General features: G+C 60.9%; 104 protein-coding genes and 1 pseudogene (2 of these 105 cut by a window edge). 38 read left to right on the plus strand and 67 right to left on the minus strand.

What is annotated here, in order from left to right:
• Positions 1 to 311 carry the 3' portion of an EscU/YscU/HrcU family type III secretion system export apparatus switch protein gene (locus tag RT21_RS07855; protein WP_046162288.1) on the plus strand. Its footprint begins 13 nt before the window's first position, so 311 of the gene's 324 nt are visible here — the last part of the coding sequence; the start codon falls outside the window, past its left edge; it ends in the stop codon at positions 309 to 311.
• On the opposite strand, the gene RT21_RS07860 is transcribed toward RT21_RS07855, so the two are convergent.
• From RT21_RS07860 to flhA, 15 genes are all read right to left on the minus strand, one after another.
• Entirely contained in the window at positions 292 to 732 is a 441-nt protein-coding gene (locus RT21_RS07860; protein ID WP_046162289.1) for a rhodanese-like domain-containing protein, read from the minus strand. The genes RT21_RS07855 and RT21_RS07860 overlap by 20 nt on opposite strands.
• A 146-nt stretch (positions 733 to 878) precedes the next feature.
• On the minus strand, positions 879 to 1,292 hold the full coding sequence (locus RT21_RS07865; protein WP_046162290.1) for a DUF2802 domain-containing protein: 414 nt from the start codon (positions 1,290 to 1,292) through the stop codon (positions 879 to 881).
• 3 nt (positions 1,293 to 1,295) lie between these two features.
• Positions 1,296 to 1,775 carry a chemotaxis protein CheW gene (locus RT21_RS07870; protein ID WP_019340623.1) on the minus strand — a complete coding sequence of 160 codons (480 nt, stop codon included), beginning with the start codon at positions 1,773 to 1,775 and terminating at the stop codon, positions 1,296 to 1,298.
• A gap of 85 nt (positions 1,776 to 1,860) precedes the next feature.
• Positions 1,861 to 2,685: a CheW domain-containing protein gene (locus RT21_RS07875; protein WP_046162291.1), complete on the minus strand. Its 825-nt coding sequence runs from the start codon at positions 2,683 to 2,685 to the stop codon at positions 1,861 to 1,863.
• 86 nt (positions 2,686 to 2,771) lie between these two features.
• Positions 2,772 to 3,560, minus strand: a complete 789-nt coding sequence (locus tag RT21_RS07880; RefSeq protein ID WP_045425780.1) for a ParA family protein — start codon at positions 3,558 to 3,560, stop codon at positions 2,772 to 2,774.
• A 90-nt stretch (positions 3,561 to 3,650) separates the two neighbouring features.
• On the minus strand, positions 3,651 to 4,478 hold the full coding sequence (gene motD / locus RT21_RS07885) for a flagellar motor protein MotD (RefSeq protein ID WP_046162292.1): 828 nt from the start codon (positions 4,476 to 4,478) through the stop codon (positions 3,651 to 3,653).
• A gap of 139 nt (positions 4,479 to 4,617) precedes the next feature.
• The gene (locus tag RT21_RS07890) at positions 4,618 to 5,358 is read right to left on the minus strand and encodes a flagellar motor protein (RefSeq protein ID WP_045425775.1); all 741 of its coding nucleotides are present in this window, start codon (positions 5,356 to 5,358) and stop codon (positions 4,618 to 4,620) included.
• Positions 5,358 to 6,458: a protein-glutamate methylesterase/protein-glutamine glutaminase gene (locus tag RT21_RS07895; protein WP_046162293.1), complete on the minus strand. Its 1,101-nt coding sequence runs from the start codon at positions 6,456 to 6,458 to the stop codon at positions 5,358 to 5,360. Before RT21_RS07895 ends, RT21_RS07890 begins: the two co-directional genes overlap by 1 nt.
• A gap of 47 nt (positions 6,459 to 6,505) precedes the next feature.
• Positions 6,506 to 8,716: a chemotaxis protein CheA gene (locus tag RT21_RS07900; protein WP_046162294.1), complete on the minus strand. Its 2,211-nt coding sequence runs from the start codon at positions 8,714 to 8,716 to the stop codon at positions 6,506 to 6,508.
• Positions 8,717 to 8,728: 12 nt separating this feature from the next.
• The gene (locus RT21_RS07905; protein ID WP_045425767.1) at positions 8,729 to 9,523 is read right to left on the minus strand and encodes a protein phosphatase CheZ; all 795 of its coding nucleotides are present in this window, start codon (positions 9,521 to 9,523) and stop codon (positions 8,729 to 8,731) included.
• 23 nt (positions 9,524 to 9,546) lie between these two features.
• A complete protein-coding gene (locus tag RT21_RS07910; RefSeq protein ID WP_172830728.1) occupies positions 9,547 to 9,921 on the minus strand; it encodes a chemotaxis response regulator CheY in 375 nt (124 codons plus the stop codon).
• Between the two features lie 117 nt (positions 9,922 to 10,038).
• A complete protein-coding gene (gene fliA, locus RT21_RS07915) occupies positions 10,039 to 10,764 on the minus strand; it encodes an RNA polymerase sigma factor FliA (RefSeq protein WP_045425763.1) in 726 nt (241 codons plus the stop codon).
• Between the two features lie 14 nt (positions 10,765 to 10,778).
• Complete coding sequence (gene fleN / locus RT21_RS07920) at positions 10,779 to 11,609, minus strand: flagellar synthesis regulator FleN (protein ID WP_045425761.1); 831 nt, start codon at positions 11,607 to 11,609, stop codon at positions 10,779 to 10,781.
• A 91-nt stretch (positions 11,610 to 11,700) separates the two neighbouring features.
• Positions 11,701 to 12,978, minus strand: coding sequence for a flagellar biosynthesis GTPase FlhF (gene flhF / locus RT21_RS07925; RefSeq protein ID WP_046162295.1), 1,278 nt, complete (start codon positions 12,976 to 12,978; stop codon positions 11,701 to 11,703).
• A gap of 16 nt (positions 12,979 to 12,994) precedes the next feature.
• Positions 12,995 to 15,115: a flagellar biosynthesis protein FlhA gene (gene flhA, locus RT21_RS07930; protein WP_046162394.1), complete on the minus strand. Its 2,121-nt coding sequence runs from the start codon at positions 15,113 to 15,115 to the stop codon at positions 12,995 to 12,997.
• Between the two features lie 204 nt (positions 15,116 to 15,319).
• Between flhA and sodC the strand changes: the two genes are divergently transcribed.
• Positions 15,320 to 15,841 (plus strand): superoxide dismutase family protein, encoded by a 522-nt coding sequence (sodC, locus tag RT21_RS07935; RefSeq protein ID WP_046162296.1) that lies wholly within the window; start codon positions 15,320 to 15,322, stop codon positions 15,839 to 15,841.
• A gap of 229 nt (positions 15,842 to 16,070) precedes the next feature.
• On the opposite strand, the gene flhB is transcribed toward sodC, so the two are convergent.
• The 18 genes from flhB to fliE form a co-directional block, all read right to left on the minus strand.
• The gene (gene flhB, locus RT21_RS07940; RefSeq protein ID WP_046162297.1) at positions 16,071 to 17,207 is read right to left on the minus strand and encodes a flagellar biosynthesis protein FlhB; all 1,137 of its coding nucleotides are present in this window, start codon (positions 17,205 to 17,207) and stop codon (positions 16,071 to 16,073) included.
• A 36-nt stretch (positions 17,208 to 17,243) separates the two neighbouring features.
• Entirely contained in the window at positions 17,244 to 18,023 is a 780-nt protein-coding gene (fliR, locus tag RT21_RS07945) for a flagellar biosynthetic protein FliR (protein WP_046162298.1), read from the minus strand.
• Between the two features lie 36 nt (positions 18,024 to 18,059).
• Positions 18,060 to 18,329 carry a flagellar biosynthesis protein FliQ gene (gene fliQ, locus RT21_RS07950; protein WP_045425749.1) on the minus strand — a complete coding sequence of 90 codons (270 nt, stop codon included), beginning with the start codon at positions 18,327 to 18,329 and terminating at the stop codon, positions 18,060 to 18,062.
• Positions 18,330 to 18,348: 19 nt separating this feature from the next.
• Positions 18,349 to 19,125, minus strand: coding sequence for a flagellar type III secretion system pore protein FliP (gene fliP, locus RT21_RS07955; protein WP_045425746.1), 777 nt, complete (start codon positions 19,123 to 19,125; stop codon positions 18,349 to 18,351).
• Positions 19,125 to 19,544, minus strand: a complete 420-nt coding sequence (gene fliO / locus RT21_RS07960; protein WP_046162299.1) for a flagellar biosynthetic protein FliO — start codon at positions 19,542 to 19,544, stop codon at positions 19,125 to 19,127. The genes fliP and fliO overlap by 1 nt, the downstream gene beginning before the upstream one ends.
• A 1-nt stretch (position 19,545) precedes the next feature.
• Complete coding sequence (fliN, locus tag RT21_RS07965; RefSeq protein ID WP_046162300.1) at positions 19,546 to 20,016, minus strand: flagellar motor switch protein FliN; 471 nt, start codon at positions 20,014 to 20,016, stop codon at positions 19,546 to 19,548.
• 40 nt (positions 20,017 to 20,056) lie between these two features.
• Positions 20,057 to 21,028, minus strand: coding sequence for a flagellar motor switch protein FliM (gene fliM / locus RT21_RS07970; protein WP_046162301.1), 972 nt, complete (start codon positions 21,026 to 21,028; stop codon positions 20,057 to 20,059).
• A 12-nt stretch (positions 21,029 to 21,040) separates the two neighbouring features.
• Complete coding sequence (fliL, locus tag RT21_RS07975; RefSeq protein ID WP_046162302.1) at positions 21,041 to 21,571, minus strand: flagellar basal body-associated protein FliL; 531 nt, start codon at positions 21,569 to 21,571, stop codon at positions 21,041 to 21,043.
• Between the two features lie 203 nt (positions 21,572 to 21,774).
• A complete protein-coding gene (locus RT21_RS07980) occupies positions 21,775 to 23,016 on the minus strand; it encodes a flagellar hook-length control protein FliK (protein WP_046162303.1) in 1,242 nt (413 codons plus the stop codon).
• 122 nt (positions 23,017 to 23,138) lie between these two features.
• A complete protein-coding gene (locus RT21_RS07985; RefSeq protein WP_371263605.1) occupies positions 23,139 to 23,447 on the minus strand; it encodes an Hpt domain-containing protein in 309 nt (102 codons plus the stop codon).
• Positions 23,448 to 23,523: 76 nt separating this feature from the next.
• Positions 23,524 to 25,230 carry a fused response regulator/phosphatase gene (locus tag RT21_RS07990; protein ID WP_046162304.1) on the minus strand — a complete coding sequence of 569 codons (1,707 nt, stop codon included), beginning with the start codon at positions 25,228 to 25,230 and terminating at the stop codon, positions 23,524 to 23,526.
• Positions 25,230 to 25,535 (minus strand): STAS domain-containing protein, encoded by a 306-nt coding sequence (locus RT21_RS07995; protein ID WP_045425730.1) that lies wholly within the window; start codon positions 25,533 to 25,535, stop codon positions 25,230 to 25,232. The genes RT21_RS07990 and RT21_RS07995 overlap by 1 nt, the downstream gene beginning before the upstream one ends.
• A 174-nt stretch (positions 25,536 to 25,709) precedes the next feature.
• Complete coding sequence (gene fliJ, locus RT21_RS08000) at positions 25,710 to 26,162, minus strand: flagellar export protein FliJ (RefSeq protein ID WP_082082132.1); 453 nt, start codon at positions 26,160 to 26,162, stop codon at positions 25,710 to 25,712.
• A gap of 3 nt (positions 26,163 to 26,165) precedes the next feature.
• Positions 26,166 to 27,524 (minus strand): flagellar protein export ATPase FliI, encoded by a 1,359-nt coding sequence (gene fliI / locus RT21_RS08005; protein WP_046162305.1) that lies wholly within the window; start codon positions 27,522 to 27,524, stop codon positions 26,166 to 26,168.
• Complete coding sequence (gene fliH, locus RT21_RS08010; RefSeq protein WP_046162306.1) at positions 27,514 to 28,302, minus strand: flagellar assembly protein FliH; 789 nt, start codon at positions 28,300 to 28,302, stop codon at positions 27,514 to 27,516. Before fliH ends, fliI begins: the two co-directional genes overlap by 11 nt.
• A gap of 17 nt (positions 28,303 to 28,319) precedes the next feature.
• Positions 28,320 to 29,336: a flagellar motor switch protein FliG gene (gene fliG, locus RT21_RS08015; protein WP_045425720.1), complete on the minus strand. Its 1,017-nt coding sequence runs from the start codon at positions 29,334 to 29,336 to the stop codon at positions 28,320 to 28,322.
• Complete coding sequence (gene fliF / locus RT21_RS08020; RefSeq protein ID WP_045425717.1) at positions 29,329 to 31,116, minus strand: flagellar basal-body MS-ring/collar protein FliF; 1,788 nt, start codon at positions 31,114 to 31,116, stop codon at positions 29,329 to 29,331. Before fliF ends, fliG begins: the two co-directional genes overlap by 8 nt.
• Positions 31,117 to 31,131: 15 nt before the next feature.
• Positions 31,132 to 31,461 carry a flagellar hook-basal body complex protein FliE gene (gene fliE / locus RT21_RS08025; protein WP_046162307.1) on the minus strand — a complete coding sequence of 110 codons (330 nt, stop codon included), beginning with the start codon at positions 31,459 to 31,461 and terminating at the stop codon, positions 31,132 to 31,134.
• Between the two features lie 300 nt (positions 31,462 to 31,761).
• Here fliE and RT21_RS08030 point away from each other — a divergent pair, with 300 nt between their 5' ends.
• Positions 31,762 to 32,958: a benzoate/H(+) symporter BenE family transporter gene (locus RT21_RS08030; protein WP_046162308.1), complete on the plus strand. Its 1,197-nt coding sequence runs from the start codon at positions 31,762 to 31,764 to the stop codon at positions 32,956 to 32,958.
• Positions 32,959 to 32,972: 14 nt separating this feature from the next.
• Here RT21_RS08030 and RT21_RS08035 read toward each other — a convergent pair whose 3' ends face one another.
• Complete coding sequence (locus RT21_RS08035) at positions 32,973 to 33,734, minus strand: SDR family oxidoreductase (RefSeq protein ID WP_046162309.1); 762 nt, start codon at positions 33,732 to 33,734, stop codon at positions 32,973 to 32,975.
• Positions 33,735 to 33,948: 214 nt separating this feature from the next.
• On the opposite strand from RT21_RS08035, the gene RT21_RS08045 reads away from it, so the two are divergent.
• Entirely contained in the window at positions 33,949 to 34,953 is a 1,005-nt protein-coding gene (locus RT21_RS08045; RefSeq protein ID WP_046162311.1) for an NADP-dependent oxidoreductase, read from the plus strand.
• A 44-nt stretch (positions 34,954 to 34,997) separates the two neighbouring features.
• Here RT21_RS08045 and pyrF read toward each other — a convergent pair whose 3' ends face one another.
• The gene (gene pyrF / locus RT21_RS08050; protein ID WP_046162312.1) at positions 34,998 to 35,693 is read right to left on the minus strand and encodes an orotidine-5'-phosphate decarboxylase; all 696 of its coding nucleotides are present in this window, start codon (positions 35,691 to 35,693) and stop codon (positions 34,998 to 35,000) included.
• Positions 35,694 to 35,853: 160 nt separating this feature from the next.
• Between pyrF and RT21_RS23215 the strand changes: the two genes are divergently transcribed.
• Positions 35,854 to 36,021 carry a DUF2897 family protein gene (locus RT21_RS23215; protein WP_019340304.1) on the plus strand — a complete coding sequence of 56 codons (168 nt, stop codon included), beginning with the start codon at positions 35,854 to 35,856 and terminating at the stop codon, positions 36,019 to 36,021.
• Between the two features lie 139 nt (positions 36,022 to 36,160).
• Positions 36,161 to 38,740, plus strand: a complete 2,580-nt coding sequence (locus RT21_RS08055; protein WP_046162313.1) for a bifunctional diguanylate cyclase/phosphodiesterase — start codon at positions 36,161 to 36,163, stop codon at positions 38,738 to 38,740.
• Positions 38,741 to 38,753: 13 nt separating this feature from the next.
• On the opposite strand, the gene RT21_RS08060 is transcribed toward RT21_RS08055, so the two are convergent.
• The 7 genes from RT21_RS08060 to RT21_RS08090 all read right to left on the minus strand — a co-directional run bounded on the left by RT21_RS08060 (position 38,754) and on the right by RT21_RS08090 (position 44,611).
• Positions 38,754 to 39,263, minus strand: coding sequence for a hypothetical protein (locus RT21_RS08060; RefSeq protein ID WP_046162314.1), 510 nt, complete (start codon positions 39,261 to 39,263; stop codon positions 38,754 to 38,756).
• A 21-nt stretch (positions 39,264 to 39,284) separates the two neighbouring features.
• Positions 39,285 to 40,715 (minus strand): aminotransferase-like domain-containing protein, encoded by a 1,431-nt coding sequence (locus RT21_RS08065; protein WP_046162315.1) that lies wholly within the window; start codon positions 40,713 to 40,715, stop codon positions 39,285 to 39,287.
• A gap of 114 nt (positions 40,716 to 40,829) precedes the next feature.
• Positions 40,830 to 41,636, minus strand: coding sequence for an OmpA family protein (locus tag RT21_RS08070; RefSeq protein WP_046162316.1), 807 nt, complete (start codon positions 41,634 to 41,636; stop codon positions 40,830 to 40,832).
• On the minus strand, positions 41,633 to 41,932 hold the full coding sequence (locus tag RT21_RS08075) for a DUF4398 domain-containing protein (protein ID WP_046162397.1): 300 nt from the start codon (positions 41,930 to 41,932) through the stop codon (positions 41,633 to 41,635). The genes RT21_RS08070 and RT21_RS08075 overlap by 4 nt, the downstream gene beginning before the upstream one ends.
• Before the next feature lie 48 nt (positions 41,933 to 41,980).
• Entirely contained in the window at positions 41,981 to 42,805 is an 825-nt protein-coding gene (locus tag RT21_RS08080; protein ID WP_046162317.1) for a substrate-binding periplasmic protein, read from the minus strand.
• A gap of 126 nt (positions 42,806 to 42,931) precedes the next feature.
• A complete protein-coding gene (locus RT21_RS08085; protein WP_046162318.1) occupies positions 42,932 to 43,861 on the minus strand; it encodes an electron transfer flavoprotein subunit alpha/FixB family protein in 930 nt (309 codons plus the stop codon).
• The gene (locus RT21_RS08090; protein WP_045425680.1) at positions 43,862 to 44,611 is read right to left on the minus strand and encodes an electron transfer flavoprotein subunit beta/FixA family protein; all 750 of its coding nucleotides are present in this window, start codon (positions 44,609 to 44,611) and stop codon (positions 43,862 to 43,864) included.
• A 330-nt stretch (positions 44,612 to 44,941) separates the two neighbouring features.
• On the opposite strand from RT21_RS08090, the gene RT21_RS08095 reads away from it, so the two are divergent.
• Positions 44,942 to 46,597: an electron transfer flavoprotein-ubiquinone oxidoreductase gene (locus tag RT21_RS08095; protein ID WP_046162319.1), complete on the plus strand. Its 1,656-nt coding sequence runs from the start codon at positions 44,942 to 44,944 to the stop codon at positions 46,595 to 46,597.
• Positions 46,598 to 46,815: 218 nt separating this feature from the next.
• Here RT21_RS08095 and RT21_RS08100 read toward each other — a convergent pair whose 3' ends face one another.
• Together RT21_RS08100 and RT21_RS08105 are read right to left on the minus strand one after the other, a co-directional pair.
• Positions 46,816 to 47,025 carry a cold-shock protein gene (locus RT21_RS08100; protein WP_014852307.1) on the minus strand — a complete coding sequence of 70 codons (210 nt, stop codon included), beginning with the start codon at positions 47,023 to 47,025 and terminating at the stop codon, positions 46,816 to 46,818.
• Positions 47,026 to 47,240: 215 nt separating this feature from the next.
• Positions 47,241 to 47,756 (minus strand): annotated as a pseudogene (locus RT21_RS08105) (ABC transporter); the annotation flags it as partial.
• A 153-nt stretch (positions 47,757 to 47,909) separates the two neighbouring features.
• On the opposite strand from RT21_RS08105, the gene RT21_RS08110 reads away from it, so the two are divergent.
• From RT21_RS08110 to RT21_RS08120, 3 genes are all read left to right on the plus strand, one after another.
• Positions 47,910 to 48,386 (plus strand): YqhA family protein, encoded by a 477-nt coding sequence (locus RT21_RS08110; RefSeq protein WP_046162321.1) that lies wholly within the window; start codon positions 47,910 to 47,912, stop codon positions 48,384 to 48,386.
• A 168-nt stretch (positions 48,387 to 48,554) separates the two neighbouring features.
• Positions 48,555 to 51,038 carry a glycerol-3-phosphate 1-O-acyltransferase PlsB gene (gene plsB / locus RT21_RS08115; RefSeq protein WP_046162322.1) on the plus strand — a complete coding sequence of 828 codons (2,484 nt, stop codon included), beginning with the start codon at positions 48,555 to 48,557 and terminating at the stop codon, positions 51,036 to 51,038.
• A 166-nt stretch (positions 51,039 to 51,204) separates the two neighbouring features.
• On the plus strand, positions 51,205 to 52,842 hold the full coding sequence (locus tag RT21_RS08120) for a choice-of-anchor Q domain-containing protein (protein WP_046162323.1): 1,638 nt from the start codon (positions 51,205 to 51,207) through the stop codon (positions 52,840 to 52,842).
• A gap of 16 nt (positions 52,843 to 52,858) precedes the next feature.
• Here the strand turns inward: RT21_RS08120 and RT21_RS08125 are convergent, their stop codons facing one another.
• On the minus strand, positions 52,859 to 53,296 hold the full coding sequence (locus RT21_RS08125) for a tellurite resistance TerB family protein (protein WP_046162324.1): 438 nt from the start codon (positions 53,294 to 53,296) through the stop codon (positions 52,859 to 52,861).
• Positions 53,297 to 53,641: 345 nt separating this feature from the next.
• On the opposite strand from RT21_RS08125, the gene RT21_RS08130 reads away from it, so the two are divergent.
• Positions 53,642 to 54,328 (plus strand): DUF4197 domain-containing protein, encoded by a 687-nt coding sequence (locus RT21_RS08130; RefSeq protein ID WP_046162325.1) that lies wholly within the window; start codon positions 53,642 to 53,644, stop codon positions 54,326 to 54,328.
• A 24-nt stretch (positions 54,329 to 54,352) separates the two neighbouring features.
• The gene (locus RT21_RS08135) at positions 54,353 to 54,970 is read left to right on the plus strand and encodes a PAQR family membrane homeostasis protein TrhA (protein ID WP_046162326.1); all 618 of its coding nucleotides are present in this window, start codon (positions 54,353 to 54,355) and stop codon (positions 54,968 to 54,970) included.
• Between the two features lie 23 nt (positions 54,971 to 54,993).
• On the opposite strand, the gene RT21_RS08140 is transcribed toward RT21_RS08135, so the two are convergent.
• From RT21_RS08140 to RT21_RS08150, 3 genes are all read right to left on the minus strand, one after another.
• A complete protein-coding gene (locus RT21_RS08140; RefSeq protein WP_045431692.1) occupies positions 54,994 to 55,449 on the minus strand; it encodes a hypothetical protein in 456 nt (151 codons plus the stop codon).
• Positions 55,450 to 55,622: 173 nt separating this feature from the next.
• Positions 55,623 to 56,987: a heavy metal sensor histidine kinase gene (locus RT21_RS08145; RefSeq protein ID WP_046162327.1), complete on the minus strand. Its 1,365-nt coding sequence runs from the start codon at positions 56,985 to 56,987 to the stop codon at positions 55,623 to 55,625.
• The gene (locus RT21_RS08150; RefSeq protein WP_046162328.1) at positions 56,987 to 57,670 is read right to left on the minus strand and encodes a heavy metal response regulator transcription factor; all 684 of its coding nucleotides are present in this window, start codon (positions 57,668 to 57,670) and stop codon (positions 56,987 to 56,989) included. The genes RT21_RS08145 and RT21_RS08150 overlap by 1 nt, the downstream gene beginning before the upstream one ends.
• A 218-nt stretch (positions 57,671 to 57,888) precedes the next feature.
• Here RT21_RS08150 and RT21_RS08155 point away from each other — a divergent pair, with 218 nt between their 5' ends.
• The 6 genes from RT21_RS08155 (at position 57,889) to RT21_RS08180 (ending at position 62,501) form a co-directional block, all read left to right on the plus strand.
• Positions 57,889 to 58,152, plus strand: a complete 264-nt coding sequence (locus tag RT21_RS08155) for a CopZ family metallochaperone (protein WP_045425649.1) — start codon at positions 57,889 to 57,891, stop codon at positions 58,150 to 58,152.
• A gap of 22 nt (positions 58,153 to 58,174) precedes the next feature.
• Positions 58,175 to 58,618, plus strand: a complete 444-nt coding sequence (locus RT21_RS08160) for a DUF411 domain-containing protein (RefSeq protein ID WP_101153068.1) — start codon at positions 58,175 to 58,177, stop codon at positions 58,616 to 58,618.
• An 80-nt stretch (positions 58,619 to 58,698) separates the two neighbouring features.
• Positions 58,699 to 60,504, plus strand: coding sequence for a copper resistance system multicopper oxidase (locus RT21_RS08165; protein WP_046162329.1), 1,806 nt, complete (start codon positions 58,699 to 58,701; stop codon positions 60,502 to 60,504).
• An 11-nt stretch (positions 60,505 to 60,515) separates the two neighbouring features.
• Positions 60,516 to 60,881 (plus strand): hypothetical protein, encoded by a 366-nt coding sequence (locus RT21_RS08170; RefSeq protein ID WP_046162330.1) that lies wholly within the window; start codon positions 60,516 to 60,518, stop codon positions 60,879 to 60,881.
• Positions 60,871 to 61,821: a copper resistance protein B gene (locus RT21_RS08175; protein WP_046162331.1), complete on the plus strand. Its 951-nt coding sequence runs from the start codon at positions 60,871 to 60,873 to the stop codon at positions 61,819 to 61,821. The genes RT21_RS08170 and RT21_RS08175 overlap by 11 nt, the downstream gene beginning before the upstream one ends.
• An 11-nt stretch (positions 61,822 to 61,832) precedes the next feature.
• Positions 61,833 to 62,501, plus strand: a complete 669-nt coding sequence (locus tag RT21_RS08180) for a c-type cytochrome (protein WP_046162399.1) — start codon at positions 61,833 to 61,835, stop codon at positions 62,499 to 62,501.
• 54 nt (positions 62,502 to 62,555) lie between these two features.
• Here RT21_RS08180 and mdoH read toward each other — a convergent pair whose 3' ends face one another.
• The 4 genes from mdoH to RT21_RS08200 form a co-directional block, all read right to left on the minus strand.
• The gene (mdoH, locus tag RT21_RS08185; protein WP_046162332.1) at positions 62,556 to 65,138 is read right to left on the minus strand and encodes a glucans biosynthesis glucosyltransferase MdoH; all 2,583 of its coding nucleotides are present in this window, start codon (positions 65,136 to 65,138) and stop codon (positions 62,556 to 62,558) included.
• Positions 65,131 to 66,648, minus strand: coding sequence for a glucan biosynthesis protein G (locus RT21_RS08190; RefSeq protein ID WP_046162333.1), 1,518 nt, complete (start codon positions 66,646 to 66,648; stop codon positions 65,131 to 65,133). The genes mdoH and RT21_RS08190 overlap by 8 nt, the downstream gene beginning before the upstream one ends.
• Before the next feature lie 288 nt (positions 66,649 to 66,936).
• Positions 66,937 to 69,228, minus strand: coding sequence for a beta-glucosidase BglX (gene bglX, locus RT21_RS08195; protein ID WP_046162334.1), 2,292 nt, complete (start codon positions 69,226 to 69,228; stop codon positions 66,937 to 66,939).
• A 314-nt stretch (positions 69,229 to 69,542) separates the two neighbouring features.
• Entirely contained in the window at positions 69,543 to 70,082 is a 540-nt protein-coding gene (locus RT21_RS08200) for a DUF3087 domain-containing protein (protein WP_046162335.1), read from the minus strand.
• A 251-nt stretch (positions 70,083 to 70,333) separates the two neighbouring features.
• Between RT21_RS08200 and RT21_RS08205 the strand changes: the two genes are divergently transcribed.
• The 6 genes from RT21_RS08205 to pdeM all read left to right on the plus strand — a co-directional run bounded on the left by RT21_RS08205 (position 70,334) and on the right by pdeM (position 78,201).
• Positions 70,334 to 70,888: a hypothetical protein gene (locus RT21_RS08205; RefSeq protein ID WP_046162336.1), complete on the plus strand. Its 555-nt coding sequence runs from the start codon at positions 70,334 to 70,336 to the stop codon at positions 70,886 to 70,888.
• A gap of 157 nt (positions 70,889 to 71,045) precedes the next feature.
• Positions 71,046 to 72,062 carry a ligase-associated DNA damage response exonuclease gene (locus RT21_RS08210; RefSeq protein WP_046162337.1) on the plus strand — a complete coding sequence of 339 codons (1,017 nt, stop codon included), beginning with the start codon at positions 71,046 to 71,048 and terminating at the stop codon, positions 72,060 to 72,062.
• 208 nt (positions 72,063 to 72,270) lie between these two features.
• Positions 72,271 to 73,980, plus strand: a complete 1,710-nt coding sequence (locus tag RT21_RS08215; RefSeq protein WP_046162338.1) for an ATP-dependent DNA ligase — start codon at positions 72,271 to 72,273, stop codon at positions 73,978 to 73,980.
• Positions 73,977 to 74,603: a hypothetical protein gene (locus RT21_RS08220; RefSeq protein ID WP_046162339.1), complete on the plus strand. Its 627-nt coding sequence runs from the start codon at positions 73,977 to 73,979 to the stop codon at positions 74,601 to 74,603. Before RT21_RS08215 ends, RT21_RS08220 begins: the two co-directional genes overlap by 4 nt.
• Positions 74,600 to 77,218 (plus strand): ligase-associated DNA damage response DEXH box helicase, encoded by a 2,619-nt coding sequence (locus tag RT21_RS08225; protein ID WP_046162340.1) that lies wholly within the window; start codon positions 74,600 to 74,602, stop codon positions 77,216 to 77,218. The genes RT21_RS08220 and RT21_RS08225 overlap by 4 nt, the downstream gene beginning before the upstream one ends.
• Positions 77,219 to 77,544: 326 nt before the next feature.
• Positions 77,545 to 78,201, plus strand: a complete 657-nt coding sequence (gene pdeM / locus RT21_RS08230; RefSeq protein WP_046162341.1) for a ligase-associated DNA damage response endonuclease PdeM — start codon at positions 77,545 to 77,547, stop codon at positions 78,199 to 78,201.
• Between the two features lie 7 nt (positions 78,202 to 78,208).
• Here the strand turns inward: pdeM and RT21_RS08235 are convergent, their stop codons facing one another.
• Positions 78,209 to 78,442 carry a hypothetical protein gene (locus RT21_RS08235; protein ID WP_045425613.1) on the minus strand — a complete coding sequence of 78 codons (234 nt, stop codon included), beginning with the start codon at positions 78,440 to 78,442 and terminating at the stop codon, positions 78,209 to 78,211.
• Positions 78,443 to 78,625: 183 nt separating this feature from the next.
• Here RT21_RS08235 and RT21_RS08240 point away from each other — a divergent pair, with 183 nt between their 5' ends.
• Together RT21_RS08240 and RT21_RS08245 are read left to right on the plus strand one after the other, a co-directional pair.
• The gene (locus RT21_RS08240; protein WP_046162342.1) at positions 78,626 to 79,957 is read left to right on the plus strand and encodes an erythromycin esterase family protein; all 1,332 of its coding nucleotides are present in this window, start codon (positions 78,626 to 78,628) and stop codon (positions 79,955 to 79,957) included.
• Between the two features lie 3 nt (positions 79,958 to 79,960).
• Positions 79,961 to 80,635 (plus strand): phosphoribosyltransferase, encoded by a 675-nt coding sequence (locus tag RT21_RS08245; protein ID WP_046162343.1) that lies wholly within the window; start codon positions 79,961 to 79,963, stop codon positions 80,633 to 80,635.
• Between the two features lie 6 nt (positions 80,636 to 80,641).
• Here the strand turns inward: RT21_RS08245 and RT21_RS23795 are convergent, their stop codons facing one another.
• From RT21_RS23795 to cysM, 6 genes are all read right to left on the minus strand, one after another.
• Positions 80,642 to 80,797, minus strand: a complete 156-nt coding sequence (locus RT21_RS23795; protein WP_164863221.1) for a hypothetical protein — start codon at positions 80,795 to 80,797, stop codon at positions 80,642 to 80,644.
• 320 nt (positions 80,798 to 81,117) lie between these two features.
• Positions 81,118 to 81,657, minus strand: coding sequence for a DUF2058 domain-containing protein (locus tag RT21_RS08250; protein WP_045425605.1), 540 nt, complete (start codon positions 81,655 to 81,657; stop codon positions 81,118 to 81,120).
• A 108-nt stretch (positions 81,658 to 81,765) separates the two neighbouring features.
• The gene (gene mazG, locus RT21_RS08255) at positions 81,766 to 82,596 is read right to left on the minus strand and encodes a nucleoside triphosphate pyrophosphohydrolase (protein WP_045425602.1); all 831 of its coding nucleotides are present in this window, start codon (positions 82,594 to 82,596) and stop codon (positions 81,766 to 81,768) included.
• Between the two features lie 589 nt (positions 82,597 to 83,185).
• The gene (gene relA / locus RT21_RS08260) at positions 83,186 to 85,432 is read right to left on the minus strand and encodes a GTP diphosphokinase (protein ID WP_046162344.1); all 2,247 of its coding nucleotides are present in this window, start codon (positions 85,430 to 85,432) and stop codon (positions 83,186 to 83,188) included.
• Positions 85,433 to 85,531: 99 nt separating this feature from the next.
• Positions 85,532 to 86,887, minus strand: coding sequence for a 23S rRNA (uracil(1939)-C(5))-methyltransferase RlmD (gene rlmD, locus RT21_RS08265; protein ID WP_046162345.1), 1,356 nt, complete (start codon positions 86,885 to 86,887; stop codon positions 85,532 to 85,534).
• A gap of 33 nt (positions 86,888 to 86,920) precedes the next feature.
• Positions 86,921 to 87,823, minus strand: a complete 903-nt coding sequence (gene cysM / locus RT21_RS08270; RefSeq protein ID WP_046162400.1) for a cysteine synthase CysM — start codon at positions 87,821 to 87,823, stop codon at positions 86,921 to 86,923.
• A gap of 285 nt (positions 87,824 to 88,108) precedes the next feature.
• Between cysM and RT21_RS08275 the strand changes: the two genes are divergently transcribed.
• Positions 88,109 to 89,905 carry a gamma-glutamyltransferase family protein gene (locus tag RT21_RS08275; protein ID WP_046162346.1) on the plus strand — a complete coding sequence of 599 codons (1,797 nt, stop codon included), beginning with the start codon at positions 88,109 to 88,111 and terminating at the stop codon, positions 89,903 to 89,905.
• A gap of 138 nt (positions 89,906 to 90,043) precedes the next feature.
• Here RT21_RS08275 and RT21_RS08280 read toward each other — a convergent pair whose 3' ends face one another.
• Positions 90,044 to 92,797 carry a response regulator gene (locus RT21_RS08280; protein WP_177327074.1) on the minus strand — a complete coding sequence of 918 codons (2,754 nt, stop codon included), beginning with the start codon at positions 92,795 to 92,797 and terminating at the stop codon, positions 90,044 to 90,046.
• A 125-nt stretch (positions 92,798 to 92,922) separates the two neighbouring features.
• The gene (locus RT21_RS08285; protein WP_046162401.1) at positions 92,923 to 93,549 is read right to left on the minus strand and encodes a trimeric intracellular cation channel family protein; all 627 of its coding nucleotides are present in this window, start codon (positions 93,547 to 93,549) and stop codon (positions 92,923 to 92,925) included.
• 122 nt (positions 93,550 to 93,671) lie between these two features.
• On the opposite strand from RT21_RS08285, the gene RT21_RS08290 reads away from it, so the two are divergent.
• Positions 93,672 to 94,574: an HTH-type transcriptional regulator ArgP gene (locus RT21_RS08290; protein WP_046162348.1), complete on the plus strand. Its 903-nt coding sequence runs from the start codon at positions 93,672 to 93,674 to the stop codon at positions 94,572 to 94,574.
• 173 nt (positions 94,575 to 94,747) lie between these two features.
• Positions 94,748 to 95,461 (plus strand): 4'-phosphopantetheinyl transferase family protein, encoded by a 714-nt coding sequence (locus tag RT21_RS08295; RefSeq protein ID WP_046162349.1) that lies wholly within the window; start codon positions 94,748 to 94,750, stop codon positions 95,459 to 95,461.
• A 125-nt stretch (positions 95,462 to 95,586) separates the two neighbouring features.
• Here RT21_RS08295 and RT21_RS08300 read toward each other — a convergent pair whose 3' ends face one another.
• A complete protein-coding gene (locus tag RT21_RS08300; RefSeq protein ID WP_046162350.1) occupies positions 95,587 to 97,188 on the minus strand; it encodes an ATP-binding protein in 1,602 nt (533 codons plus the stop codon).
• A complete protein-coding gene (locus RT21_RS08305; RefSeq protein ID WP_045431681.1) occupies positions 97,185 to 97,907 on the minus strand; it encodes a response regulator in 723 nt (240 codons plus the stop codon). Before RT21_RS08305 ends, RT21_RS08300 begins: the two co-directional genes overlap by 4 nt.
• Before the next feature lie 881 nt (positions 97,908 to 98,788).
• Here RT21_RS08305 and RT21_RS08310 point away from each other — a divergent pair.
• The 6 genes from RT21_RS08310 to RT21_RS08330 all read left to right on the plus strand — a co-directional run bounded on the left by RT21_RS08310 (position 98,789) and on the right by RT21_RS08330 (position 107,203).
• Positions 98,789 to 101,683, plus strand: a complete 2,895-nt coding sequence (locus tag RT21_RS08310; protein WP_046162351.1) for a ribonucleoside-diphosphate reductase subunit alpha — start codon at positions 98,789 to 98,791, stop codon at positions 101,681 to 101,683.
• A gap of 469 nt (positions 101,684 to 102,152) precedes the next feature.
• Complete coding sequence (locus tag RT21_RS08315) at positions 102,153 to 103,403, plus strand: ribonucleotide-diphosphate reductase subunit beta (protein WP_046162352.1); 1,251 nt, start codon at positions 102,153 to 102,155, stop codon at positions 103,401 to 103,403.
• Positions 103,404 to 103,470: 67 nt separating this feature from the next.
• The gene (locus RT21_RS23910) at positions 103,471 to 104,502 is read left to right on the plus strand and encodes an ATP-dependent nuclease (RefSeq protein ID WP_200598807.1); all 1,032 of its coding nucleotides are present in this window, start codon (positions 103,471 to 103,473) and stop codon (positions 104,500 to 104,502) included.
• A 180-nt stretch (positions 104,503 to 104,682) separates the two neighbouring features.
• Entirely contained in the window at positions 104,683 to 105,132 is a 450-nt protein-coding gene (locus RT21_RS23915; protein WP_200598806.1) for a hypothetical protein, read from the plus strand.
• Positions 105,133 to 105,514: 382 nt separating this feature from the next.
• The gene (locus RT21_RS08325; RefSeq protein WP_046162353.1) at positions 105,515 to 106,036 is read left to right on the plus strand and encodes an REP-associated tyrosine transposase; all 522 of its coding nucleotides are present in this window, start codon (positions 105,515 to 105,517) and stop codon (positions 106,034 to 106,036) included.
• 117 nt (positions 106,037 to 106,153) lie between these two features.
• Positions 106,154 to 107,203: a hypothetical protein gene (locus RT21_RS08330; protein ID WP_046162354.1), complete on the plus strand. Its 1,050-nt coding sequence runs from the start codon at positions 106,154 to 106,156 to the stop codon at positions 107,201 to 107,203.
• Between the two features lie 733 nt (positions 107,204 to 107,936).
• On the opposite strand, the gene RT21_RS08335 is transcribed toward RT21_RS08330, so the two are convergent.
• Together RT21_RS08335 and RT21_RS08340 are read right to left on the minus strand one after the other, a co-directional pair.
• Positions 107,937 to 108,917 carry a DMT family transporter gene (locus RT21_RS08335; RefSeq protein WP_046162355.1) on the minus strand — a complete coding sequence of 327 codons (981 nt, stop codon included), beginning with the start codon at positions 108,915 to 108,917 and terminating at the stop codon, positions 107,937 to 107,939.
• Positions 108,914 to 109,660: a TetR/AcrR family transcriptional regulator gene (locus RT21_RS08340; RefSeq protein WP_256203885.1), complete on the minus strand. Its 747-nt coding sequence runs from the start codon at positions 109,658 to 109,660 to the stop codon at positions 108,914 to 108,916. Before RT21_RS08340 ends, RT21_RS08335 begins: the two co-directional genes overlap by 4 nt.
• Before the next feature lie 123 nt (positions 109,661 to 109,783).
• Here RT21_RS08340 and RT21_RS08345 point away from each other — a divergent pair, with 123 nt between their 5' ends.
• Entirely contained in the window at positions 109,784 to 110,284 is a 501-nt protein-coding gene (locus RT21_RS08345) for an REP-associated tyrosine transposase (RefSeq protein ID WP_046162357.1), read from the plus strand.
• A 43-nt stretch (positions 110,285 to 110,327) separates the two neighbouring features.
• Here RT21_RS08345 and RT21_RS08350 read toward each other — a convergent pair whose 3' ends face one another.
• Positions 110,328 to 111,233, minus strand: a complete 906-nt coding sequence (locus tag RT21_RS08350) for a LysR substrate-binding domain-containing protein (protein WP_046162358.1) — start codon at positions 111,231 to 111,233, stop codon at positions 110,328 to 110,330.
• Between the two features lie 117 nt (positions 111,234 to 111,350).
• Between RT21_RS08350 and RT21_RS08355 the strand changes: the two genes are divergently transcribed.
• Positions 111,351 to 112,073 (plus strand): FMN-dependent NADH-azoreductase, encoded by a 723-nt coding sequence (locus tag RT21_RS08355; protein WP_046162359.1) that lies wholly within the window; start codon positions 111,351 to 111,353, stop codon positions 112,071 to 112,073.
• Positions 112,074 to 112,130: 57 nt separating this feature from the next.
• Here RT21_RS08355 and RT21_RS08360 read toward each other — a convergent pair whose 3' ends face one another.
• Positions 112,131 to 113,150: a sterol desaturase family protein gene (locus RT21_RS08360; RefSeq protein WP_046162360.1), complete on the minus strand. Its 1,020-nt coding sequence runs from the start codon at positions 113,148 to 113,150 to the stop codon at positions 112,131 to 112,133.
• 353 nt (positions 113,151 to 113,503) lie between these two features.
• Between RT21_RS08360 and RT21_RS08365 the strand changes: the two genes are divergently transcribed.
• On the plus strand, positions 113,504 to 114,375 hold the 5' portion of the coding sequence (locus RT21_RS08365) for a DMT family transporter (RefSeq protein WP_046162361.1). It continues 28 nt past the right edge of the window; the window shows 872 of its 900 coding nt (coding positions 1-872); it begins with the start codon at positions 113,504 to 113,506; its stop codon lies off the right edge, out of view.

Raw genomic sequence — 114,375 nt, forward strand, 5'->3', positions numbered from 1 at the left:
CACCGCGCCAGGCCATCGCTCTCACCTATGATGGCGCCACCGCACCAACCCTTTCAGCGAAGGGGGACGACGAATTGGCCGAAGCGATACTGGCGATCGCCCGCGAACACGACGTGCCGATCTACGAAAATGCCGAACTGGTTAAATTGCTGGCGCGCCTGGAACTGGGCGATGCGATTCCGGAAGCGCTCTATCGCACCATCGCCGAAATCATCGCCTTCGCCTGGTACCTGAAAGGCAAGTGTCCGCCAGGCTTTAGCGGTCCCAAAGACACACCGGACGTCCCGCGGCTCAATGGGCCTGGGCATTAAGCGTTGCGATGCTGTTGATCTGGCCCTTCTCCTGAGGAAAATCAGCCAGCATCCACGCGAAATAGCCTTCTCGGAAATAAAACACCTGCTGGTAACCCCACGCGACCGCGAGGCGAACCGCCTCGGCACTGGCCGGACAGACCTCGCTGTTGCAGTAGACCACCAGGGGGACGCTTCTTGGCCATTCGGTCCGCGACAGCCCAAAGAATTCACGCGCTAGACTCATGTGCACCGCGCCTTCAACGTGACCCCAGGCCCACTCGTGCCGCGGGCGCACGTCGATGAACACGGCGCCAAGCGCATGGAGCTGCCGAGCCTGATAAACATTGACGGTCATTGCACCGTTTACTTGCGGCGGCGCTTCCGCTGCGCAGAGCCAACCAGGGCTCGCCAGCAGGCACAGCATTAGAATGCGCAGCATCACATCCTCCTAGCCCTCGGGCACAGGCCTGCACCAGACATGGCGAAACCTTGTCCAGTTTGGAGGAAGCAATAGTCATATCGTTCACTGCCACGGCCAGAGGGCCGACGGTTGTCACCGGAGGGCGGCGACATACCTTCCTGGCACTAATCAGGATTGCGGCGCGCCTGATGCAACTTGCGCATCAGCTCGGCTTCGGACTGGGACAGACCGCAGGATTGCGTCAGATCATCGACGCTGGCACCCATACCAACCAGTTTGGCCGCTTGGGAAAAGGAGAAATTGTTCGGATCGCGCTGCTCGAGCTGGCCCAGCTTTTCTGGCAAAGGGGCAACGATGCGCGACAGCTCATGCAGGTCTTTGCCCATCCGAACGTTGCTTTCCAGGTAGTTATCCAGCCGGGTGGTGAGCGACTTAATGCGCTGGTCACGGGCAGCGTCTGCGAGCGCTTGCGTTTCTGCCTGCTGTCGCTGGCGGCGGAACAGCCAGATGCAGCAACCGAGCAATGCGAGGCAGCACAAGGCAAGCGCAACGACCGCCGCTACCAGCGACGCGATCATGTTTCAGATGCTCTCAAGTTCCGCCCATTCTTCTTCGCTCATCATCTTGTCCAGTTCGACCAGAATCAGCAGCTCATTGTTCTTATTGCACACGCCTTGGATAAACTTCGCGGATTCATCGTTACCGACGTTCGGTGCGGTTTCGATCTCCGATTGGCGCAGGTAGACCACCTCGGCAACGCTGTCGACCAGGATGCCGACCACCTGGCGGTCTGCCTCTATGATGACAATACGGGTGTTGTCCGATACCGGCGCCGTGTCGAGACCAAAGCGCTGGCGCGTATCGATCACCGTAACGACGTTGCCGCGCAGGTTGATGATGCCCAGCACATAGCTGGGCGCACCCGGCACGGGGGCGATTTCGGTATAGCGCAGCACTTCCTGAACCTGCATCACGTTGATGCCATAGGTCTCGTTATCCAGACGGAAGGTTACCCATTGCAGGACCGGATCATCGGAACCCTGTGCGGAAGTCATCTTCATAGCCCCACCTCTTCATGTACCGCACTGGCGGTTGATTCTATCGATTACTCGGGGCGCTTGCGTGCCCCTCTGTTTGTTCAAGTCGTTACGACGGAACGCCCTTGAGATGTCGGGTCGCACCGCTGGCGATCAGCTCGGCGAGCGCGGTCACGTCCACCAGCGCACACATGTGGTCAATCACCGTCCCGGCGAGCCAGGGGCGCTGAGTACGCTGAGTGCGCCACTTCACTTCCTTCGGGTCCAGACGAATCGAGCGGCTGACCTGGTGTACCGCCAGCCCCCACTCATAGCCCTGCACCGAAATTACATACTGAAGTCCGTCGCGGAAATCATCCCGATACCGCTCAGCCATCACCCAGCGTGCGGTATCCAGAACTTTCAAATTGCCAGCCTGGCTCGGCAAGATGCCGAGGAACCAGGCCGGCTGGCCGAACAACGGCGTCAGCTCCTGCCCGGCAAGTGGATAAATCGAGCCGAGACTGACCAGCGGCACCGCCAGCGTCAGCCCGGCCACGTCGAACAATAGGCACTCGAACGGCTCCTCGCCCCACTCTGGCTGGCGGCTCAGGATCGCTGGCGGACCGCCCGGCGCTTGGCCCTGCGACTCAAGAATAGCAACGGGTTCGACTGGTACAGGCGGCGCCTTCGCGGGTAACTCGGGTGGCAATTCGAGCAACGGCTGCGCCTCGACTATCACCGGAACAGCAACAGCTTCGGGTTCGGGCGGAGCAACCGGGCGCAGCGCAACCACCCGCTGTGTATCGCGCTGTTGCTCCTCGAGCACAGCAGCCTGAAACTCGTCTGCACTGACCGATTCGGCCAATCCGATGACGGCGTCCTGCAACAGGGCGTCGAGATATGACTGCAGCGTCTGTTGCGATCGGCTTTCTTTAAGAACGGTACTACTCATGGAACCAACTCGTGCGAACCCACTGGATAGGCTATCGGCCGCACCCATGTCGAACTTGAACGGCGAACGCGGCCGTACGTCGTCATTCAGGCCACCTGCGGCGAAGCTTGAGCCGCCAGCAGAGTTTTGAGCAGCGCGCGATAGGCGAGCACGCCCCGGCTGCTCGGATCATGCTGGGACGGCGTCAGGCCGGCACGACTGGCATCGCGCAAACGTGTATCGATCGGAATGAAGGCTTGCCAGAGGTTGTCCTGATAGCCATTACGCAAAACCCTGAGTGTGCTCATCGAGGCTGCAGTGCGGCGATCGAACATCGTCGGCACGATGGTGTAAGGCAAGGCCTGCCGGCGCGACCGATTGATCATGCTCAGCGTGCTGACCATCCGCTCCAAGCCCTTCATGGCCAGAAACTCAGTCTGCACCGGAATGATCAACTGCTGGCTGGCTGCCAGCGCGTTTACCATCAGGACCCCAAGCAGCGGCGGGCTGTCGATGATGGCGTAGTCGAAATCCTGCCACAGCTGAGAAAGACTCTTGGCGATGACCAGACCGAGACCGTTCTGGCCGGGGGACTGACGCTCCAGCGTCGCCAGTACCGTGCTGGATGGCAACAGGGAAAGGCGCTCATGACTAGTCGGCAGCAGCAATTGCCAAGGCAAACCCTCGGGAACCGTGCCCTGGTGCTGGAACAGATCGAAGACGCTGTGATCGAGGTTATCCGGGTCATGACCGAAATAGCTCGTCATCGAGCCATGGGGGTCGAGATCCAGCGCTACGACCCGCTTGCCCGAATCGGCCAGCAAACCGGCAAGTGCTATGGAGGTGGTGGTCTTGCCCACTCCTCCTTTTTGATTGGCTACAGCCCAGACTCTCATATGTGTCTTTCCATCCGGATCGAACCAGACCGGGATCGGCCGTCTCGGCCTTGGCCGGCGACGGAGAATTGACGACGCCGCGAGCGGCACCTAACGATCAGAAGGAACAGCACGTTGTGTGCCAGGTTGCGGGGCCGCCCCGACAGGTCGAGCATTCCCACTTCCCACGCCACTGACGCTGCGGCGAACGTCCAGGTTGCGTGAAACAACCAGAATCACCCGACGATTACGCGCCCTGCCCTCGGCGGTGGAATTATCCGCAATGGGCTGAAATTCGCCGTAACCCACTGCGGCCAGGCGTGCCGGGTCGACGCCGTCGGCCGCTAGCATTCGCACCACACTGCCTGCACGTGCGGCGGAAAGCTCCCAGTTGGTAGGAAACTTTTCGGTGTTGATCGGCAGGTTATCGGTGAACCCTTCGACATGGATGGGGTTATCGAAAGGCGCCAGAATCCCGGCAATCTTCTCCAGCAGATCGAACGCGTGATCGTTGGGCAACGCATCGCCGCTGGGAAACAGCAGGCTCGAATTCAGTTCGATTTCAACCCAGAGCTCGTTGCCGCGAATCGTCAGTTGCTTCGAATCGATCAGATCGGCAAAGGCCGCCTGCATGCTCTGCATGATGCTTTGCAGCGGATCGACTGGCTGCTTAGACGATTGCGGCTCGTCGATCTGGGATGCATCCGGCTGAGTGGTACGTGGTCTCTCTTCTCCGATCGGAATCGGCTTGACCGCTCGATCGACCTGATTGAAAACGCCTACCAACGAATCGGACAGAATCTTGTATTTGCCCTCGTTGAGCGAAGAGATTGAATACATCACCACGAAGAACGCAAACAGCAGGGTGATGAAATCCGCGTAGGACACCAACCAACGTTCGTGATTCTCCGGCTCTTCGTGAGTGCGGCGACGGGCCATTCAGATGCCTCCAGCGTTTAGCGCGCAACTCATCGAGCTAGGCGTTTCAGAGCCTGAGCGGATGATCGTCTTGACTGGAGCCTTTTCCATCTTCGTTCCCAGGACCGCAGCGGCAAGGGTGCCGTTGGCATTCCGTCAGTTAATCGATGAAACCCTGGAGCTTCATTTCGATTGAACGAGGGTTTTCTCCTTCGGCAATCGACAGAACGCCTTCGAGCAACATTTCGCGATAAGCGGTCTGCTTCTGCACTACGCTTTTGAGCTTGTTGCCCATCGGCAAAACCAGCAGGTTGGCAAAAGCCACACCGTAAATCGTGGCAACGAATGCAACCGCAATACCGCTGCCCAGCTGACTGGGATCGGCGAGATTGCCCATGACATGTATCAGCCCCATGACCGCACCGATGATGCCTACCGTGGGCGAATAGCCACCCATGCTCTCGAACACTTTCGCCGCCCTCAGATCACGGGTTTCCTGCGTGTACAGGTCAACCTCGAGAATGCTGCGAATCACTTCCGGCTCAGCACCATCGACCAGCAGCTGCAAGCCTTTGCGTGCGTAGGGATCAGGCTCGGTTTCGGCGATCGGCTCAAGCCCCAGCAAACCTTCCTTTCGCGCCGTGGCGCTCCAGCTCGTGACCAAGCTGATACCACGGACCATGTCGATACGCGGGGGAAACAAAATCCACCCCATCACCGACATCGCTCGCATGAACACCGCCATTGGCGTCTGCAGCAGCACCGCACCGAGCGTACCGCCGAGCACGATCAGTGCGGCCGGGCCATTGAGCAGCGCCGACACATGCCCGCCTTCGAGGAAGTTACCCCCGACAATGGCAACAAACGCAAGGACCAGCCCGATCAGGCTGAGTACATCCATCAGATGCACGCCTCGCTCAAATGGCGACCGATGTCATCGAGCCCGTACACGGCATCGCTGAGGTTGGCCTTGACCACTGCCATCGGCATCCCATAAATCACACAACTGGCCTCATCCTGCGCCCAGACCTGGCTGCCGCTCTGCTTGAGCATCCGCGCGCCCTCACGGCCATCAGCCCCCATACCGGTCAGCACGACCGCCAGTACCTTGTCTCCGTACGCCTTGGCGGCTGATCCAAAGGTGACGTCGACGCAGGGCCTGTAGTTGAGGCGTTCGTCGCCCGGCAGGATACGCACCGTACCTCGCCCGTCGACCATCATCTGTTTGCCGCCCGGCGCCAGCAGTGCCAAGCCTGGACGTAATAGATCGCCGTCTTCGGCCTCCTTGACGCGGATCTTGCAGAGCTTGTCCAGACGTTCGGCGAAGGCTTTGGTAAACGCGGCCGGCATGTGCTGAATCAGCACGATAGGTGCCGGAAAATTGCCGGGCAGCTGCGTTAGCACGCGCTGAAGCGCCACCGGCCCACCAGTTGAAGTGCCAATGGCGACCAGCCGGTACGATTTCCGACGAGGCGCCGAAGCCGGCGCCGTGTGGGCGGGCGTCGTATGCCGGGCAACAGGAGCCGTGCCCGACACGACGCTAGCTGACCGGGACCCCGGCACCGTAGCAGCCGGAGCGACACTGGTACTGCTGAAGCGGCGATTGCTGCGCGAAATTGAGTGGACCTTTTCGCAGAGCAGTTGCTTGACCTTGTCCGGATTTCGCGAGATGTCCTCGAAGTTCTTCGGCAGAAAGTCGACGGCTCCCGCATCCAGCGCGTCGAGTGTGACCCGTGCGCCTTCGTGGGTTAGCGATGAGAACATTAGTACGGGTGTTGGACAGCGCTGCATGATCTGCCGGACCGCGGTGATGCCGTCCATCATCGGCATCTCGTAGTCCATCGTGATGACGTCCGGTTTCAACGCCAGCGCCTGGTCGATCGCCTCGCGGCCGTTGGTCGCGGTTCCGATCACCTGGATATTCGAATCTGAAGAAAGGATCTCCGATACACGGCGGCGGAAAAAGCCGGAATCGTCCACCACCAGGACCTTGACTGCCATAAACAACTCCTAGCGGCAGCGGTCCGTGAAAAACCGCTGCCTACTGATCAGATCCGGCGTGCGTAACGCTTAAGCATGCTCGGGACATCCAGGATCAAGGCGATACGACCGTCGCCAGTGATAGTCGCACCGGACATTCCCGGAGTGCCCTGCAGCATCTTGCCCAACGGCTTGATCACTACCTCTTCCTGCCCCACCAGCTGATCGACGACGAAGCCGATACTCTGGTTGCCGACGTTGAGGATCACCACGTGCCCTTCACGCTGCTCTTCGAGCTCGGCACCGCGCACCAGCCAGCGCTTGAGATAGAACAATGGCAGCGCCTTGTCGCGAACGATCACCACTTCCTGACCATCAACCACGTTGGTACGGGACAGGTCGAGGTGGAAGATCTCGTTAACACTGACCAGCGGGAAAGCGAATGCCTGGTTGCCCAGCATCACCATCAGGGTTGGCATAATCGCCAGCGTCAGGGGCACTTTGATTACAACGCGCGAGCCCTGGCCTTTGTTGGAGAAGACGTTGACCGTGCCGTTGAGCTGCGAAATCTTGGTCTTGACCACGTCCATGCCAACGCCGCGGCCGGACACATCGGAGATCTCCGTCTTGGTCGAGAAGCCCGGCGCAAAGATCAGATTGTAGGATTCCAGATCGCTCAGGCGATCGGCTGCGTCCTTATCGAGCAAGCCCTTCTCCACCGCCTTGGCGCGAAGAACGTCTGCATCCATCCCTTTGCCATCATCGGTGATCAGCAACAGGATGTGGTCGCCTTCCTGTTCGGCGGAGAGCACGACCTTGCCGGTGCGTGGCTTGCCGGCAGCTTCGCGCTCTTCCGGTGTCTCGATGCCGTGGTCGACTGCGTTGCGCACCAAGTGCACCAGCGGATCAGCCAAGGCTTCGACGAGATTCTTGTCCAGGTCGGTTTCTTCGCCGACCAGTTCCAGATTGATTTCTTTCTTGAGGCTACGAGCCAGATCACGGACCAGACGGGGGAATCGGCCAAAGACCTTCTTGATGGGCTGCATGCGCGTTTTCATCACGGCGCTCTGCAGGTCAGCGGTCACCACATCGAGGTTTGACACGGCCTTGGCCATGGCCTCATCGGCGCTGTTGGATCCCAGGCGCACCAAGCGGTTACGCACCAGTACCAGTTCACCCACCATGTTCATGATTTCATCGAGCCGCGCAGTGTCGACTCGAACGGTGGTCTCAGCTTCACTCGCCGGCTTCTCCGGAGCTGCAGCAGGCTTGGATGCAAGCTCCGCTTTCGCCGGGGCAGCAGCCTTGCTCGCTACGGCATTTGCTGCCGGTTTCGCTGGCGCAGCCTTTTTCTCGGCAGGCGCGGCAGCCGGTGCGGGCTTGGTGGCAGGCACAGCTGCAGCCGCGACTGGCGCGGCCGCATCGGGTTCAAACTTGCCCTTACCATGCAGCTGGTCCAGCAGCGCTTCGAATTCGTCATCGCTGATGTCATCGCCTCCGGCCGCGGCAGGCTTGTCAACGGACCCGGCGGGGGCAGCAGGCGCAGCGGCAACCGGTTCGGCGAACTGGCCTTTGCCATGCAGTTGATCGAGCAATGCCTCGAATTCGTCGTCGGTAATCTCGTCGCTGGCAGACTGTCCCGCCACCGCAGCAGCAGGAGCGACCGCAGTCGATTGCTGCTCCGTCGCGAAATGACCCTTTCCATGGAGCTGATCGAGCAGCGATTCGAACTCCTCGTCGGTAATTTCATCTGGGGCGTTTGAAGACGGCGCCTCGGCAGATTCGTCTAGCGCGCCAAGGAACTGTTCGAACTCGGTGTCGGCGGTGGTAGCGGGCTCAGACTCAGCCTCAGTCTCGATAGACGCTTCGACTATGGGCTCCTGCGCTCCGGCCGGCTCGGCCAAACGGGCCAGCGCTGCCAGCAGCTCGGGCGTCGCCGGGGTTACTTCGGTACGCTCGCGCACCTGGCTAAACATTTCATTGACGGAGTCTAAGGCCTGCAGCACGACATCCATCAATTCCGAGTCGACGCGACGCTCACCCTTGCGCAGGATGTCGAAGACGTTTTCAGCGATGTGGCAGCACTCCACCAACTCATGCAGCTGGAGAAACCCGGCACCGCCTTTTACCGTATGGAAACCGCGAAAAATCGCATTGAGCAAGGCTGTGTCATCGGGGCTGCTTTCCAGCTCCACCAGCTGCTCTGACAATAGTTCGAGAATCTCGCCGGCCTCTACCAGGAAATCCTGGAGGATTTCTTCATCGGCGTCGAAGCTCATATTTAACTTCCCCTAAAAGCCCAGGCTCGAAAGCAGATCATCAACGTCGTCCTGCCCGGATACGACATCTTCACGTATATCGGCATGCATCTGCGGACCTTCACCATTGGAAGGCTGTTTTTCTTGTTTTTTCATTTCCTGCTCGGCGCGCATCGCGTCGCGGTCGTGCTGGATGCCCGCCACGCGGTCAACCTGGCCGGCCATCAGCACCAGATTAAGCAGGTTACTTTCGAGTTCGGTAATGAGCCGGGTCACTCTTTTGATCACCTGACCGGTAAGGTCTTGGAAATCCTGAGCCAGCATGATTTCGCTAAGGTTCTGCGACAGCTGACTGCCATCGTTCATGCTGCGCTGGAGAAACTGGTCGATGCGCTTGACCAGCTCACGGAACTGCTCAGCGTTCATATCGCGCCGCATGAAACGCTGCCAATCAGCAGTGAGGCTCTGCGCCTCGTAACTCACGTAATTGACCAGGGGCGCCGATTCTTCAACCAGGTCCATGGTGCGGTTGGCCGCTTTCTCGGTCATCTCCACCACGTACGACAGCCGATCAGTCGCATCGGTGATCGGTGACGGATCCCCCCCGGTGGCACAGGTATCCATCTCGAGTTTTACGATGGCGTTGTGCAGCTCGCGTGTGAGCTTGCCAACTTCCAGGTAGATCCCGTGATTGCGCGCCTGATTGAGCTCATTGAACATCTGCGTCGCTTCGTCGAAACGACCCTGTTGCAGACTTTCAATCAATTGGGGTGCGTGAGCCTTCAGAGTTGCTTCGAACTCTGCCAGGGTTTGGTCTGCTTGCGTCATAGTGCCCTCGCGGCGTTACTGCTTCAGCCGTTGACGCGCTCGAAGATCTTTTCGATCTTCTCTTTGAGCACTTGAGCCGTGAATGGCTTGACCACGTATCCGTTAACGCCAGCCTGCGCGGCTTCGATGATCTGGTCGCGCTTGGCTTCAGCGGTAACCATCAATACCGGCAGATGCTTGAGACGTTCGTCGGCACGCACTGCGCGCAGCAGGTCGATGCCGCTCATGCCGGGCATGTTCCAGTCGGTGACGAGGAAATCGAAACTTCCGCTCTTGAGCATCGGCAGCGCAGTGGTGCCGTCATCTGCCTCGGCAGTGTTGGTAAAACCCAGATCGCGCAAGAGGTTCTTGATGATCCGTCTCATGGTCGAAAAGTCGTCGACGATGAGGATTTTCATGTTCTTGTCCAAGTACACCTCCGTAAATCCCGAATCGAGACCTGCTCACGGTCTGTTTGCGAGCCTCATGAATGAAGCTCGTAAGCGGTCTCTAATGCTTTTGTCGCAAACCGGTCGTTAACGCGCGCGCCACTCGCCAAGACGAGCCCGCAGACGGGCCGCGCACTGACTGTGCAACTGGCTCACCCGTGATTCACTGACGCCCAGTACCTGACCGATTTCCTTCAAGTTCAACTCTTCGTCGTAATACAGCGAAAGCACCAACTTTTCACGTTCGGGCAGGTTACTGATGGCCTCGGCCAACGCCTGTTGGAAACGTTCGTCTTCAAGATCGCGGGACGGTTCCGGATGGGTGCTGGCTGCATCCTCCTCGAACTCCCCGTGCTCGCCTTCCTGAAGCAGATCATCGAAGCTGAACAGGCGGCTGCCCAGGGTGTCGCCCAGAATGCCGTAGTACTCATCGAGACTCAATTTAAGTTCGGCCGCAACGTCCTGATCTTTAGCGTCGCGTCCTGTTCTAGCCTCAATTGCCCGAATCGCCTCACTGACCATGCGCGAGTTTCTGTGTACCGAACGCGGCGCCCAGTCACCTTTGCGCACCTCGTCGAGCATGGCGCCGCGGATGCGGATACCGGCGTAGGTCTCGAAACTCGCCCCTTTTCCGGCGTCATATTTTTTTGACGCCTCCAGCAAGCCGATCATGCCGGCCTGCATCAGGTCGTCGACCTGCACGCTTGCCGGCAAACGCGCCAGGAGGTGATAGGCAATGCGCTTGACCAGCGGTGCGTACTGATCGATGAGTTGATATTGCGAGTCTTTAGCCTGAGCTTTGCTGTAATACATACCGAATCCAGCCGCTATTGTTCGTTAGGCTCTGCGGCGGGCCTGACGAGGCGCTCCACAAAGAACTCCAGATGACCGCGTGGCGTTGCCGGCAACGGCCAAGTGTCCACCTTCTGCGCGATAGCCCTGAACGCCAGCGAGCACTTTGCGCGCGGGTAGGCCTCGTAAACGGCACGCTGCTTCTGCACGGCCTTGCGCACCGCTTCGTCATACGGGATGGCGCCGACGTACTGCAGCGCAACGTCCAAGAAGCGCTCAGTCACCTTGGTCAGCTTGGCAAACAGGTTGCGCCCTTCCTGCGGCGCATGGGCCATGTTGGCCAAGACCCGGAAGCGGCTGATGCCGTAGTCACGGTTGAGCAGTTTTATCAGCGCATAGGCATCGGTGATTGACGTGGGCTCGTCGGTGACCACCAGCAACACTTCCTGCGCGGCGCGAACAAAGCTCACCACACCGTCACCAATGCCAGCGGCGGTGTCGATGATCAACACATCGATGTCATCGCCGATGTCGCTGAAAGCCTGGATCAAACCGGAGTGTTGAAGCGTCGACAGCTGCACCATGCTCTGAGTGCCGGAAGCGGCCGGAACAACACGTATGCCGCCCGGCCCCTGAATCAGCACATCGCGCAGGTCACATTCACCGGAAATGACATCAGCCAGGGTGCGCTTTGTCGTCAGGCCGAGCAACACGTCGACGTTAGCCAGACCAAGGTCGGCGTCGAGCAATACCACTCGACGCCCGAGATCGGCCAGCGCCAAGGCCAGATTGACCGACACGTTGGTCTTGCCGACGCCACCCTTGCCGCCGGTCACTGCAATAACCTGTACGGGATGCATACCCATTTTCACACGCCTATCTCTTGCTGGAGCCCTTGGGCCATCGATGCGTTCAGCGGGAACGCGTCTTCTTTGTGTGTCTCTTGGAGCATTGCGTTCATCCGACCTTCCTAGAACCGTTGTACAGATCGGAGAACATGTCAGCCATGGTTTCCTCGCTAGGAGCCTCTTCCGATTGCAGGCTCACCGCGCGGCTGACCAACTGGTGACTGCGTGGCAGATGCAGGTCATCAGGAATGCGCGGCCCATCAGCGAGGTAAGCGATGGGCAGGTGCTGACTGATGATAAGACCAAGTACGTCACCCAGGCTCCCGGCTTCATCCAGTTTAGTCAGAATGCAGCCAGCCAGCCCGCAACGACGGTAGTTGTGCCAAGTTGCCTTGAGCACCTGACTCTGGCTAGTTGCAGGCAGGACCAGATAATTCTTCGCTTTGATGCCGCGGTCCGCCAGGGCCTCAAGCTGCACCTTCATCATCGAGTCCCCCGCTGGCAGGCCGGCGGTGTCGACAAGAATCAGGCGCTTACGGGCTAGCGGCGCCAAGGTTTTGCTCAAGGGCTGGCTGGGGTCCAGCTGAATGACCGGGACGTCGAGAATCCGCCCCAGGGTTTTCAGCTGTTCCTGAGCACCGATGCGGTAGTTATCCATGCTCGCCAGGGCGATGCTTTGCGGGCCGTGCTTGAGCACGTAGCGCGCGGCTAGCTTGGCCAGCGTAGTGGTCTTGCCGGCACCGGCCGGGCCGACCAGGGCAATGACGCCGCCCTCTTCCAGCGGCTCAACCTTGCTGACCTTGATCGATTGCGCCAGATACGCCAACAACATCCGCCAGGCCTGGCGTGGCTCCGATACGGTCGAAACCTTCTCCAGCAAAGCGCGCGACAGTTCGGCTGGCAAGCCAATGCGCTGCAAGCGGCGCCAGAGGCCAGCCTGTTGAGGACGGCGGCTCTGCTCCTGTCCCCAGGCAATCGAACCAAGCTGCACTTCGATCAGTTCGCGCAGCCCCTGTAGCTCTGACTGCATCGCCTCGACCGCACGCGTCTCGAACGACGAACTTGCGGCAACCGGAGCTGCTTGGGCAGCCGCTGCCGGCTTTTCGTCAAGCAGCTGACGATCCTGGCCGACCGAACCACGCGATGGAGCGCTCATTTCGGCATGCGCGCTGGCAAGACGAGCCTGAGTCTTGCGCAGCTCGGCTTCCAGGGCCGGGTTCGGCTGCTTCGCCGCCGCCGACTCCATCGGATAATCAAGCACTGCGGTCAACTCGACGCCGCCAGCGACCCGACGGTTTCCCGTGATCACGGCATCGGCGCCCAGCTCGTCACGAATCATCTTCATGGCGATACGCATGTCGGCTGCGAAGAAACGTTTGACCTGCATGGCCTGTAGCCCTCAGTTAATTCTGACCCACCGTCGAAACGATGGTGACCTGCTTGTTATCCGGTATTTCTTGATAGGCCAGGACATGAATGTTCGGTACAGCGAGCCGGGCGAATCGCGACAGCATCGCGCGGACCGGACCTGCCACCAGCAAAATCGCCGGCTTACCTAACATTTCTTGACACTGTGCCGCTTCTACCAGAGAACGTTGCAACTTTTCGGCCATTCCCGGCTCGAGGAGGATGCCATCTTCCGAGCCTTGTCCTGCCTTCTGAAGGCTATTGAGCAATATCTGTTCCAACCTGGGCTCAAGCGTGATGACAGGCAGCTGCGGCTCAAGCCCGACAACGTTTTGCACGATTGCACGAGACAGCGCGACACGTACCGCAGCCACCATTGCGGCGGGATCTTGACTCTTGGCGGCAACGTTGGCGATGGCCTCGGCGATGGTTCGGATGTCACGCACCGGCACCTGCTCCTGCAGCAGCGCCTGCAGCACTTTGAGCAACGTAGACAGCGAGATCATCCCAGGCACCAGCTCCTCGGCAAGCTTGGGTGAGCTCTTGGCCAGCAACTGCAGCAGTTGCTGGACTTCCTCGTGGCCGAGCAGTTCATGGGCATGCTTGTGCAGTATCTGGTTGAGGTGGGTCGCCACCACGGTGCTGGCGTCCACCACCGTGTAGCCGAGCGATTGCGCCTGATCGCGCTGGCTGGCCTCGATCCACACCGCTTCTAGGCCGAAGGCCGGATCCTTGGCGGCGATGCCGTTGAGCGGGCCGAACACCTGACCCGGATTGATCGCCAACTCACGATCCGGGTACACCTCTGCTTCCGCCAGGCTTACACCCATCAGCGTCAAGCGATAGGCGTTGGGCAGCAAGTCAAGATTGTCGCGAATATGCACCGACGGCATTAAAAATCCGAGGTCCTGGGACAGCTTCTTGCGCACACCCTTGATTCGAGCCAGCAGCTGTCCACCCTGGTTGCGGTCGACCAGCGGAATGAGCCGGTAACCGACCTCCAGACCAACCATGTCCACCGCTGTTACATCATCCCAGCCCAGCTCTTTAGTCTCGGCGGTGCGCTGGGCAGGGAGCATTTCCTGCTGCTTCTGCACGTCCTGTTCGGCCAGTTGTTTGACCTGCCTCTGGCGGTGCCATATCCAGTAAGCGGCGCCGGCTGCAGCTCCACCGAGACCAAGAAAGGACATGTGCGGCATGCCAGGCACCAAACCCATGGCGATCATGATGCCTGCCGAAACCGCCAGTGCTTTCGGCGATGCGAACATCTGCCGGTTGATCTGCTGCCCCATGTCTTCGGAGCTGGTGACACGGGTCACCATGATGGCTGCAGCGGTCGACAGCAACAGCGACGGTATTTGCGCCACAAGGCCGTCGCCAATGGTCAGAAGCGCATATACCTGGCCTGCGTCGCTGAAACTCATGCCGTGCTGCACCATGCCAATGCCGACACCGCCGATCAGGTTGATGAACAGGATCAGCAGTCCGGCGATGGCATCACCACGCACAAACTTGCTCGCACCGTCCATCGAGCCGTAGAAATCCGCCTCGGAGGCGACTTCGACCCGGCGCAACTTCGCTTCGGTTTGATCAATCAAACCGGCGTTGAGGTCAGCGTCGATGGCCATTTGCTTGCCTGGCATGGCATCAAGGGTGAAGCGCGCGCTAACTTCGGAGATTCGCCCGGCACCCTTGGTGACCACGACGAAGTTGATGATCATCAGGATCGCGAAGACGACGATACCGACGACGTAGTTGCCGCCGATTACTACGTTACCGAAGGCCTCGATCACATGGCCCGCCGCCGATCCGCCCTCATGGCCGTTGATCAGCACCACTCGCGTCGACGCCACGTTGAGCGCGAGGCGCATCAGCGTGGCGACCAGCAGAATCGTCGGGAACACGGCGAAATCCAACGGCCGCAATGCATAGACGCTGACCAGCAGCACGACGATCGACAAGGCGATGTTGAAGGTGAACAGCAGATCCAGGAGGAACGGCGGCACCGACAACATCATCATGCCCATCATCACCAGCAACAGCAGCGGCACACCTAGGTTGCCCCGCCCTGCGCCCGCTAGGCCATTGCCGAAATTGATGAGTTGCGTGCGATCCACGTAGACCCCGTCAGACAAGAACAAAGAATTGACGCGAAAACGCATCCTGTTCGAGCTATAGCAAGAAGGAGTCCAATTTTTGATCCCGCATCGATACGGCCCCACCAGCCCATGACGGGCCAATCGAACGCGCCTGGGCTGAGGCAGTCAGACAGTCGACGGGTGGCGTGACGCTGCCCTCCTTCAGTCAAACAGGAGCGTGCTATGAAACAGTGGTTAATCGCCGCAATGGCTAGCTGCGCCGCGGTTGGCGTACAGGCCGAAACCCTTTCAGTCGAAATGAACAAGGTCAACGATCAAGGCGTTGCCAGCTCTGTCGGCACCGTGAAGATCGAAACCACCGATCAGGGTCTTGTATTACGTCCGAATCTGTCAGGTATGAACGCCGGCGCGCATGGCTTCCACGTCCACGCCAATGGCAGCTGCCAGCCCGCGGAGAAAGACGGCAAGCAGGCCGCAGCCGTTGCAGCCGGCGGCCACTGGGATCCGAAGAATGCTGGCAAACACGGCGAACCTTGGGGCGAAGGCCATATGGGTGATCTGCCGGTCCTGATAGTTGACGCCGAAGGCAAGGCCAACCAGCCAGTCCTGGCGCCCCGCCTGAAAAGCCTTGGCGATCTCAAAGGCCACGCACTGATGGTTCACGAAGGTGGTGACAACTATTCCGACGAGCCCAAACCGCTCGGCGGTGGCGGTGCTCGGGTCGCCTGTGGCGTGATCGAATAACGCCACTGGCGCCTTAAGCCATAAGGCAGGTGGGCTGAAGCCCACCCTACCGGGTCCTGTCCGTGGGTGCGTTTTCGCGAATGCGGATACAGGGTGGGCTTCGGCCAAAGAGGAAGAAAGAACCTGGCCTGGCGGGCCAATCAATCTGCCTCTGGCGAACTCACCCCTGCTTTTATTCACTCTGCAAGGCGCCAGGTTCGCGCTTCACGCCGAGCGTGTTTCCACTCGATCATTCATCGCGGCGCAAGTCTGGCGGAATCGGCAAGCTGCTCAACGGGTCTGGCCGCTTGCCCTTGCCGGAGCGGTACTGGCGTAGCTGATACACGTACGCCAGTACCTGGGCCACAGCGAGGTACAGCCCCGCTGGAATTTCCCGATCGAGTTCGGTTGAGTAGTACACCGCTCGGGCCAGAGCAGGGGATTCGAGCACCGTCACCTTATGCTCGTTGGCAATTTCGCGGATCTTCAAAGCGACGAAGTCCCCACCCTTGGCCACCAGCATCGGCGCCCCGCCTTTGCTGCCGTCGTATTTCAGCGCTACGGCAAAGTGGGTCGGGTTGGTGATGACCACATCGGCGTCAGGGACGGCCTGCATCATCCTGCGTTGGGCGGCATCACGTTGCAGCTGCCGAATTCGAGATTTGACCTCGGGCTTACCCTCGCTGTCTTTGTACTCGTCGCGCACTTCCTGCTTGGTCATCATCAGCTTCTGCTTGTTGTCCCAAAGCTGGAAAGGGACATCCACCGCGGCAATCAGAATCAGCCCGCAGGCCATCCACAGTGCACACCATCCCACCACCTCGACACTGTGCATGATGGCCAGATCCAATGGCTGTTTGGCGATCGACAGCAGATCGTCCTGATAGGCACTGAGTACGGCAAGCGCCACCATCAGCACCACGACAAATTTACCTAGCGCCTTTAGCAGCTCGACCAGCGCTTTGGTCGAGAACATCCGTTTGAGGCCCGGCCCGGGGTTCATACGGCTGAACTTGGGCGCCATCGCCTTGGCTGAGAAAAGCCAGCCACCCAGCGAAATCGGGCCAATGATCGAGACGAGCAGCAGCACGATCAGCAGCGGCATGATGGCTTCCAGCGCAATCATGCCGCTGCCCATCAACAGCCTCACCATGGAGCCTTCGTCCAGCAGGGTTTCGCGGCTGAGTTCGAAGCTGCCCTGCATGATGGCCATCAGGCTGCCGACCAGGCTGCCACCAGACGCCAATAAACCGCCAATGCCACCCAACGTCACCGCTACGGTGTTCAATTCACGAGAGCGGGCCAGCTGGCCTTTTTCACGGGACTCACGGATGCGTTTCTCCGTGGGTTCCTCGCTTTTATCAGCACCGCTTTCGCTCTCAGCCATGCACGGCCTCCGGCAGCATTAAGGAACGAATCAGCATCAGCGTAGACCGATCAGTTCGCGCAGCATCGCCAAGGCTTCACTGACGAAGGTCTGGTATTGGGCAAGAATGTCGGCCATGCCGATCCAGACGATGATCAAGCCGAGCACCAGCGTCAGCGGAAAACCAATCGAAAAAATGTTCAGCTGCGGTGCAGCGCGGGTCATCAGGCCGAACGCCAGGTTGACCACAAGCAGTGCCGTGATTGCTGGCAGTACCAACAACAGGCCGGCGCCGAGCACCCAGCCAAGCTTGCCGGCCACTTCCCAGAAATGGTTGGTGCCAACCAGCCAGCCGCCGATCGGCAACGTCGTGAAGCTTTCATTGAGGATTTCCAGCACCACCAGGTGCCCATTCATCGCGAAGAACAGCAGAATCACCAGCATATTGAAGAACTGGCCGATCACCGGCACCGAAACACCATTAGCCGGATCGATCATCGAAGCAAAGCCCAGACCCATTTGCATGGCAAGCAGCTGTCCGGAAACGATGAACACCTGAAAGAACAGCTGAAGCACAAAGCCCAGCATGACCCCGATCAGGATCTGCTCTGCAATCAACACCAGCGCCTGCCCGCTCAACGCGTCCACCATCGGCACTGCTGGCAGCCCAGGCACGAGGACGACCGCAATCGCGACCGCCAGATAGAGCCGAACCCGCATCGGCACCAGCTGGGTACCGATGATCGGCATGCTCATCAGCAGTGCCGCAATGCGAAACAACGGCAGCAGAAACTGCCCGACCCAGGCGCCGATCTGCGCGTCGCTGAGTTCAAGCACGGGCGCGCACCTTGCGCGAAGTATCGATCATCAGGGTCAACCGATGATCAGCGGAATGTTCTGGACCAGACCCTGGGTGTACTCCATCAGCTCTCGAACCAGCCAAGGCCCGGCCCAGATCAGCGTCAACAGCATGACCAACAGGCGCGGCAGAAAACTCAGGGTTTGTTCGTTGATCTGGGTGGCCGCCTGAAACATCGCCACCACGAGGCCGACCAGCAGACTGGGCACGACCAGCACGCCAACGATCATGGCGGTCATCCAGAGGGCCTCACGAAACAGGTCAACCGCGACTTCGGGTGTCATGCGTGTCTCCGTATAGGCCCTAGAGCGTGCCGAAACTGCTGGCCAGCGTACCGATGATCAAACCCCAGCCATCGACCAGCACGAACAGCATGATCTTGAACGGCAGCGAGATGATCAGCGGCGAGAGCATCATCATGCCCATCGCCATCAGCACGCTGGCGACCACCATGTCGATGATCAGGAACGGGATAAAGATCATGAAGCCGATCTGGAACGCGGTTTTCAGTTCGGAGGTCACGAATGCCGGAACCAGGATGGTCAGCGGCGCCGCGTCCGGGGTCTGGATATCGGTCCGGCGCGACAGCCGCACGAACAGCTCCAGATCGCTTTCGCGGGTCTGCGCGAGCATGAAGTTCTTCAACGGCACCTCGGCCCGTGAAATCGCCTCTGGCGCCGACAGCTGCTGGTTTAGATAGGGCTGCACCGCCTCGTTGTTAATGCGCTCGAACACCGGCGCCATGATGAACAACGTCAGAAAAATGGTGAGGCCCACCAGGATCTGGTTCGATGGCGTCTGCTGCAGGCCCAGCGCCTGACGCAAGATCGAAAAGACAATGATGATGCGGGTGAAACTGGTCATCAGCATGACGAACGCAGGGATGAAACTCAGCGCTGTCATGATCAGCAGAATCTGCAGGCTGACCGAATATTCCTGCTGTCCTTGGGCATCCGTGCTTAGGGTAATGGCCGGTATCGACAGAGGATTGTCGCCCTGCGCGATCAAACCACCCGCATCCTGGCCCACGGCGAACGGGGCGGCCAGAATCAACAGGGCCGCCAACAACAATCGAAGCATCAGGGCTTGTCCTTATGGTCCCGCCCGAGCAGCTCCATCAGGCGCTGGGCAAACTCCGGGTTGGCGGGCTCGGCATCCGGCAGGTGTACCGGTTCCTCAAGCACGTGCAGTGGGGTGATCCGACCGGCGCTCAGGCCGAGCAGCACTTGTTCACTGCCGACCTGAACCAGCACTAGCCGCTCGCGAGGGCCCAGCGCGTGGCTGGAAATCAGCTTGATCGCCTGGTTGCTGCGCGGGTTCAGTTGCTGCATCCGGCGCAGTAACCAGGCAAGCAGAAAGATCAGGCCGATCACCAGCAGCAGCCCAAGCAGCAACTTGGTCATTTGTGTGCCCATGCCAGTGCTGCTCATGCTTGCTGCGGGCTCAGCGGCCACCGCTGGCAAAGCCAGTAACAGCGAGGGGAGCGCCAGGAACCGCATGTCAGCGCAACTTCTTGATGCGTTCGCTCGGACTGATCACGTCAGTCAGACGAATGCCAAACTTTTCGTTCACCACCACCACTTCGCCGTGCGCAATCAGCGTGCCGTTGACCAGCACATCCAGCGGCTCGCCAGCCAGGCGGTCGAGCTCGACCACCGAACCCTGGTTGAGCTGCAACAGGTTGCGAATGCTGATTTCGGTACTGCCGACCTCCATCGAGATCGACACCGGGATATCCAGAATGACGTCCAGGTTCGGCCCTTCGAGTCCGGCCTGAATCGGTGCGCTCTTAGGGCTGCTGCCGAACTCTTCCAGCGGCGCACGAGGCGGCGCCGGCGCTGCCGCCGGGCCCTGGTTCAGCATGGCATCGATATCATCCTGATTGGCGTCACCGGCTTCGGCCAGTGCCGAAGCCCACTCATCGGCCAGCGCCTGCTCCTCGGGGGAAGTGTTTTCGTGTTCGTCTGCCATCGCTAATCCTCGACCGGCGGGTAATTGAATAAAGACTGAATCAACGTGGTCGCAATACGGATTCGAGCACTTGCAGTGCCAGGTTGCCCTTGTGCGCACCCAGCTTGACCTTGAAAGCCGGCATGCCATTGGCGCGCATGATCATGTCTTCCGGCATTTCCACCGGGATCACATCGCCCGGCTGCATATTGAGAATCTCGCGCAGCTTGAGCTGACGCCGCACCACCGTCGCACTGAGCGGCACGTTCACATCGAGCACGTCCTCGCGCAGCGCGTTTACCCAGCGCTCGTCCTGATCGCTTACATCGGACTGGAAACCGGCATCGAGCATTTCGCGGATCGGCTCGATCATCGAATACGGCATGGTGATGTGAAGGTCGCCACCGCCACTCTCGAGCTCGATATGGAACGTCGACACGACCACCACTTCGCTAGGGCTGACGATGTTGGCCAACGCCGGATTCACTTCCGAATGCACGTATTCGAAATTGACGTCGAGTACCGCGTGCCAGGCTTCCTTCAGATCGACGAATGCCTGGTCCAGCACCATGCGCACCACACGCAGCTCGGTGGGCGTGAATTCGCGGCCCTCGATCTTTGCATGGCGCCCGTCACCGCCAAAGAAGTTATCCACCAGCTTGAACACCAGTTTGGCGTCGAGGATGAACAGTGACGTTCCGCGCAGCGGCTTGATCTTCACCAGATTGAGGCTGGTCGGCACATACAGCGAGTGAATGTACTCGCCAAACTTCATCACCTGTACACCGCCTACTGATACGTCTGCCGAACGGCGCAGCAGGTTGAACATGCTGATGCGTGTGTAGCGGGCAAAACGTTCGTTGATCATTTCCAGGGTAGGCATGCGCCCACGGACGATCCGGTCCTGGCTGGTCAGGTCGTAACTCTTGATGCTGCCCGGTTCGGAATCGCTTTCGGTATCGACCAGACCGTCATCGACTCCGTGCAGGAGCGCGTCGATCTCGTCTTGCGAGAGCAGGTCTTGAACAGCCATCTGAAACGACCCCTATTGCAATACGAAGTTGGTGAACAGGACTTGCTCGATCGCGAGCTTGCCGATTTCCTTCTGCGCCAGCTCCTGAACGCTGGCGGTCGCCTGCTGCCGCAGCATCTCCTGGCCGACAGGCGTCGCCAGGCTGGCAAAGTCCTGACTGGAGAACAACATGACCAGTTGATTGCGTAACAACGGCATGTGTTCCTTTAATCCATCGAGCGCGGCCTGATCACGCGACATCAGCGCAACGCTGACTTGCATGTAGCGCTGGCGCCCACCGGCATTGGTGAAGTTGACAATGAAAGCCGGTGCCAGCACTTCGTAGATTGCCGCTTGGCGCTGGGGCACAGCATCCTCGCTGGCAGCATCGTCCGCCGGCTTATCTGCCTCGCCTTGAGACATGAAGTACAAGGTGGCGCCCACCGACACCCCGACGGCCAACAGCAATCCTAAGACAATCAGAATGATCAGCTTGAGTTTGCCCTTTCCTTCGGTCGCAGCCGCAGGACTCGGAACGTCCGGAGGTCCTTGTTTCTTTGCCATGCCAAATATCCGTCATTACAAGTGTTTTCACTCGCCTCATTAAGGAAGCGAGCAACTGCTGTGCCAAAGTATCGGCTAGCGAACAGGCAGCGTAAACGATTGCCATGGCGCGTCCGTCTTTTGTAGACGAATAGTCGGAGACTCAGGTTGCCGTGAGCAAAAAAAACCGGGCGCAAAGCCCGGTTCCTGTCAGCACGTTACGGTCACGCGTAGTAATCCACCAAGCCGCGATCGCCACCGGTACGCGCGGAGCTGATCTCCATGCTGCCCTGAACGACCTCATCATCCCCTGCAGTCGATACACCGGCGGCGCCACGATCACGCGACTCGCCGCCGCCGTCACCACGCCAACCTCGGGACTGATCAGAGACGTTCACGTCCATCGTCATCCCCTGCTGAGCGAACATATCGCGCAGCCGTTGCATCTGCCCTTCCAGCGCATCGCGTACGGCTGCATGCGGGCTGAGGAAGGTCACCTGGGTTTGATCCTTGGTCATGTCGATACGAACCTCCATGCGGCCCAGCTCGGCCGGATCAAGCTGAATTTCGGCCGACTTTAGGTTCTGGCTGGACAACCACATCACCCGATCGACCACGGCTTCGCTCCAGCCGGTCTGCTGCATCTGCACAGGTTGTCCTGGCACCATCGTAGGCCGCTGCAGCTGCTGGGTCTGATTCTGCTGAGCAAGCGCCTGAGTCAATGGGTTGAGCCGGTTGAGTGCCGCCTCTCCGCTGGCGCTTGGGCGACTATCCTTCGACGCGTCCAACTTCTCGAGCAGTTCACCGAAACCTTCCTCCAGCGAGCGATCGTCGCTCTCGTCGGCCAGGGCCTCGCCTTCAAGCAGACCCGCGGGGAGGGTTTCTTGCGCATCGCTCGTGCCTTCCTCAACCAAGACGGAAGTCGTGACAGGGCTTTTCTGGTTCGCCGACTGAAGTTCCAGCGTACGTTGCCCTGCCAGTACCGTCTCGCCTTCTGCCTCGAGACTCTCGGCAGCGACAACCGGTTGTGCCAGGCCAACCAGTAACTCGCTGTCTGGCAGCGGCAGTTCGTCGACGGGCGACGCCTCGCTGACCGTACCCTGCCCGCCCATGCCGAACAGCAACAGCGGATCAAGCTCGGCCTCGGGGTTCGGCACGCTGTCATCGACCGTCTCGAGGCTGGCAGGCAAGTCATTGCCGGTTTCGGCCGTTGCCGGCTTTTCGGTGCCGCTTGCCTTGTCGGTTTCCTGACTCGGCTCCTCGTCAGTCGGCTTGTCCCGGGCCGGCTTCGCCGCCGCGTTTTGCGCCTCGGCAGGCTTACCCTGGCGCTCTTTCGCGTAGACGTTAGCGAAGCTGGAGGCCTCGTCACGACTGGATTGTTGGGCAGGCTTGGGGGATGCGTTCGCTGCCTTGGCGGCGGCGGTCGGGGCCTTGATATTGAGCAACAGATCGGGGGAAACGGCCATGGATCTTTCCGCTGAGGATGGAGACGTACTCATGCTCAAGCAAACTCCGGGCCACTCGGTAGCGAATGAAGGTTCAGCGGCAGCGTCGCGCCCCCTGCGGGACTGCGGAGAAAAGGTTCCTGTCAGCCAGGTCCTCCCCAACGCTGGCGTTCGGCGCGATATAGAATGCGCACAATGGCAAATTCCCGTTCGATGCGCTCAATCAGGCCCGGCGCCTCATCCAGTTGGTCGCGCCTGGCGGACTCCTCCATCTCTCGACAAAGTTCTGCCAGCAGCACGGCGCCCATGTTGCTGCAGCTACCTTTGAAACTGTGCGCAGCCTGACGCAGGCTCTCTGCCTCGCCGCTCCGACAGGCCGCCTGCAACAGCCGCAGTCGCTCTTCGGAATCGACGAGAAAGGTGTCCAGCAGCACCGGGTACTCCGCCTCCATCACTTCCTGAAGGGTTACCAGCACGCTGGTGTCGAGATGTTCGGCCACGGAGATGCTCCTGGCGGTAAACGGCGGATTATGCATGACCGGACCAGTGAAACTCCACGTTGAGCACCTTGCCATCGGGCTGCCAATAAAATCGCTCGCTTAACTGGCGAATCATGCGTAGCCCTCGCCCTCCCAGGTATTCGCTGCAGTACTGCTGGTTCAATGCCCGCTGCACATCGAAGCCCGGTCCGCTGTCGCGAACAGCGATGCGCAGGTAGCCCTTGGCCCCTTCAGACTTGACGGTAAACTCGATAGACACGAAGCCTTCGCTAAGCGCGTCCAACCGCCGCTGGCGTTCCTGGTAATAGCTGGCAAAGCCTTCCGCGTCAGCCTTGATGGACGAGTCGAGCAACAATACCCCATGCTCCACGGCGTTGGCATAAAGCTCAGTCAACACCGTAAAAATGGTGCCGACACGGTACCGCAGTGGCGAAATCTGCAGCAAAAGCTGCATCGCCATCGGCAAAGGGTCAGCCGAGCGCAGGCTGCCGGGTCGTAGTTCGAAGCAAGTCGACCAATCTCTCGGGCGCAGCTCTCGGCTTCCGAGTGGGTAAACATGGAGCGGATGAGGCGCAACCGCCCCCGGCTCAGCGATCATGCTCACTTCAACCAAGCTCAGGTCGTCAAGTATTTGACCATGGAAAGCATGCAGCGCATCCTGAATGTCGTCGAACAGCGTCGCGGGGTCGGAGTTGGACTCCAACACGGCTAGCAGCCGTTGCTCGCCGAACAGCTGATCATCGGCGTTGCAACTCTCCAGCAACCCGTCCGACAGCAACAGCAGGCGATCACCCAGCGCCAAAGGCAGGGTCTCGAAGGTGTCATCGAATGACGTCGCCTCTCGTACCCCTAGCGGCAAATGCCTGGACCGCAAGGGCAACCGTGCGCCGTCCACGGCCTTGATCAGATAACCGTCTGGCAAGCCACCGTTCCACACCCGCAAGATTCCTTGCTCGAGGTTGATGTCGAGAAAAGTGGCGCAGCAGAACATCTCGACCGGCAGGATCAGCTTTAGCTTGGCGTTGATATCGCGAAGGATCTGATTACTTGAGTAGCCCTTGGCGGTCATTCCGTAAAAAGTTTCCGCCAGCGGCATGGCGCCGATCGCGGCCGGCAAACCATGGCCGGTGAAGTCGCCAAGTAGCACGAACATCCTACCGGCCGGCGCTTGGGCAGCGAGCAGCAGGTCGCCATTGAACAGCGCCCGAGGGGATTGTCGATAACGGATGTTGGGCGCGTTAAGACAGCCGGCGTGAGCGACCTTGTCGAAAATGGCCTTGGCCGCGCGCTGCTCGTCGAGCAATTGCTGATTGCGGCGGCCGATCAGATCACGCTGCTCCAGCACCGTCGCTTGCAGTCGGCGCAAGCGATGCATGGCCTGGATCTTCGCCTCCAGAATGATCGGGTTGTAGGGCTTGGCGATAAAGTCATCGCCGCCCGCCTCGAGGCAGCGAACCAGCGCTTCGTTTTCGGTCAGCGAGGTAAGAAAAATGATTGGCACCAGCTCATTGCCAGCCAATTGCTTGATCTGTTGTGCCGCTTCGAAGCCGTCCATCACCGGCATCAATGCATCCATCAATACCAGCTGTGGGCGCTCGCGCTCGAACAGCTCCACCGCTTCGGCGCCATTGGCGGCGGTCACCACGTGATGGCCCTGGCGGCGGACGATAGCCGCCAACAGCATGCGATCAGCCGCACCATCCTCGGCAATGAGTATGGAGAGCCGACGAGGCATCAGGCGATCGCGAACAGTTGTTCGAAGTTGGAAACCGAGAGGACTTTGCGGACATCAGGGTTGCAATTGATCAGGCGAATATCGGCCTTATCGCTGCCCGCATGATCGCGCAACAGTAACAACATCCCAAGCGCAGAACTGTCGAGATAGGTCGCTCCGTTGAGGTCGACCACATAGCGTCGGGGCGAACTCCCAGCACATTGATAGGCATCGCGAAAAGCCTGGTGCGTGTTGAAATCGAAGCGCCCTCGAATCGTTATGGTCAGCTCCTGTCCATCTGCCGATAGCTGTGAACTGATGGTCATCTAGCACTCCTGATCCGAACGAGGTCGTGGCCTTTCGCCACGGCTGTCGTTATTGCTGGGTTGGTGCCGGCGCGCAGCGTGGCGCCACGTAAAGGGCCTGCAGCTTCAATTCCAACCGCGCTAATGTAAAGAAGCTGATGAAGATTTAGCACCCTAAGCCCAGCGCAGCAAGCCTCAATCCTGTTTAGGGCGACTCGAGAGTCGCTGGGAAAATTCGTCCAGCAGTTTTTGCTCTCGCTTGTCCGCCGCGATCCTTGCCTCTTGCAGATAACGCTCGACCAGCCTGCGCAGTCCGTCGAGCCGCGCTCGTCGCTGCTGCCATTGTTCGCGCAGCTTGTCGAGGTTGTTGCGATGCCAATCCAGGCTGCGCTGCTGCTGCCCGATGGCGGATTCGAGTTGGGAGAGAAAACGTTGGTAGTTCATCAGCCATTGGCCGGACACGCCCTGGCTGCCTTGAGCCATCCACTGCTGCTGGTAATCGGCGAAGTATTGCCGTAACTCGCCCAGCTTGGCTTCGGCCTGGGCAACTTGCGTCTGGCCCTGGCCAAATAGCTTAGCGGCCTCTCGCTCGGCACGCTCGGCCATATCGATCACCGGCGCCAGGCGCGCCGCTCGGCTGGCTGGCAAGGATTAGCCTGCGGCCTTGGGATTGAATACGTTGGCCAGCAGCGCTTCGCTCTGGGCCAAATGCTCGGCTTCGTCCAAACCCTGCCGAAGGTAGCGAACCATCTCCGCCTGTCGGGCGATGGCGAGGTCGGTTTCCGGATCGCCTCCCGGCACGTACGCGCCGACGCTGATCAGATCGCGGCTCTGCTGAAAACGCGACCAGAGCTGTTTGAAGCGCTGGGCATTGCGCATATGTTCAGCGCTGACCACCTGCGGCATGACCCGGCTGATTGAGGCCTCGATGTCGATGGCGGGGTAATGCCCCTCCTCCGCCAACCGGCGAGACAACACAAAATGGCCGTCCAACACCCCTCGCGCGGCGTCGGCGATCGGGTCCTGCTGATCGTCGCCCTCGGACAAGACAGTGTAGAACGCCGTAATCGAGCCGCCGCCCTCTTCCGCATTGCCGGCGCGCTCCACCAGGCTGGGAAGCTTGGCGAACACCGATGGTGGATAACCCTTTGTCGCAGGCGGCTCGCCAATGGCCAGGGCGATCTCGCGCTGTGCCTGGGCGAAGCGGGTCAGCGAGTCCATCAGCAGCAGGACGTTCTTGCCCTTGTCGCGGAAATACTCGGCGATGCGCGTGCAGTACATGGCGGCTCGCAAGCGCATCAAGGGCGCGTCATCCGCCGGCGAGGCGACGACAACCGAACGCTTGATGCTTTCTTCGGTGAGAATGTTCTCAATGAACTCTTTTACTTCCCGGCCCCGTTCGCCGATGAGCCCGACGACGATGATGTCGGCCTCGGTGAAGCGCGTCATCATGCCGAGCAGGACCGACTTACCCACGCCGGTGCCGGCGAACAGCCCCAGACGCTGCCCGCGGCCGACGGTCAGCAAGCCGTTGATGCTGCGGATACCGACATCCAGCGGCTCGCTGATGGGGTGGCGCTTGAGTGGGTTGATCACCGGGCCGTCCATGGGGACCCAGTCCTCGGCTTTCATTCCGCCCTTGCCGTCCAGTGCACGGCCAGCACCGTCCAGCACGCGCCCCAGCATCGAGGTCCCCATGGGTAGACGCCCGGTATTGGCCAAGGGCACCACGCGCGCGCCGGGGGCGATGCCCGCTAGGCTGCCGACCGGCATCAGGTAAAGCTTGCCACCGGAAAACCCCATCACCTCAGCTTCGACCTGGGTCGGATGGTAGCTGTCTTCGTTGATCACCAGGCAGCGGCTGCCGACCGCAGCACGCAGGCCTTCGGCTTCCAGCGTCAGCCCGACCATACGCAACAACCGACCCTCGAGGATCGGTTGGCTGGGAAGCTTGATCGCCTCGCCGTAGGTTTCGAAACGCTTGGCGAAGCTGGTTCGTTCAAGGCGCATCGGCTGGCCCCGCGCCCGATCCGAGATCAAGATGCAGGTCAGCCTCGGGCGGGCTGGTGGCGTTTTCCCGCTGCTGTTCGAATAGCTGACTGATCGCCTGGCCCAGGCGCGTTTCGACACTCGCGTCGATACGGCTCTGTTCAGTCTCGATCCGGCAACCGCCCGGCAGCAGATCACTGTCTTCGACAATGCGCCAGGTCTCTTCGTGGCGCTCGCGCAGCGCTTTGACCAAGTCGAAATCCTGCGGGTTGATGTAGATGCGCACGTTGCTGGCCCCCATGGGCAACAGCTTGAGCGCTTCGCGCAGCACCTGGCGGATCTGGCTGGAGTCGATCAGCAGGTCGCGCTGAATGACTTCGCGCGCCAGTTGGCTGACCAGTGTGACCATCGCGTGTTCGAGGTTTCGATCCTGATCGGCGATGGGTTCGAGCAGCTGCGTCATCAGCTTTTCCAAGCTCTCCAGCTTGGGGTTCAGCGCCGCCTCGGCTTCTTGCCTGGCCTTGAGCTGACCGGCGTGAAAGCCATCCTTTTCGCCCGTACTGAAACCTTCGTTGTAAGCCTCCTGACGAATGGCCTCGAGCTCGTCGAGCGTCAGAGGTTTGACTTCCGCGATCGGCACGTCTTCGCTGCGTGACAAGTCCTCGTCTTCAACCGGCTCCTCGCCAATCTCTGGGTCTTCCGGTGCCGCACCCAGAGGGTCGAAGCTCGGTAAGGCCCAGCGATCGAAAACGTTGACGTCTTTCGCGCGGATCACATCGCTGGGGTTTTCCTTGGACATTCAGTTTCAGTGCCTTGCTAGACCATTTCCTCGCCGCCTTTGCCACCGAGCACGATTTCTCCGGCTTCGGCCATGCGGCGAGCGATAGTGAGAATTTCCTTCTGGGCGCCTTCGACTTCGCTGATGCGCACCGGCCCTTTGGCTTCCAGATCGTCACGCAGCAATTCGCCGGCGCGCTTGGACATGTTCTTGAAGACCTTCTCCTTGATCGCTTCATCGGCGCCCTTGAGCGCCAGAACCAGCACATCGGAGGATACTTCGCGCAGCAGCACTTGAATGCCCCGGTCGTCGACATCGGCAAGATTGTCGAACACGAACATCAGGTCCTCAATCTGCGACGACAGATCTTCGTCGACATCCCGGATGGCGTCCATCAGCTGACCTTCAACGGAGCTGTCGAGGTAGTTCATGATGTCCGCGGCGCGCTTGACGCCCCCCAGCGTTGCCCGCGTGGTATTGGCGTTGCCGGAGAACTGTTTCTCAAGGATCAGGTTCAGCTCCTTCAGCGCGGCGGGCTGCACCGTGTTGAGCGACGATACGCGCAGGACGATGTCCAGCCGCACCTTGTGGTCGAAGTGAGAGAGCACCTCGCCAGCCTGATCGGGGTCCAGATAGGCCACCACAATCGCCTGGATCTGCGGGTGTTCGTAGCGGATCACATCGGCAACGGCACGCGGCTCCATCCACTTCAAGCTGTCCAGGCCGCTGGTATTACCACCGAGCAGGATGCGGTCGATCAGGCCACCCGCCTTGTCCTCACCGAGGGCCTGCGTGAGCATCTTGCGGATATAGCCGTCCGAACCCACTCCAAGGCTGGTCTGGTCGCCGACGATCTCGACAAACTCCCCCATCACCTGTTCGATCTGGTTCTTCTGCACGTTGCGCAATTGCGCCATTGCCGTGCCGACCTTCTGGACTTCCTTCGGGCCGAGATGACGCAGCACCTGCGCCGCGTCGGCCTCGCCCAGCGAAAGCAGCAAGACCGCCGCCTTGTCGATTTTGTTCAGCTTGACCGGAACTCGAGCATCACTCATCTGCGTTGATCCACTCTTTGACGACCTGAGCCACCCGGCCCGGATCTTCTGCTACCAGATTCTTGATGGCATTCAATTGCGCATCGTATCCCTCGGTCGGGCTTGGCAGCATGATGCTCTGCGGCCCGCTCAAACTGACTCGATCATTGGACAGCGCCCCGTCGATGCCTTCCATGTCACCGAGCTCGGCATCACCGCCCACTGTTTGCAGCTCCTTGCTCTTGCCGGCGTTGGTCAGGTTGTTCAGCACGGGCCGCAGCACGCCGAACACCAGTACCAGGATGAACAGGACACCGAGCACCTGCTTGACGATGTCCCAGAACCACGGCTGCGAGTAGAACGGACTTTCAATAAAGGTCTCGTCGAGCGAGTCAGCGGCGAATGGCGCATTGATCACACTGACGCTGTCACCACGGCTTGCATCAAAACCGACCGCGTCCTGTACCAGCCGGGTGAAGCGCGCCAGTTCTTCGGCGGTGCGCGGTACCCGAGTGGTGGTGCCGTCAGCGGCAATGGTCATCTGGTCATCGAGCACCACGGCAACTGACAGCCGACGCAGGCGTCCCTGTTGCTGCTTGGTGTAGCTGATCGACCGATCCAACTCATAGTTGCGGGTCGCCTGCTCACGCTTGTCTGCCGGATACGGCGCCAACATCGGTTGACCGGTCGCGGGGTCCATGACTTGCTGACCATTGGCATCCAGCAACGGCTGGCCCGAAGCGATAGCACCCGCCGCGCCTGCCTGCCCGGCAACAGCATTCTCGGGCGCAGCAGCGGGTCCCGGTGGTTGATTGCTGAGGGCCCCAGGCACACCTTGCGGGCCGAGGCTGCTCTGACGCTGCTCGCTGACGCTCTGCTCGCTGCGCAGCGCGGGCTGATCGGGGTTGAAGGTCTCGGACGTGGATTCGACTGCACTGAAATCCACATCGGCAGACACTTCAGCCTTGTAGCGACCGCTGCCCAGCACCGGCTGCAGGATGTTGTGCACGCGCTGGGTGTAAAGGCTTTCCATACGACGGCTGTAGTCGAACTGCTTGCCGGCCATGCTCAGCTCGGTCAACTCCTGCTGATCGGATAGCAGGTTGCCCTTCTGGTCGACTACGGTGATCTGTGACTTGGTCAGCTCAGGCACGCTGGTCGCGACCAGATTGATGATCGCCATTACCTGGCTTGGCTCAAGATTGCGGCCCGGATAGAGTTCGACCAGTACCGATGCGCTCGGCTTACGCTCGTCGCGGACGAATACCGAGCTCTTCGGAATGGCCAGGTGGACGCGCGCGCCCTTGACGTTATTCAGACTGGAAATGGTGCGACCCAGCTCGCCTTCAAGACCACGGCGATAGCGGGTCGCTTCCATGAACTGGCTCGTGCCGAGGCCTTGCTCTTTGTCGAGAATTTCAAAACCGATATTGCTGTCGGTCGGAGCGATACCAGCACTGGCCAGCTTCAACCGCGCACGCGCAAGGTCATCGGCCTTGACCAGCAAGGCGCCGGAATTGGGCTCGACCGTGTAGGAAATGTCGGCGGCCGCCAAGGTTTCCATCACCTGGTTGGCATCCATTCCGGCGAGGCTGCCCAGCAATGGCCGGTAGTCCGGCTGCTGCGACCAAAGCACGACTGCAAAACCGATAGCAACGCTCGCCGCCAAACCGACCAGCAGGCCGATCTGCCGCAGCATCGACATTTCAGATAGGTTTTCCAGAAAGGAAAGACCCAGCAAAGGCTTCTTCGGAGCATCCGAACCAACCGGCACCGGGGCATTGCTTAGCGCGTCAGCCATAGTTCAAATCCTGCCTTAGACCGGCATCTGCATGATGTCTTGATACGCCTGGACCAGCTTGTTGCGGACCTGGGTCATGGCCTGAAAGGAAACACTGGCTTTCTGTGACGCGATCATGACTTCGGTCAGATCAATGCCACCCTGGCCCATCTCGAAAGCAGTAGCTAACTGATTGGACGCCTGCTGGGTTTCGTTCACTTTATTGACGGCTTGGCCGAGCATGTCGGAAAAGCTCGCCGCGCCCACTTCTGGAGCCGCAGTCACGGGCTTGGAGCGTGCCATTGCATCGGTCTGCATGGCCCGCATTTCCAGCATCAAGCGATTGAATTCAATACCCTGACTCATCATTCCTCCAACAGCTGCGGTTTTTTTGACGCCTCGCAGCAGGCACAGGAGTAATAGCAACATCGGTGCCAGTGTCCGCACGACCATTCCGATCCGCTGCCGCGCGGGAGACGAACGGCGCCAAGCAGGGTCAGAGCACTGTTACGCTGATCACGCTGCTGGCTGTACCGCGACGCGAAGCGCGCAACCCCCTAGCCTGTCGTGTATCGCTGGCACGATGCGTTGAAGTAGGCCAAGCCCCGGTCCGTCAGCGATTTCGCCCCTGCGTATCCATCCCTGAATCCGGACCCAAAGCTGACGATGACCGCCACCGCCGCCCCGCCTCACCGCCTAATCAAGGACAGCTCGACCTCAACCGTCGTGGCCGGCTTCATTGCCATGCTCACCGGCTATACCAGCTCGCTGGTGCTTATGTTCCAGGCCGGGCAAGCCGCTGGGCTCAGCGGCGGACAAATCTCTTCCTGGATATGGGCGCTGTCGATCGGCATGGCGATTTGCAGCATTGGGCTGTCATTGCGCTACCGGACGCCGGTTGTCATCGCTTGGTCGACGCCCGGTGCGGCGCTATTGATTAGTAGCCTTCCTGGCGTTCCGTACGGCGAAGCGATCGGTGCCTTCATCTTCGCCTCAGCGTTGATCGCGCTCTGCGGGCTTACCGGCAGCTTCGAGCGGCTGATGCGCAAGGTGCCTGCTTCGCTGGCGGCGGCCTTGCTGGCGGGGGTGTTGTTCAACATCGGCAGCGAGATTTTTCGCGCCGTGGAAGTTCAGCCAGTGCTGGTGCTGGGCATGTTCTTCAGTTACCTGCTCGCCAAGCGCTTTCAGCCCCGCTATGCGGTGCTTTCGGCGCTGCTAATTGGCTGCGGCCTGTCGGCAATGATGGGTCTGCTGAACTTCAGTGAGCTGAGCCTGAAAGTCGCGGCGCCGGTCTGGACTACACCGGATCTATCGCTTGCCGAAATCTTCAGTATTGGCATTCCGCTATTCGTGATCGCCATGGCCTCGCAGAACATGCCGGGGCTGGCCGTGCTTCGCGCTGCGGGCTATCAGGTGCCGGCATCGCCACTGATCTCGGTGACCGGCATCGCCTCAGTGCTGCTGGCACCCTTTGGCTCTCATGGCATCCATCTGGCCGCGATCACCATGGCCATCTGCAGTGGCCCGGAAGCACATCCGGACCCGGCAAGGCGCTATACCGCAGCCGTCTGGTGCGGCGTCTTCTATGGCATCGCCGGAATTTTCGGCGCCACCCTGGCTGCCCTCTTCGCATCCTTTCCGGCTGCCCTGGTGTTATCCATCGCAGCATTGGCGCTGCTCGGCTCGATCGGCAGCGGCCTGACCCAGGCCATGCAAACACCGCGTGAGCGCGAAGCGGCGCTGATTACCTTCATGGTGACGGCGTCGGGCTTGACCCTATTCGGCATCGGTTCCGCGCTGTGGGGGTTGGTAGCCGGTGTGCTGACGCTATTGATCGTCAGCGCACCCAAGGGATCGGCCTGAATCGCCGCAGCGAATCAGATTGCCGTGGCACCACCGTCGACCGCCAGCGCGTGGCCGGTGGTAAAGGCCGCACCATCGCTGCAGAGATAGAGCACTGCAGCGGCAATTTCTTCAACCTTGCCTACACGACCTACCGGATGCATGGCAGCGGCAAACTCTGCCTTGCGTGGGTCCGCCTCATAAGCACGACGAAACATGTCGGTATCGATCACCGCCGGGCAGACGGCGTTCACCCTGATTTTTTTCTTGGCGTACTCAATCGCTGCCGACTTGGTCAGGCCGATGACCGCATGCTTGGACGCCGAATAGATGCTCATCTTCGGTGCTGCTCCTAGGCCTGCCACCGACGCCGTATTGACGATGGCGCCGCCGCCCTGTGCAAGCATTAGCGGTAGCTGGTGCTTCATGCACAGCCAGACGCCTTTGACGTTGACCCCCATGATTGCGTCGAACTCGGCTTCACTGCCTTCAGCCAGGCGGCCCTGTTCGATTTCGATTCCGGCATTGTTGAAGGCGTAGTCGATGCGACCATAAGTCGCCACCGCCTGCTCGACCATCGCCTTGACCTCCGCGTCGCGGGTGACGTCACAGCGCACGAATACAGCCTCGCCGCCAGCCTCACGAATGGCTTCGGCGCAAGCCGCCCCGCCTTGCTCATCCACATCAGCCACGACCACCTTCAGCCCCTGCTCGGCGAACGCCAATGCTGTCGCGCGGCCAATGCCTGCCGCACCGCCGGTAACCAATGCAACCTGACCGGAAAAAGACATGCTCATGCTAGATACCCTGATCGATTTAATGAAGGCGCCGAGTCCGAATGTGACTGCAAGCCAAACGCTGGTCATGGTTATACCGCCATCCTTCCCTCCGATTAAGCAGGGGATGGCGATATCACTCACGCGGATGCCAATGCATTCCAGCACGCCCGCCTTGCTTGCAGTGCTGCTCCAGGGAGGCTAAACCAAGGGTTTGCACACACAAGAGGTTTCCATGGACAAGACCAATCGCCAGTTCCTGCTGGCCAAGCGCCCGGTCGGCGCACCTAACCGCGAAACCTTCGAGTACGCGGAAAAACCGCTGGGCGAACTCGGCCAGAACCAGATACTGGTCAAGAACGAATACCTGTCGCTTGACCCAGCCATGCGAGGCTGGATGAACGATGCTAAGTCCTACATTCCCCCGGTCGGCATTGGCGAGGTGATGCGTGCCCTCGGTGTGGGAAAGGTCATCGCCTCCCAACATCCTGGGTTTACCGAAGGCGATTACGTCAATGGCGCGCTGGGCGTGCAGGACTACTTCCTCGGCGAGCCGAAAGGCTTCTACAAGGTTGATCCGAATCAGGCGCCGCTGCCTCGCTACCTGTCTGCACTAGGCATGACTGGCATGACCGCCTACTTCGGCCTGCTGTCTGTGGGTGAGCCGAAAGCCGGCGAAACCGTGGTGATTTCCGGTGCAGCCGGAGCAGTTGGCAGCGTCGCGGGACAGATCGCCACAATCAAAGGCTGTCGCGTAGTTGGGATCGCCGGTGGCGCCGACAAGTGCCGCTTCCTCACCGAGGAGCTCGGATTCGACGCCGCCATCGATTACAAGAGCGAGGATGTGGCAGCAGGCCTGAAGCGCGAATGCCCGAAAGGCGTTGATGTCTACTTCGACAACGTGGGCGGCGATATCCTCGATGCAGTGCTGACGCGCATTGCCGTTGGCGCGCGCATCGTGATCTGCGGTGCTATCAGCCAGTACAACAACAAGGAGGCAGTCAAAGGCCCGGCCAACTACCTGTCGTTGCTGGTCAACCGCGGACGTATGCAAGGCATGGTGGTGATGGATTATGTCTCACGTTATCCAGAAGCCATGAAAGACATGGCTGGCTGGATGCAGAGCGGCGAGCTGAAGAGCAAGGAAGATGTCGTCGAGGGCCTGGAGACTTTCCCAGAGACATTGATGAAGCTGTTCACCGGCGGCAACTTCGGCAAGCTGGTGCTAAAGGTCAGCTGAGCGCGCTAAATCGCCGGTCGCCGCGATGGCGGCCGGCTAGTCGATCACGCCAGTTCTGCAACGACTGCTGCCAACGCCTGAGCTGGATCGGCGGCCTGGGCGATCGGACGGCCGATCACTAGATAATCCGAACCTGCTGTAATCGCCTGCGCAGGGGTGAGAATGCGCCGCTGATCATCCGCTGCGCTGCCGGCGGGACGAATGCCCGGCGTCACCAGCTGCAACCCGGCGAACTGCGCCTTCAATGGTTGCGCCTCCTGGGCCGAACAGACCAACCCATCCAGCCCCGCCTTCTCAGCCAGCCCTGCAAGACGCAATACTTGCTGCTGCGGTGGCAGATCCAGGCCGATGTCAGCAAGGTCTGCCTGCTCCATGCTGGTCAACACCGTAACGCCGATCAGCAGCGGCTTCTGCCCGCTCAGCTTATCCAGCGCTTCCCGGCAAGCAGTCATCATCCGCAGGCCGCCGGAGCAATGCACGTTGACCATCCACACGCCCAGCTCTGCTGCCGCCTTGACGGCCATCGCCGTGGTGTTGGGGATGTCGTGGAATTTCAAGTCGAGAAACACCTCGAAGCCTTTGGCCTGCAAAGCTTCCACCACCGGTGGGCCGCAACGGGTGAACAGTTCCTTGCCGACCTTGACGCGACACAGAGCCGGGTCCAGTTGCCCGGCCAATGCCAGCGCAGCATCACGGGAGGGGAAATCGAGCGCAACGATGATCGGAGTCTGGCAGGGCATGGCACGTTCTCGGCAAAATTCGGCGCGTATTGTCGCAGAAAAACCGGTAACCGGCGGAGCTGCTCAGACGCCCACAAGGCCACACTCTGCCTCGGGTGGCCTAACGCTGCAGCCGGGCGTAAGGTGGTGTACATACCGATCAAGCTACTGGAGAACTCACATGCCTTGGTATATCTGGCTTTTACTGGCTCTCGTAATCGGAACAATCATCGGCGGCTTGCTGATGTTGCGCGCAGGGGCCCGCAAGATTCCGCTGACCGAGGAGCAAAAACAGCGCATCGCTCAGCGTAATGCCGAGGCAGACGCCCAAGACGCTCGGGATCGCTGAACTCAGCCTTGGCTTGGCACCGCGTCCACTCGGCTTGGCGCCCATGAACCGCGCGTCTATAAAGGGCTGCAATCAGCGGCCGCCGATGGCCTTTAGCCATGATTCAGGCCATCATTCATCCTCCCTACAGGATGATTGAATGTCAGCATCTCGCTCCCACACCGACAACCTCGACCCCAACGCTAAAAGCGCGTTCGCTCGTCGCACCCTGCCCGGCATCGCCTGCCTATTGGCGGCCGCGCTTCTGGCGGCTGCGGTTGCCGTTATCCAAATCGCCAGCACTATTGACAGTGATGCGCTTGTGCGGGAGCGCTTCCTGACGGGCAAGGCGTTTGAAGCGCACCAACGCGGCATGAGTCGCCACGTGGCGGATAACGCGTTCTGGGGTGATGCCTATGCCAATCTGAGCAGTCGGGTGAACCTGAACTGGGCATACGAACAGGAAAACCTGGGGCCTTCGCTGTACCAGGATTTTGGCTACGACGCCGTTTTCGTGATCGATCCGGACGGGAAAACCACCTACTCAGTCATTCGCGGTGAACTTGTTCAGGTCGATGCGCAGCAATGGCTCAAGAACGGGCTAAAAACGCTGCTGATCGATGCGCGGATAGCCCTTGAGGATGACGAGACGTCCGCTGGCATACTCACCGCCGAAGGCCATCCGGCCATGGCGACTGCTGCAGTGATGACCACCGGCGGCAGCGATATCGAAGAGCAACCCGGCCCTGCCTCGGTATTGGTCTTCGTTGACCTGATGGACCCCGAGTGGCTGCTTGACCTCGGAGAAGCCTACGCCGTCGAAGGCCTGCGCGTAGACCGCGGCAACGAGCATATCGAGGGTGCACAGGTCGAACTCAACAGGCTCGATGGCTCGCCAGTGCGTTTTACCTGGAGCGTGTCGCAACCCGGTGAATATCTGCTGTGGATCACGCTGCCGGTGCTCGGTGCAGTCACTATCGGGCTCAGCCTGCTGGCCTGGCTGCTGTTGTGCCAGGCACTCAAAACCGTGCGCATCATGGACGCCAGCTACAGGCGTCTGGTGATCAGCCGCACCGCATTGGCGGCCAGCGAAGAGCGTTTTCGTGACGTGGCGGAAGCTGCTTCCGACTGGATATGGGAAACGGACCAGCACGTCCAGCTTACCTACCTGTCAGCCCGCTTCGAGGAAATTACCGGGCATGTGCCTGCGACCTGGATTGGCCGCCCGCTGATCGACCTGCTGGTCACGGATCACGCCGCACTGCAGGAATGGCTGAGCGGTAAACACAACGTGCCGCTGCGTTGCAGCTATCACGCCGCGGATGGATGCGTGCGGTATTGCCGCTTGTCTGCCCGGGAGATCCACGATGGCGGCCGACTTCTGGGATATCGTGGCACTGCCAGCGATGTCACCGAGGAGACCAAGGCACAGGCTCGTGTCCAATACTTGTCTCAGCATGACGCCTTGACCGGCTTGCCCAACCGTAACCGGCTGCGCGATTACCTCGAGAGCAAACTCAATTCGCTGACCACCGCGTCGCGGCTGACCGTTCTCTATATCGATCTGGATCGCTTCAAGCCGGTGAATGACACCCTCGGTCATGGCGCCGGCGACGAGGTTCTTATCGGTGTCGCCAACCGTCTGAAACAGTGCATCCGAGGTGACGATCTGGTCGCCCGCCTGGGCGGCGATGAGTTCGTCATGGTGATGAGCCGCCTACAACACAACGAAGACATCGAGGCGCTATGTGCCCGCGTTGTCGGTGCCATCAGCGAGCCATTCAGCTATGAGGACAAGCAGATCCACATAGGCGCCAGCGTCGGAATTGCTTTGGCGCCTACCGATGCCAGCCAGGCCAGCGAGCTGCTGCGGTGCGCCGACATCGCCTTGTACCAGGCCAAGGCCGACGGGCGTGGCACCTGGTGCTTCTATGGCATTGAGATGGACAAGCGACTGCATGAACGGCGCAGTCAGGAAGACGAGCTGCGCCAAGCGATTGCCGAAGGTCAGTTCGAAGCGTATTACCAGCCCCGTTATCTGAGCGAAGACATGCGTATCAATGGTGCTGAAGCGTTGCTGCGCTGGCACCATCCCAGCCGGGGTCTGCTGCTACCCGAACAATTCATTCCGCTGGCAGAAGAGACCGGGCTGATCGTGCCACTGGGCGAATGGGTGCTGCGCGAGGCCTGCTTCGAGGCGGCAAACTGGAGTGATGACCTGGTCGTATCTGTCAATCTGTCGCCCCTGCAACTTCGCATTGGCGATCTCTACCAGGTAATACTCAGCGCGCTCGGTGATAGTGGCTTGCCCGCAAACCGTCTGGAACTGGAGATTACCGAAACCGCGCTGCTACAGGAAAATGAGAGCACTCTGGGTGTGCTCAATCGGCTGAAATCGCTCGGCCTGCGGCTGGCAATGGATGAATTCGGCACTGGCTACTCATCGCTGAGCAATCTGCGTAACTACCCGTTCGACATGATCAAGATCGACGGCAGTTTCATTGCGGGCATGTCCCTCTCAGTAGAAAACCACTCCATTGTCAAAGCGTTGATCGACCTCGGCCGTGGTTTGCGTATGCGCGTTACCGCTGAAGGTGTGGAAACGCTGGAACAGCTGAACCTACTGCTGGCTGACGGTTGTAGCGAATTGCAAGGGTTCCACATGAGCTATCCGCTGCCCGCGAAGGAACTCAGCGCGTTGCTCAGCAAGGCCCGTCCGGCCGACGAGGCGAAGCCATAATCCGTCAGCACATTCAACGCTTGAGTTCGAAATTGATCTGCGCCCCATCGATGATGGCTTCGTCCTGGGCCATTCCTGGCAAAAGCTCGCCGCTCATCTGCAGCGAGCGAGAGTCCTGACTGGATTCGAACAGCGGCGGAAGCAAACTCAGGGACGTCGGTTCGTCCGCTGGACCGAGGCTTTCGGTCCAATCCTCCGGTAGGCTCAGGTCGAGATCCGGCTCGGGCAGTTCCACCGTCTCCAGCTTGGTCTTTGGCGCAGCGGCGGGTGCAGCCTTGACCTTTGGCGGAGGGGCCGCGGGCTCGGCTGGTGATGGTTCGGGGTTCGCTACCAAAGCCGACTCGGTTTCGATCTCGATGCTCTCCCGGCGATCCCTCGCATCCAGCTTGGGCTCGGCTATTACCGGCGCAGCAGTATCAGGCGTCGAAACAGTGACCTTGGGCGGTACAGGAGGCGCAGGCTGATCCGGAACCTTGTCGCAGGCGCCAAGGAGCGATAGCCCCGCCAGCATCAGCCATCTCATCTCCCACCCTCCTCGTATCAATTAGCTCGATTGTCGGCAAAGCTCTCCAGCAAGCTCACCCAATGTCTTCAATGCTCGCTCCGCCTCGGCCGTCCAGGGCAGCGCGCAGTTGAGCCGCACACAGTGATTGAACTGCTCAGTGTTGCTGAAAATCAGACCCGGCGCGATGCTGATCCCACGCTGCAACGCCTGGACATGCAGATCCTTGGTATTCACCCGGGCCGGTAAACTGACCCAGAGGATGAAACCGCCCGTAGGTCGAGTCATCTGAGTGCCTTCCGGGAAGTAACGTTGCACGGCCAATTGGAAAGCGCTGAGATTCTTCCGGTACTCGTGGCGGATGTAGCGCAAATGGCGGTCATAACCCCCATTTTCCAGATACGCGGCAACGCCCATCTGCGTAACGCTGCAGGCCGAATGCGTGCTGAAGGTCTGCAAACGCTTTATCTCTTCACGGTAGCGGCCAGGAATGATCCAGCCAATACGCACACCGGGTGAAATGGTCTTGGAGAAGCTGGAGCAATAAATCACCCGCCCTTCGGTATCATTGGATTTGAGCGCCCGGATCGATCCTACGTCGAACAACAACTCGCCGTAGATATCGTCTTCGACAATCTGAATGTCGAAATTCGCTGCCAGCTTCAGCAACTGCTTTTGCCGTACGTCGGGAACACTGCCACCGAGCGGATTGCTTAAACGCGCCGTCAGTACCAGCGCCTTGATCGGCCACTGGCTGGCCGCCAGCTGCAACGCTTCAAGGCTAAGCCCGGTATCCGGATCACAAGGGATCTCGATCACCTTGAGCCCGAGCAAATCGGCCAATTGCAGCAAACCGTAGTAACTGGGCGACTCCGCTGCGATCAAATCGCCGGGTTTGGTCAGCACGCGCAAGGACATCTGCAGCGCATCGACGCAGCCGTGCGTAATCACCACGTCGTCAGGTCCGACGACCACGCCCGCGTCGCGCATGCGAATCGCCACCTGCCGGCGTAGCGGCTCGTAGCCGGGGCTGAACATGTAGCTGAACGCCTGCTGACTCTGGAAACGAGTGACCTTGGCGAGCTGTTGATGTAACGCACGAGCCGGTAGATAGTCCACGTGCGGTACGGCGGCACCCAGCGGTATAAGCCCGTCACGGCGCGATTCACTGAGCACCTGATTGATGATGCTGCTGCGGGTGACCAACGTCGGCCGTTCGACCTGAGCGATATCCGGTGTAGGCGCGGTCAGTGCGGGAGTGTGATGAACGTAGAAACCGGATTGCGGACGGGCGCGGATCATGCCCTGGTCTTCCAGATTGGCATAGGCCTGCAGCACCGTCGCGTGGCTGACGTTCAGCTGCATGCTCATTTTGCGCACCGAGGGCACCCGCTCGCCCGGGCGATAGACGCCTCGCCGGATATCGTCGGCGAGCTGGTGTGCAATACGCTGATAAAGCAACAGATTGGTCATTTCGTCCGTCTCCGCCAACTGGACCATAACAGTAGTACAACACCGTTATGCACGACCAATACAGTTATCCGCTAACTCGCCGACACAGTCAGTTACCTTTCTAACCATCTGAGTTCAACGGGGGCTGCTCAGACGTCCTTGCTCGTCAGAAAACAAAATCTCGACCCGCCGATTCTGTGCACGCCCGCGCGCCGACGCGTTCTCGGCGACGCGATGTTGCTCGCCATAGCCGACCACCTCGATACGCCCCGCATCGATCCCCAGGCTTTGCATGAAGTCGCCGACCGTTTGCGCACGCGCCTTGGATAAGGCGAGGTTTTCGGCCGCATCCCCTCGATTGTCCGTATAGCCCTCGATCCGGACCCGCCGCTTGGGATTGAGCTGCAGGAAATGGACGACCTTGAGCAGCGTGCGGTTGGCGGATGCGCCTAGTTCGGCACTGGCCGCCCTGAACAGCACGTCACCCAGGGTCATGACCAGACCGCGATCGGTCTCGGCCGCCGCCAGGCTGACCATCTGATCCTCCAGCCAGCGCCCCTGATGTTGCATGTCGAGCATCCTGGCTTCCTGTACAGCCTGACGTAGACGCTCTAGCTCCATGCTCAGCTGGGTCGCGCGCCTTTGATTCTGTAACTGTTCGCTGTGCTGGCGCGCAATCTCGCTATAACGTTTGCTGAGGTAGGCATAATGAATGACATCCTCTGCGCTGCCCCAGTAGCCAGCGAAGCGCTTTGCGCGCTCCAGTGACTCGCCCGCCCGCATCACGTCCTTGGGCGCATCCTGAAGGATCTGCGGCACTTCACTGATGCTCTGAAAAGTCATGGCTGCGTCTTCCAGCTGTTGCTGCGACTCGTGCGTCGCGCAACCTGAAAGTGCGCCAAGCGCTACCAGCAGCGCGGGTATTAGATAGACCGGCTTCACTGCAACGCTCCCAGCTGTTCTCGCAAGCGCGCGATACGGCGGTGCAACTCCGCCAGCCCCTGCTGACTTTTCTCATTAAGCACGCGGGCCTCGGCAAGTCGCGAGTCAAGTTCGGCTTGCTCGGCTTGCAGGCGTGCCTCTCGATAATGCTCGCTCTTCATCGCTGCCTCCGCAGCCGCCAGTTTCTGCTCAGCCAGTGTCAGATCCGAAGCGCCCAACGAGCGTGCCTGGTTCAACGCCTGCTCGGTAAGTCGCAGCTGTTCAATGGGAGCGGGATCGCTGGCACAACCAACCATTGCGAACAGCACGAGCGTGCCGCAAAGATGTTTTATCAAGTGAAAATCCTACCGTTGCGAATTGCGTGTCGACGCTGACTGCTGCTTCCAGCGCTCGATGTTGTCCACCAGCAGTTGCTGCGGCACTCCCGCGGCTCGCAATTCTGTCATTTTTATCGCCAGCTGTCCGCGTAGCCATGGCCCGTTGCAGGCCGAGTCGTGAGCGACCGCAAAATGCAAACCGCGGATGAAAACCGGTGGGTCCAACCGCTGTATATCGGCTAGCAATCCCTGTCGGGCTGCATATGCAATCAGGCTGTAGCGCTCGTGCAGTACATAATCAGCTTTGCCCGCCAACAGTGCGCTTAGGGCCTTGGCCAGGCTCGGCACCGAGCGCAGATTGAGGTTGTCTTTGGCATAGCTGTCGAATGCACTGCCAAAGCCAGCCGTCGTGACATAAATGCCCGAGCGACCTGCCAGATCCTCCCGATTGGAGTAGAGGAACCCCGGCTCTTGACGTACCCAGGCAGACATCTGCAAGTTAGTGATCGATGGATGGATGAAGTCCAGATAGGCCAGCTCGCTGGGAGACAGTACCGCATCGGCCAGTACGTCCACTCGGCCGCTGCGCACTTGATCAAGCGCCTTCGGCGCGTCACCTGTGTAGAGCACGTCAAGTTTCAAATCGAGCGAGTCGGTAATCTTTTTCAGCAGATCGGCATTCGCACCCACTAGACGCTTGGGGTTTTGCGGATCACGCCAGAGAAAAGGTGGGTTGTCCGCACCGCCAGTCGCGATCAGCCGATCACACTTTGCTGCCGCCGCGTGCGCCGCGAGAGGTGTTGCCAACAACAAGGCGAGCAAGGCGGACATCAGCGGAACGGCACAGCGCATGGAAAACCTCATTGTTCAAAATCGGACAGGCGCCTTCTCGCGCCTGCAGGAATCTTACCATTGGGCAACGCAGCCAAGCGCCCATAAAAAAACCCGCTGCGAGAGCGGGTTTTTCAACCTAGTCGGTCACACCAGCTCTTCAAGCTCTGGCAGGATCTCGAATAGATCGCCAACCAGGCCATAGTCGGCAACCTGGAAGATAGGCGCTTCCTCGTCCTTGTTGATCGCGACGATTACCTTGGAGTCCTTCATGCCCGCGAGGTGCTGGATCGCTCCAGAGATACCGACTGCGATGTACAGCTGCGGCGCAACGATCTTGCCCGTCTGACCGACCTGCATGTCGTTCGGCACGAAACCGGCATCGACCGCGGCACGCGAGGCACCAACGGCGGCTCCGAGCTTGTCGGCCAGCGAGTAGAGGTGCTTGAAGTTGTCACCGTTCTGCATGCCGCGACCACCGGAGACAACGATCTTCGCAGCCGTCAGCTCAGGACGATCAGACTTGGCCAGTTCCTCACCAACGAACGAGGAAATGCCCGCATCGCCAGTACCGGAAACCTGCTCGACAGCTGCCGAACCCCCTTCAGCATTGACCGGATCAAAACCAGTGGCACGCACGGTAATAACCTTGATCGCCGCGCTGGATTGCACGGTGGCAATGGCGTTACCGGCATAGATCGGACGCTTGAAGGTGTCCGGGCTTTCAACGGCGATGATTTCAGAGATCTGATCGACGTCCAGCTTGGCGGCGACGCGTGGCAGGAAGTTCTTGCCGTTGGTAGTGGCAGCAGCCAGTACGTGGCTGTAGTCCTTCGCCAGATCGGCAATCAGCGGCGCTACGTTTTCCGGCAGCTGATTGGCGTAAGCAGCATCGTCGGCGACCAGTACCTTGGAAACGCCTTCGATCTTGGCTGCCGCCTCACCGATCGCAGCGCAACCGGCACCGGCAACCAGCACATGAATGTCGCCGCCGATCGCCTTGGCCGCGGCCACGGTGTTCAGGGTGGCAGCAGCCAGAACGGCGTTGTTGTGTTCAGCGATAACCAGGATAGTCATTTAGATTACCTTCGCCTCGTTCTTCAGTTTCTCGACCAGTTCAGCCACGGACTTGACCTTGATACCTGCGCTGCGTGCGGCCGGCGCTTCGACTTTCAGGGTCTTCACGGTAGAAGTGGTGGTTACGCCGAGCGCGTCCGGCGTCAGCACTTCCAGCGGCTTCTTCTTGGCCTTCATGATGTTAGGCAGCGACGCATAGCGCGGCTCGTTCAGGCGCAAATCGGTGGTCACGATTGCCGGCAGATTCAACGCAACGGTTTGCGCGCCGCCGTCGATTTCGCGCTCAACGTTAACCTTGTCGCCCGACACTTCGACTTTCGAGGCGAAAGTGCCCTGAGCGAACCCAGTCAGCGCACCGAGCATCTGGCCAGTCTGGTTGTTGTCACTGTCGATGGCCTGTTTGCCAAGGATCACCAGCTGCGGCTGCTCTTTGTCGACAACAGCCTTCAGAAGTTTGGCAACGGCCAAGGAATTGAGCTCTTCGCTGGACTCGACCAATACGGCGCGGTCGGCACCCAGTGCCAGCGCGGTGCGCAGCTGCTCCTGCGCAGCGGTCGGACCGATGGAAACCACAACGATTTCGCTCGCCACGCCCTTCTCTTTCAGGCGTACGGCTTCTTCAACAGCGATTTCGCAGAAGGGGTTCATCGACATTTTGACGTTGGCGAGGTCGACGCCGGAGTTGTCCGCCTTGACGCGAACCTTGACGTTGTAATCGACCACTCGTTTGACAGCTACAAGAATCTTCATGGATTCCTCGTTACTCTCCGGTGAATAGAATTTCGCCGAGGCGAACCGAGCCATGCTCAAGGACCGGGCCGCCATTAGCCTTCGGACCTGTTCGGCGAGCACAAAACTGCCCGTATCTTGACTGCAGGCAACAGCTGGGGTCAACAACGCAAATGACCCGTTATAAGCCGCTGTTTCCGGATTCTATCAGGCTTGAGAGAAATTCAAACAAACGTTTGTATTGGACCCTTTCGGGCGTCTATATATAATGCGGCAGCTCGGCTTGGTCAGGGATACGATCCAGCCCTCCACTATCTATAAAACAATCAAGCCTTGAGTAGGAGATAGCCAATGGAACGCGAATACATGGAATTCGACGTAGTCATCGTCGGCGCCGGCCCCGCGGGCCTGTCCGCTGCCTGCCGACTGAAGCAGCGAGCCGCCGATGCCGGAAAGGAAATCAGCGTCTGCGTCGTTGAGAAGGGTTCCGAAGTTGGCGCCCACATCCTATCCGGTGCGGTGTTCGAGCCGCGTGCGCTGAATGAACTCTTTCCCAACTGGAAAGAACTGGAGGCGCCGCTCAACACGCCAGTCAAGCGTGACGACATCTACCTGCTCAAGACTGCCGAAGCTGCTCGCAAGCTGCCCAATGCGCTGGTCCCCAAAACCATGCACAACGAAGGCAATTACATCATTTCGCTGGGCAACTTTTGCCGCTGGCTGGCCCAGCAGGCTGAAAATCTCGGCGTCGAGATCTATCCCGGCTTCGCAGCCCAGGAAGCGCTGATCGACGAGCAGGGTGTGGTTCGCGGCATCCTTACCGGCGACCTCGGCGTGGACCGTGAAGGCAATCCGAAGGAAGGCATGTACACCCCCGGCATGGAACTTCGTGCCAAGTACACCCTGTTCGCCGAAGGCTGCCGTGGTCATATCGGCAAGCAGCTGATCAACCGCTTCCAGCTCAACGCCAATGTCGATCCGCAGCACTACGGGATAGGCATCAAGGAGCTCTGGGACATCGACCCAGCCAAGCACGAGCAAGGTTTGGTCGTGCACACTGCTGGCTGGCCACTGAACGACGACAACACCGGCGGCTCGTTCCTTTATCACCTGGAGAACAACCAGGTCGTGGTCGGGCTGATCGTCGATCTCTCCTACAGCAACCCGTACCTCTCCCCGTTCGATGAGTTCCAGCGCTACAAGCATCATCCGGTGATCAAGCAGTACCTGGAGGGCGGCAAGCGCGTTTCCTACGGCGCGCGGGCGATCGCCAAAGGCGGTATCAATTCGCTGCCGAAGATGGTGTTCAATGGCGGCGCATTGATCGGTTGCGATGCCGGCACCCTGAACTTCGCCAAGATCAAGGGCAGCCATACCGCCATGAAGTCCGGCATGCTGGCGGCAGAAGCGGTAGCGGACGCCTTGTTCGCCGGCCGTGAAGGTGGCGACGAGCTGACCGGCTATGAAGAGGGTTTCAAAGCCAGCTGGCTTTACCAGGAGCTATACGCCAGCCGCAATTTTGGCGCAGCGATTCACAAGTGGGGCGCCGTCAAGGGCGGTGCGTTCAACTTCATCGACCAGAACATTTTCAGCGGTAAGATTCCGTTCACGCTGCACGACACCAAGCCGGACTACGCGTGCCTGAAGACCGCCGCAGAGTCGAAGAAGATCGACTATCCCAAGCCGGACGGTAAGCTCAGCTTCGACAAGCTGAGTTCGGTATTCCTCTCCAACACCAACCATGAAGAGGAGCAGCCAGTTCACCTCAAGCTGATCGATCCGAGCATTCCGATCGAAAAGAACCTGCCGATGTACGACGAACCTGCCCAGCGTTACTGTCCGGCCGGCGTCTACGAGGTGGTGGACAGCGATGACGGTGGCAAACGCTTCCAGATCAACGCGCAGAACTGCGTGCACTGCAAGACCTGTGACATCAAAGACCCGGCGCAGAACATCGTTTGGGTCGCGCCGGAAGGCACCGGGGGACCGAACTACCCCAACATGTGATAAGGCTGCCCTGCAGCTTAGCGAACCCCGCCTCGGCGGGGTTTTGCTTTTTAAGATCCACCACTCCGGCGACTGTGAACGAAACAGCTGCCATCGAGAAGGTCACCAGAGCGCAGCCACCTAGCAAAAAGCCCTGAAAACGAAAAGCCCTGGCCTGGGCCAGGGCTTTGTCACAGTTCCGCTAACAGCCGAAGGGCTGTTTAGCGAATAGCCGGCGGTTACAACCCAGCCACATCCTCCGCCTGCAGGCCCTTCTGTCCCTGGGTGACCGAAAACTCGACCTGTTGCCCCTCGGCCAGAGAGCGGTGGCCTTCGCCACGAATCGCCTGGTAATGCACAAACACATCCGCACCACTGCCACGCTGGATGAATCCATAACCCTTGGCATCGTTGAACCACTTAACGGTTCCGGTTTCGCGCTCAGCCATCCTACTTCTCCAACTCGATTCTTATTATTCCCGCTCGGGGATCAACGGACAGGCGTGATCTTCTTAGAATCAACGCCAGCGCCAAATATAGCGCAGCGGCCATGACAAGTACGTTTCTGGCGTTCGCCGGCGCATCAGCGTCGGCCCGATTGGGGTCGGGGCCTCAGCACGCAACACAAGCCAAGCAAACCGCCAGGCCAGCCAGCTCGCCACGCTCATACTGATCGGCGCCTGCGCCAGAACCACAGCAGCATCCCGAGCGTGAGTATCAGCGGCACCAGACCGATATTGAAGAATTTCAACCCCCGCCCCAGCGCCTCGATGTCCGCGTTGAGCTGGTAACGCACCTCACGCAATTCCTTGCCAATGAGCAGCTTCTGCTGCATGAAATCCTGCAACGCGGCCTGTTGCTCAGCCGTCAGCTGTACAGCTCCTTCGGCGTCCGGCTCCTGCAGCTCGGCAAGTTGTGCCTCGGTGGCAGCCAGACGCTGCTGCAGCACTTCTTCCTTCTCACGAAAGCGATTCTCCGCCTGGCGCTGTAAGTCCTCGACGACTGTAAACGGGCGAGCGAATCGACCTCGTGAGCGCACGCTGATCAAAGCATCGGTGCCAGACAGATTGTCCAGTGCATTGATCACGAAGGTGCCGTTGTCTGCCCAGGGCTGGGGCATACGCTGGCCAAAAAAAATTTCGATTTGCACCCGCATACGATCGGCAAGCAGGTCGGTATCCACGTGAGGCGAGACCGGCCCAATGCGCGCCGAAATATAAGGAGAGCCGCAGCGCTATTGCAACCGGGCCGGGCGGGCGTTCGATATCTTCATCGCAGTTTCGCGACTTGCACTAGCCTCAAGCGAAGCAACGAGAAACGCGGAGCTCACGACATGATCGAACGAATCTTTCGCAGCAGCCGCTTTCTGGTACTGGTTGCCGTTGCCACGACGGCGGTCTCTGCCGTGCTGCTGTATGGGGTCAGCCTGAACACCATGATTCACCTGCTGCTAGAGCTGACTCAGCAGTTTCCTAGCAGCGCGAACGACAGCAAGAGTCTCGCCGTAAAACTGTTAAAGCTGCTGGACCTCCTGCTGATCGCGATCACCTTTCAGCTGATTGCCATCAGCCTGTACCGACTTTTCGTCAAACCACTGCCCGCAGAACAAAGCGCCTCTCTCGGGCCGCTGGACATCAGATCTTTCCATGACCTGAAGAAGACCCTGATTCAGGTCTCGGTAGTGATCATCGTCATCCTGTTTCTTGAGCATGCGGTTGAAGTGGGCGCGCAGCTGGAAACACTGTATTTCGGAGCGGCCGTAAGCCTGGTGGTGTTCTCGGCCGTCTACGCATGGAAAAACATGAGGTGAGCCGAGCCGGCGATAACAGCGGTTTTGAATGACAACACGCTCCCTCTACCCGACGCGTCAGCACACCGACCCGCGCCCTTCACTTACCAGAGATTTTGCTCACCAACACCGCATGCGGCACACTTGCGCGCCTCAAGGGCATTACCCTTCTACAGTCGAATCTGCCGTATGACTCGTTCCCCGCTCCGCCGTCTCGTCTTCTCCATCGTGCGTCGCCTGCTCTATTTCTGGGTGCGCTCGGAGACGATCAACCAGTCCGCTTTCACGCTCAAGCTGGACCGCAGCAAACCGGTGTTCTACGTGTTGCAACGCGCCTCGCTGAGCGATCTGGCGGTGCTCGATCATGAGTGCAGCAAAGCTGGGCTGCCGCGTCCGGTGGGCGATGTGGCGGTGGGCGATCACATCGAACCGGCGGCCTTCATTTTTCTCAACCCGGCCGCCAGCTGGTTCGGCACGCGGACGCGTGCTGTTACGCCAGAGCCACTGGTGCGCTTGGTCGGTGCACTGGAACAGAACGCAGTAGACAACGCGCAAATCATCCCAGCGACCGTATTCTGGGGTCGCTCGCCGGCTCGCGAGACCAGTGCCTGGAAGCTGCTTTTCGCCGACAGCTGGGCCGTCACGGGACGGATGCGCAAGCTGCTCAGCATCGTCATGCTCGGGCGCCAGACCCGTGTGCAGTTTTCCGCGCCCATCCAACTCAACGAACTGGTCGCGCAGAACAAGGGCCACGAGCGCACCCTGCGCATGGCCCACCGCATGCTGCGCGTGCATTTCCGCCACCAGAAGACGGCGGTGATCGGTCCCGACTTGTCGCACCGTCGCAACCTGGTCAAGGGTCTGGTGCACGCACCGCAGGTGCGTCAGGCAATCAAGGACGAGGCCGAGCGCGAAAACATTTCACTGGAAAAGGCCGAAGCCCGTGCGCTGCGCTACGGCAACGAAATCGCCTCGGACTACGCCTACACCGCCGTGCGCTTTCTCGAGGTGGTGCTGTCCTGGTTCTGGAACAAGATCTACGACGGCATCCGGGTCAATCATCTGGAGCCGCTGCAGGAAGCCGTCCAGGGTTACGAGGTCATCTACGTGCCTTGCCACCGCAGCCATATTGACTATCTGCTGCTCTCCTACCTGCTGTTTCGCAACGGCCTGACACCGCCGCACATCGCCGCCGGCATCAACCTCAACATGCCGGTCATCGGCAGCCTGCTTCGCCGCGGCGGCGCCTTCTTCATGCGCCGTTCGTTCAAGGGCAACCCGCTTTATACCTCGGTGTTCAACGAATATCTGCACACCTTGTTCAGCCGAGGCTTTCCGGTCGAATACTTCGTTGAAGGCGGTCGCTCACGGACCGGGCGGATGTTGCAGCCAAAGACCGGCATGCTCGCCATCACCCTGCGCAGCTACCTGCGCTCGTCACGTCTGCCGATCCTCTTCGTGCCGGTATACATCGGCTACGAGCGAGTGCTCGAAGGCCGCACCTATCTCGGTGAGCTGCGCGGTGCAGCAAAGAAGAAGGAATCGATCTTCGATATCTTCAAGGTCATCGGCGCGCTGAAGCAGCGCTTCGGCCAAGTCTGGGTGAATTTTGGCGAACCGCTGAAACTCAACGAATTTCTCGACCAGCAGCAGCCGGGCTGGCGCAAGCAGGATTTGGCACCGAACTTCCGCCCCGACTGGCTCAACGAGGCCACCAACAAACTGTCCGAACGCATCGCCCAGCGGCTCAACGAAGCCGCCGCGGTCAACCCGGTCAATCTGGTGGCGCTGGCGATGCTCTCCACCAGCCGTCAGGCCTTGGATCGCCGTTCACTGGCGCGAATCCTCGACCTCTACCAGAACCTGCTGAGGGCCGTGCCCTACTCGCCCCACACCACACTGCCGGACGGTGATGGCGAGGCGCTGATCAGCTACGTGAAAGAACTCGACCTGCTGGCCGAACAGAAGGATGCGCTAGGCAACATCCTCTATCTGAATGAGCAAAACGCCGTTCTGATGACCTATTACCGCAACAACGTAATGCACATCTTCGCCCTGCCAGCGTTGCTGGCGAGCTTCTTCCAGAGCAGCTCACGCATCAGCCGAGAACAAATTCTGCGTTTCACCGAGGCGCTCTATCCGTATCTGCGCGCCGAGTTGTTCATCCGCTGGGAGCCAGAAGAGCTGCCCGCAGTGATTGATCAATGGCTGGCAGCGTTCGTCGAACAGGGGCTGCTCAAGCGCGACGGCGAAACCTACGTGCGACCGGCGCCAAGCTCGCGTCAGTTCGTCCTGCTGACCCTGCTGGCGCGGACGATCATGCAGACGTTGCAACGCTTCTACATGGCCATTGCACTGCTGCTCAACAGCGGCCAGAACACCCTTGACGCTGAAGAGTTGGAAAACCTCTGCACGGTCATGGCTCAGCGCCTGTCGATCCTGCATGGCCTGAACGCGCCGGAGTTCTTCGACAAGAGCCTGTTCCGCCACTTCATCAAGAGCCTGTTGGACCAGGACGTGCTTCAGCAGGACGGCGCGGGCAAGCTCGGCTACCACGCCAAGCTTGGCGAACTGGCCGAGGGTGTCGCCAAGCGCGTACTGCCGGCCGAGATCCGTCTGTCGATTCGTCAGGTCGCGTTGGAGCGGCACGACGAGGAACACCCCTCGGACTGATTGCGCTCGAAGCTCAAGCACGGGCGCTTGCAGCCAAGTCCTCAGTGGCAACCACGCTAAGGACGCCCAGGCTTAATGCCGAAACGTTCGATTGATGACAGACGCGGCACCCATACTCAGCAGGTCACCCACCGAAAATGTCGGCGGCCTGCCGAGAGGGGACTGTATGACGCACAGCCGTGTGATCGCCTTGTCGCTCGTCTTGGGGATGGGCGGTTGCGCGACGCCCAGCCTGACCAACCTAACACCCTCCTCGGTTGCCCGCTCACCGGTGCCGCTTTACCCGTTGCGAGCGCAAGTGGATGGGCGTGGCAATCGCATCGCACAGGTCAACGTAGTCATCAATGGCACGCCCTGGGCCATGATGCCGTTGCCGAGTGATCAATACGCGGTGGGCTACTTCGCCGACACCTGCGAAACCAACATTCCCTATCACTTCAGTGTCGGTTATCAGCGCCGCCACTGGCTCGGCTCCGGCTATTCGAGCACCGTCCATAAGAAACGCTTTCCGGAAGCATCCGGTTACGTCATGAACGTCACTGGCGACCCGCTGCCCAGTGATTGCACCGCCTCCATCGGCCTGACCCTGCGTGTGGACAGTACGGCCGACGAGGTGGATACCGAGCCGGGCGACGGCAACTGCCGATCCATTTCCAATCGCTGCACACTGAGAGCGGCGGTGATGGAGAGCAACGCGCACCAGGGCCACGATTTGATAGAGGTGCCGTCAGGGCATTACGTGCTTTCGTTGACCGGCACAGAGACCGCAGACGTGCCGAACGACGCGGTTGGCGATCTGGACATCACGGATGGTCTGACGCTATCGGGCCTTGGGCGAGCCGCGAAAAACGATGACTTGCAAGTCATCATCGACGGCGGGGCCATCGACCGGATTTTCGATATTTATGCTGCCGCGCCGAGGGCGGTAACGCTCAGCTATCTGCGGCTGGAAAACGGCAGGCCCATGGGCAGCGGCGGCGGCGCGATATGGAATCGAGGCAACCTGCGCATGGACCGGATGCTGTTACGTGGCAACACCATCGACCATGAACTGGAAACCTCCTGCGCGGCCTTTCCCAGCCTACGCCTGTGCAACCGTGGCGCGGGATTGTTCAACGAGGGACAGGCGCTGGTGGCGCGCTCGACCATCGAACAGAATTCGACCGGGCACCAGTCCGGCCATGGCGGTGGCATTTCCAATATGGGCTCGGCGGCGCAGCTGTATCTGCGCAACAGCCTGATAACCGCCAATGACGCTCGCTTTTGGGGTGGGCTGCTGAACTATCAGGGCACCGTCGACATTTTGAACAGCACCTTTGTCGACAATCGCAGTACCACCGGTGGTGTCCGAGCCGCAGAAATCGGCAACATCGACGGCAAAGTCTCGGTCCGCAACGCGACCTTCAGCAATCACTCGCAGCTGTTCAGCCATTCGGGTACTGGCGAGTTCCGCCTGGCCAACAGCCTGGTCGAAATCCGCACCTTCGGCGACATGCCGTTCTGCAGTGGCGCGCTGACCAGTGGCAGTTTCAATGCCATCGGTGGCTCCGGAGGAGGACTCTTCGACTTCTTGGGTGGCTGCGGCTTCACACCCACCACCGCGGACGAAGCGGGGGTTCGCCTGGCGCTCGGATCACTGCAGGACAACGGAGGTCCGACCCGCACCGTCGCGCTGCGCGAGCCGTTCGAAGACAGCCCCTATTTCGACCCCATCGACATGGGCGGCGTGCTTTGCCCGGACACCGACCAGCGCGGCACCCCGCGTGACGATCGGCAATGCGACCCGGGCGCTTTCGAATTCTGACCCGCATGGCCGGCAGTCAGGTGCCGAGCACCTCCAGCTTGGCACGTATGAAGTCTGAATGCGGCACATACAACAGATCGGCGATACGGCGGATCAGGTGGTCTTCGTATCGGTGGATATCGCCATCGGCGGCGGCGACGCGCCATAGCGTTTTGATCAGAACAAATTTTTCGTCCATCGAATATTGAGCGTTGATCAGCGTAGTGAATTCATACAGTGACGTTGATCGCTCGGCGGATTCCTGCGCGGAGGCGACCAGGGATTCGAGCTCGCCGTCTTCCAACCCCGAGCCGAGGCGGATGGCTTCGATAATGGCTTTTTGTTCGTCTGCATCGCTTTCGTAATCCGCACGGCCGACTTCGATCAGCAGCGCCGCTGCGGCCACTTCAACGCTGTGTCCCGTAGGCTGATCTTCCCCACTGCGGTCGAACAGCGACTTAAGTGCTTTGAGCATGGTTTCATTCCTCTACACGGATTGGTATTCGAACGGATCCGCGGCGAAGGTTCAGCCGCGATCGTGTCGTCGGTCAGCGCGTAGCGGATGTTCGCTTTGGCAGATTGATGAATCCGCCTCATGATGGTCTTTTGTAGCCGTAAAGCGGCTAAAAGTTGCACCAACGCGACCGTTATAGCGCCCCGCACCTGCGCTAAACCGAGCGGCAGACATCTCTGGATGCCGCCGGCCGGCAGCGAATGTCGCGGACAAGCGTCCACGAAACGGTCGAAACAAGCTGCTGCCACCGTTTGGCACGCCGCGCCCGGCCTATTAAGCTCGCTGCATCACTCAGAGGATTTGTCCATGCTACGCACCACTGCTTTGCTCACCGGTTTGATCCTCTCCGCCAGCGCTTGGGCGCTTTCGCTGTCCGACCTAAGTCAGGGCGATGCTAACAAGGCACTGAAAGACGCGCTGAGCCAAGGGACGAAAGTCGCCGTGCAGCAGCTGGGCCGGCCCGGAGGCTTCAGTAATGATCCGGATGTGCGCATCGAGCTGCCGGGCAACATCGGCAAGGCTTCGCGCATGCTGAAAATGATGGGCATGGGCGCCCAGGTCGAACAGTTGGAAACCGGCATGAACAAGGCCGCCGAAGCCGCTGTACCGCAAGCGCAGGCGTTGCTGCTGGAGGCGGTGAAGAAGATGACCGTAGCCGACGCCAAGGCCATTCTTGCCGGTGGCAACGACTCGGCAACGCAATACCTGAACAAGACCAGCCGTGACGAGATTCGTGCCAGGTTCATGCCGATCATCAAGCAAGCGACCGACAAAGTCGGCGTCGCCCAGCAGTACAACGCGCTGGCCGGCAAGGCATCCGGGCTGGGCGCGATCGACGCCAAGTACGGCACTGTCGAAGGCTACGTGGCCGAACAGGCACTCGACGGGCTGTTCACCGTGATTGCCGAACAGGAGGCAGCCATTCGCCAGAATCCAGCACAGGCCGCCACCAGTGTGGCGAAAAAGGTGTTCGGCGCATTGATGGGTAATTGATCAACGGTTTCAAGGCTGCACACGATGTATCACGGAGAAAAATTCAACGCCTGGACGCACCTGACCGGTGGTGTGCTAGCGCTCATCGGAACGGTCTGGTTGCTGGTCCTGGCGGCCATGGATGGAGACCTGACGAAGATCGTCAGCGTCGCCATCTACGGTTTTACCCTGGTGCTGCTGTACAGCACTTCGACGCTCTATCACAGCGTCCGTGGCCGCGCCAAAGCGGTGATGCAAAAGCTCGATCATCTGTCGATCTATCTGTTGATCGCCGGCAGTTACACACCCTTCTGCCTGGTCACCCTGCGCGGCAGCTGGGGCTGGTGGCTGTTCGGGATCGTCTGGTCACTGGCGGTCATCGGCATGCTGCAGGAGATCAAACCGCGGTCGGAAGCGCGGGTGCTGTCGATTGTCATCTACGCGGTCATGGGCTGGATTGTGCTGGTGGCGGTCAAACCACTGCTCGCCGCACTCGGCACTGCCGGCTTCAGCTGGCTGGTTGCCGGCGGCGTGCTCTATACGGTGGGCATCGTCTTCTTTGCTTACGATCAGCGCTTCCGCCACTGGCACGGCATCTGGCACCTGTTTGTCATCGGCGGCAGCCTGCTGCATTTCGTGGCCATCCTGCGCTATGTGGTCTGACCCCGTTCAGCTGAGCGTGTCGATCACAGTTCGTGCATGCGATTGACCTGTTGCGCCAGCCGCATGGTCTCGTGCTCCTCGAGCTGGAGCATCTCGCCGAGCAGCTCGCTCGCCTTGCCCAGTCCAGGCCGTTTTTCCAGCGAGCGATACAGATCGATGATCCGGTTGTGGATGGCGAACACTTCTCGTGAGATATCGTCGACACTCATCTGTGCATAGGCCTCACCGTCGAGGTCCAGCGCAAGCACGTCACCCTCTAGCGCCTCGGGCAGCCGGGCTTGCAGGGCGCGCGGGTCGGCGTGTTCCTTGATCCGTGCAATCGTACGGGTCAACTCTTGCTCGTGCTGCGCGAGATAGACCAGCAGCATCTTGGCCAACGAGTCGCTGCGGTCCTCTGCGCCCTCGGTCATGCAGGTGGACAGTCGGGTATGGGCGTGGCTGGTCCAGTCGAGCAGCTCTTCGCATCGTTCGATGTTCATGGCACCTCCATCCGCCGCGTCTGTTTGCCGAGCAGGATAGCCAGCAAGTTGCAGGTAAAGCGGTAGCCCGATGCAAACACGTGCAGCCCGGATTGGCCAGTGCTGGGTATCGGTCAGCGACGTGTTCACCGTTAACGAACCGCTCCAAAGCCAGCGAACGCTACCGTCCATGATCAGGCACGGGTGTGGAACAGGATGTCGAACGACGTCCAGCCGTCGCGGCTGCTGCAATGGATCTCGCCATGGTGCGCTTCGATGATCGAACGGGTGATGGCCAGGCCCAGTCCTGCGTTGTTCGGGTTGCCCTCACGCCGCGCCGGGTCGACGCGATAGAAACGGTCGAACAGTCGCGGCAAGTGCTGTTCTGGGATGCTCGCACCGGGATTACCGATGCTCAACGCCACATTCTGGCCGGTCGCCGTGATATCCAGCCGGATCGTGCCGCCATCGGGCGTGTAACGCAGTGCGTTGGACAGCAGATTCGACAGTGCCCGGTGCAGCATGGCGGGATCGCCACGGAGCTGCGCATCACCTGATAGCAGGAAGCGGATACCGCGCTCATCGGCGGTCAGCTGGTAGAAATCCAGCAGTTTTTCGCACAACGCGTGCAATTCGATCGATTGCTCCTCGGGGATGATCAGTCCGTTATCAGCTTTCGCCAGGAACAACATGTCGTCGATCATCCGCGCCATGCGGCGCAATTCTTCCAGGTTCGAATAGAGGTTCTCCTGATAATCCTCGCGGCTGCGTGCACGGGTCAGCACCACCTCGGTGTGCGTCATCAGGTTGGACAGCGGCGTGCGCAACTCATGGGCGATGTCGGCTGAGAAGTTCGACAAGCGCACGAAGGCATCCTCCAACCGCGCCAGCATCGCATTGAAGGCCACCACCAGTTGCTGCAGTTCGGCCGGTGTCGACTCGGTCGGAATGCGCTCGGTCAGCGACTTCGCCGACACCGATGCCGCCACCAGCGTGACCTCGCGTAGCGGCTTCAGGCCGCTGCGCGCCAACAGCCAGCCGAGCACGCCACTGAGCAGCGCACAGAGCACCAACGCCCCCCAAAGCCAACCCGCAAGGGTGTGCAAGAACACCTTATGTGTGGTGATATCGAGCGCCAACTCGATGCTCAGCGGCTTCCCCGCCACCTCGACCACACCGGCTTTGCGGCGCCATACCCGGGTTTCACGCCGCACCTCGCCGTCGACGGAGCCGTGCGCGTGCGTTTTTGCCGAACTAGTGGCACCGCTCGCGGCGAACAGCAACCTGTCCTTGGCGTCGACAATCCTTACCACCAGATCACTATGGCCGCCGAGCAAGGCCTGCAGTTGCGGGCGCAGCGCGTCGAATTGGGCTAGGTCATCGACGCCTGTCAGCAGCTCGCGGCCGGCCCGGAGCTTGTCTTCCAGCGTGTGCCGGTCCAGTTCGTCGAAATGGTGCTGACTCAGCTGATAGAAGAAGAAGCCCGCGGCGCCGAGTACGCCGGTGACCGCCAACATGAACATCAGGCTCAGCCTGGCGGTTAGCGACAACTGCTTCATCAGCTTGGGTCCGGCTCGTCGAGCATGTAGCCCATGCCTCGCGCGGTGTGGATGAGCTTGGGCTCGAAACCATCGTCGATCTTGGCGCGAAGCCTGCGAATCGCCACCTCGATGACGTTGGTATCGCTGTCGAAATTCATGTCCCAGACCTGCGAAGCGATCAGCGATTTGGGAAGTACCTCGCCGCGCCGACGCAGCAGCAGCTCCAGCAAGGCGAACTCCTTCGCGGTCAGGTCAATTCGCTGACCGGCACGGATAGCGCGGCGCTTGAGCAGATCCACCTCCAGATCGGCAATGCTCAGCTGGGTCTGCAAGGCAGCCGCACTGCCTCTGCGCAGCAGCGTGCGTACCCGCGCCAGCAGTTCGGAGAAGGCGAAGGGTTTGATCAGGTAGTCATCAGCGCCCAGTTCCAGCCCCTTGACCCGGTCCTCTACGCGATCGCGCGCGGTGAGAAACAACACCGGCACCTCCTGCCCTGCCGCACGAACCATACGCAGCACTTCCCATCCGTCCAGCCCCGGCATCATCACGTCCAGGATCAGCAGGTCGTAGGGCGTACTCAGCACATGCTGCAAGGCGTCGGTGCCGCTGGTAACGCGGTCGACTGAGAATCCTGCCTCGCTGAGGCCCTGTTGCAGATAGGTCCCGGTTTTCGGTTCGTCTTCAGCGACCAGAAGCTTCATTCGGCTCGTCCTCTTTTCCATCGTCCAAGTCTGCCGTTATCACCGCTAACGAACCACAAGCTGACAGAAAAGTAATGTTCCGCTCAGCTTGCAGAAAGCCGCATCAGGCTATGTTGGTATCCAGACAAAGCGTTCGTTGTAGTCCCTTGACCTTGCCATACGGACAAGGTTGATGATCAAGCCTAGCCGGACTGACCGGCACCAACGGAGGGCTTCTCATGAATTTCACCCAGCTTCAGGTTCAAGGCATGACGTGCGGCGCCTGCGTTCGACACGTCACTCAAGCATTGAACACCGTTAGCGGAGTCAATGCCGTTGAGGTCGATCTGCAAAGCGGACGGGTACGCGTCGACGGGGATGCCGACAACGCTGCGCTGATTGCCGCGCTGGACGAGGCCGGCTATCCCGCTCAGCTCGCGACCCAGACTACCCCGGACGCCGCACCCAAGAAAGGCTGCGGTAGCGGCTGCGGTTGTCGTTGATTTCTCATTCAGGAGAGCTGTCATGCGTTTCATCAAACCCAAACTCGCGATCATCGCCGCTCTGTTCATGGCCGGCAGCGCCCATGCCGCCGATGTGATCGACGTGCACCGGGACGCCAACTGCGGTTGCTGTAAGGACTGGGTCAAGTACCTGCAGGACAATGGCTACGAAGTCCGCGACCACGTAGAAAGCAACATGTCAGCCGTCAAGCAGCGCCTGGGCGTCGCCCCGCGGCTAGGCTCGTGCCACACCGGCGTGATCGATGGCAAATTCGTTGAAGGTCACGTGCCAGTCGCACAGATCCGTGAGCTGCAGCAGCGCGACGACCTGCTTGGTGTCGCTGCGCCCGGCATGCCAGCTGGCTCGCCCGGCATGGATTATGGCCAGCCGGCCCAGGCCTATCAGGTCATCGGCCTGACCGCCAAGGGCACTGACCTGGTCCTGGCAGACTACCCGGCAGAGTGAATCTGGCCGAAACCTCTTCGCCCGCCTGCCTCAGCGTTGGCGGGCGTAATTGCACTCAGAGCTGACCAAACAGGATCTCCATGCGCAGTACATCCTCGCGCCGTACCTTCGTCAAAAGCCTGGCCGCCGGAGGCCTTGTCGCCGGGCTGGGCGTTTGGCGTCAGCCCGTATGGGCTGTGGCACGCCCCGGCCAGTCGAACGACCAAGGTATATTGGCAGGCACCGAATTCGACCTGACCATCGACTCGCTCGGCGTGAACTTCAGCGGCCGTGAACGCACCGCGATGGCGATCAACGGGAGCATCCCGGGCCCGCTGCTGCGCTGGCGCGAAGGCGACACCGTGACGCTACGGGTGCGTAACCGCCTGCCGCAGGACACCTCGATCCACTGGCACGGCATTCTGCTGCCCGCCAACATGGATGGCGTGCCGGGCTTCAGCTTCGCCGGCATCGCGCCGAACGGCATGTACGAGTACCGGTTCCACGTCAAACAGAGCGGCACCTATTGGTATCACAGCCATTCGGCCTTCCAGGAACAGCTTGGTGTCTACGGACCACTGGTTATCGATCCGCTCGAGCCCGAACCCTTCGAATATGCGCGGGACTACGTGGTGATGCTCACCGACTGGACCGATGAAGGCCCGGCGCGCGTACTCGACAAGCTGAAAAAGCAGTCCGACTATTACAACCGCGGACGGCGGACTTTGGGCGACTTTATCAATGATGTGGCGGACCAGGGCTGGCGCGAGACGATGAGTAATCGCTGGGCCTGGGCGAAGATGAAAATGACGCCCACCGATCTCGCCGACATCAGCGGCGAAACCTACACATACCTGCTCAACGGTCAGGCTCCGAACGACAACTGGACCGGTGTGTTTGAGCCAGGCGAACCGGTGCGCCTGCGTCTGATCAACGGCTCGGCGATGACCTATTTTGACTTTCGCATTCCCGGCCTGAAGCTCACCGTGGTGGCTGTCGACGGCCAGCTAGTCGAGCCGGTCGAGGCCGACGAACTGCGCCTGGCGGTGGCCGAAACGGTCGACGTCATCGTCTCGCCGGACGGCAGCCAGCCGGCCTACACGCTTTTCGCCCAGTCGATGGATCGCAGCGGCTATGCTCGCGGCACGTTGGCCGTTAGCCAAGGACTGAGCGCGCCGGTGCCCGAGCTCGACGCGCGTCCCGAGCTGAGCATGGAAGACATGGGCCATGGCGATCACGGCGCGCATGCGGCCCAGCCGTCCATGCAGCACGAAGCTCCACAACATGGCCAAATGGACCACAGCCAGATGCAGCCTTCGAGCATGGGTGGCATGGATCATTCGGCTATGGGCCATGGTGGCGGTGCCGTGGCTAGCGGTCAGATGCAGACGCACCCTGCCAGTGAGAGCGGCAATCCGCTGGTCGACATGCAAACGATGATGCCGGTGCCAAAGCTGGATGATCCGGGTATCGGCCTGCGCGACAACGGCCGCCGAGTACTGACCTACGCTGACCTGCGCAGCACCTTTCCCGACCCGGACGGCCGTGAGCCGACACGCACCATCGAGCTGCACCTGACCGGCCATATGGAGCGCTTCGCCTGGTCATTCGACGGCATTCCGTACGCGAAATCCGAGCCGATCCGTCTCAAGTACGGCGAGCGGGTGCGGTTCGTGCTGGTTAACGACACCATGATGCACCACCCCATTCACCTGCACGGGTTGTGGAGCGACCTGGAGGACGAAAACGGCCATTTCCAGGTACGCAAGCACACCATCGACATGCCACCCGGCTCCAAACGCAGCTATCGCGTCACGGCTGACGCACTGGGGCGCTGGGCCTATCACTGCCACATGCTGATGCACATGGACCTCGGGATGTTCCGCGAAGTCCGGGTCGAAGAATGAAGGAGAACCTCATGAGCACTTTCAAACGCAACTCGCTGATTGCTTTCGGCTTCCTCACGGCCTTGCCCTTTACTGCGCTGCAGGCGCAGACCGAGCACGACGGCCACCATCCGGAAGGAGCCCCGCCGCAGCAATCCGCTCCCCAGGCCGGCCACCCGCAGACGCAACAAGGTGGAATGATGCCCCCTGAGGGGATGGGGATGGGGATGGGGATGGGGATGGGGATGGGGATGGACCATGAGGGCATGGATCACGACAAGATGATGCAGATGCACAAAGAGCACATGGGGTCCGGGCAGATGGACCACGGCAGCATGGGCAAGGGCCCGCAGCCACCCCAAGGGAGCGACGAAAAGAGCCCTCAGCATGACCATTAAAGTCGCGCTGCTCGGCGCGCTCTGCCTGGCTGCGGCCACTAGCCACGCGCAGGAAGCGATGAACCACTCTGGCCATGCCGGTCACCCATCGGCGGCGCCCGCGCCCGCTGAACAGCATGGTCAGCACAACATGCAGCCGGACCACGGCATGATGGATGATCGAGCGATGGATCATTCAGGGCATGCAATGCCGCATCCCCCACCAACGGGTATCCCGCCGGGAGAGGCAACACGCCCCCCGGTCCCAACCCTTAGCCCCGCCGACATCGAGGCGGCCTTTCCCGACCTGCCCGGTCACGGCATGCATCAGGGCAGCAGCCATTTCATGTTTGTCGCCGACGAGCTGGAATGGCAGGACGCCGACGCCGGAAGCTCGCTGGCCTGGGATCTGAGCGGCTGGGCGGGCGGGGACATCGATCGGCTGGCTTTTCGCTCGGAAGGCGAGCGAACCAATGGGCATACCGAAGAAGCGGAACTGCAGCTGCTCTGGAGCCATGCTATAGGTCCCTGGTGGGAAACCGTCGCCGGTGTCCGCCAGGACTTCAAACCCGGCTCGCCGCAAACTTGGGCTGCATTCGGCGTGCAGGGAATGCCACTGTATGGGCTGGAAACCGAAGCCACGGCGTTCATTGGCGAGGGCGGCCAGTCAGCACTCCGGTTGGAAGCCGAATACGACATGCTGCTGACTCAGCGCTGGGTGCTTCAGCCCACGGCAGAGATCAATCTACATGGTCGCACGGACGAATCCCGTGGCATCGGCTCCGGGCTCAGCGATGCCAGCATTGGACTCCGGCTGCGCTATGAGATCAGTCGACAGTTTGCGCCTTACGTGGGCGTCAGCTGGAGCCGGGCTTACGGCAACAGCGCCGAGCTGCAGCAGGCTGAAGGTGAAGACACAAGCGAGGCCCGTCTGGTGGCGGGCATCCGATTCTGGTTCTGAGGTAATGGATGATGCTCAAAACCCTGACGACATTGCTACTGGCTGCGTTGGCCTTGATTCTGGCAGCTACTGCCGTGGTGTACTTTGGAGTCGTCAATGTCGCGGCCGACGTTCCGCATAGCGGCCCGATCCGGGCGCTATTGGAGACAGCCCGCCAACGCTCCGTCGCGGTTCGCGCCGAAGCTATAGACGTGCCAGAACTGAGCGATGCTGAACTGATTCGCTCGGGCGCCGGTAACTACGAGGCCATGTGCGTCGCCTGCCATCTCGCGCCAGGGTCCGGCCCGACCGAACTGAGTGAGAACCTCAACCCTGCGCCGCCGAATCTGGCTGACGCCAACCGCAAGCGCGACCCGGCTGAGGATTTCTGGACGATCAAACACGGGATCAAAGCCACCGGCATGCCCGCCTGGGGCCAGAGCATGGACGATCGCTACATCTGGGAACTGGTCGCCCTGCTCGAGCAGCTGCCAGCGCTAACGGCCATGGAATATAGAACACTGGTGGCAACCAGCAATGGCCATCATCACGGCGGCGGCGAGACTCACATGCCCAGCGGTGCACCCGGTGCTACAGCCGATCACCATGGCGGCATGCGCTCGGCTGAAGATCATCATCGGGCGATGGAGGCCAAGCCTGAAATCCACCGCCACGCCGACGGCAGCGATCACGCTCATTGATCGGCTGCCCCGCGGCGTCTCGATCAGACGCTGCGGAGGCCCTTCGGTTTAGCCCTAGGGCGCTGCAACTGGCTCGATGCCGGAGGCTTCTTTACCGAAGTCAGGCTGGCGGTAGGCGTCGCGCCACGCCTGGTAGCGCTGATCCTGCCAGACCCGTGAGTGCAGCTGCGCCATACCGTCCGGATCGTTCAGCAAGCGCCAGCGGGCCGCTTCGGCAGCACCGTTCGGTCCTGCATCGAGAATCTGCTGCATCCGCTGCTCACGCAGCAACTCGGCACCCGGCACCACCTTGGCATGCCGCGCCCGCGCCATTCCGCACACCAGCGCGTTGTAGATCGGATCGACAGTGGCCGCGATAAAGCCTTTCGTCAGGGCATTGGCCTGGTTCTCCCGCGTATAGCGGTCGGTCGACGCCAGCTCCTGCGGCGGCTTGAACTCCTCCGGGATCAGAAACAGCTTACGGCGAAACGCCGCAAGACCGAGACCGGTACGGCTGGTGATCACCGATACAGGCGCCGACAGGATCAGCGAAACTACGATTGGCGCCAGCCACCAGAGGAAGGCAGGGTCGAGCCAGCCCACCAATGCCGTCCAGAGCACGCCCAGCAGCATTTGCGGGCCGTGTCGACGCAAGGCTTCGCTCCACGGTGTCGCGTTATCGGCGCGCTGCGGTGAATTCCACTGCACCGACCAGCCGAGAAACGCAGCGCTGACGAATACCGTGTGGAACAACATGCGCACTGGCGCGGCCAGCATCGAGAACAGGCTCTCCAGCAGCATCGACAACAACAGACGAGTGCGCCCGCCGTACTCGTGAGCGCCCTGAATACAGATGAGCAATACGCTGAGCAGCTTCGGCAGGAACAGCAGGGTCAAGGTCGCCGTGAACAGCGCGATGGCTTCCTGCGGGTGCCATTGCGGCCACAAGGGATACAGCTGGTTCGGCTGCAGGAAATATTCCGGCACCATCAGCGTGTGAATCGCCAGCAGCCCCGTCGACAACGCCAGGAAGACGAACCACAGCGGCGCAGACAGGTAGGACATCACCCCGGTCAAGAACACGAATCGGTGCACCGTGTGCATGCCCTTGACCAGAAACAGCCGGAAGTTCATCAGGTTGCCGTGGCACCAGCGGCGGTCGCGCTTGAGTTCGTCAAGCAGGTTGGGCGGCAACTCCTCGTAGCTGCCCGGTAGGTCATAGGCGATCCACACCCCCCACCCCGCGCGACGCATCAGCGCCGCTTCAACGAAGTCGTGGGAGAGGATGTCGCCAGCGAACGAGCCCGTGCCGGGCAAGGGCGCCAAGGCGCAATGCTCAATGAACGGCTTGACCCTAATGATCGCGTTGTGGCCCCAGTAGTGCGACTCGCCCAGCTGCCAGAAATTGAGCCCGGCCGTGAACAGCGGACCGTAGACCCGTGTGGCGAACTGCTGCATGCGCGCGTACAGCGTATCCATGCCCGAAGCCTTCGGCGCCGTCTGGATGATACCTGCGCCGGGGTTGGCCTCCATCAGCCGTACCAGACTGGTCAGGCAATCGCCGCTCATCACGCTGTCGGCATCGAGCACCACCATGTAGCGGTAGCTGCTGCCCCAGCGACGGCAGAAGTCATCGATGTTGCCACTCTTGCGCTTCACCCGGCGGCGGCGACGTCGGTAGAAGATATGGCCGAAGCCATCGACTTCGCGACAGACCTCCAGCCAGGCCTTCTGCTCGGCGACACAGGTGTCGGGATCATTGCTGTCGCTGAGCACGAAGATGTCGAAATGTTCTAGCTGTCCCGTCGCCTTGAGCGACTCGAACGTCGCGCGCAGCCCGGCGAATACACGCGGCACATCCTCGTTGGCAATCGGCATCACCAACGCCGTGCGCGCCTCGCGTGGGATTGGCTCGTCGCCAAGGGTAGTCGCCGAAATGTTGTAGCGGTCATTGCCCTTGAGCAGCTGAAAGAAGCCCATCAGCGCGGTCCAGAAACCCACCGACACCCAGCAGAACAACAGGGCGAACAGCAACAGAATGCTGGTTTGCACAACATACGGAAGAATCTGCCGTGCCGATTCCTGCAGCGGCTGCTGGAACACCTCCTGCAGATCGACCAGTGCCCAGCCCTGATACGGCAGCACCGATTTCATGTGCCAGGTGGCAACCACCGTCTGCAGCAGCATCAGCACCAGCAATGTAGCGCGCCGGACCGCCGCCACCCTGCGCCAACCCGAACGATCGGCGGACTGAGCCGGAGGCATTTCCACCGTGCGGTTCTTCTTGCGCAGCAAGCGCCACCAGCTGAGTCGTAACACGTTGGTATGCCAAGGCTCCGGCACCATGCGCGTACGCACGATGGGCGGTGTCGACTCAATGCAGACGCGCCCCTGATGGTCGCGCGTGAGCGCCTTGGCACGCTCCAGGGTTTCGCCCCAGCCGAGTTTCAGGCGAGCGGCGACCGAGCCCAGCAAATCGCCTCCGCTCGGCTCGACGTCACTGGCAGTTGGCACCGCCCGGCCCAATGCCCGATGAATGTCCTCCAGCGCTCCATCGCCCTGAGCCATATTCTTGATCAGAGCTTGGCGTTGCGGGTCATCAAGGGGCAACTGGCTGATATAGCGCCCTGTTATCGAAGGGTCCACGGGACTATTCATTGGTCGGGATCTGGTAGCTCCAGGTTTCGGAAAGCGTCTTCTCGCCATCCACCAGCGCTGCCCTTAGTTCAACCGGTTGTTTGGGATCTCGAACCTTCAAACGCAAGGTAAGACGCCAGCCGTCGGTCACCGGGTTATGCCGCAGGTTGTTTTCCACCAGCTCGGCATTGTCACCAATGCTGACCCGCGTGCTGACCGGCGCGTCTGCAGGCAGCTCGGCAAGGTTGGGGCCGATGAAATCCACGATCAGCGCCGTGCTGCCGTCAGGCTGGCGAATCAGGTTGGACTGTTTGACATCGCCTGCAGACAGACGTGTCTGGCTGACCCAGGCAAGTTTCGGATCATGCAGCGCAGGTTCATCCATAGTGAAGTGCAGCCGGTACTCGAAATCCAGCGGCTCGCCGGGCTCCGGTCGCTGCTCCGGGACCCAGAAGGCAACGATGTTGTCGTTTGTTTCGTCAGGCGTAGGAATCTCGATCAGTTCCACGCGACCCTTGCCCCAATCGCCCTTGGGCTCGACCCAGCCGCTGGGCCGCAGCTCGTAGCGGTCGTCCAGATCCTCGTAGCGGCCGAAGTCGCGGGTACGCTGGAGCAGCCCGAAACCGCGCGGGTTTTCGACCGCGTAGCTGCTGATAGCCAGCCGTTTGGGATTGTTCAGCGGCCGCCAGATCCACTCGTCAGCGCCGGTATGAATCGCCAGCCCCTCGGAGTCGTGCAGCTGCGGCCGGTAGTTGAGCAGTTCGCTTGGCTGGTTGGCGCCGAACAGATACATGCTGGTGAGCGCAGCGATGCCCAGCTTCTCAACCGGCTCACGCAGATAGATGCGCGCTTTGACATCGACCGTGCTGTCCTTGCCCGGCGTGACCACCATCCGATAAGCACCGGTGGCGCGCGGAGAGTCAAGCAGCGCATAGATCACCAGGTTGCGACGGTCAGCTTCGGGGCGTTCGATCCAGAATTCGCGGAAGCGTGGAAACTCCTCTCCGCTCGGCAGCGCTGTATCGATAGCCAGACCGCGTGCAGACAGGCCGTATACCTGATCCTTGCCGATTACCCGGAAATAGCTGGCGCCGAGCAGCGTCATCAGCTCATCGGCCTTATCCGGCTTGTTCAGCGGATAAAGCACTTTGAAACCGGCAAACCCAAGGTTTTCCAGCGCAGCAGGTTCGATCTCAACGTTGCCGAACTCGAACATCTCCGGGCTATAGCGCACCTTCTCGACGCCTTTGGCGGTGATCTCGTTAATTCGCACCGGAACATCGAAGTGCATGCCCTGATGGTAGAACTGCACTTCGAAAGGCGTCGGCGCGTCATGCCAGAGCGCCTTGTCACCGCGGAAGCGCAGCTGCTGATAGTCAGCGAACGCCATGTTGCGGAACACCGGCGGCAGATTGCTCTTCGGCGCTGCATAGCCTTCGGCCGCCAGTTTTTCCGCCTTGGCCGCGACATCATCGAGGCTGAATGCCCAGCTACTGCAGGCAAACAGACCCAAACACAGACTCAACGTCATTCCCAGTGCCCGACCTGAGCGAGCCCCTGATTTGAAATGATAGGTACGTGACACATCGCCTCCTGAGCAATCACGATTACCGCTGACCGCGTTGCGGCCCGGTTTGCTGTTGTTGGTCTTCCGCAGCGGCAAATGATTCCCTGCGGAGCCAAGCAAAGCGGCAAATCATCCCACGCCGCATGTGCGCCGGATAGCTACCTGGAGAGGTCTTTTTTCACATTGCGTGCCGTCGCCTAACGCCCGGCGGTAAAGGGCTGAGGCCAGGCGACCTGCGGTCAGTTCGATGTCTTACAGAAGCGTGAACTGCCCCCGCTTGACCCGTTCCGAATCCAACCCTATCTGCACCTCGAACACGCCGGGCTCGGCAACCCGCTCGAGTTGCGCGTTAACGAATTTCAGGTCCTCCTCTTCGAGCTTGAAGCGGACCTCCCGCGTCTCGCCTGCCTTGAGGAAAACCTTGCGAAATCCCTTGAGCTCCTTCACCGGACGAATCACCGATGCCACCTCGTCCCGAACGTACAACTGCACGACCGTCGCACCGTCACGCGACCCGGTGTTTTTCAGCGTCACGCTTGCTTCCAGGCCGCCGCCGCGCGGCATGTTCGGGCTGGACAAGCGCACCTCGGACAATTCGAAGTCGGTGTAGCTCAGGCCATAGCCGAAGGGATAAAGCGGCCCATTGGGCTCCTCAAAGTACTGCGAGGTGTAGTTGCCCGGCTTGCCCTCGACATAGGGCCGGCCGACGCGCAGGTGGTTGTAATAGGTAGGAATCTGCCCCACCGAACGCGGGAAAGAGATCGGCAGCTTGCCGGCGGGATTCTGATCGCCAAAGAGCACATCCGCGATGGCATGTCCCCCTTCGGTACCACTGAACCAGGTTTCTACAACCGCATCGGCATTGGCCTTCGCCCAGTTGAGATCCAGCGGACGGCCATTCATCAGCACCAGCACCAGCGGCTTGCCGGTGTTCTTGAGCGCTTTCAGAAGTGCTTGCTGGCTTTTCGGGATCTGCAGACTGGTGCGACTCGACGCTTCATGGGACATGCCGCGCGACTCACCGACTGCGGCAACGATCACGTCGGCCTGTTTGGCAATGGCGACCGCTTCGGCAACCATCGTTTCGGGTGAGCGTGGGTCTTGCACTACTTCGGGGTTGTCCCAGTTGAGAAAGTTCAGGTACTCGACCATGTGCGGGTCGTCGGTAATATTGGCGCCGCGGGCGTAATGCAGAACCGCGTTGTCGCCCAACGCGTCGAGCAAGCCCTGGCGCAGGGTCACCGACTGTTTAGCGACGCCCGCAGCGGACCAGCTGCCCATCATGTCGACTGGCGAATCGGCCAGCGGCCCCACCAGCGCGATGGTCCCGCGCTTTTGCAGCGGCAAGGTCTGGCCCTTGTTTTCCAGCAGCACGATCGATTCACGCGCGACGGCTCTGGCGGCCTCGCGATGCAAACGGCTTTCCGCGTTGACGTCCGCCGGATCGTCTTTGGCCAAGCCGATGCGTCGGAATGGGTCGTGGAACAGGCCCATGTCGTACTTGGCGCCAAGCACCTCCCGCACTGCCGTGTCGATTTCGCCGATGCCGACCTCACCCGATGCCACCAGCCCCGGCAGTTCCTCGCGATACAGCGAGTCGGCCATGCTCATATCGATGCCGGCCTTGATCGCCAGCTTTGCCGCCTCGCGGCCGTCTTTGGCTACGCCATGACGCATCAGCTCGCTGATCGCCCCGTGGTCGCTGAGAGCAACGCCGTCAAAACCCCACTCGCGCCGTAGCAGATCCTGCAGTAGCCAGGTATTGGCGCTGGCCGGCACTCCGTTGATGGAATTCAGCGCCACCATCACGCCCCCCGCCCCGGCCTCGATAGCAGCGTGATAAGGCGGCAGGTAGTCCTGATGCATGCGCATCGGGCTCATATCCACCACGTTGTAGTCACGCCCGCCCTCGACCGCACCGTACAGGGCGAAATGCTTGACGCTCGCGGTCACGCTGTCCGCCGCAGCTGGCGAATCGCCCTGATAGGCCTGCACCATGGTGCGCGCGATTTCCGACACCAGATAAGGGTCTTCGCCGAAGCCTTCGGATGTCCGGCCCCAGCGTGGATCGCGGGAAATGTCGACCATAGGCGCGAAGGTCATGTCCAGGCCGTCAGCACTGGCTTCGATGGCCTGCACGCGGCCACTGGTGGCGATTGTGTCGAGATCCCAGCTTGAGGCCAGGCCCAGGCCGATGGGAAAGATCGTCCTATGACCATGCACCACGTCATAGGCAAAGAAGATCGGGATCTTCATTCGGCTGCGCAGGGCTGCCTGTTGCATCGGCCGGTTGTCGTGGCGGGTGACGGTATTGAAGGTGCCGCCAATATGGCCCGCTTTCAGTTCGTCGAGGATGCGTTCGCGCGGCATGTCGCCGCCGATGCTGATCAACCGCAACTGGCCGATTTTCTCCTCCAGCGTCATCTGCTCAATAAGGCTGGCGATAAAGGCCGGCTTGTCATCCAGCAAAGGGGAACGAGGTTCGGCGGCGATAGATTGCAGCGAAAGACCGGCCATCAGGCCGAGCATAAACAGCCGTTTCATTATTGGGAGATTCCTGAGCCTGAGAGGCTAATGGGACGAACCATCTGATTCTGGCATCGCCGGGTTAAGCGTTGCCGAGTATGAGTTTTCCGATGGATTACAACCAGCGCTATCCAACGGCGGCGCAGCCATTGCAGCGCGCCGCTATGGGCATTCGGGATTACAGGTGTGCGGGGCACGCCGTTCGTCTCACCAGGAACCGGCAGTGTTCAGTTGATCAGGCCGCCAGGGGTACGTCACCCCTCAACCCAATCGGCAAGCGCGGCTGGCATGGACGGGATCGGGCCACTTCGTCAGTGACCCGCCTCACAGGGTCACTTTCCTGCGGGGAAACGCTTCACGGAGGCTAGCCAGGCGTCATCCAGACGGCTCTGATCGATATCCATCCCGCGCGCTTCCATCATGTCGCGATGCTGATTGATTTCTTCTGTCACTTCGCTGAGCGAGGCGCTGTTGCCATCCAGCTGATGCATCTGCGTCAGCCCGAGATGGTAGAACCGCAGCAGTTTTATCGCCTCGGGATCACCTGCTGCCACACCCGCCGTGACATGGTGCATGACGTTAGTCACGCTCATCAGGCTGCGTTTGAGGTTCCAGCCGTAAGCAGCGCAAGCCATCCAGGACTGCTGCAGATAGACAAAGCGCACCAATGCGGCAGTCAGCAGCAAACCGGCGACGACCCCTGCCACGTTCCATTTCAGGTTATCCGCGCCCGCCTCGCCGAACAGCGCAACGGCCAGGGTCGCCAGCCCCATCGCCAGCACTGCAAAGGTCACGGCTACAACCAGCGTGCTGCGTCGCGTCTTCTGCCGGTAGGTTTCCGGGCTGAGCGACTTGATTTCGAATACCACCATGAGTTCGCGATCCTTGGGCTGGACGGGGAGAAAGTGCCGACGGCGTTGCATTATTACCCAGTCAAGCTTTGGGCAGCTGATACGGGACAGCCTTTGTGTCGCCCGTCGAAGACCACCATCGGGGCTGACGGACCCGGCATGCCAACGACGTCGCAGCACAGACAGCACGACCAACCCGCTGGCTTTCAAGCGTCAGTGCCAGGCTCTATGATCAGCGCATCCTTTCCTTGGCAGTCAAAAGGGCCTCTATCATGAGCCGCTATGAAATATCGTTTTCCGGCGAACTCGCTCCGGGTGCAAAGCTGGAGCAGGTCGAGGCCAACCTGACTCGACTGTTTCAGGCGGACGCCCAGCGCATCGCCGTGCTGTTTTCCGGTCGGCGGATCGTGATCAAGCAGGACCTCGACCATGCCAGCGTCGAGAAGTATCGCCAGGCCATGGCCCGCGCGGGTGCCATCGCCGAAGTGCGACCGATGCCGGTGGAAGTCGAGGAAATCGAGCTCGCCCCGCCGCCGTCGGAAGACGCGGTTCCGGCACAACAGTCTTCTGCCCCTGCAGCATCGCCACAACCGTTGAAGGTCGCCCCACGCGACGAGTACATGGCGGCCTTCGTCGATGTCGAGGCGCCGGACTTCGGCATTGCACCGGTCGGCGTCGATCTTCAGGACGCCCGCGCTCCCGTGCAGCCGCCTGTTGTCGACTTGTCACAGTTCAGCCTGGCACCGGTGGGCAGCGATATGGGCGAACGGCGCCGTGCCAGCGATGCGCCTGTGCCGGACACCTCTCATCTGAAGTTGGTGGACTGATCCCCGACCAGCAGGATGGCTTCTACTCCACTCACCTGACCAGAGGCGACCTCCCGACCCTGTAGGGTGGGCTTCAGCCCACCGACGCGACCTTGCAGGCGAACTCCCAACGCCGGCCCGTGCTCCAACGCTACAAGCCCGCAAAGTGTCTGTATTCATGGATCTTGTCGTTGCCCGCCCCGAAGGCCTGTATTGCCCGCCTGGTGATTTCTACATCGACCCATGGCGGCCGGTAGAGCGCGCCGTCATTACCCACGCCCACGGCGACCATGCGCGCTGGGGCATGGGCCATTACCTGGCCTCCCGCGACAGCGAAGGCATCCTGCGCTCACGCATCGCCGCTGACATGCCACTGCAGACGCTGGCGTATGGCGAGTCCATTGAGCACCACGGGGTCAGGCTCAGCTTCCATCCCGCCGGCCATGTGCTCGGTTCCGCCCAGGTCCGACTGGAATACAAGGGCGAAGTCTGGGTCGCCTCGGGCGACTACAAGGTGGAGCCGGACGGCACTTGCGCACCCTTCGAGCCGGTGCGCTGCCACACCTTCATCACTGAATCGACCTTTGGCCTGCCGATCTACAAATGGCCCTCCCAGGCCGAGATATTCCGCGAGATCAACGACTGGTGGCGAGCCAACGCAGCGGCCGGGCGCGCCAGCGTGCTGTTCTGCTACGCCTTCGGCAAAGCGCAGCGCATCCTGCATGGCCTGGACGAAAGCATCGGCACCATCGTCGTCCATGGCGCCGTAGAGCCGCTGAACAAGGTGTACCGCGAAGGCGGCATCTATCTGCCACCGACCGTCTATGCCGGCGACCTGAAGAAAGGCGACCCGCGTTTGAAGCACGCCATCATCCTCGCTCCGCCCTCCGCCGGCGGCAGCACCTGGATGCGCCGCTTCGGTGACTACGCCGACGCCTTCGCCAGTGGCTGGATGATGCTGCGCGGCACCCGTCGTCGGCGCGGGGTCGACCGCGGCTTTGTGCTTTCCGATCATGCCGACTGGCCGGGCCTGCTCTGGGCCATCGAGCAGACCGGCGCCGAACGGGTGATGGTGACCCATGGTTCAGTTGCGGTCCTGGTGCGCTACCTGCGGGAGATCCGCGGCCTCGACGCCCAGGCCTTCGAGACCGAATACGGTGATGAGGATGACGCCACGTCCCAGGAGGCCGAATGACCCGCAGTCATGCCTTAGGTGCCCGACCGATGAACATCAGTCTTGAGATTCGACGCAACCACCTTGGTAGGCGCGAGATTGCTGGCGAACCGGAACCCTTTCGTCGTCACGGATCGCCAGCAAGCTGGCTCCTACCAAAGCGCATCAGCACCGAGCTTCGCCACCACCCTCGCGAAGGGGCTGCCTCCGCCGCTAAAGGCGGGCCGAAATGAAAGCTTTCGCCACTCTATACAGCCGCCTCGATGCCACCACCTCAAGCAACGCCAAGCTCGCGGCGATGCGGGACTACTTCCGCGACGCCGATCCCGCCGACGCGGCCTGGGCGGTCTACTTTCTGGCCGGCGGCCGCCCGCGCCAACTGGTCCCGACCCGTGTACTGCGCGAAACCGCCATGCATGCCTCGGGCTTGCCGGAATGGCTGTTCGAGGAAAGTTACCAGGCGGTCGGCGATATGGCCGAAACCATCTCACTATTGATGCCTGAAGCCGAGCACAGCTCCGACGACGGGCTGGCCGTGTGGATGCAGGACAAGTTGCTGCCGCTGCGCGGCCTGCCGCCGGAAGAGCTGACCGAACGCCTGCCCGCACTCTGGGCACAGCTGGATCGACTGAGCCTGATGGTCTGCATCAAACTGATCACTGGCGCCTTTCGCGTCGGCGTGTCGAAACTACTGGTCACCCGCGCACTGGCTTCGCTGGGCGATCTCGACCCCAAACGCGTCGCGCAACGGCTGGTGGGATACACCGACCTGTCTCATCGTCCCAGCGCTGAAGGCTACCGCGCGCTGATCGCCGAAGAGTCCGAACACGAGCACGCACAGCGTGGCGGCCAGCCCTACCCGTTTTTCCTCGCCCATCCGTTGCAGGCGCCGGTCGAGGAGTTCGACACGCTGCTCGGCGCGCCGGAGAACTGGTTCATCGAGTGGAAGTGGGACGGCATCCGCGCCCAGCTGGTCAAGCGCGACGGGCAGATCTGGGTCTGGTCGCGCGGCGAGGAGCTGGTCAGCGAACGATTCCCCGAACTCTGTGAACTGGCTGGCTGCTTGCCGGACGGCACGGTGATCGACGGCGAGATACTGGTCTGGAAGCACGCGCCCGGCGAGCCTGCGACCGACTTGTTCCAGCAGCCCACTCGCGACGATAGCGAAGCAACCGAGCGCTTCGGCGTGCAGCCCTTCGCCCTGCTGCAACAGCGGATCGGCCGTAAGAACCTGACCGCCAAAGTGCTGCAGGACGCCCCGGTTGCGGTGCTCAGTTATGACCTCCTGGAATGGCAGGGCGACGACTGGCGCCAGCGAGCGCACCACGAACGTCGGCAACAGCTCGAAGCCGTCGTCGCGCAATGCCCTAATCCACGGCTGATGCTGTCGCCGCTGGTGACCGGCCGTGACTGGACCGATCTGGCGCGCCACCGCGAGGCGTCCCGTGAGCGCGGTGTCGAGGGCATGATGATCAAGGCGCGCGCCGCGCAGTATGGCGTTGGCCGGACCAAGGACGTCGGCGTCTGGTGGAAATGGAAGATCGATCCGTATTCCATCGATGCCGTACTGATCTACGCCCAGCGCGGCCACGGCCGCCGCGCCAGCCTCTATACCGACTACACCTTTGCCGTATGGGACGGCGAGCCAGGCGACCCCGAGCGCAAGCTGGTGCCCTTCGCCAAGGCGTATTCCGGGCTGACCGACGAGGAAATGCGCAAGGTCGACGCCATCGTGCGCAAGACAACCGTGGAAAAGTTCGGCCCCGTGCGCAGCGTGACCCCGACGCTGGTGTTCGAATTGGGCTTCGAAGGCATTGCCGCCAGCAGCCGGCACAAAAGCGGCATCGCCGTGCGCTTCCCACGCATGCTGCGCTGGCGTCTCGACAAGCCGGTGGATGAGGCCGATACGCTGGAGACGCTGAAGGAACTGCTCGGATGAAGCGGCCTAGAGAAGTCGGGCAGAAGCACGAGTCCTGTGTAGGAGCCAGCTTGCTGGCGATCACCACCCCCATGGAGCCCCAGGATCGCGAGCAAGCTCGCTCCTACGAAAAGCGGAAGCACGACTCCCATGTAGGAGCCAGCTTGCTGGCGATCTCCATCCACGCGGAGCCCCAGGATCGCGAGCAAGCTCGCTCCCACGAAAAGCCGAAGCACGACTCCCGTGTAGGAGCCAGCTTGCTGGCGATCAGCAACCCTGCGGGGTCCGAGGTTCGCGAGCAAGCTCGCTCCTACGAAAAGCAGAAACACGAGTCCCGTGTAGGAGCCAGCTTGCTGGCGATCAGCAGCCCTGCGGAGTCCGAGCTTCGCGAGCAAGCTCGCTCCTACCAAAAGCAGAAGCACGACTCCCGTGTAGGAGCCAGCTTGCTGGCGATCACCACCCCTGCGGAGCCCCAAGATCGCGAGCAAGCTCGCTCCTACGAAAAGCGGAAGCACGACTCCCCTGTAGGAGCCAGCTTGCTGGCGATCAGCAGCCCTGCGGAGTCCAAGGATCGCCAGCAAGCTCGCTCCTACGAAAAGCGGAAGCACGCCCGTCGCTTTCATCGGGTGGCCTTCAGGTTATGAGTACGACGCCCGCGTCGCTTGCCGAACGTTGGTTTGCCAACCGCAACTGGCAGCCGTTCCCTTTCCAGCAGCAGGTCTGGCAGGCAGTACACAAGGGCGAATCGGGCCTGCTCCATGCCACCACGGGCTCGGGCAAGACTTACGCCGTCTGGCTTGGCGCCCTCAATCGATTCGCTTCTCCCGGAGCCGATTGGTCCACAGAAGACCCGCAGCCGTCTGCCAAACAATCGGACAAACCTGCGCCGCTCACTGTCCTCTGGATTACCCCGATGCGCGCGCTGGCCGCTGACACGGCCCGCGCGTTGCAAGCCCCGTTGGACGACCTCGGCATCAACTGGAGCATCGGCCTGCGAACCGGTGATACCAGTAGTTCAGAACGTGCGCGCCAGGGGCGGCGCCTGCCCAGTGCGCTGGTGACGACCCCGGAAAGCCTCACCCTGCTGCTGACCCGTGCCGACGCGCGTCAGGCCTTCGCCGGGCTGCGCATGCTGGTGGTGGACGAGTGGCACGAGCTGCTGGGCAACAAGCGCGGCGTGCAGTTGCAACTGGCGCTGGCGCGGCTGCGCCAATGGATGCCAGAACTGATCGTCTGGGGGCTATCGGCCACCTTGGGCAATCAGCCGCACGCGCTTGACGTGTTGTTGCACCCGAACAGCGGCAAGCTGGTACAAGGCAAGGTCGACAAGGATCTGCGGATCGATACCTTGCTGCCATCGAGCATCGAGCGCTTCCCCTGGGCCGGTCACCTGGGCCTGCGCATGCTGCCGCAGGTGGTCGAAGAGATCGACTCCGCCGCCACGACACTGGTCTTCACCAATACCCGCTCCCAGTCGGAGATCTGGTATCAGGCGATTCTCGGTGCGCGGCCGGACTGGGCCGGGCTGATCGCCCTTCACCACGGCTCGCTGTCGCGCGAGGTCCGTGATTGGGTCGAAATGGGCCTCAAGCAAGGCGCGCTAAAGACAGTGGTTTGCACCTCGAGCCTTGACCTGGGTGTCGACTTTCTCCCGGTCGAGCGGGTGTTGCAGATCGGTTCGCCTAAAGGCGTGGCGCGGCTGATGCAGCGCGCCGGGCGCTCGGGTCATGCACCGGGGCGCACCTCCCGTGTCACGCTGGTCCCCACCCACAGCGTGGAGGTGATAGAAGCCGCCGCTGCGCAGGTCGCCATTGCCGAACACCGAATCGAAGCCCGCAGCGCCCCGCAGCGCCCGCTCGATGTGCTGGTGCAGCATCTGGTCAGCATGGCGCTCGGCGGTGGCTTCCGCCCGGACGAACTGTTCGCCGAAGTGCGCCAGGCCTGGTCCTACCGGGAGCTGAACGACGAGCACTGGCAGTGGGCGCTGGCCTTCGTCCGTCATGGCGGGCATTCGCTCACCGCCTACCCGGATTACCAGCGTGTCGAGCCGGACGAGACCGGGCTGTGGAAGGTCCCCAGCCGCCGCGTGGCGCTGCGTCATCGCATGGGCATCGGCACCATCGTCAGCGATGCCAGCCTGACGGTGAAATTCTGGGCCAAGGGTGGCAGTGGCCGTTCGCTGGGCACCATCGAGGAAGGGTTCATCGCGCGCTTGCGGCCCGGCGACAATTTCCTCTTCGGGGGCCGACTGCTGGAACTGGTGCGGGTGGAGAACATGACCGCCTACGTCAGTCGCGCCACGGGCAAGAAAGCCGCCGTGCCACGCTGGAATGGCGGGCGGATGCCGCTGTCCAGCGAACTGGCCGATGCGGTGGTCGAGCAGCTCGGCGCCGCCTCGCGCGGGCAGTTCACCACGCCCGAGATGCGTCTGGTCGAGCCCCTGCTGCGCGTGCAGATGGACTGGTCGGCGCTGCCCACCGAAACCACCCTGCTGGCCGAGGTGATGAAATCCCGCGAGGGCTGGCACCTGTTCCTCTACCCTTTCGCCGGGCGCCACGTACATCTGGGGCTCGCCAGCCTGCTGGCCTGGCGCATGGGCCAGCACCAGCCGCTGACCTTCTCCATCGCCGTCAATGACTACGGGTTCGAACTGCTCTCGGCAACCGAAGTGGACTGGTTGCAGTGGCTCACGCCCGAGCTGTTCAGTCAGGACAATCTGCTGCATGACGTGCTTGCCAGTCTCAATGCCGGAGAGCTGGCGCGCCGTCGTTTCCGGGAGATTGCGCGGATCGCCGGACTGGTCTTCTCCGGCTACCCCGGGGCTCAGAAAAGCGCGCGCCAACTGCAGGCCTCCAGCGGCCTGTTCTTCGACGTGTTTCGCCAGTACGACCCGGCCAATCTCCTATTGAACCAAGCCGAGGAAGAAGTGCTGCGCCAGGAGCTGGAAGTCGAGCGACTGGAACAGACCATGAACCGTCTGCAACAGCGGCAATTGGACATTCACCCGGTCAAGCGCACAACGCCGTTGGCGTTTCCGCTGATGGTCGAACGCTTCCGCGAAAGCATGAGTTCGGAAAAACTCGCAGACCGCATCCGCCGCATGGTTGCGGACTTGGACAAGGCAGCAGGTCCCGGTGGCTATCAGCAAGAGGGCGACGCCAGTATTGCCGTGGAACGGGAAACCAGCCCAAAGCGCAAACCGCGCGCAACCAAGGACGGCACGCCAAGGCCGCAAAAGGCGCGACGCGCCATCCGATAGACACGACCCATGGATCGCTCCGCTGCTACGTGAGGAGCGACTCATTCAGGTTCCTAAGCCCGGGAAGCGCAAGCTTGCCGGCGTACGCTCAGTTCACCGCTAATCCACGCTCGGCCTACTGGCATACGCCATCGGACACATCACTTTGCCGCCCCCCATGAGCGCTCTCGAGGCCTCGGGACCCATGCAGGGAACCGTAGGAGCGAGCCTGCTCGCGAACGCCCACCACTGCCCCCACCAACTGAGCCGGCGCTGGCCCGCAGCGCAACGCAGCGAACGCCGCCCAGCGATGGGAACCCGCATCCGCCCGCGATAAACTCGGCCACATGACCCCGCACCTACCCATCGAACTCGAGCAGACGGAGCTCTGGTTGCTCCCCGACAAAGCCATCTACTGGCCTGATCGAAAAGCGTTGCTGATCGCCGATATCCATTTCGGCAAGGCCGCCGCCTATCGTCGTCTTGGCCAACCGGTGCCACACGGCACCACCCAGGCCAACCTGCAACGGCTCGACGCCCTGCTCGACCGCTACCGCTGCGAGCAGCTGATCTTCCTCGGTGACTTCCTCCATGCGCCGGAATCACAGACGCCCGCCACGCTCAGCCAATTGCTCGACTGGCGCGCCAGGCACCCAGAGCTTGCGGTGACCCTGATACGGGGCAACCATGACCGTCGCGCCGGCGACCCGCCTGCCAGCCTGGCAATGACCGTGGTGCCCGAACCGCTGCTGCTCGGTCCGTTCGCCCTGCAGCACGAACCCGATCCGCATCCCAGCCATCACGTCCTGGCAGGCCATCTGCACCCGGCGTTCCGCCTGCATGGACGCGGCCGCCAGTCGTTGCGCCTACCCTGTTTCTGCCTAGGCGAGCGGGTCAGCCTGCTGCCGGCCTTCGGCAGCTTCACCGGAATGATGGAAGTAGACTCCGACCCGGGCCGGCGTCTTTTCGTGGTTGGGGGTGATGGGGTATGGCAGGTGGCGTGACGTGGGTTTAAGCCTGTGAGATGCCGGTTACGGTGATACCAAAGCGCTCGCTCAAACGTGTGGCAGGGGTCTCCTCCACATCGGGGTCGTGCTCGTAGGCATCTTCTTCTCCGGCGTAATCCTGCTCGGCCTTGCGGGTGACCAGCTCTACTGCCTCGTCTATATCCGGCTGGCGATCGGATTCGGTCCGCAGAATGGAGGTATTGCCGTCTTTGCTATAAGCGATGATCCAAGTCGTCATGGGTGCCCCTCGTGTCTTAGCGCCTTCGGCGGAAACTCGCTCGCCGAGATTGGCGTCGCATTGGTTAGAGACTAGTCCGTCGCATTCAGTTCTGCCGCTTGTGCTTGTTGAATCAGCTGCCGGACGGTCTGAACGGGGCAATCCGCCGTCGGTCATCTAGAAAGCAGACCAGGAGACGAGACCATGATCCAGTCACGTCCACGACCTAAAGAATCGACTGAGGAACAGCTGGTAGAGCTGCTGCGCCGTAGCGCAATCGTATTGCCCGACATTGATGATCCGGAATTTGCCGACGCCTTCGAGCAGTTCGCTGACGCACGGGTGGTGTTGATCGGCGAAGCCAGCCACGGCACGTCGGAGTTCTACCGCGCCCGAGCGGCGATAACCCGCCGATTGATCGAGCGACACGGCTTCAGCATCGTCGCCGCCGAAGCCGACTGGCCGGATGCGGCAAAGATCGACCGCTACGTGCGCCAACAGCAGCCACCCGCCTGGGTCGAGGACGGCTTCAAACGCTTTCCGACCTGGATGTGGCGCAACCAGGAGGTCGCTGATTTCGCCCGTTGGCTGCGTGACCACAACGATGGCCTACCCGCCGAAAAACGGGTGGAGTTTCGCGGGCTGGACGTCTACAGCCTGGGTGCCTCGATCCAGGAGGTGCTCGGCTACCTCGACCGGGTCGACCCGGACGCCGCCGCGACCGCGCGGCGCCGATATGGCTGCCTCAGCCCTTGGCATGACGAGCCGGCGATCTACGGTCGCAACGTGATGCGCGGCGAACCCTCCTGCGAGGGCGCCGTGGTCGAACAGCTACGCGCCTTGCTCGACCAGCGGCTGGAATACATGAAGAGGGACGGCTGCAGCTTCTTCAATGCCGAGCAGAATGCCCGCGTCGTGCTCGCCGCCGAGCAGTACTACCGAGCCATGTACCAGGGCTCGACCGAATCGTGGAACCTGCGCGATCGGCACATGTTCGACACCCTGCAGGCCCTGCTGGCGCATCGCGGTGAGGATGCCAAGGCGGTGGTCTGGGCGCACAACTCGCACATCGGCAACGCCGCTTCGACCTCCATGGGCTGGGGCGGCGAATTCAATATCGGTGAGCTGTGCCGCACCGCCTTCGGTCGCGATGCGGTGCTGATCGGCATGGGCACCGACCGCGGCGAGGTGGCAGCGGCTGACAACTGGGACGAACCCATGCAGGTCAAACAGGTTCGGCCGTCGCGCCCGGACAGCTGGGAGCAGCTGTTCTTGCGCACTGAACTACCGGCTTCGCTAACCACGTGGCGCGACGATCCGCAGCTCCGCAAAGCATTGGCCAGGCCGCGTCTCGAGCGGGCCATCGGGGTGATCTACCGTCCGGCTACCGAACGCCAGAGCCATTATTTCCAAGCCATACTGTCAGAACAGTTCGACGCCCTGCTCTGGCTCGAACAGACCCACGCGGTCAAACCGATCGGCCCCCAGCAGATCGATGAAGAGAGCGTTCCGGATACCTACCCATTCGGAGAGTGAGTCATGCGCGTCTTAATGCCCGAATCGCAACTGTTTCGCGACCGCACCCATGCCGGCCAGGAGCTGGCCGAAGCCCTGCAGCACCTTGCGGCGGATTCGCCCCTGGTGCTGGCCCTGCCGCGCGGAGGGGTTCCGGTCGCCTTCGAAGTGGCGCAGCGCTTGAGGGCACCACTGGATCTGGTGCTGGTGCGCAAGATCGGCGCGCCGGGTAACGAAGAGCTGGCGCTGGGCGCGGTGATCGACGGCGCCGAGCCGAAGTGGGTGATAAACCAGGAATTGCTTAACCAGATCGCACCACCACCGAGCTGGTTCGAAGAAGAAATGCAGCGTCAACTGACCGAGCTGGAACGCCGTCGGCATCGCTACTGTGGCGAGCGACCAGCCCCCGTGCTCACGGATCGCTGCGTCATCGTGATCGATGATGGCATCGCCACCGGTGCCACGGTGCGGGCAGCGTTGAAGGGGCTCAAGCAATCGAAACCGAGCCACGTGGTACTAGCCGTGCCAGTGGGCCCACGGGATGTGATCGAAATGTTGAAAACAGAAGTGGACGAGCTGGTCTGCCTGGCAATGCCCGAGCCGTTCATCGGGGTCGGTTGTCATTACGGCAACTTCGAGCAAACCAGCGACGAGCAGGTGGTCGACCTGCTCGCGCGGGCCGCTGGTCCGGCGTGGTGATGGCTGTCAGGCTACCGGGTCTGGCGGCGGCTGATCCGGGATAGTCGGCTCGCCGGGCTCGCTCGGCAGGTCCGGCACGCCAGGCTCTTCGGGGTCACCGGGCACGCCGTGGGCTTGCCAGCTGAGCGTATCGATCTCTTCCGAATAACGTGTGGTTTCCATTTGAGTCCTCCTGCTGTAACCGAAAGCCCGGTCGGGCTATTGCAGTAGACGCCACTAGGCGGCCATAAATCCATCCTCCCGTCGGAGGTGCTTCGGGAACGCCTTTAACTGCTACATCCGCAAGCGCAGTCGCCAAAAGAGCTTGCTCGCGAACCGATATACGCATTCGCCAGCAAGCTGGCTCTACAGAGGCGGCTGCGCGGTGGTCGTAGTGAGCCCAGAACGCACTAGCCAAGGACAGTGACCCTTACGGCAGCCAACAGGTCGACCGCCTCGGCAATATGCCTTACTGACTGGCCGCACTGAGGATCGGCGGGCTCTTACCACATCAGATCGTCAGGGATCTGGTAAGCGGCATAAGGATCATCGGCATCCGGCGCTTCGGTCTGAACATTGAGCTGCACGATGCGGCGCGGGTCGCGCTCCTGAATCTTCAGTGCCGCCTCACGCGGGATCACTTCATAACCGCCGCCATGGCGGACGATAGCCAGCGAGCCACTGGAGAGCTTGTCGCGCATCAGCTTGTTCACCGACAGGCGCTTGACCTTCTTGTCGTCGACGAAGTTGTAGTAGTCCTCGGTTGTCAACTTAGGCAAGCGGCTACCTTCGATCAGTTGCTTGACCTGCGCGATACGGGCCTTCTGTTCGGCTTTTTCCTGCTGCTGACGGTTCAGCTCCTGGTCGCGGGCGAGTTTTTCGGCATGAGCCTTAAGTGCCGCATCGCGTTGCGAGGTGTCCTGTTCAGCCTGGCCTTTCTTCACCAGGCGCTGCTGTTTCTGCTGTTGCTTGCCGGCCTGCTTGGCCTGTTTTTCATTGACCAGCCCGGCTTTGAGCAGCTGATCGCGAAGGGAAAGACTCATGTGTCGGCTCGTCTCGTCGTGAATTCAAATTAGACGTAAGGGCGGATCAACCAGGATCCACCGAGCGGGTTCGTGGCCCTGACAACTTCCACGATTACGCTCCGGCTATCAACCGCAGGTCGGTATCTTTTCCGCTTTCTTGGCCTCGCCCCATAGCGCGTCGAGCTCTTCCAGGTCGCAATTTTCAATGGGCCGACCGCTATCCCGCAAGGCTTGTTCGATAAAGCGAAAGCGTCGCTCAAACTTGCGATTGGCCGCTCGCAATGCATTCTCCGGATCGACCTTCAGGTGCCGCGCCAGATTGACCGTGACGAACAGCAAATCGCCGATTTCCTCGGCAATGGCCTCCGGGTCGTTCTCGCTCATGGCCTCGAGGACTTCGTCGAGTTCCTCACGCACCTTGTCCACCACCGGCAACGCGTCCGGCCAGTCGAAGCCGACCTGAGCGGTGCGCTTCTGCAGCTTGGCGGCGCGACTCAAGGCGGGCAACGCGCTGGGCACATCATCGAGCAGCGACAGTTGCTCGGGCACTGCGGACTTCTCCGCGCGTTCCTCGGCCTTGATTTCCTCCCAACGCAACTTGATGGCTGCCTCATCGAGGCGCGGCAACTCCGGCGAGCCATACAGATCGCCGTCAGGGAACACGTGCGGGTGCCGACGCAACAGCTTGCGGGTGATGCCATCAACGACCGCATCGAACTCGAAGCGGCCCTCCTCCTTCGCCAGTTGGCTGTAATAGACAACCTGGAACAGCAAGTCGCCCAGCTCACCCGGCAAATGATCGAAGTCACCGCTCTCGATGGCATCCGCCACCTCGTAGGCTTCTTCCAGAGTATGCGGCACGATGCTGGCGTAATCCTGCTGCAGATCCCACGGGCAGCCATGCTGCGGATCACGCAGCCGGGCCATCAGGTGCAGAAGGTCATTGAGCTGGTACATGAGATTCCTCGGTGAAAGCCTGAGAGTGAAGCTGAGCCCATTGTAGGGTGGATGACGCTTCATCCATCCACCGCAGCGTCGTCATGGTGGATGTAAAAAGCGACATCCACCCTACGGTGCTACCAGCTCTTCCAGCGACCGTACGGCCCCGAGCGCAACAGCTCAGATCAGATCAGATCAGATACCAAACAAAAACAGACCTGACCGTCGCGAGCGAAAGCCAGACAAGGCGCAAGCTTGCTGAAAAAACGGAGTTGGCTGCTCCACTGAGCATGTCCAGGCCCCAGGGTAAACATTCTATCGATCCACCTCATTCATGCGTCCGGCCCCGAGCGTCGCGAGCGAAGAGCTGGCTAGGCGAAGCTCAACCGAAAAAGCGGAGTTGGCTGTTGCCAATGAGCATTTTTCGGTTGAGCTTCAACAACGTCAGATCGAGCGCAGCAGCTCAGATCAGATGCCAAACAAAACAGGTCTGACCGTCGCGAGCGAAGGCCAGACAAGGCGCAAGCTAGCTGAAAAAGCGGAGTTGGCTTCTGCCAATGAGCATTTTTCAGCAAGCTTGCAACGCCGTATGGCCGAGCGCAGCAGGTTAGGAGGTACGCTGGCGCTTCGCCTCGATAATATTGGGCAGCTGCGAGATTCGGCTGAGTAGTCGCCCCAGCGCATCCAGCCCAGGTATCTCAATGGTCAGTGTCATCTGCGCTGTACTGTCTTCCTTGTTCGAGCGGGTGTTGACGGCCAGTACGTTGATCCGCTCGTTGAGCAGGATCTGCGAAACGTCACGCAGCAGGCCGGAACGGTCGTAGGCACGAATGCTGATGTCTGCCGGATAGGTCTTTTCGGGGATCGGCCCCCAGCTGACCTGAATGATCCGCTCCGGCTCTCGCCCGGACAGCTGCAACACCGAGGCGCAATCCTGGCGGTGGATGCTGACGCCGCGCCCGAGGGTGATGTAACCGACAATCGGGTCGCCCGGCAGCGGCTGGCAGCAGCCCGCCATTTGCGTGAGCAGATTGCCGACACCCTGGATCTGCACGTCGCCGCGCTTGCCCGGTTTGGTGCTGGTGGGGCGCTTCGGGATCAGCTCAAGCTGATCGTCGCTATGGCTATCCGGTTCCACCAGCTGCTGGGCATGATTGACCAACTGCGCCAGACGTAGGTCGCCGGCACCCAGGGCGGCGAACATGTCTTCAGCGGTCTTCAGGTTGGCCTTTTCCGCCAGTTTGTCGAAGTCCACCGGCGGCAAATCGAGGCGACCCAATTCGCGTTCCAGCAACGCCTTGCCGGCCGCGACGTTCTGGTCTCGGGCCTGCAGCTTGAACCAGTGGACGATCTTCGCCCGCGAGCGCGAGGTGGTGATGTAACCCAGGTTGGGGTTCAGCCAGTCGCGGCTCGGCGAGCCGTGCTTGCTGGTGATGATCTCGACCTGCTCGCCGGTCTGCAGGCTGTAGTTGAGCGGCACGATGCGCCCATTGATCTTGGCACCCCGGCAGTTGTGGCCGATCTCGGTGTGCACGCGGTAGGCGAAGTCCAGAGGCGTCGCGCCCTTGGGCAGGTCGATGGCATGCCCGTCCGGGGTGAATACGTAGACGCGATCGGGTTCGATATCGACGCGCAGCTGATCGGCCAGACCGCCAATATCACCCAGCTCTTCATGCCATTCGAGCACCTGACGCAGCCAGGAGATCTTTTCCTCGTAGTGGTTCGAGGTGCTCTTGACGTCGGTGCCCTTGTAACGCCAGTGCGCGCAAACGCCCAGCTCGGCTTCTTCGTGCATGGCCTGGGTGCGGATCTGCACTTCCAGCACCTTGCCCTCCGGCCCGAGCACCGCGGTGTGCAGCGAGCGGTAGCCGTTCTCCTTGGGGTTGGCGATGTAGTCGTCGAACTCCTTGGGAATGTGTCGCCACAGGGTGTGCACGATACCCAGCGCGGTGTAGCAATCGCGAACCTCGGGAACCAGCACGCGAACGGCGCGAACGTCGTAGATCTGGCTGAATTGCAGCCCTTTCTTCTGCATTTTCCGCCAGATCGAATAGATGTGCTTGGCACGCCCGTCGATTTCGGGGTGAATCCCGGTGGCGGTCAGTTCGTCCTTGAGCTGCTGGACCACGTTCTGGATGTACTGCTCGCGATCCAGCCGGCGCTCATGCAGCAACTGAGCGATCTGCTTGTACTGTTCAGGCTCAAGGTAGCGGAAGGACAGGTCCTCCAGCTCCCACTTGATGTGACCGATGCCCAGGCGATGGGCCAGCGGCGCGTAGATGTCGAAGACCTCGCGAGCTACGCGGTGCCGCTTGTCATCATCGGCATTCTTCACGGCGCGGATGGCGCAGGTCCGCTCGGCCAGCTTGATGAGCGCGACGCGAACGTCGTCGACCATCGCCACCAGCATCTTGCGCAGGTTTTCCACTTGGGTTTGTGTGCCCAGCACCAGCGACTCGCGCGGGTTGAGGCTGTCGCTGATGGCCGCCATGCGCAGCACACCCTCGATCAGCTTGGCCACCACCGGGCCAAAGTGCTGGTGCACCTCGGCCAGCTGGATCTTGCCTTCGCGCACGCCGCGGTAGATGACGGCCGCGACCAGGCTGTCCTGATCAAGCTTGAGGTCGGCGAGAATCTCTGCGATTTCCAGCCCAATCTGGTAACTGGAGGTGCCTTCACTCCAGAGGTTCTTTGCCGCGTTCGCCTGCTGCTCCGCCGCTCGGGCGAACTCGCAGGCCTGCTTGAGTGCGTCGCGGTCGAGTGCCGGGTCCATCCCCAGCACATGATCGAGCCAGCCATCGAGGTTGATGCTGCCGTCGGTGTTGATCGGCTGAAGCGCTCTGACCTGGACCATCTAATACCTTCCCTCTACGCATCATCTGCGTCGAATACGCCAGCTTTCTCGGAGCCGGTCGGTTGAACCACAGGCCGATCGCCTGTCAAAAAAACTGAACTACGCTGGCCGCTCGAAGAGTGCCATGGCCTCGACGTGCGCGGTTTGCGGAAACATGTCCAGCACGCCTGCTTGCTTCAATTGATAGCCTTGCCCGACCAACTCAGCGGCATCGCGCGCCAGCGTTGCAGGATTGCACGAAACATAGACCACGCGCCGTGCGCCTAAAGTCGCCATCTGCCGCACAATTTCCAACGCACCATCACGCGGCGGATCGAGCAGCACCGCCGCGAAGCCGCCCTTGGCCCACTGGGCTTCGATAAGCGGCTTCGACAGGTCCGCCTGATAAAAGTGCGCATTCTGAAGGCCGTTTTGCTCCACATTGGTGCGCGCGCGCTCGACCATCTCGCCAATACCTTCGATGGCCACCACTTCTGCACCCTTTCGAGCCAGCGGCAAGCTGAAGTTGCCCAGCCCGCAGAATAGGTCGAGCACCCGCTCGCCCGCTTCCGGTGCCAGCCATTCAAGGGCCTGCGCCACCATTGCCTCGTTGACCGGCGCGTTCACCTGGACAAAGTCGCCTGGTCGCCAGGCCAATTCCAGATCCCATGCCGGCAAGCGGTAGCCCAACCTGTACGCGGGGTCCAATGGCTGCGCCGGACCCTCGCCTTGCAGCCAGAGCTGCGCGTTCTGCTCATTCGCGAAGTCGACCAAACGTTGTAGATCGCCCGACCCCAGCGCAGCGGTATGGCGCACCAGCACCGCCTCGGCCGTCCCGCTGAACATCTCCAGATGCCCGATCACTTGCGGCTTGTCCAATGCGTGCAACACGGCCAGTAAAGCCGGCAACAGCGTCTGCAAGGGTTGTACCAGCACCTGACATTCGCGAATGGCGACAATGTCCTGGCTGGCACTGGCGCGAAAACCGACGTCGAGCCGCCGCGCCTTGTGGTCCCAGCGCACCGCCAACCGTGCGCGCCGGCGATAGCCGAACTCGGGGCCACTGAGTGGCGCCGCCCATTGCTGCGGCTCGATCGAGGCCACCCGGGACAATTGCTCGGCGAGGCTGCGCTGTTTCAGTTCGAGTTGATCGGCCGCGCTCAGGTGCTGCAGGTTGCAGCCGCCGCAAACCCGCGCATGCGGGCACGGCTCGGCACGCCGCCGGTCGCTGGCAGTCAGCACCCGCTCGGTACGGGCTTCGACGATCTGGCTGCGGGCGTTCAGTACACGCGCCTCGACGTCTTCCTCGGGCAAGGCCCCATCAACGAACCAGGTGCGGTTATCGAGAAAGGCGATGCCGCGACCATCGTTCGCCAGCCGCTCTATGCTCAGCCGCTGCTTCTTGCCGGTCGGAACCTGAGGCTTCTTCTCGCCACCGCTAGGCTGGAAGCGCAAGCCACCACTGCGTTTGGCCATCAGCAAGTACCGCCTTCAACCGGCACGATAGGATCAATTGGGCTGGTCATAGACGCCTGTCGACAGGTAGCGATCGCCACGGTCACAGATGATCGCAACGATCACCGCATTCTCGACTTCCTTGGACAGACGCAGCGCCGCCGCCACTGACCCACCTGACGACACGCCGCAAAAGATGCCTTCCTCGCGGGCCAAGCGGCGCATGACGTGCTCGGCCTCGTCCTGCGCCATATCGACGATTCGGTCGACGCGTTCCGCCTGGTAGATCTTAGGAAGGTACTCCTGCGGCCAGCGGCGGATGCCGGGGATCGCCGCGCCCTCCATGGGCTGCAGGCCGATGATCTGGATGTTCGGATTCTGCTGCTTGAGGTAGCGGGATACACCCATGATGGTGCCGGTGGTGCCCATCGAACTGACGAAATGGGTGATGCTGCCCTGCGTCTGCTGCCACAGTTCCGGCCCGGTACTGGTGAAGTGGGCCTCAGGATTGTCGCCGTTGGCGAACTGATCGAGCACCTTGCCGCGCCCTTCGGCAGCCATTTTCACCGCCAAGTCGCGAGCGCCTTCCATGCCCTCTTCCTTGCTCACCAGAATCAGCTCGGCGCCATAGGCCGTCATGGCTGCCTTGCGCTCGGCACTGGAGTTGTCCGGCATGATCAGGATGAACCTGTAGCCCTTGATCGCCGCAGCCATGGCCAGGGCGATGCCGGTGTTGCCGGACGTGGCTTCGATCAGCGTATCGCCGGGCTTGATGTCGCCCCGCGCTTCGGCCCGCGCGATCATCGACAACGCGGGACGGTCTTTGACCGAGCCGGCCGGGTTGTTGCCTTCGAGTTTTACCAGGATGGTGTTGCTGGTTTCGCCGGGCAGACGCTGCAGGCGAACCAGGGGCGTGTTGCCGACACAATCGGCAATGGTCGGGTACTGAATTGTCATGGCTTCGATGGACCGCACAGCCTTTGAGAGGCGCACATGATAGCGGCAACCATCGGCCACGGGCAGACCGCGCTACCCTCGTGTCGGTCTGGCGGGGGTCACGAATCCGCAGCCGATGCGCCACACGCCACACCCATTCGGCGAAGCAGGCAGACGAACGGCTCAGCACAACGAATGTACGAAGATTTTACCAACCGCAGCGATCAGGCTTGGCAAACCGGGGTCAGTGAACTAGCCCTGTAAACAGCTACACCTTTTTCCTTCCGCCCAGACAAGGAACATCCCATGCATGTCGGACGAGCCGCCCTGGTTCCCTCGATTCTGTTGTTCAGCCTCACCGCCTGCACTCAACCGGACGGCCCATCCAGCGAAATCCCACCTGCCCCGGAAGCGTCCAGCGGCTACTCGACCAAGCCGGGCTGGGCGCTGGAACGCTTTGCCGTTGCCGCTGCCAACCCGCTGGCGACCGAAGCCGGCTACGAAATGCTCAAGGCTGGCGGCAGCGCAATGGACGCCGCCGTGGCGGTACAGATGGTGTTGAGCCTGGTCGAGCCGCAATCCAGCGGGCTTGGCGGCGGTGCCTTTCTGTTGCATTGGGATGGCGAACACATCGCAGCACTGGATGGCAGAGAGACCGCACCGGCAGCGGTCGACGAACGACTGTTCCTGACTGCCGACGGCAAGCCGATGGCATTTCTCGATGCCGTCGTCGGAGGTCGTTCGGTGGGTGTGCCAGGCGTGGTGAGGATGCTTGAGCGCGCGCACGACCAGTACGGCAACTTGCCTTGGAAAGCCTTGTTCCAACCAGCTATCGAACTTGCCGAAAACGGTTTCGAAGTCAGCCCGCGCTTGCATGGCCTGCTGGTCAGCGATCCGGCCTTGCGCAAGGACCCGCGCGCCGCGGCGTTCTACTATCAGGACGATGGCGAGCCTCTGCCGGTCGGCCATCGCTTGCGCAATCCAGCCCTCGCCGCGCTGCTCAAGGACATCGCCGAACGCGGCAGCGATGCTTTCTACACCGGCGCTAACGCCCGCGCGCTGGTCCTGCAGGTGAACACTCACCCGACCAACCCAGGCCGCATCAGCCTGAACGATCTCGAGGGATACCAGCCGCGCGAGCGGGACGCGATCTGCACGCTCTGGCAGAAGCGCTATCAGGTCTGCGGTTTCCCGCCGCCGTCGTCGGGGCACATTACGCAGATGCAGATCCTTGGCATTCTGGAACAGCTGCCGACGGTGCAGCCGCTCGATCAGGGCGTGCCTTCTGTCGAATTCCTGCACCGCTATACCGAGGCTTCACGACTGGCGTATGCCGACCGCGCCAAGTACCTAGCTGACCCGGATTTCGTGCCGGTACCGGGCCGCACCTGGAACAGCATGCTTGCACCGAGTTACCTCAAGCAGCGCGCCGCACTGATCGGCCCGCGCAGCATGGGCACTGCCGAAGCGGGCGAACCCGGCGAAATGCCGATCGTGTTCGCCCCGCAGGCGGCACAACCAGAATACGGCACCAGCCATATCAGCATCGTCGACGCCGAGGGCAACGCGTTGGCGATGACCACAACCATCGAGCAAGCCTTCGGCTCACGTCTGCTCAACGATGGCGGCACCGGCCTCCCCGGCGGCTACCTGCTGAACAACGAACTCACCGACTTTTCCTTCGAACCCTACGACGCTTTTGGTCGGCAGGTGGCCAACCGGGTCGAGCCGAACAAGCGCCCACGCTCAAGTATGAGCCCGACGCTGGTATTCGACGTCACGGGCGAGCAGTTTCTGGCGAGCCTCGGTTCCCCTGGCGGCGCGGCGATCATCCACTTCACCGCGAAGACCCTGCTGGGCATGTATGACTGGGGTCTGGATGCGCAACGAGCAATCGACCTGCCCAACTTCGGCAGCTTCAACGGCCCAACGGTGCTCGAAGCAGGACGCTTTCCAGCGAGCACCGTACAGGCGCTGAAAGCGCGCGGCCATGAGGTCAACGAGACGGAAATGACCAGCGGACTTCAAGCTATTCAACGCACCGACAGCGGCTGGTTCGGCGGTGCCGACCCGCGCCGCGAAGGTGTGGTGATGGGCGAGTAACGCCTCGGCGACTGCCTGCCGTCAGGCAGCCCTGCGGCTGGCAGTCGCCGCGGGGCGCGGCCCTGCACGTTCGAGTGCGTGATGAACATCACCGCCGGAGGAGCCTCTTCGGTAGTGCACTCAGGGACGACTTCTGCGCTAGACCACGCGCGCCTCGATCTCCAGCCGCTCGATGGCGCTGTCCAGCTCATCCAGAGCCTGGGCCGCGCTCGGGTGATTCTGCTTGAGTAATGTTTCGCTGCGTTCGCAGGCTGCCCGCAGCTGCGGGACACCGCAATAGCGGGTAGCGCCGTGCAAACGGTGCACACGATCGATGGTCGCCTGCCGGTCATTGGCCAGACGCGTTTCGCGGATCACCTGGCGATCATCCTCCAGCGAGGCCAGCAGCATGCTCAGCATATCCGCTGCCAGATCGGCTTTGCCGGCGGCCAAGCGCAATCCCTCTTCCGCATCGAGCACTTTGAGGTTGTTTTCCGGCGTCTGTGTCTCAAGGGGTGCTGCGACAAAGCTGCGCGCCAGCGGTAGGCCGGTCCACTTCAAGATCACCTGGGCCAGCTGCCGCTCGCTGATCGGCTTGGTCAGGTAATCGTCGAGACCGCTTTGCAAGAGCGAGCGCTTTTCGTTGGACAGCGCGTGAGCGGTGAGCGCGACGATCGGCATGGGTGGCTGCGCGCTGTCGTCCTCCCAGCGACGAATCGCCTCGGTGGTCTGGCGCCCGTCCATGCCAGGCATCTGCACGTCCATGAACACCAGATCGAAGGGCTTGTGCTTGACCGCCTCCAATGCTTCGGCGCCGCTGCTCACCGCTTCGACTTCACCGCCCATATCGGTCAGCAAGGTTTCCAGCAGCAGCAGGTTGGCGGGGTTGTCATCGACGCACAGCACACGTGGCGGTCGGGTTTCCGGCACTGCGACGTTCTCAATCATGGTCTGAGGCGGGCGCAGCAGATCAAGCAGCACTCGCTGCAACTTGCGCGTACAGGCCGGCTTGCTTTGCAGCTGGGCATGGGTGTGCGATTCAGGCAACGCCTCGTGATACTGCGCCTGCTCACTGGTCGGGCAAAGCACAATGCACTTGCAGCCCAGCCCTTCGAACTCCCAGAGCCGCAGGCATAGCTGTTGCGGTGCGATTTCTCGATGGGTCACGCCGAGCACGGCTATTTCGATCGGTTTATCGCTGGTATGCGCCTCGAACACCGCCGCCTGCAGCTGATCCAAGCTGTCGAACGGCAACACCTCCATGCCGCAGCTTTCCAGCTGATGCTGCAGGGCCTGACGTGTCAGCGGATGCTGTTCAAGCAAGCCGACCTTGCGTCCGAGCAGTGCTGCCCGCGGCAGGTCCTCGATATCGTCACGCGCTTTGGGCAGGCTCAGGCTGATCCAGAATTCGGAGCCCTCTTCAGGAATGCTGTCGACCCCGATTTCCCCCCCCATCTGCTCGATCAGCCGCTTGGAGATCACCAGCCCGAGGCCGGTACCACCGGGTTGGCGGGACAGCGAATTGTCCGCCTGGCTGAACGCCTGGAACAAGGCACGCAAGTCCTGATCGGTCAGACCGATGCCGGTGTCCTGCACGCTGATGCGCAGCTGCGCACGGTCGGAGCGTTCATCCTCAACCATCGCACGGACGATGACGGTGCCTTCATTGGTGAACTTGATGGCATTGCTGACCAGGTTGGTCAGGACCTGCTTGAGCCGCAGCGGGTCGCCGACCAGGGATAGCGGCGTGTCGCGGTAGACCAGGCTAACCAGCTCCAGATGCTTCTGGTGCGCCGCAGGGCCGAGGATGGTCAGGGTGTCCTCGATCAAATCGCGCAAATTGAACGGGATGTTGTCGAGGACCAGCTTGCCAGCCTCGATCTTCGAGAAGTCGAGGATCTCGTTGATGATCCCGAGCAGGCTGTCAGCGGATTTTTCGATGGTCGACAAGTAGTCCTGCTGGCGTGGCGTCAGGTCGCTTTTCTGCAGCAGATGGGTAAAGCCGAGGATGCCGTTGAGCGGCGTGCGGATTTCGTGGCTCATGTTGGCCAGGAACTCGGACTTGATCCGACTGGCCTCCAGCGCTTCCTTACGCGCCAGGTCCAGCTCGATGTTCTGGATCTCGATGGTCTCGAGGTTCTGCTGCACGTCTTCGGTGGCCTGGTCGATGCTCTGTTGCAATTCTTCACGAGCGGCCAGCAAGGCTTCGGCCATACGGTTGATGCCTGCCGCCACTTCGTCCATTTCATGGCTGCCGAGCGCTGGCAAACGAGTCTCCAGATGACCGTCCTTGAGCTGCGCCACGGCCACCTTGACCCTGTGCAGCGGCTTGCTGATTGCCGTACTCATGCGCAGCGCCAGCAGCGCAGTAATGATCAGCCCTGCGCCAATCAGCAACAGGCTGGCAAACAGGCTGCGGTAACCGCGCAGCAGCGTGCCTTGGTGCGACAGCTCCAATTCCAGCCAGCCAATCAGGCGGAGGTCGTTGTCGGGATTGTCTTCGGCGAGATTCAGATGCTTGCCAAGCACCGGCAGGAGGATGCGCGTGGTGTCGACGCTGCTGACCTGAGTCAGCGCTTCGGGATCGGTTGGCGGCGACGGGGTGATCATGTTTGGCCCGGCATGGGCCTGCAGATTGCGCTCGGCGTCGAGGATGGAGACCGCACGCACGTCAGGCTGATCCAGCACCTGATTGAGAATACGCTGCAGCCGCTTGCCGTAGCCCTGCGCCATGGCCGGCGCCGCCAACGGGGCCAACTGCTCGGCGATCAGCTGGCCGCGCGCATCGAGCTGATGGCGCATCTCCGACAGCTGCATCCAGGTGAAGTAGATGCCCAGCGCCACGGCTAGCACCGTGCTGGGCAACAAGATCAGCACCAGCACCCGACTCTTTATTCCTAGGTCCTTCAGCACAGTTCCATTCCCCTGGTGGCCAGTGCGCTAGTGTAGCGGCTCGAACGGCGGGAATCTGCGTTGCAAGACAAATGCGTATCAGGCAGAACCAGGCGTGTTCCGATTGGGCGCCTGGCGTAGCGGACTCAGTCCAGCCCGCGGATGTCGCGCTCCTGGAAGTGCGGCAGCTGCCACTGGAAGGTCATCGCCAGCACCCGGAACAGGAAGCCCGCACAGAGCGTGGCCAGCGAGGCGATGGAGGTGTCGATCCCGAGCCAGAGCAGCGTTACGTAGAGCACACCAGTGAACAGCGCCACCGTGGCATAGAGCTCGCGCCGCAACACCATCGGCACCCGGTTGCAGAGAATGTCGCGCAGCAGCCCGCCAAACACGCCGGTGATGACCCCAGCCAGCACGACGATCGAAAGGTGCGCGCCCATATCCATCGCCACGCCGCACCCGATCACGGTAAAGGCCACCAGGCCGAGCCCGTCGACCAGCAGAAACACCTGCCGCAGGTGATGCATGTGCCGCGCAACCATCGCCGTGATGATCGCCGCGCCCACGGTGAAACCAAGGTACTCGGGGTGGGCGATCCAGCCGATCGGGTAATGCCCCAGCAGCACATCGCGCGCCGTGCCGCCGCCCAGCGCCGTCACCGTGCCGAGCATGCAGATACCGAATAGATCCATGCCGCGGCGCATGCCCATGATGGCGCCAGACATGGCTTCAGCCGTGATGGCAACAAGGTAGATGATGTGTAACAGGGTCACGGCGCGACTCCAAGTGGGCATAAAGCTGAAAGGCGCGCGATTATGGGGCACACTCCTGTTTAATCGGTGTGGCTAAGTAAATTTAGGCTATACCAATATTTACTTAATCTGAGTTGCAGCTCTTGATTCTCGACCCCAAGCAGACCGAAGCCTTCCGCACCGTGATCAAGACGGGCAGTTTCGAGCAAGCGGCCCTGCGCCTGCATCTGACACCGCCTGCGATATCGCAGCGGGTGCGCGCCTTGGAAAGTACCTTGGGCAGCGCGCTGGTTGTACGTAGCCGGCCTTGTCGCCCCACGGAAACCGGTCAGCGGCTGATGCAATACCTCAAACGCGCCACGCTGCTGGAAGCGGATCTGATGGCCGAGCTTGCCGAGCGTAGCGATGCCCCGCTGGTGGTCGTTGCCGCACTCAATGCCGACAGTCTTGGTACCTGGTTCTTCCCAGCTCTAGCCGAGGTGCTGATCAAGGAGCGCGTCCTGTTGGACCTCACCGTCGAAGATCAGGACCACACCTACAGCCTGCTGGAAACCGGCCTTGCCATCGGCTGTATCAGCACCGAACCCAAACCCATGCGCGGGTGCACGGCGAGCCCGCTGGGCAGCATGCGCTATCGCCTTGTGGCGTCCGCCGCCTTTCGGCAGCAGTACTTTCCCAACGGCCTGAACCGCAATGCCGCGCGCAAGGCGCCAGTGGTCGCCTACACCAACAAGGACCGCCTCACCTCTTCGTTCCTACTGCGGCAGCTGGGCCTGCCCGAGGGCGCCTACCCTTGCCACTACGTGCCTGGCGCCGAGCCACGCTTCAATGCGATCCGCTACGGGCTGGGCTATGGCATGGTGCCGCAGCCGTTGCTGCAGGATGCACTGGCCGAGGGCATCGTGGTCGACCTGGCCGTGGACGCGCCGCTTGACATCTCACTGTACTGGCACACCTGGAAGGTGCAGTCGCCGCGCATGGAAAGCCTGTCCCGCCAGATCATCGAAGCGGCGCCGAAAATCCTTGCGCGGCCTGAGGGGGCCTGATGGATGAATGCCCGCCTACGTGTACTGGTTCGCGAACAGGCTCGCTCCTACCTAAACGTCTGGCGTTAACCTGGCCCGCATCGGTGCGATGCTTGCTCGCGAAGCGTCCCATTTACAGGGGAAGCGCACCGCCGGGACTGCACCGGGCCCGGCACTGAGGCAAACTAACGCCCATGACTTCTACCCTTTATCACCCGGCCTGCTGCTCACCCCTGAGCGATCACTGGCCGCTGCCGCTCGCCTTGCCCGGCGTGCAGTTGATCAGCACCCGCTTCGACCCCGCCCTGCTCCACCCCGAGGATTTCACCCGCTGCGGCGTGCCGGGCATGACGGCGGTGAGCAAGCGCCAGACCGAATTTCTTGCCGGTCGTCTATGCGCTTGCGAAGCCCTGCGCCGGGCGACCGGCGCGCCGTGCATCCCGACCGTGAACGAAGACCGCTCGCCCTGTTGGCCTGCCGGGGTGGTCGGTTCGATCACCCATGGCGCTGGCTGGGCTGCGGCCGCAGTGGCGCGACGCGAGCAATGGCGCGGCATCGGGCTGGATGTAGAGAAGCAGATCCCCACCACACGGGCCGACCGCCTGGTCGCTGAAATCCTCACCCCGAACGAATTGGAAGGTTACGCCGCGCTCGACGAGACCCAGCGCGCCCTGCGCGTCACCCTGACCTTCTCCCTCAAGGAAAGCCTGTTCAAGGCGCTCTACCCGCTGGTGAACAAGCGCTTCTATTTTCAGGAAGCCGAACTGATTCATCACGACAGCAGCGGCTACGCCCGCCTGCGCCTGCTCACTGGTTTATCCGAAGACTGGAAGCCCGGCGCTGAGCTGGACGGCCAGTTCGTCCAATTCGATGACTACCTGCTAAGTCTTGTAAGCATTCCGGTCTGATCTTCACAGCCAAGCGCAAACCCATCGCGAATAGCCTCAACCCGACTCGTGAGGCTAATGCTTGCTCAGCCCAGCGTGGGTAACCCAACGACCTTTCAGTAAGCGCAAGGCGCCGATCCCAACGGCTACTTCACCCGCTTGCGCGGCCAGACCAGGGTGAAACGCGCGCCGCCCAGCTCGCTGTGTCCAATCTGCGACCGACCGCCGTGCCAGTAGGTAATCCGCCGGACGATGGACAGGCCCAAACCATGCCCGCCGGAGGCGCGGGTGCGGCTGTCATCCAGGCGCAGGAAAGGTGCAAAGACCTTCTCCCACGCTTCCTCGGGTACGCCCGGGCCGTCATCGTCGACTACCAGCTTCGCCCGGTCGGCATCGATGACGAAGCTGACCTCAACCCGCGTTTCAGCGTGGCGCATGGCGTTGCTGATCAGATTGCTCAAGGCGCGACGCATGTAGTGCGGCTCGGCATCGACCACGCTGCTCCCGTCCGATGCCGGTTTACAGGGCCCGCGCTCGACCAACACCGCCGGGCGCAACGGTGCCAGTTCCCCGATCACCTGATCGACCAGCGCGCTCAAGTCGACCGATTGGAACGTCAGCTCCGGCGATCCACGCTCGAGGCGCGTGTAGACCAGCATCTCGTCCACCAGTCGATCCAGATCGTCGATGTCGCCGTCCATGTCTTCGAGATAGCGGTGGCGTGCTTCCGGCGTCTGCGCCGAGCCGGCCATCTCCAGGCCGAAACGCAACCGGGCGACCGGCGTTCGCAGTTCATGGGCCACCGCGCTGACCATCTCCCGCTGCACCGCGAGCAAGCGCTGCAGATGGCTCGCCATGCCATTGAAGGCCTTGGCCAATCGCCCCACCGAATCGGTGCCGGCATCCGGCACGCGCGCTTCCAGCTGGCCGGTCGCGATGCGCGTGGCAGCGCGCTCGACGCCTCGCAGACGCCGCTCCAGCTGGCGCACCAGCAGATACACGGTCAGCCCGATCAGCGACAGACCCAGCACACCGATCAAAATCAGCAGCTCGGGCGGATAGGGATTGAGCTGACGCAGCGGCCCCAGCGACATGATCCAGGGGGTTCCGGCAATTGCTGCGAACACCCGGATGGCCTCGCCGCCGTTGACCAGCGCCATCACCGTGTCGCCTTCATCCAGCCGGCGCCGCTGATCGTCATCGAGACTGGCGCTGTCGCGGGTCAGCAGCTCCAGCGGGTAGCCGAAACCGCGCGCTTCCTTCAGTTCGGCCAGGCGCTGGGGTTGCTCGGCTTCGGGGTAGCGGATTAGCTCATCGATCAGCAAATAGATAGTCGCGCGAGCCAGTTGCTCGCTGAGCTGCTCGACCTCGCCCGTCAGCGCCAGACGGTCTTCAGCGCTGACCAAGGAATAGATCGTGACGCTGCCAGGGCGGATCTGCTCCACCAGAACCTGGCCGCGCAGCAGTCGTGTCTCCAGGCCGCTTTCAAGCCGGATGTCTTCCAGCGTGCGCACGCGCAACGGGATACCCAGCAGCCGCCCCCAGAGGTTCGCCGCCTGGCGCCGCTCGATGGGCGTCATGCTGCTCATGTTGTGCGCCATCAGGCGAAAGGTACCGGCCGCCAGCGCCTCGCGATGCTGATCGGCCCGGACCTGATTGAGCAGATGCAGACCACCCGCGCCCAGCAACCCCACCAGCACCAGCACGGCGAGCATGCCGCCGTAGATCCGCAGGAAGATCGAATTCACTGCAGCGCTTCAGCCGCTTCGGAGACGAACAGGTAGCCCTTGCCCCGCACTGTCTTGATCAGCCGTGGGTGATCGGGGTCATCACCGATCTTCGGGCGGATGCGTGATATGCGCACATCGATGGAACGGTCCTGGCCGTCGTATTCGATGCCGCGTAGCTCAGAGAAGATCTGTTCGCGGGACATGATCCGTCCCGGGTTGGAGGTCAGCAGCCACAGCAGGTCGAACTCCGCGCCAGTCAGCTCGATGCCCTCCCCGCGCAACCAGGCCTCGCGCAACGCGTTGTCGACCACCAATGGGCCGTACTGGACGCGTTTCCCACCCACAGCCGACGGTGCCTCTGCCCCTTCACGCCGCCGCAGCAAGGCCCGGATGCGCGCCAGCAGCAACCGCGGCCGCACGGGCTTGCAAACGTAGTCGTCAGCACCGATTTCCAGGCCGAGCACCTGATCGAGATCGTCAGCGCGCGCGGTGAGCATCAGGATCGGCCCGTCATAGCGATCGCGCACCTTGCGGCAGATAGACAGCCCATCTTCGCCGGGCAGCATCAGGTCGAGCACCACCAGATCGGGACGCTCATTAATGATGCGTTCGGCCGCCTGGGCGCCGTCCGCCTCGATGGAGACCTGCATGCCGTTACTTTCAAGATACTCACGGGTCAGCTCGGCCAACCGCTGGTCATCTTCGACAATCAGGATGTTCCAAGACTCTTGATCCACCACGCGTCCTCCCGAGACACCGGCCGGCATTGTAGCGCCAGCGCATAGCCAGATGGCAGCGGTTGACATGCTCCGCTTGGCGCACGACCTGGAAGAAACGAGGGAAGCTGCGCCCGGTGAGGACCGCTTCGCAGGACTGGCACATCGCTGCGCCCGGTCCGGCGCTAAGCAAAGGGCCATCACTGTTGGCCGCTCCGTCAAAATCAAGCCTTGCAGGCTGCAAAACGCAATAAAACCCTCTTTGACAAAACACCACATATAGTGTTTTCGCCTGGACGTCGCCGGGCATCCGAAAGCGCTGGCGAGCACGCATTTCATCTGAACATCGTGCAGCCCCGAAACGGCGCGGGCTGCGCCCTGATCGCGCACAGCTCACCCACATCTTATCCACAGGTTGTTCATTTCGAGCGCCTTGCGCTGTGTCTGAACCGCCACTATCGTGTCGCTCCAGGCGCCTTTTACCCCATATGTTGGGTGTCTAAAGCCAAACAGACACAAACGCCGAAAAAAGCAAGCAAAATAAATTCGCTCTGATTTTTACCCGGCTCGCGTCCGCACGGGCGCGATAGATCGTCGCCACAGACCGCGATCCTGCGCAGCCCAACGTTGATTTCGCTCAAGTCCAGCAGTAGCGCATGCGCCAAGCGCGTCACACTACATGTTGTGTTTTGAGGTTGTGATCTTCACAACGCCTGACTATGCTTCGGCACATTCGATTCGCCACCTCAGGTGCCGGATCGTTTCCAGTTTTGAGTCACCCATGGGCCGGTTCGCCGGGGCATGGTTCATGCAATACGAGACACGCAATACAGATCAGGGCCGCCCACGAAGCGAGCCCGACACCTAACGTGCTACCGAGACAGAGAGAATCCGGAGACCCCATGCAGAACGAGTCCATTCGCGAGAACCCGCACGCCAACGACAGCACGCTAGACCTGGCCGCCACCGCGCCGGGCCAGCTGCGCGTGATCAAGCGCAACGGTACAGTCGTCCCCTACACCGATGACAAGATCACCGTCGCCATCACCAAGGCGTTTCTCGCAGTGGAAGGCAACAGCGCCTCCGCCTCGTCGCGCATCCATGACACCGTCGCCCGCCTGACCGAACAGGTCACTGCCACCTTCAAGCGCCGCATGCCATCCGGCGGCACCATCCATATCGAAGAAATCCAGGACCAGGTCGAATTGGCCCTGATGCGTTCCGGCGAGCAGAAGGTTGCCCGCGACTACGTGATCTATCGCGAATCCCGTAGCCAGGAGCGCAAGCGTGGCGCAGTCGACGCACCGGTCGAGGCGCATCCGAGCATTCGCATCAAGCGTGCCGACGGCAGCCTGGCGCCGCTGGACCTGGGCCGCCTGAACACCATCATCACCGAAGCCTGCGAAGGCCTCGAGGAAGTCGATGGCTCGCTGATCCAGAAAGAAACCCTGAAGAACCTCTACGACGGTGTCGAGCAGACCGACGTCAACACCGCCCTGGTGATGACCGCCCGGACCCTGGTCGAGCGTGAGCCGAACTACTCCTACGTCACCGCCCGCCTGCTGATGGACACCCTGCGCGCCGAAGCCCTGAGCTTCCTGGAAGTCGCCGAGTCCGCCACCCATCACGAAATGGCTGACCTCTACGCCAAAGCGCTGCCGGCCTATGTGGAAAAAGGCGTGCAGTTCGAGCTGCTCGACCCGCGCCTGAAGGAATACGACCTGGCCAAGCTGGGCGCTGCGATCAACCACGAGCAGGACCAGCAGTTCACCTACCTCGGCCTGCAGACCCTCTACGACCGCTACTTCATCCACAAGGATGGCGTGCGTTTCGAGCTGCCGCAGATCTTCTTCATGCGCGTCGCCATGGGCCTGGCCATCGAGGAAGAAAACCGCGAAGCCCGTGCCATCGAGTTCTACAACCTGCTGTCATCCTTCGACTACATGGCCTCCACGCCGACCCTGTTCAACGCCGGCACCCTGCGTCCGCAGCTGTCCTCGTGCTACCTGACCACCGTGCCGGACGACCTGGGCGGCATCTACGACGCCATCCGCGATAACGCCCTGCTCTCCAAGTTCGCTGGCGGCCTGGGTAACGACTGGACCCCGGTCCGTGCACTGGGCGCCTACATCAAGGGCACCAACGGCAAATCCCAGGGCGTCGTGCCCTTCCTGAAAGTGGTCAACGACACCGCTGTTGCGGTCAACCAGGGCGGCAAGCGCAAGGGCGCGGTCTGCGCCTACCTGGAAACCTGGCACCTGGACATCGAGGAATTTCTCGAGCTGCGCAAGAACACCGGTGACGACCGTCGCCGTACCCACGACATGAACACCGCCAACTGGATTCCGGACCTGTTCATGAAGCGCGTCTTCGACGACGGCAAGTGGACCCTGTTCTCGCCAAGCGAAGTACCCGACCTGCACGACCTCACCGGCAAGGCCTTCGAGGAGCGCTACGAGTACTACGAAGCCCTGATCGAATACGGCAAGATCAAGAACTACAAGACCCTGCAGGCCAAAGACCTGTGGCGCAAGATGCTCTCCATGCTGTTCGAAACCGGCCACCCATGGCTGACCTTCAAGGACCCGTGCAACCTGCGCAGCCCGCAGCAGCACGTCGGGGTGGTGCACAGCTCCAACCTCTGCACCGAGATCACGCTGAACACCAACAAGGACGAGATCGCCGTCTGCAACCTGGGCTCGATCAACCTGCCGCGCCACATCGTCGACGGCAAGCTGGACACCGCCAAGCTGGAGCGCACCGTGCGCACCGCCGTGCGGATGCTCGATAACGTCATCGACATCAACTACTACTCCGTGCCGCAGGCGCGTAACTCCAACCTCAAGCACCGCCCGGTGGGCCTGGGCATCATGGGCTTCCAGGACGCGCTGTACCTGCAGCACATCCCGTACGGCTCCGATGCCGCCATCGATTTCGCCGACAAGTCCATGGAAGCGGTCAGCTACTACGCCATCCAGGCCTCCTGTGACCTGGCCGACGAGCGCGGCGCCTACGAAACCTTCCAGGGTTCGTTGTGGAGCCAGGGCGTGCTGCCGCTGGATTCGCAGCAGATCCTCATCGAAGCGCGTGGCCAGAAGTACATCGACGTCGACCTGACCGAGTCCCTGGACTGGGCCCCGGTACGTGCCCGCGTCAAGAACGGCATCCGTAACTCGAACATCATGGCCATCGCGCCGACCGCAACCATCGCCAACATCACCGGCGTGTCGCAGTCCATCGAGCCGACCTACCAGAACCTCTACGTGAAATCGAACCTCTCGGGCGAGTTCACCGTGATCAACCCCTACCTGGTTCGCGACCTCAAGGCGCGCGGCCTGTGGGATGCGGTCATGATCAACGACCTCAAGTACTACGACGGTTCCGTGCAGCAGATCGAGCGCATCCCGCAGGAGTTGAAAGACCTCTACGCGACCGCCTTCGAAGTCGAAACCAAGTGGATCGTCGACGCCGCCAGCCGTCGCCAGAAGTGGATCGACCAGGCTCAGTCGCTGAACCTCTACATCGCCGGCGCCAGCGGCAAGAAGCTGGACGTGACCTACCGCATGGCCTGGTTCCGTGGCCTGAAAACCACCTACTACCTCCGTGCCCTGGCCGCGACCAGCACCGAGAAGTCCACCGTCAACACCGGCAAGCTCAACGCTGTGTCCAGCGGTGGCAATGGCAGCGCCAGCCCTGCTCCGGCTAAAGCTGCGCCCGCGCCCGAAATGGCCGCAGGCCCGGCACCGGTGCCGAAGGCATGTGCGATTGATGAACCAGACTGCGAAGCCTGCCAGTAAGTAGTAGAAAGTCGCGGTCCCCAGAGCGGACCGCGCGTTGTTGCCCGGCAGCCCGGGCCCCATCACGTACATGCGTACGCTCAGGGGCTCCGACCCGCCAGGCGCCTAGCGCTGCCTCGCTCTGGAAACCGCTCACACCGAGCCACCGCTGCGTCTGCTGTTGATTAGCTTTTCGTAGGAGCGAGCTTGCTCGCGATCCACTACTCGCCAACGCCGGGGTCTGGATCGTTAACCAAGTCCGACGCCACCTCAAATCCAGTCCCCTCGCCGCTCCGGGGAGAGGGCTAGGGTGAGGGGCAGCCCCACCAGACAACACAAAGGCCGGGCCCAAACCCCGACCTGATACAGAACACCAAGGGCGCGGGGCACCACCACCCTCCCCCGACAAAACACCCGCTTTTGCGTGCAAACCAAAAGCCACCAGACATTTTCGACCGGCCACGACCGGTCCCCAATCAGGAGAACCGCCATGCTGAGCTGGGACGAATTCGACGAAGAAGACACCACCACCACCGCGCAGGCCGCCCCCCAAGCCGCTGCTGCAAACACTGACGCACCGGCCAAGCTCGACAAGGATGCCGCAGGCTCCGTCGAAGAAGCCCGCGCCGTAGCCGCTGACGACTCCGCTGCCGTCGCCCGCGCCAAGAAAGCCCTGGACGACCTCGACATCCAGGAAGGCCTGGATGAACTGGAAGGCGAATCCGCCCGCGTTCACGTCGGCGACAAGCAGATGATCAACGCCCGCGCTGACCTCAACCAGCTCGTACCCTTCAAGTACGACTGGGCCTGGCAGAAGTATCTGGATGGTTGCGCCAACCACTGGATGCCGCAGGAAGTGAACATGAACGCCGACATCGCCCTGTGGAAGACGCCGGACGGCCTCTCAGAGGACGAGCGCCGCATCGTCAAGCGCAACCTCGGCTTCTTCTCCACCGCCGACAGCCTGGTCGCCAACAACCTCGTGCTGGCCGTGTACCGCCTGATCACCAACCCCGAGTGCCGTCAGTACATCCTGCGCCAGGCTTTCGAAGAGGCGATCCACACCCACGCCTACCAGTACTGCATCGAATCGCTGGGCATGGATGAAGGCGAGATCTTCAACATGTACCACGAGATCCCGAGCGTCGCGAAGAAGGCCTCCTGGGGCCTCAAGTACACCCGTTCCATCTCCGACCCGACCTTCCAGACCGGCACCGTCGAGACGGATAAAGAGTTCCTGCGCAACCTCATCGCCTATTACTGCGTACTGGAAGGCATCTTCTTCTACTGCGGCTTCACCCAGATCCTCTCCATGGGCCGCCGCAACAAGATGACCGGCACCGCCGAGCAGTTCCAATACATCCTGCGCGACGAGTCCATGCACCTGAACTTCGGCATCGACGTGATCAACCAGATCAAGATCGAAAACCCGCACCTGTGGGACGCCGCCATGAAGGACGAAGCGACCCAGATGATCCTCCAGGGTACGCAGCTCGAAATCGAATACGCCCGCGACACCATGCCCCGCGGCGTCCTCGGCATGAACGCCTCGATGATGGAGGACTACCTCAAGTTCATCGCCAACCGTCGTCTGACGCAGATTGGGTTGAAGGAAGAGTACCCAGGCACCACCAACCCGTTCCCGTGGATGAGCGAGATCATGGATTTGAAGAAAGAGAAGAACTTCTTTGAGACGCGGGTTATTGAGTATCAGACGGGTGGGGCGTTGAGCTGGGATTGACAGCTAGCGCTACGTTTTTCAAGGGGCCCGTTGGCCCCTTTTTTATAGCTCGTTTCAGGATGAAAACATGCAGCTTTCAAAGCTCCGCGTAGAAACGTTCAAACGCGTAGAGGAGATAGAAATTGATCTTGCGGATGTTAATGTCCTCGTCGGAGCGAATGGCTCAGGTAAATCGTCGATAATCCAAGCAGTTCACCTCGCCTGCTGCCTGATAAGGCAAGCGGAACGTGTTGATGCTAACAAGACCGCAACTGTAGGCGTCGATGAGCTCGACTACTTGCCAACTGACGACTATAAAACCTTGGGCCATGGAGCTAACTGGGGAAACAAGGAGCAGAGCCCCTGCTCTCGCGTTACATTAACCTTCGAAGATCCTGAAAATGGAACTATTAAGGAAGCGAAATGCACCCTAAGATCGGCGCGCAACGCCGGAATCTCCATTAGCGGAAACGTACCATCAGAGCTAACCGCTTCGCTTAGAAGTAAAACCAGATTCTTCTCAGCCTACATACCTGGAATATCCGGAATACCGAACAAAGAAGAGAAGAAATCGAAAAAGTCGATTCTAAAAGCCTGCTCGTTCGGCGATTCCAATATTATTCTCCGCAATGCTTTACTACTACTCCAAAACATCGACCCAAACAACATCACCACCATCGAACGTTGGATTGAGGAAATTCTTGGCCCTATTCGAATCCTTGTATCGCACAACGAAGATAAAGACCTCTGGATCAAGTGCGAAGTAACAATCGGCAACAACACAAAGCCAATCGAACTCGCTGGCACCGGATTTCTTCAGCTAATTCAGATTTTTTGCTATGTACTCCTATTCAGGCCTGGCGTAGTCCTAATTGACGAACCGGACATCCACTTACACCCGAACGTCCAGGAAAAACTCGCTGGCGCACTCAGCTTGGTTGCACGCGAGCAGGGTTTGAAAGTAATTCTTACAACTCACTCTCCATTCATTATCAGAAGCGCCCCCGCAGGTACTAACGTTTGCTGGCTACAAGATGGAAAGAGCGCTTCAAATGATAGAACTATTGTTGAATTAGCCCTAGGCTGGGGAGCCTTTGGAAAAAAGGTCATTATAATTTAAGAGGATCAAGACACTACGTTCCTGCGAAAGCTAATAGCACAATGGAAAGACATTGATCGATCTGTCGCATTTTACCCAGGTACCGGGTATAAAAGCTTAGCAACTCCATCACAAGCCAAAGAGCTTTCAGAAAGCCTAGGCAATAAATTCAAGATCTTCGTTCACAGAGATCGCGATTCTTTGACTGATGATGAAGTTGAAAGAATAAGCCAGTCATACGCGGCAGAAGGAATTAGTATTTGGTTCCCCAAGGAGTCAGATCTCGAAGCTTATTTCTGCTCACCAGAGTTTCTCCAAACGTTCTTAGGATGCACACAAGAAGAAGCCGTAGAGCATCTTTCCGCAGTCACCCGTCGATCTTCCCAACCAATACGAGATCAGTTTGACAAGCAACGAGCTGCGCACAACCAAGAACTACATGTGCAAGGCGGAAGCCCAACTAACAACGATGTCTGGCAAGCATTTCAGCAACGAACGCTAAAAGGCGCCAAGGGGAAATATATATTCAAGCAACTGAAAAACAATATCTCTCGTAGCGTTTATACAGAGGCAAAGATCCAAGCCTACAACCTTGACGGAGATATCGCAGTTGATCTCAGGGTAGCTTTGGAGCGACTTTTACAAGCTTGACTAGCGAGTAGCCTGGAAGGCGCGTGGAAAAGGCTTCGCCGTTTTCCACGCTACGTTCCGGCAACGTCGATGCGCCGGCGGTGTGGGCGGGTGAGATGGCGTAGGGTGGATAACCCTTTTGCTTATCCACCGATACAAACTCTCCGCCAACACAACGCTCAAGGATGACCCGCCATGTTTCAATACCGCCGCGCCCAGGTGCCCAGCGTCAGCGAGTAGCCTGGAAGAAACGCGTGGAAAAGGCTTCGCCGTTTTCCACCCTACCTCTGGCAACGTCGATGCGTCGGCGGTGTGGGCGGGTGAGATGGCGTAGGGTGGATAACGCTTTTCTTATCCACCGATACGGACCTCCCGCCAACACCCCGCTCAAGGATGAGCCGCCATGTCCCGCTACCGCCGCGCCCAGGTGCCGGGCGCAACGTATTTCTTCACGGTCAACTTGCGTAATCGCCGTAGCGACTTACTTGTCCGCCACATCGATCTACTCCGCGAGACGGTTCGTGCCACCAGAGAACGCCATCCCTTCCATATCGACGCCTGGGTCGTCCTGCCTGATCACATGCATTGCATCTGGACGCTACCGGATGGCGACGCTGATTTCGCGCTGCGCTGGAAGGTCATCAAGTTCGCGTTTGCAAGGCGGCTCCCGAAAACGGAGGTGCTGACGGCAACGCAACGATCCCGCGGTGAGCGAGGGATCTGGCAACGGCGATATTGGGAACATCTGATTCGTGACGAACGCGATTACCGCCACCACGTCGATTATGTCCATCTAAATCCGCTAAAACATGGGTGGGTTACGCGCGTCGCCGATTGGCCTTACTCCAGCTTTCATCGTGCCGTCAGGGCTGGAATTTATCCCAATGACTGGGGCGAGGAGGAGTTGTCTGCTCCAATGCCTTGAGCGCGAGCCCATACTCTGTGACCCAAGGTAGAACTAACCCTCCGCGCGAAGCATATTGCAGCGCTCCGCTCGCTCCCGTAGCGTGGCCGCCTTCGAATCGGCTTCAAGGATGACGTGATGCAACAGCGATGGATCGACCAGCCAGCGTCAGATGAAGACGTGTTTGACCGCTTTCTTGAATCATCCAGCGCGTTTCTCAGTCAGCATATATCGGTCATTCTCAAGGCCGGCCCACCACTGTTTGGCTTCGCGATATTTGTCTGCTATTTCTACCGTCATCAGTTTTACCCAAGCTTTGATCTGTTCCAATTTTCATCGCTATTGATCGCTGCGGCCGCTATTGGATTTACGATTATTGGCTTGCTGGTTTTTGCGCTGTTCAGCCCAGGCATATGGATCTACCACCAGTTCCTCGAGCACAAACAGGTCAAAGGCGATCTCAAGTACTCACTGCCGTATCTGGAGGACCGGCGAGGTTGGTGGGTACTTAAATTAGGAAGCCTGGTTTTTCTGGGGCCATTCATAGCTTGCACGTTAGGTCTGATGGCCGTGGCAATCCTGGCGCCATCACTATTCCCGGTATCAGTCGTTCTGGTCCCGATAGCGATAACACTTTTGTTCGGTCTGTTCATCCAAATCGTCTTCAAACTGAAGCCGTTCAGCTTTCTTCGATACATGTGGGCGGCAGACATTGGGGTGATGATTGCAGGCCTTCTGACGACCTTTACGCTCGGGCAATCCGCTCCGATCATCGAAGGCTTTCAGATCGGCGTGTGGAAGTGGGCAATCTACGCAGCTGTAGCTCTAGTCGTTCCGCTAATAGCAGCTTTGTGCGCGTTCATTTTCATTGCGGGTTGGAGCGCAGCCCTGCACTTCTCCATTTTCTTCGCGCTGATGATCGCCCTCTACAGTGGGCTGCTAACTACTTTGCCCGAGAAGACGGTGCGTGCACTTGGGTTGGGTAACTTTCAAGCCGAAGTGATTCTCTTGCAGCGGGACTACTGTGACGAGCAACTGGAGCACCTGCCCTTGGATGCAGCTTGTGCGATGAATAACATCCACGTCACATGGTCCCTTGGCGAGACATTAATACTACGGCGCGACGACGGCCGCGTTATACAAATACCTTCCAGATTCGTTCGGGCGATAGTCAAACCTGCGGAGTAACGCATAGGCTGGCAACGTAGCCCGCAGCAATGCGTGGAAAAGGCTCCGCCGTTTTCCACCCTACCTGCTGTCTCCCTGTATACCGCTGCGATTTTTTGCCCTGCACATGCTGCCAGACGATAGCAACCTCCCCGGCCAGAAACTCTCTTATATGCCGGCCCCTGCAGCAATGATGGAGTGAGGAAGCTTGGGGCAACGAAACCCAGATACCCGGCGCGTGTTTCTTTTGCTTAATTTTCTTCGCGCCAGCCTGCGCTCCGGCAGCAAAGAAAAGTGCGGCGCCCGATGGGGCACAACAGCTTCATACAAACGATTCAAAAGCTGCGACCAGACGTCACTTGAAAGGCACCCACGAGAAACAGGGGGGGCAGACCACATTTTTCAAAATCGGGGAGCGCAGCCAGCGTCCGACTCTGCTGAAATACCCATAGCCAATCAAGGATGAGCCGCCATGTCCCGATCCCCCGCGCCGATGTGCCAGGTGCCACCTCTCTTCACGGTCAATCTGCGTAACTGTCGACTCGAGCTACTCGGTCCGACATGTCGATCTGCTAGGCGAAACTGTCCGCGCCACCAAAGACCGGCCCCTGTCCATATCGATGCCTGGGTCGTCCTGCCTGATCACATGCATGGCTTCTGAACACTACCGGACGGCGATGCCGCTTTAGCGCTGCGCTGGAAGATCACCAAGTATTCGTTTGCAAGGCGGCTGCCGAATACGGCACTGGCGGCATCAGAGCGTCGTTTCGTTCGCCAGGGGGCCATCGATCCTGTATGCGAGTTTCTGCCTGCGATAAAAGGCTTGAATGGCCCATACCACCCCGAAAAACAGCAAGCCTGTCCCGATGGCTTCGGTGGGAGCGGGCCAGCGGTCGTGAACGAGCAGGCCAAGTGCGGTTGCATAGAGCGTTTGGCTGGCAATCAACTGCGCGCTGAGCGCCAGAGGCAGACGCCGGGTTGCGACAGACCATGCCCAGGCACCGGCAAGCGTCGCGCCGAATCCCTGGATCAACCCGCATATAAAGAGCGCATCTGTACCAACCAACCCGCTTGGTTGGCTGGCGTAATTGGAAAGCTTCAGATACAACCCCACCGGGATGAAAGCCAGCATCTCTACGCTGCACATAAAAATCAGCATGGCGGACCAGAGCATGGGTGACATGCCTGGGCGTCGGGCCAGGGCGCTTTCGTTCAACAAGCCGAAGCCAGTCCAGGAGGCGATTGCCAGCAGGGAAACCAACAGCCCAAGCAGTATCGAACTGGTAGAGCGCATTTGCGTTGCACTGCTGAAATCAAACACGCTCAAGTTGACCAGGCCTATACCCAAAGCCGCCACCATCAATGGTCCGGCAATGGCGCGCCAAGGCACGCTGGCGCTGCGCATGTTGCCAGCAATAGCGAGAACGATGGGTACCGAACCCATCATCACTGGAGGGATCACCGGCCCGGCTGCCAAAACGGCGGTGGTAATCAGAAAGAAATAGCCGATGTAGCCAAGAAATCCCAATAGCGCGGCCCACGCCCAATCAGTCAATTTGAGTTTCTTGACTTCGCTTCGATATATGAAAAGAACCAGCAGGCTACCCAGCCCGGCGAAGCCATAGCTCACCACAGCAAGGTCGAAGAGGCTGTATTCGCCAATCAGGCTTGGAAAGATATAGAGCAGCGACCAGGAAAACGTGGCGGCGATGGCAGCAAGCAATCCCACTTTCATGCGCTCTGCTCCTGCTGGCGTTGCGCTGTGATCCAGCAAAGTGCCATGCGTCTTGCTGTGTCGAACTGCTTTGTGGTCTCGCCCATGGCGCCGCTGACAAAACTGCCTTCTAACAAGATGAACAGCCCATCGACAACCGAGGTCGGGTCGCTAACGCCTGCCTTGATGGCCAGTGCAGCGAGGTTGTCACGAATCCCTTGCTTATGGCGACTCACGGCCAAACGCACCGGGTGGCTACACGATGGGAATTCGGCTGCGCTGTTGACGAACACGCAGCCACGGCCGCTGTCGCGCATCAGAAAGCGCTCATACAAATCGAAGAACGCAAGCATGCCGCTAATCGGTTCGGCATGCTTCGCCAAGGTGCTCACCACCTCTTCACGCCAACGACGGTCACGTTCATCAAGGCACGCCACTATCAGCGCATCCTTGGAAGGGAAATGACTGTATAGCGTCATTTTGGTCACGCCCGCCAACGCTGCGATCGCCACCACACCGGTAATGTGGACGCCTTGCGAGACAAAGAGAGTTAGCGCGGCATCAACCAGGCGCTTACGGGTTTTATCCATTTGTGAACCCTCCGACGTGGGTGTGGTGTTGACTATACCGACCGGTAAGTTTTGATAGACACCAATCACGACCCCAATGCCGGGCAGATACGACATGGGAGGCAAGCGGGACACAGCCACAGACAGCGAGGTAGCCTGGAAGTGACGCGTGGAAAAGGCTTCGCCGTTTTCCACCCTACCTCCGGCAACGTCGATGCGTCGGCGGTGTGGGCGGTTGAGATGGCGTAGGGTGGATAACGCTTTGCTTATCCACCGATACGGACCTCCCGCCAACACAACGCTCAAGGATGAGCCGCCATGTCCCGCTACCGCCGCGCCCACGTCCCGGGCGCCACGTATTTTTTCACGGTCAATTTGCTCAACCGTCGCAGCGATCTGCTGGTCCGCCATGTCGACTTGCTACGCGAGACGGTGCGTGCCACACGCGCACGCCATCCCTTCCACATCGACGCCTGGGTCGTTCTGCCCGATCACATGCATTGCGTCTGGACGCTCCCGGATGGCGACGCTGACTTCGCCCTGCGCTGGAAAGTCATCAAGTTCGCTTTCACCCGACGCCTGCCAAAGACCGAGGTACTGACGGCAACTCAGCGCTCCCGCGGCGAGCGCGGAATATGGCAACGGCGCTACTGGGAGCACCTGATTCGAGATGAACGGGATTACCGGCATCACCTCGACTACGTTCATCGGAACCCGCTGAAGCACGGCCTGGTGGAGCGCGTCGTCGGCTGGCCCTACTCGAGCTTTCATCGAGCGGTCGCGGCCGGCGTTTATCCGGTTGATTGGTGCGGTGAATGAGGTAGAGGGGTTCGCCGGTGATGCGGACTGACGCTGCGGCGAATTAGCCAGTCAGCTCACACAACCCACCCGGCACCTTCATGACCCACTCCCTCACCGCCCGAACCGTAGGGTCGTCCCGACGGCTCTCTGGATAAACCAGATGAAACGGCTTGCCCGGCATCTCCGGGCCGAACGGCTGCACCAACCGCCCTTCTCTCAATTCATCCTCGATCAACTGACGGCTCATCAGCGCCACCCCCTGCGCGCCAATGGCAGCTGAGATGGCGTGGGTCTCGTCGGAGAAGACCAGCCCAGCGCTGACGTCCAGCCCCGGCACGTTAGCGAGCTTCTGCCACGAGGCCCAGTGAATCGGAGCCGAGGCAGCACCCCGGGCGTGAAAGTGGATTAGCGGGTGGTTGGGCAGGTCGGCGACGTCGCGAAGGCCCAACAGCGGGCTGCAGACCGGAACGAAGGTGTTGTCGATCAGCTTCTCAGCCACCAGCCCTGGCCAACGCCCGTCGCCGTAGCGGATGGCGATATCCGCCGTAACGCCATCCAGCGCCACCGGCTCGTGCGAGGTGTGGAAGCGCAGGTCGATATCGGGATGCGAATCGCGTAGCAGGCAGACCCAGGGCACCAGCCAGCGCACGGCAATGGCCGGCGTGGTGCTGAGGGTGATCGCCTGCCGGCAAGGCCCCGCACTAAGGCGTTCGACCGTGGCGCTGATGCTGTCGAACGCGGTCTCCAGCGTCTGTTGCAGGTCACGGCCTTGGGCGGTGAGTTTCAGCTGCCGGGGTTTGCGCAGAAACAGCGCCACGCCGAGGGATTCTTCCAGCGAGCGAATCTGGTGACTGATGGCCGTAGCGGTGACATTCAACTCCTCGGAGGCCTGCTTGGCGCTCTCGTGGCGGGCGGCGGCTTCGAAGGCACGTAGCGCAGAAAGCGAAGGTAACCAGCGGTGCGCCATGGTTGAGTTTTCCTCATCTGTAACCGAAAGAAATGGTCGTTTGTCGCCTATGCAGCCTAACCCTAGGCTGGATCTACCGCGAATGACAGATGAATTCAGTCACAGAGGAGATCCACCATGACGCACCTTCTGCACCTCGACGCCAGCGCCCGCCCCGGCTTTGCTGGCAAAGACGAGCACGGCTCCCACAGCCGCAATCTCACCCACCGTTTCGTCAGCCAGTGGCTGGCCCGCCGCGCGCAGGACAGCGTGACCTACCGGGACATCGGGCAGAACCCGCCCTCTTACATCAGCCATGACTGGATCGCCTCCAGTTTCACGCCGGAAGAACGCCGTGAGCCTTGGATGACGGAAACATTGGCGGAAAGCGACCAGCTGGTCGATGAGCTGATCGCTGCCGATGTATTGGTCATCGGCACGCCGCTTTACAACTTCGGCATGCCCGCCGCGCTGAAGGCCTGGATTGATCTGATCGTGCGGCCGGGCCGGACGGTCGATGTCGACGAAACCAAACTACCTGAACCTTACGTACCCTTGCTGGCGGACCGACCACGGCATGCGGTCATCCTCAGCGCAAGGGGTGGCATCGGCTTCGGCCCCGGCGGCGAGATGGCGCACATGAATCACCTGGAGCCGAACCTGATGATGGCGCTCAATTTCATTGGCATCACCCGCATCCACCAGATCGCCATCGAAGGGCAGGAAACAGGCGGCGACGTGTTGGCGGCCTCGGTGGCCGAGGCGTTGCATCAGGTGGATGTGTTGGTGGCGGAGCTGCAGACCGCGCTCGACAGCGCGCCTGTGAGCTGGGGCCAGCCGAGGCAAGTCGAACCTGTCTAGTGCAAGGCAGCCGGCCTCTTCGCCCAGCCCATGCGCTCAGCACCCGCTGAGCCAGGTTCACGCTTCGGGCGCGCTGTCCGGCGAAGTGAAGGGGCGACGGCGGGATACGAGCTTGCGTGCCGTGTCCACGAAGGGCATCACGATCAGGCTGTAGAGCGTCACGTAGCGATGCGAGTCGCGTTCGGCGGTGCCGAATTCGATGCGTTCCGGCACCGGGCTGGTGACGTAGAGGGTGCCGAACATACAGTCCCACAACGACAGGTTGGTGCTGAAGTTCTTGTGAAAATGCCGCGGCGCATCGCTGTGGTGAATCTGATGTTGGGCTGGGCTGTTGAAGATGTGTTCGAGGCGCGGCCCGAATGATAGCCATACATGGCTATGCCGCAGGTTCGAGGCCAGGCCGTTGAAGATGAATACCAGATAGGTCACACCGAACAGGGTGTAGCGGCTGATCTCGCCACCGCAGACATACCAGAACGCACCGGCATAGGCGCCGAGGAAAACCAGGTCTACGAGCCTGCCTGCTACTTTCTCCAGAAAATGGACGCGGCTCGCCGTCAGCGGAACCATCACCGGCGCCGAGTGGTGGACCTTATGGAATTCCCATAACCAGCTGCAGTGAAACGCGCGGTGAACCCAGTAGTGGGTGAAGTCGCTGATCAGGAATACGCCCAGCCCGTAAAGCAGCGCCAGTGACAGGTTGTGCCCGACCTGTGGACGTTCGCCCCACAGGTTGGTGAAGAAGCTGATGTAGTCCCCAGACCGCAGTATGTAGGGGTCAACCAGGCCTACGATGGGGACCACCAGCAACACCTTTATGACGCCGCGCACAAAGTAGTAGCGGTAATCGAGCAGGGCCGAACGGTGCAGGTGCACCCGGCTACCACCGATGAACTGCCAGAACGAATGTGCGTCAGTCATCCCGCGACTCGATCGGTAACGAAACAGGCCATAAGCGGTTGCGTAGGAAATGGACAGGAACAGCACGCCGAGGCGGCCGTTCAGATCAAAAACGCCGAGGAACTGCTCGATCAGCGGTTCGGCGAGATAGCGATGGAGGGTTTCAAGAACGCCCATTGCCTGGCCGCCTCAAAAAAATAAGTCGCGGATTATAGGGCCAAGCGAAACGGCTCGTATATGCGAATCTTTATCAGCCGCAAGAACAGGTATCTTGGTCTTCGAGGCCGCTTGTGGGAAGAGAACTGACGGCGTTACGTGCGCCGAACAATACGGCCCCTTTTGAATCGGCTGCCAAGTCGCGGGGCAAGCAATAGCCCCTGAAGTCGCGAACTGCAGTGTGCCGGGGCGCTTCTGGGTAGGTGTTTGGCGGACAAAGCAGCCATCATTGCCGCAGCGTCCGGACGCGGCTTAGAGGGAGGCCGCGCCCGGGCAACGACAGGCGCTGGCAACGGTAACCGGAGGAGCCACGATTGAACGATTCAACGCGCGGCCTGCTTCTGGTAAGCAGCGGCATCGTCGTACTCAGCTTCGATGGCCTGTTGGTGCGCCTGACACAGGCCGATGGCTGGAGCATCGTGTTCTGGCGGGGCCTGTTGATGTTTCTGGCGCTGGGTGCGTTCTCGCTGTCGACCAAAAGCCGGGCGAGTCTCAAGGCGCAACCGCTGATCAGCGCCGCCTCGGCCTTGCTGTTGGCCTTTACTTCGATTTTTTTCGTGCTCGCGGTCATCCATACCACGGTGGCTAACGTGGTGGTCGTGCTCAGCACAGCGCCCCTGTTCGCCGCCCTGTTTACACGCTTTATCCTGGGCGAGTCGGTGGCGTTGCACACCTGGCTGGCCATCGGCGTGGCGGCGCTGGGGATCATGATTGTATTTGCCGGAGGCTTCACCCCCACCGATCTGGCCGGAAACAGTTATGCGCTGTTGTCCTCGGCAGCGGTGGGCGCCAATCTCACCCTGCTGCGCCGCCATCGCGCTATCGAACGGATGCCCCTCATCGCGCTCGGCGGCCTGGCGGCTGCGCTGATTGCCTGGCCCAACGCCGAGCCGTTGGGCCTGGAGATGACGAGCTACTGGGCGCTGGCAATCATGGGCCTGATCCAGATGCCGCTGGCCACGCTGCTGATCAATAACGCGACCCGCTATCTGCCGTCTGCCGAAGTCGCGCTCTTCTATCTATTGGAAAGCGTGCTGGGGTCGCTGTGGGCCTGGTATTTCCTGAACGAGACACCCGCAACCTCGACGCTTTATGGCGGCGCGCTGGTCATCGCGACACTGGTGGTTCACGCCGGACTGAGCCTGCGTCGGCGCCCCGCATCGCCCGGACCGTCCCGCCCCGGCGC

The organism is Pseudomonas sp. 10B238 (genome assembly GCF_000970615.1).
Taxonomy (GTDB): domain Bacteria; phylum Pseudomonadota; class Gammaproteobacteria; order Pseudomonadales; family Pseudomonadaceae; genus Stutzerimonas.

Excerpts from the sequence above, each read along its gene's own strand:
- RT21_RS08150 (WP_046162328.1), bottom strand. The coding sequence starts at position 57,670 with ATGAAGCTTCTGGTCGCTGAAGACGAACCGAAAACCGGGACCTATCTG.
- mdoH (WP_046162332.1), bottom strand. The coding sequence starts at position 65,138 with ATGAATAGTCCCGTGGACCCTTCGATAACAGGGCGCTATATCAGCCAG.
- RT21_RS07980 (WP_046162303.1), bottom strand. The coding sequence starts at position 23,016 with ATGGCCGTTTCCCCCGATCTGTTGCTCAATATCAAGGCCCCGACCGCC.
- RT21_RS07905 (WP_045425767.1), bottom strand. The coding sequence starts at position 9,523 with ATGACGCAAGCAGACCAAACCCTGGCAGAGTTCGAAGCAACTCTGAAG.
- RT21_RS07860 (WP_046162289.1), bottom strand. The coding sequence starts at position 732 with ATGCTGCGCATTCTAATGCTGTGCCTGCTGGCGAGCCCTGGTTGGCTC.
- plsB (WP_046162322.1), top strand. The coding sequence starts at position 48,555 with ATGACTCGTTCCCCGCTCCGCCGTCTCGTCTTCTCCATCGTGCGTCGC.
- fliM (WP_046162301.1), bottom strand. The coding sequence starts at position 21,028 with ATGGCTGTTCAAGACCTGCTCTCGCAAGACGAGATCGACGCGCTCCTG.
- RT21_RS08190 (WP_046162333.1), bottom strand. The coding sequence starts at position 66,648 with ATGACGTTGAGTCTGTGTTTGGGTCTGTTTGCCTGCAGTAGCTGGGCA.
- RT21_RS07890 (WP_045425775.1), bottom strand. The coding sequence starts at position 5,358 with ATGGATGTACTCAGCCTGATCGGGCTGGTCCTTGCGTTTGTTGCCATT.
- RT21_RS08065 (WP_046162315.1), bottom strand. The coding sequence starts at position 40,715 with ATGACCAATCTGTTGCTTTATCAGCGTATTGCACACCAGCTCGCCGAC.
- RT21_RS08355 (WP_046162359.1), top strand. The coding sequence starts at position 111,351 with ATGACGCACCTTCTGCACCTCGACGCCAGCGCCCGCCCCGGCTTTGCT.
- RT21_RS08310 (WP_046162351.1), top strand. The coding sequence starts at position 98,789 with ATGCAGAACGAGTCCATTCGCGAGAACCCGCACGCCAACGACAGCACG.
- RT21_RS08250 (WP_045425605.1), bottom strand. The coding sequence starts at position 81,657 with ATGAGTCTTTCCCTTCGCGATCAGCTGCTCAAAGCCGGGCTGGTCAAT.
- RT21_RS08330 (WP_046162354.1), top strand. The coding sequence starts at position 106,154 with ATGCAACAGCGATGGATCGACCAGCCAGCGTCAGATGAAGACGTGTTT.
- fliO (WP_046162299.1), bottom strand. The coding sequence starts at position 19,544 with ATGCGGTTCCTGGCGCTCCCCTCGCTGTTACTGGCTTTGCCAGCGGTG.
- pdeM (WP_046162341.1), top strand. The coding sequence starts at position 77,545 with ATGACCCCGCACCTACCCATCGAACTCGAGCAGACGGAGCTCTGGTTG.
- RT21_RS07910 (WP_172830728.1), bottom strand. The coding sequence starts at position 9,921 with ATGAAAATCCTCATCGTCGACGACTTTTCGACCATGAGACGGATCATC.
- RT21_RS08345 (WP_046162357.1), top strand. The coding sequence starts at position 109,784 with ATGTCCCGCTACCGCCGCGCCCACGTCCCGGGCGCCACGTATTTTTTC.
- RT21_RS07985 (WP_371263605.1), bottom strand. The coding sequence starts at position 23,447 with ATGGAGGCGGAGTACCCGGTGCTGCTGGACACCTTTCTCGTCGATTCC.
- RT21_RS23910 (WP_200598807.1), top strand. The coding sequence starts at position 103,471 with ATGCAGCTTTCAAAGCTCCGCGTAGAAACGTTCAAACGCGTAGAGGAG.
- RT21_RS08325 (WP_046162353.1), top strand. The coding sequence starts at position 105,515 with ATGTCCCGCTACCGCCGCGCCCAGGTGCCGGGCGCAACGTATTTCTTC.
- fliP (WP_045425746.1), bottom strand. The coding sequence starts at position 19,125 with ATGCTTCGATTGTTGTTGGCGGCCCTGTTGATTCTGGCCGCCCCGTTC.
- RT21_RS08125 (WP_046162324.1), bottom strand. The coding sequence starts at position 53,296 with ATGCTCAAAGCACTTAAGTCGCTGTTCGACCGCAGTGGGGAAGATCAG.
- RT21_RS08350 (WP_046162358.1), bottom strand. The coding sequence starts at position 111,233 with ATGGCGCACCGCTGGTTACCTTCGCTTTCTGCGCTACGTGCCTTCGAA.
- mazG (WP_045425602.1), bottom strand. The coding sequence starts at position 82,596 with ATGTACCAGCTCAATGACCTTCTGCACCTGATGGCCCGGCTGCGTGAT.
- fliH (WP_046162306.1), bottom strand. The coding sequence starts at position 28,302 with ATGTCCAAGGAAAACCCCAGCGATGTGATCCGCGCGAAAGACGTCAAC.
- cysM (WP_046162400.1), bottom strand. The coding sequence starts at position 87,823 with ATGACAATTCAGTACCCGACCATTGCCGATTGTGTCGGCAACACGCCC.
- RT21_RS08135 (WP_046162326.1), top strand. The coding sequence starts at position 54,353 with ATGTATCACGGAGAAAAATTCAACGCCTGGACGCACCTGACCGGTGGT.
- fliL (WP_046162302.1), bottom strand. The coding sequence starts at position 21,571 with ATGGCAAAGAAACAAGGACCTCCGGACGTTCCGAGTCCTGCGGCTGCG.
- RT21_RS08145 (WP_046162327.1), bottom strand. The coding sequence starts at position 56,987 with ATGAAGCAGTTGTCGCTAACCGCCAGGCTGAGCCTGATGTTCATGTTG.
- fleN (WP_045425761.1), bottom strand. The coding sequence starts at position 11,609 with ATGGGTATGCATCCCGTACAGGTTATTGCAGTGACCGGCGGCAAGGGT.
- RT21_RS08045 (WP_046162311.1), top strand. The coding sequence starts at position 33,949 with ATGGACAAGACCAATCGCCAGTTCCTGCTGGCCAAGCGCCCGGTCGGC.
- RT21_RS08315 (WP_046162352.1), top strand. The coding sequence starts at position 102,153 with ATGCTGAGCTGGGACGAATTCGACGAAGAAGACACCACCACCACCGCG.
- fliI (WP_046162305.1), bottom strand. The coding sequence starts at position 27,524 with ATGCGCCTTGAACGAACCAGCTTCGCCAAGCGTTTCGAAACCTACGGC.
- flhB (WP_046162297.1), bottom strand. The coding sequence starts at position 17,207 with ATGGCTGAGAGCGAAAGCGGTGCTGATAAAAGCGAGGAACCCACGGAG.
- fliF (WP_045425717.1), bottom strand. The coding sequence starts at position 31,116 with ATGGCTGACGCGCTAAGCAATGCCCCGGTGCCGGTTGGTTCGGATGCT.
- RT21_RS08080 (WP_046162317.1), bottom strand. The coding sequence starts at position 42,805 with ATGCGCTGTGCCGTTCCGCTGATGTCCGCCTTGCTCGCCTTGTTGTTG.
- RT21_RS07900 (WP_046162294.1), bottom strand. The coding sequence starts at position 8,716 with ATGAGCTTCGACGCCGATGAAGAAATCCTCCAGGATTTCCTGGTAGAG.
- RT21_RS23795 (WP_164863221.1), bottom strand. The coding sequence starts at position 80,797 with ATGGAAACCACACGTTATTCGGAAGAGATCGATACGCTCAGCTGGCAA.
- fliN (WP_046162300.1), bottom strand. The coding sequence starts at position 20,016 with ATGGCAGACGAACACGAAAACACTTCCCCCGAGGAGCAGGCGCTGGCC.
- pyrF (WP_046162312.1), bottom strand. The coding sequence starts at position 35,693 with ATGCCCTGCCAGACTCCGATCATCGTTGCGCTCGATTTCCCCTCCCGT.
- RT21_RS08225 (WP_046162340.1), top strand. The coding sequence starts at position 74,600 with ATGAGTACGACGCCCGCGTCGCTTGCCGAACGTTGGTTTGCCAACCGC.
- RT21_RS08100 (WP_014852307.1), bottom strand. The coding sequence starts at position 47,025 with ATGGCTGAGCGCGAAACCGGAACCGTTAAGTGGTTCAACGATGCCAAG.
- RT21_RS08220 (WP_046162339.1), top strand. The coding sequence starts at position 73,977 with ATGAAGCGGCCTAGAGAAGTCGGGCAGAAGCACGAGTCCTGTGTAGGA.
- motD (WP_046162292.1), bottom strand. The coding sequence starts at position 4,478 with ATGGCCCGTCGCCGCACTCACGAAGAGCCGGAGAATCACGAACGTTGG.
- RT21_RS08165 (WP_046162329.1), top strand. The coding sequence starts at position 58,699 with ATGCGCAGTACATCCTCGCGCCGTACCTTCGTCAAAAGCCTGGCCGCC.
- RT21_RS08110 (WP_046162321.1), top strand. The coding sequence starts at position 47,910 with ATGATCGAACGAATCTTTCGCAGCAGCCGCTTTCTGGTACTGGTTGCC.
- RT21_RS08160 (WP_101153068.1), top strand. The coding sequence starts at position 58,175 with ATGCGTTTCATCAAACCCAAACTCGCGATCATCGCCGCTCTGTTCATG.
- RT21_RS08140 (WP_045431692.1), bottom strand. The coding sequence starts at position 55,449 with ATGAACATCGAACGATGCGAAGAGCTGCTCGACTGGACCAGCCACGCC.
- RT21_RS07870 (WP_019340623.1), bottom strand. The coding sequence starts at position 1,775 with ATGAAGATGACTTCCGCACAGGGTTCCGATGATCCGGTCCTGCAATGG.
- RT21_RS07895 (WP_046162293.1), bottom strand. The coding sequence starts at position 6,458 with ATGGCAGTCAAGGTCCTGGTGGTGGACGATTCCGGCTTTTTCCGCCGC.
- RT21_RS08275 (WP_046162346.1), top strand. The coding sequence starts at position 88,109 with ATGCATGTCGGACGAGCCGCCCTGGTTCCCTCGATTCTGTTGTTCAGC.
- RT21_RS07990 (WP_046162304.1), bottom strand. The coding sequence starts at position 25,230 with ATGCCTCGTCGGCTCTCCATACTCATTGCCGAGGATGGTGCGGCTGAT.
- RT21_RS08215 (WP_046162338.1), top strand. The coding sequence starts at position 72,271 with ATGAAAGCTTTCGCCACTCTATACAGCCGCCTCGATGCCACCACCTCA.
- bglX (WP_046162334.1), bottom strand. The coding sequence starts at position 69,228 with ATGAAACGGCTGTTTATGCTCGGCCTGATGGCCGGTCTTTCGCTGCAA.
- RT21_RS08095 (WP_046162319.1), top strand. The coding sequence starts at position 44,942 with ATGGAACGCGAATACATGGAATTCGACGTAGTCATCGTCGGCGCCGGC.
- RT21_RS07995 (WP_045425730.1), bottom strand. The coding sequence starts at position 25,535 with ATGACCATCAGTTCACAGCTATCGGCAGATGGACAGGAGCTGACCATA.
- RT21_RS08360 (WP_046162360.1), bottom strand. The coding sequence starts at position 113,150 with ATGGGCGTTCTTGAAACCCTCCATCGCTATCTCGCCGAACCGCTGATC.
- RT21_RS08335 (WP_046162355.1), bottom strand. The coding sequence starts at position 108,917 with ATGAAAGTGGGATTGCTTGCTGCCATCGCCGCCACGTTTTCCTGGTCG.
- fliE (WP_046162307.1), bottom strand. The coding sequence starts at position 31,461 with ATGAGTCAGGGTATTGAATTCAATCGCTTGATGCTGGAAATGCGGGCC.
- RT21_RS07865 (WP_046162290.1), bottom strand. The coding sequence starts at position 1,292 with ATGATCGCGTCGCTGGTAGCGGCGGTCGTTGCGCTTGCCTTGTGCTGC.
- RT21_RS08055 (WP_046162313.1), top strand. The coding sequence starts at position 36,161 with ATGTCAGCATCTCGCTCCCACACCGACAACCTCGACCCCAACGCTAAA.
- RT21_RS08030 (WP_046162308.1), top strand. The coding sequence starts at position 31,762 with ATGACCGCCACCGCCGCCCCGCCTCACCGCCTAATCAAGGACAGCTCG.
- RT21_RS08210 (WP_046162337.1), top strand. The coding sequence starts at position 71,046 with ATGGATCTTGTCGTTGCCCGCCCCGAAGGCCTGTATTGCCCGCCTGGT.
- RT21_RS08200 (WP_046162335.1), bottom strand. The coding sequence starts at position 70,082 with ATGGTGGTATTCGAAATCAAGTCGCTCAGCCCGGAAACCTACCGGCAG.
- RT21_RS08035 (WP_046162309.1), bottom strand. The coding sequence starts at position 33,734 with ATGAGCATGTCTTTTTCCGGTCAGGTTGCATTGGTTACCGGCGGTGCG.
- RT21_RS08075 (WP_046162397.1), bottom strand. The coding sequence starts at position 41,932 with ATGGTTGGTTGTGCCAGCGATCCCGCTCCCATTGAACAGCTGCGACTT.
- rlmD (WP_046162345.1), bottom strand. The coding sequence starts at position 86,887 with ATGGCCAAACGCAGTGGTGGCTTGCGCTTCCAGCCTAGCGGTGGCGAG.
- sodC (WP_046162296.1), top strand. The coding sequence starts at position 15,320 with ATGAAACAGTGGTTAATCGCCGCAATGGCTAGCTGCGCCGCGGTTGGC.
- RT21_RS08240 (WP_046162342.1), top strand. The coding sequence starts at position 78,626 with ATGATCCAGTCACGTCCACGACCTAAAGAATCGACTGAGGAACAGCTG.
- flhF (WP_046162295.1), bottom strand. The coding sequence starts at position 12,978 with ATGCAGGTCAAACGTTTCTTCGCAGCCGACATGCGTATCGCCATGAAG.
- RT21_RS08060 (WP_046162314.1), bottom strand. The coding sequence starts at position 39,263 with ATGAGATGGCTGATGCTGGCGGGGCTATCGCTCCTTGGCGCCTGCGAC.
- fliQ (WP_045425749.1), bottom strand. The coding sequence starts at position 18,329 with ATGACACCCGAAGTCGCGGTTGACCTGTTTCGTGAGGCCCTCTGGATG.
- RT21_RS08235 (WP_045425613.1), bottom strand. The coding sequence starts at position 78,442 with ATGACGACTTGGATCATCGCTTATAGCAAAGACGGCAATACCTCCATT.
- RT21_RS08170 (WP_046162330.1), top strand. The coding sequence starts at position 60,516 with ATGAGCACTTTCAAACGCAACTCGCTGATTGCTTTCGGCTTCCTCACG.
- RT21_RS08295 (WP_046162349.1), top strand. The coding sequence starts at position 94,748 with ATGACTTCTACCCTTTATCACCCGGCCTGCTGCTCACCCCTGAGCGAT.
- RT21_RS08130 (WP_046162325.1), top strand. The coding sequence starts at position 53,642 with ATGCTACGCACCACTGCTTTGCTCACCGGTTTGATCCTCTCCGCCAGC.
- fliG (WP_045425720.1), bottom strand. The coding sequence starts at position 29,336 with ATGAGTGATGCTCGAGTTCCGGTCAAGCTGAACAAAATCGACAAGGCG.
- RT21_RS08085 (WP_046162318.1), bottom strand. The coding sequence starts at position 43,861 with ATGACTATCCTGGTTATCGCTGAACACAACAACGCCGTTCTGGCTGCT.
- relA (WP_046162344.1), bottom strand. The coding sequence starts at position 85,432 with ATGGTCCAGGTCAGAGCGCTTCAGCCGATCAACACCGACGGCAGCATC.
- RT21_RS08180 (WP_046162399.1), top strand. The coding sequence starts at position 61,833 with ATGCTCAAAACCCTGACGACATTGCTACTGGCTGCGTTGGCCTTGATT.
- RT21_RS08245 (WP_046162343.1), top strand. The coding sequence starts at position 79,961 with ATGCGCGTCTTAATGCCCGAATCGCAACTGTTTCGCGACCGCACCCAT.
- RT21_RS23215 (WP_019340304.1), top strand. The coding sequence starts at position 35,854 with ATGCCTTGGTATATCTGGCTTTTACTGGCTCTCGTAATCGGAACAATC.
- RT21_RS07875 (WP_046162291.1), bottom strand. The coding sequence starts at position 2,685 with ATGAGTAGTACCGTTCTTAAAGAAAGCCGATCGCAACAGACGCTGCAG.
- RT21_RS08090 (WP_045425680.1), bottom strand. The coding sequence starts at position 44,611 with ATGAAGATTCTTGTAGCTGTCAAACGAGTGGTCGATTACAACGTCAAG.
- fliA (WP_045425763.1), bottom strand. The coding sequence starts at position 10,764 with ATGTATTACAGCAAAGCTCAGGCTAAAGACTCGCAATATCAACTCATC.
- RT21_RS08155 (WP_045425649.1), top strand. The coding sequence starts at position 57,889 with ATGAATTTCACCCAGCTTCAGGTTCAAGGCATGACGTGCGGCGCCTGC.
- RT21_RS08175 (WP_046162331.1), top strand. The coding sequence starts at position 60,871 with ATGACCATTAAAGTCGCGCTGCTCGGCGCGCTCTGCCTGGCTGCGGCC.
- RT21_RS07880 (WP_045425780.1), bottom strand. The coding sequence starts at position 3,560 with ATGAGAGTCTGGGCTGTAGCCAATCAAAAAGGAGGAGTGGGCAAGACC.
- RT21_RS08120 (WP_046162323.1), top strand. The coding sequence starts at position 51,205 with ATGACGCACAGCCGTGTGATCGCCTTGTCGCTCGTCTTGGGGATGGGC.
- RT21_RS08205 (WP_046162336.1), top strand. The coding sequence starts at position 70,334 with ATGAGCCGCTATGAAATATCGTTTTCCGGCGAACTCGCTCCGGGTGCA.